Here is an 87,498-nt window from a genome sequence, read left to right as displayed (position 1 = left end):
TAATAGGCCTAAAAAAACAATGTGATACGTAAAATACGGATTGAAATAAGCTATGTGGGTTTCCTAAACCGTGCGTCGGCACTAATGCTGAGTGCTCTCTAATCGACAGCTTACCTGTTACTTTACTATGCACGTGGAAACGATAGTAATGATGACAAATAGTGGTTTAAAGGGCAAATAAAGCAGTTCTGCCACTCTATTTATGTCTAGTAATTTTGAGCAAGAACGAACAAAAAAGTACGAATTTTGGTCCGCTTTTTGGGCCGCTTCCATAGATGCCACCCCATAATGAATAGCAGACAGTTTATTGCATGAGGTATAGATTGCATTTATACTAATTAAAAGCTATAGAATTTTATAAGTAAATGTCAATACATAGGAGGAGGCCGCCAAATGAAAAAGCCTATGAAAGTGAGGCCGTGGCATTTTTGGCTGGTTGCCGCGTTTTTTCTGTTTCTATATGGGATGGGCATTTATGATTTTATTATGATTCACAGCGGCAGTGCGGAAGAATATATACTTGAAAAATTTGAACCGCCAGCAGTTGCCTATTTCGCGAACTACCCGATTCTGCCGCTTTTCTTTTGGGCGGCTAACCTCGCGGCGGGTGCTGCTGCTCCGCTATTCCTGTTGCTGCGTCAAAGGATTGCGGTATGGCTTGCCCTTGTTTCAGCGATATCGGATCTGGTTTTGATGTTCATAACGTTTACCTTTATGAATCGCTGGAACGCAATCGGTGCGGGAAATTCCGCCTTTGATATTGGAATAGCAATTCTGACATTTGCAGAGTTCGCTTATTGCAAATGGTATTTCAGACGAAAAACATAAAAAATATTCATCCTGCGTGACGATTAATTGAAAGAGGTCGATCAGAGTTCATCAACTTCTTTCATTTTTATTTGGTCGGTTGGCGAGTGATGGTTCGGATGTTTTTCGGATTTTTAAAGGGTTGGCTGTACAAGCCGGATGTCGGCATGAACATGAGATGACAGTGGGGATATTATCGATATCTGAATTCATGAAGGATGAGAACAAATGAATGGTCAAATGTATCAGATTTGCTGTATTACTGCAGCAGTAAAAAAAGCATTAAAAGAGAAATCCGTACTATCATATACTCCGCTTAAATATGAAAATAGGGTTGAATTTCAGTTTCTGCCGGAAAAGAAACTGTTCAGTACGAAGAAATACAAAGCAGAAGATGCATCGGCATGGTATAAATATTGCTTAAAAAAAGGGCTCCGGGATATTAAATTTCTTGCTCCCGTTGCCGTTCAGGACCGCAATCTTCTTAGTTTTTCAAATACAACACAAAGCTCTATAGTATGTTTTTACAGAGGAAGCAAAGTGACTTATTTTACTGCAAACTGGGAATTTGATTCCGCCCAAAAGGCATGGAATATTCTTTATACGGAACAAGAATGGAATAAGGCTCCTAAGGGAAAACCGCATTTTGAAAATAATAGCGACAGTTTCAAAAGTGTTTTAACCGAAATAAAGGAATTTGCTCAAAGGATTGATTGTGACAGTTTTGCCGAAGTGTTTCAAAAGGCTCTCGACATTTTGTTAGGTTCGACTGATTATACTGACATCAAATATAATAGGCCCTTTCCGGGAATCCCAAAACAAAATCTACATCTTTTTGAGGCGGCCAGTACTGCCGATGTTTTTGGCGCAATGGGTTCCTGGAACGACAGTCCGCCATATATGGCATATAAAAAAGGGATGGATAAAGAGTACGATTCTTTATCCGCTGAATTGCTCAAACAAGTCAGACTCGCAATGTTATATGCAATTAATGAATGGTAATTTTCTTACCATCAATTTTTGAAAATAAATTCAGACGACTTATCTAAGCTCTATATCTGGCGTATATTTGCAATGATATCACAAACCGCTTAGCTTCTTGAAATGCAGCGCAAAAAAGATATGTTTAAAATTCTGTTATGCCAAATAAAATTTCTGAACTTAAAGTAATAGTAATTCCCGTAGCTGTGGGCTGTAAAAGAGCGGCGATTGACTGACGTGTCGGCGCAACGCAATGAATCTCAAGAGAAAAATCTGGATTTCATCTGTGAGAGGAGACACCCGGATGGCAGCAAAACAAGAAATACACGGTTTTGCCGTGCGCTGGCTTGAAAAGTGTCGCACGAAACGGTAACGGAAGAAGATGTTTCAAAAGGCTTTGCCGAAGAGTGCTTTTCTCTTGGTTTTGAAATGGACGGCGGTAATTCTTTCATGGAAGCATTCCCGGATACAGGGGTATTTCAGGATTACCGGCCTCTGGATCAAATCATCGATCAAGTGCAGACCTTTTGACCTCTGCCATTTTTTCAAAATGGCGGTATATTACCCATTGGTCGTATGGTGACAGCCTGCTTTCGCCGGAGAACAGGCCCTTGTTCATCATTGCGTTTGCACGTTTGGCATGGCTGACCGGAACAATCGGCTTGTTTCAAGAGGCCGGGTCTTATCATCAGAATTCAGTATTAGTGTGTTGGATATAAGGACATTAAAATAAAGAGCCGCCCCGTTGTTTGGCATTGGGACGGCCCTTTTCTTACTGAGATATGAAGGCTGAAAACTATCAAGTAAAATTTGGTATTCAAGAGGATGAACTCGCTTATTTCTTCAAATTGTGATACACTAACAAAATGTAATTTAGTTAAAAAGGCGGGCATAGAATGACACGGCGTGAAAGAGTTTTAGCATATCTGGAAAAGCGCGCACTGAGTATGGCTCAAAGTGTTACAACTAGCGAAATATCCGAGGCTATCGGTGTGCTTCGCCCGAATGTCAGCAGGGAATTAAATCGGCTTGTCAGAGAGGAAAGAATAAAGAAGACAAACGGCCGGCCGGTTCGTTATTTTGTGAATAATGCAGCCGGGCAACGTAAAAACAGGATACAGCAGAAACCCAACGTCGGGTTTGCAGGGGATGCTCGTATCGCTGATCAAAGCATTAATGAGAAATATATTGCAAATAAGGACGAAGTGGATGTTTTTAAGAACATGATCGGTAGTCGCGGCAGCCTGAAGAATCAAGTCGAACAGGCTAAAGCAGCTTTGCTTTATCCGCCGCACGGACTGAATACGCTGATTATTGGGCCGACAGGATCCGGTAAAACGTATTTCGCTAATAAAATGTATCATTTTGCTCTGGATAGGGAGATCATTTCCAAAAAGGGATTTACTATATTCAATTGTGCGGATTATGCACACAATCCGCAGTTATTGATGTCGCATCTGTTTGGCTATGTCAAGGGGGCTTTTACCGGCGCCAACGAGGATAAAGGCGGCCTGATTCAGGAAGCCGACGGCGGAATACTTTTTCTTGATGAAGTACATCGCCTGCCTCCTGAAGGGCAGGAAATGATTTTTTATTTTATGGATCATGGAACGTACAGCCGTTTAGGCGAAACTGCCAAAGTTCATCATGCGGACGTCAGACTTGTTTACGCAACGACTGAAGATCCGGAAAGTTCATTGCTGCAGACTTTTGTCCGCCGTATCCCGATCATCATTCAACTGCCGGGCTTTAACCAAAGAAGTGCACGTGAAAAGCTGCAATTATTAGAACAATTATTAACGCTTGAAGCTAATCGTATCCATAAAAATATTCGTTTAAGTGAGGATGTCGTTCAGGCATTGCTGGGGAGTGTAACCTACGGTAATGTCGGGCAGTTGAAATCTAATATTCAATTAGTGTGTGCTCAAGGTTTCTTAAATAGCATGCATGATAAGGATGAAATTACCCTGCTTTTCAGCCAGCTGCCGCCTAATATCAAAGACGGGCTTTCCAACCTGGCTAATAATCGGCAGGAACTGGGGAATCTGAGCCGTCTGCTTGAACCGACGATGGTGATCAAGCCCGATGCCAAGCGCGGCCTGCCCGACATCGACAGTTATGAACTGCCTTATAATCTGTATGAAATCATCGGTGATAAAGCTGCGCTGCTGAAAGACGAAGGGCTGGATCAGGCAGCGATCAATAACTTCATTATGACCGATATCAATCTGCATTTAAAATCTTTTTATCGTCAGGGAAAGTTGGAAAAAACAATCAGCAGTCTAAATGAGATCGTTGATCAGGAAATCATTGACTTAACAGAGCAGATCCAGCGGCTGCTTCAGGAAAAAGAGAATTATCCGGTCAGGGATAATTTCATTTATGCGATGAGCTTGCACATCAGCTCTTTTATTAAACGGGTCCAGTCAGGGAAACCGTTGCGCAATATTTCGGCTGATTTGATTTCAATGGTCCATGATTATCCGACCGGACTCAAAATTGCCGAGCGAGTGAAAGACTTGATCGAGGATCATTATCGATTTCCTATTCCTGAGTCTGAAGTTTATTACATGGCGATCCTTTTGGTCTCTTTAAAATCAGAATCTAAAACTGGAAAAGTTGGAATCGTTGTGGCAGCCCACGGTAACAGTACCGCATCCTCCATGGTGCAGGTTGTCTCGCAACTGCTGTCTGTCGATAATATTGCCGCATATGATATGCCGCTTGAAATGAGTCCTAAAGTCGCATTGGACGGCATTGCGTCACAAGTTAAAAATATCGATCGGGGCAACGGCGTTTTACTCTTGGTCGATATGGGATCTCTCAGTACATTCAGCAGTAAACTGAGAGAGAAAACGAATATCCCTGTCAAAACGATTGATATGGTGACTACGGCGATGGTGCTGGAAGCAGCCCGCAAAACAGCATTGATCGATAGTGACCTTGAAACAGTGCATCGGGAATTGCGTGAATTTGACGGCTATTCACGAACGATCGGCAAAGTCCGGAAGAAGAAGAATCCTGTTCAGAAAATATCGGATCAGAGAGCGAAGGCTATTATTGCGATTTGTTCGACTGGTGAGGGAACAGCGAGGAGAATTAAGGATCTGTTAGATAAGATATTAGTCGATAATCTGATCGATGATATCACCGTGATCACGGTTTCAGTCGTAAATATGAAAGAGCAAATTGCTAAGATTCAGGAAAATTATCAAATCGTGGCCACAACCGGTGTTGTGAAACCCAAAGTTTCAGCTCCGTTTGTTTCATTAGAGAATCTGCTGCAGGGCGGCGGCGAGAGTTTTGTCAGTCTGATTGAAGAAATAAACAACAATCATACGGCACGTGAAACAGAGACTCTGGAACATTCGGAGTTGTTAACGGAAGAAATGAGTCGGAAATATTTGGGACAGTACTTTACATTCATTAACCCCGCAAAAATTGTAAGGATATTGTGGAATTATTGCGATTTTATTCAGCAGCGCAGTCAGTCCAGAATGTCAAATGCTTTCAGAATTAGTTTGATCATGCATATGGCAGGGGCGCTTGAGCGTTATCTGACCCGCTCGGAAATGAGCGTCGATGAGCAGAGGCTGTCCAGAGTCAGAACGGAAAAACTATTTCCTATCGTTAAACAGGCGAATGAGTTTCTGAATGAAACACTTAATATCAATCTTTCAGATACAGAAACGTATTATATCGTCGAATTATTTAACACAGAAAAAGAGAAAACGACACACAAAACAATTGACACACTATGAAAGTGTGTCAATTGTTTTTTTATCAGCGGAGAAAACCGGTTGTACCAGCTCTTTTATATGACACACAAAAATGGCACGTAATTTGCTTGGAGTAAAGTGTGGTTGTTCTCTGAGACGTTTGTGCCCTTCGTAGTTTGAAACCCGAATCATGAAAGCGTTATGGCGTACTCAGGGTGATGTACTTAGATGACTTACTTGGCGAAGGTGGAGGGTGATAGTGGCTGTTTTGGCAGCACTGGAAATGATGGTGAATGGTTATGACGATGGATGTTCGTTTATTACGTATTGACAGCCGCCTGCTGCATGGACAGGTTACGACTAACTGGGCTAAAACTCTCCATGTGAATCGGATCTTGGTTGTGTCGGATCGTGTGGCGCGCGATCTGATCCGCAAGACATTGATTGTGCAAGCCGCACCTCTTGGAATCAGGGCAAATGTCATCACGGTGGAGAAAATGATAAGACTCTATCATGATCCGCGTTTTGACGTTTTGAAACCTATGATTCTGGTTGAGGATCCGGTTGATGCAAAATCTGTTGTCGAAGGCGGCATAAAGATTGATTCTATCAATATTGGTGCCATTAGTTTTGACAATACACGGGTAATGGTTACCGATACGATAGCTGTTAATGCAGCCGATGTGGAAGCTTTCAAGTGGTTTCATGACCGCGGTATCAGGCTTGATGTCCGCAAGGTTTCCAATGATAGTTCTAAAAATCTTTGGAAATCGCTTTCCGAAAAAGGCTTGGTGTAAATCAAACAATTTTTAAATTTTCTGCATGCTTTGCTGCGTTCTTCCCTGACCATGAAAGGTGGTGAGAAGCGTTTCGGCGCGGCAAATCGGTCCGGTATGTTGTTTCAATTTTTTAAAGTGATAACAGAACTGGAGGCTTTAGTTCATGTACTAAAGCAAAAATATTTATATAGGAGGTATTAAACAATGGTTGGTATTATCCTAGCAAGCCACGGCGGTTTTGCTGAAGGCATTTTCCAATCCGGCTCAATGATTTTTGGAGAGCAGGAGAATGTCAAAGCTGTTACTTTAATGCCAAACGAGGGTCCTAATGACGTTAAGGCAAAGATGAAAGAAGCCATTGCCTCTTTCGACGATCAGGAAGAAGTCCTGTTTTTAGTCGATCTTTGGGGCGGTACACCTTTCAACCAAGCCAACAGCTTGTTTGAAGAGCACAAAGACAAATGGGCAATCGTTGCTGGCATGAACTTACCGATGTTGATCGAAGCATATGCTTCACGTTCATCAATGAACACAGCGCGTGAAATTGCTGCGCATATTCTTGGCACAGCTAAAGATGGGGTCAAAATAAGACCTGAAGAATTGGAGCCGGCCAAGGCAACCGCTGCAGCCGCTGCTCAACAATCAAAGAAAGGCGCTCCCGGTAAATTTAAATACGTGTTAGCACGTATCGACTCTCGTTTACTTCATGGACAAGTAGCGACCGCCTGGACCAAAACGACACAGCCTACACGTATCATCGTTGTATCTGATGCAGTGGCCAAGGATGACCTTCGTAAAAAATTGCTCCAGCAGGCCGCTCCGCCAGGCGTTAAAGTACATGTTGTTCCCGTTGAGCAAATGATCAGACTTGCGAAAGATGATCAGCACTTCGGCGGCCAGCGCGCGCTGCTCCTTTTTGAAAATCCGCAGGATGCACTTCAGGCGGTTGAAGGCGGCGTTCCATTGAAGACAATCAACGTTGGTTCTATGGCGCACTCAGTTGGTAAAGTTCAGCCGAACAAGGTACTGGCCTTTGACCAGAATGATATTGATACGTTTGCTAAGTTAAAAGAAGCCGGTGTGGACTTTGATGTACGTAAGGTTCCAGCCGATTCGAAAGCCGACATGGATGAAATCATCAAGAGAGCCCAGGATGAGTTAAATAAAATAAGACACTCTTAAGTATCAGGAGAAAAGGAGGATTACCAATTATGGATTTGAATGTTATTCAAATAATATTAGTCGCTATCATAGCATTTCTTGCCGGTATGGAAGGAATCCTGGATGAATTTCAATTCCACCAGCCGATCGTCGCCTGTACGTTAATCGGCTTAGTTACAGGAAACCTGGTCCCCTGCCTTATCTTAGGCGGTACGCTTCAAATGATTGCGCTGGGCTGGGCAAATATCGGTGCCGCTGTAGCGCCTGATGCCGCATTGGCTTCAGTTGCATCTGCAATTATTTTAGTTCTCAGCGGGCAAGGCAGTGCCGGTGTATCTTCTGCGATTGCGATTGCCATTCCGCTTGCCGTTGCCGGTTTATTATTAACCATCATCGCCCGTACGATTGCGACCGCATTTGTACACTTTATGGATGCTGCGGCTAATGAAGGAAACTTCAGGAAAGTTGAATTATGGCACATCATCGCTATCTGCATGCAAGGGGTACGTATTGCCATCCCGGCTGCATTAATTTTAGCCGTTGGTGCCGGCCCTGTTAAGGCTTTACTGGCGTCTATGCCGACATGGCTGACAGCCGGATTGGCCATCGGCGGCGGCATGGTCGTAGCTGTTGGTTATGCAATGGTTATTAACATGATGGCGACAAGAGAAGTATGGCCATTCTTCGCGATTGGTTTTGTATTAGCGACGATTTCACAAATCACACTTATCGGCCTTGGTGCTATCGGTGTTGGCCTTGCCCTTATCTATTTAGCGCTTTCCAAACGGGGCGGCGGTTCAGGTAATGGCGGAAACTCAAACACTGGTGATCCGCTAGGCGATATTATTGATAATTACTGAGAAGGAGGGGGACAAAATGGCAGAAAAACTGAAACTATCAAAGAAAGATCGTCTGTCTGTTTGTTGGCGTTCAACATTCATTCAGGGTTCCTGGAACTATGAACGGATGCAAAACGGTGGCTGGGTATACTCACTGATTCCCGCAATCAAAAAATTGTATAAATCTAAAGAAGATCGTTCGGCCGCGCTGAAACGTCACCTGGAATTCTTTAATACGCACCCTTATCTGGCGTCGCCTGTCCTTGGTGTTACTTTAGCGCTTGAAGAAGACCGCGCCAATGGTGCGCCGGTTGACGACGTAACCATTCAAGGGGTTAAGGTCGGTATGATGGGGCCTTTTGCAGGTATCGGCGATCCGGTCTTCTGGTTCACGGTCAGACCTATCCTGGGTGCGCTGGGGGCTTCTCTGGCGATGACCGGCAACATACTCGGACCGATTATTTTCTTCTTGGGATGGAATATCATTCGTATGGCCTTCATGTGGTATACACAGGAATTCGGCTACAAAGCCGGTACGAGAATTACTGAAGATTTATCCGGAGGATTGCTTCAGGATATTACTAAAGGTGCATCAATCCTTGGTATGTTCATCCTTGGTGCATTGGTCAACCGCTGGGTAGCTGTAAAATTCACGCCGGTTGTCTCTCAAGTGAAGCTTTCTAAGGGTGCCTATATTGATTGGAACAGTTTACCTGCCGGAGCGCAGGGAATTAAAACTGCGCTGGAACAGCAAGCCTCCGGTCTTTCGCTGGACGCGACGAAAATAACGACTTTGCAGAACAACTTGGATAGCTTAATTCCCGGCTTAGCTGGACTGGCATTAACATTTCTCTGCATGTGGCTGCTTAAGAAAAAAGTTTCTCCAATCATTATGATTCTTGGGTTGTTCGTGGTCGGTATCGTCTTCCACTTAATCAACTTAATGTAATTGTGTGTAATTTAGTATACATGTCACAGCTAATTGATTTATTCTAATCTACTTGATCGCTCGGGAATACCCGGGCGATATTGCTTAATTATAGGAAAAAAAGTATGATAAATAAATATGACTAAAAGGAATGGAGCAAAGAAAATGGTTCAATCCATTAATACCAAAGTCGATTTTGTAACCGATGCGACCTCTTTTATGGGACTGACTGATTATGGTAAAATCATGATTGGCGATAAAGGATTTGAGTTTTATAATGACCGGGATACTCGAAAATACATCCAGATCCCCTGGGATGAACTCGATTATGTCGTTGCTTCAGTTATGTTCAGGGGCAAGTGGATTCCCCGCTATGCAATACGAACGAAGAAAAATGGAACCTACTCTTTTTCTTCTAAACATCCGAAAAAAGTTTTGCGTGCAATCCGTAAATATGTTAATCCGGAACGGATGGTTAAATCGCTGACGTTCTTCCAAGTCCTCAAGCGCGGCCTGAAATTCAAGCTTGGCCGAAAAAGAAGTAATTAATGTCCTGCAGCGGACATTTGCGAAGACTATCCATTACCGTCAGCCGAAAATTTTTCTTACAGAAAGCTTTAAAAACTCATGGCTGTTGTCGTGAATGATTTCTTTCTAAGTAAATAAATGAGTGTTTTCAGCCAAGTTCGCATCAAAATCGGATAGTATAGATCAAGTAAATTTTAAGGAAATATTGTTTTTTAGAGATTATGAACACCATGCTTGTCATTTGTTTTAAAATTACTTTGAAGGTCAGGAAGAGAGTGTATGTTTGGAATTGTTGAGGTAAAAGAAAGGCACAATATTCAATATTATTTTGCGGACGTCATGATTGTGAGCAATCGTTTTCTATTGATCAATTCTTTGGACCAGGACTTAAAACCTTTTAAAGAACAAATAAATTTATTAAAGATAATGGATAGCATTCGAGTGTCGTTTGTTGATCAAATAAAAACTTTAGCATTTACTTTACAGGAAATTCAATATTTATTCACGGATTCAGGCGAGGCACTGGCGACTTACATTGAAAAGGAGATCAAAAGAATAAAAAGAGAGGCTCTGTCTTAGTTCCATTGTCTGGGAGATTGATGCTTTGTGTGGAGAAATTAAAAAAAAGGGGAAAACTGAGGCTTTGTGAATTAAGTGTTCAAAAAGCGGCGGAAAAATGATAGAAATCCCAATAATTATTTCCGGCATTGAAAAAATGATGATTTGCTTTTAACTTTATCCTAAAACAGAAAAACGTTCTGAATTACTTTTTCTGCCGGAAACACTCTGTGTGCACATTGAATGTTCACGTTTACTTACAAGAAAATAAAAATTTTTTATCTATCGCCGGCCATCATTGCATCTTATGCTGGATACTTTGCCTCTCTCAGGAGTTCAAATTCCTTCGATCTCAGTGCCCCAGGCGGTCTCAGCAGCTTTTTCATAGGCTGCGCGAGGCATATTATTTGAGGAATCAATGCTCAATATTTTACCGTTTCCGTTTGCCTCAATATCAAATAAACGTGGATTAACAATAACATTTGCAGTTCCCTTTTTACATTTATATGAACTTCAGAAACTTGCATGGTTAAGTTCAGCTTATCTGATTCCTGAGTTATTGCTGGAGCTGATGACAATGGAGATAATGAACATATTAAAGAGAAGGAGTTTGCTGCACAATCCAGTAAACATTCTATCCTTCTTACTTCCCGTTTTATTACATACCCCGTGCCCCGTATTCGTACGTATGGAAACGTCGGATTTCAGCTGTTTCAATTTTTTTCGTAAAAGCGATACATGGTTTTCTACTCTTATGATAAGCTCCCTGCCCTTAGCGTTGAATATTTATCATCAAGATCCGTTGAGTATAATAGAATAATGAGCCATATCGCGCTGGAGCAATAAACCCAATCGAAGATTTTCAATTCACTCATATTTTGATAAAATGATCATGTTCGATGGGGATATCTCCGGTGGACTGCAGACTTGTGCGGCCCGTGTGTGAAACTATTTTCAAAATCGCGGCAATACTAATATGGTTCGACAGAGTCGATAAAGAGGAATGATCCCTGTACCCATTTTGGCATAACGATACCACAGTACAAAGAGGAGTTTCATTTGGAGGCAAAATCAAAACTCATTCTCATAAAGCTTTTACACACGGCAATATGGCTGTTTTATGTTTTTATCATACTATATACTCTCTATGCGGCAATCATCGATAGAATTGATTCCTATTTTTTAATTGCCGTTTGCTTGGTCCTGATTGAGGGCGTAATTTTACTTATAAATGGCTGGCGCTGTCCCCTCACCCGGATCGGAGAACAGTATAGTAAAGACATTTCGGCCGGCTTTGATATTTTTCTTCCCCGATGGTTGGCGAAGCACAACAAAACAATCTTTACGATCATATTCTCTGCCAGCATAATCCTTGCTGTATATAGAATTTTGACTTGATGTTTATGATTTGCTTTTTTCTGTTTTCGTTTAGGGGCAATTCTTTTGTGCTGCAAAGGATGCGGCAGGGAACAGTTCTTTTGTCGCACCTATTCCGTAAGGTGCAAAGCATGTTTAAAAAATGCGGGCCAATCTATTCAACAATCAGGCTGTTCTATGGAGTAACGAAAAAATCCGATTTTCCGCATTAAATTAAGAAAATCGGATTTTTATTTGGGAATTTGCTTTAATGTTGTAAATTTCTTATTTGTTGATTCTGTGAGCTTATTCAGCAAACTGTTTCAGCTCGTTAAATACTTATTATTTGCTTATCCAAGGAAACCCTATCAATCGGAGTGTATTTTTAATGCCTACACCCCTCCATTTTAATTATAACATGTAAAAAATCAAAATGGCAGACTGTTTGTTCTTATTTGTCAATGCTATAATGCAATAGCCCGCTGAAGTATGGTTGCGGGGGCGTTATGGAATTCAAAAAAGGATTGCCGGGGAGGTAGCCATATGGGTTCCTATGTATTTGGCTTTCAGGACATTGACAAAACGAAACGGATGGTTGTCGGGGGGAAAGGCGCGAATCTGGGGGAGCTTGCCAAAATTGAAGGGATAAGCGTGCCGGACGGCTTTTGTATTTCTACGGAAGCCTTTAAAAGAATCATTGGAGAAACGGCAGCGCTTGACGGGTTACTCGGACAGCTATCGTTTCTCAAGGCGGCAGACCGGGATAAAATCGCTGAACTTAGCGGTGAGATACGCAGAGCTATCGAAGAGGCGGCTATCCCTGAAGACATGGCGGAAGAGATCACCCGTTTCCTCACCGGACTGGGTGAAAAAGAAGCCTATGCCGTACGATCCAGTGCAACGGCAGAAGATTTAGCGGCGGCCTCCTTTGCCGGTCAGCAGGATACGTATTTGAACGTTATCGGCAGGGCGGCCGTTCTCAGGCATATCCGCAAGTGCTGGGCCTCCCTGTTTACCGAAAGGGCAGTCACTTACCGTCTGCAAAACGGCTTCGACTCTCGTAAAGTCTGCTTGTCTGTGGTTGTTCAGAAGATGGTTTTCCCGCAGGCGGCAGGAATTTTGTTTACAGCCGACCCCGTCACGTCCAACAGAAAGGTCTTGTCCATTGATGCCGGTTTCGGACTGGGTGAGGCCCTGGTCTCCGGTCTCGTGAATGCCGATCTCTATAAAGTGCGCAACGGCCAGGTGATCGCTAAGAAGACAGCCGCCAAGAAGCTGGCTGTTTATGCTCGAAAGGACGGCGGCACAAAAGCACAGGAGGTTGAACCCGGGCGGCAGAACAGGCAAGTGCTGACAGATGAACGGATTTTGCGGCTTGAGCGCCTGGGCAGAAGGATCGAGGCGCATTTCGGCCGCCCCCAGGACATCGAATGGTGTTTGGCTGATGATACATTTTATATTGTCCAGAGCCGGCCAATTACTACTTTGTACCCCACACCTGAAGCGCATGATCAGGAGAATCACGTTTATGTATCTGTGGGTCACCAACAAATGATGACCGACGCCATGAAACCATTGGGATTGTCTTTTTTCCTGTTGACGACCCGTGCACCCATGCATAAAGCCGGCGGCAGGTTGTTTGTTGATGTGACACATATGCTTGCTTCGCCGGACAGCAGAGAGATTTTATTAAATACCATGGGACAACACGATCCGCTTATGAAAGACGCACTCACGGTCCTGATAGAGCGGGGAGATTTTATAAAAATATTGCCGGATGATAGAAAAGAATTGAATTCGGATAAAAACAATAAAGGCATGCCGTCTTCGGATTTTCGAGCACAGATTGAAAACAATCCGGCTATCGTTTCTGATCTGGTTAAGCGCAGTCAAACATCAATCGCAGAGTTAAAACAAAACATCCGGACGAAATCGGGCCCGGATTTATTTGATTTTATTCTGGAAGATATTCAGGAGTTAAGAAGGATTTTATTTGACCCGCAGAGTTCGCGTGTGTTTATGGCTGCTATGGATGCTTCATTATGGATCAATGAAAAAATGAATAAGTGGCTGGGCGAAAAAAATGCGGCAGACACGCTTTCCCAGTCTGTGCCGAATAATATTACCTCGGAAATGGGTCTGGCGCTGTTAGATGTCGCCGATGTGATTCGTCCTTATCCGGAAGTCATTGATTATTTACGCCATGTAAAAGGTGATAACTTTTTGGATGAACTGGATAAGTTTGACGGCGGACGGGAAACCCGGGATGCCATCCATGCTTATCTCAACAAATACGGGATGCGATGCAGCGGGGAAATCGATATGACGAAACCTCGCTGGAGCGAAAAACCTGCCGCACTGGTTCCGATGATTCTCAGTGATATCAAAAATTTTGAACCGAAGGCCGGCCGTCGGAAGTTTGAGCAAGGGCGGCGCGCTGCTTTGCAAAAAGAACAAGCGTTACTCGATCGATTGAAGCAATTGCCGGATGGTGAGCGAAAAGCCAAGGAAACAAAACGAATGATCGATCTGATCCGGAATTTCATCGGTTATCGCGAATATCCAAAATACGGCATGGTCCACCGCTACTTCATTTACAAGCAGGCCTTGCTGAAAGAAGCCGAACAGCTTGTACAAGCAGGCGTTATTCGTGAAAAGGAAGATATTTACTATCTCACTTTTTCAGAACTTCGCGAAGTCGTCCGCACAAATCAACTGGATGATCAAATCATCGGCCAACGAAAAGACGAGTACACATTATATGAAAAACTGACGCCGCCACGTGTGATCACATCCGACGGTGAGGTCATTGCCGGTGCGTACAAACGGGAATATCTCCCAACCGATGCGATTGCGGGTCTGCCTGTTTCTGCCGGAGTGATCGAGGGACGGGCACGTGTCATCTTAAATATGGAAGATGCCGATCCGGAGGATGGCGATATATTGGTCACGTCTTTTACCGACCCGAGCTGGACGCCGCTGTTTGTATCCATAAAGGGTCTGGTCACCGAAGTCGGCGGGCTGATGACCCATGGAGCAGTCATTGCACGTGAGTACGGCTTACCGGCGGTTGTCGGGGTAGAAAATGCGACCAAATTGATCAATGACGGACAGAGAATCCGGGTCAATGGAACGGAAGGCTATGTAGAAGTTTTATAATAAGGAAGATGCTTCCATTTTCCCTGAGAGTTAAATAGAAAGATTAAGAAGGCGGCCCGATCAGGGTCGCTTTCTTAGAAGGAGGACATTTTCTGCATGGGGAGATGCAGAATGCGCAAGATCAAAACGAAGGAGACAGTCAACCACATAAAAATTTGCCTGGGCGAATGAGCAGAGCTATAAAATTCGATAAGACATAGACAGAAGCGACATTGTGATCCGCTTATGTTTTATATAATGGGTATCCCCTCAACTCATGTATCCAGTCAGGCTGCGGCGTGAAAGCGCCGTCTGTTCCTCTGAACTTTCATGCGAACGTTTTGGAGCGATAAACTCCTGAGGGGGCGATACTCCGCCGGAACAGGGCGAATGGCAACCATCTTAGGGCGATAGTCCGCTGCTTTAGGGCGATTCATTCTTTTTTCAGGGCGATAAACTCCTGACGGGGCGATACTTTGCCGGAACAGGGCGAATGGCGGCCATATTGGGGCGATAGTCCGCTGCTTTAGGGTGATTCATTCTTTTTTCAGGGCGATAAACTTATAACAGGGCGATACTCCGCCGGAACAGGGCGAATGGCGACCAGTTTGGGGCGATAGTCCGTTGCTTTAGGGCGATACATTCTTTTTTCAGGGCGATAAACTTATAACAGGGCGATACTCCGCCGGAACAGGGCGAATAGCGGCCATATTGGGGCGATAGTCCGCTGTTTTAGGGCGATACATTCTTTTTTCGGGGCGATACACTCTTGATGGGGCGATACTCCGCCGGAACAGGGCGAATAGCGGCCATATTGGGGCGATAGTCCGCTGCTTTAGGGCGATTCATTCTTTTTTCGGGGCGATAAACTTATGACAGGGCGATACTGCCGGCGGCCCGGCTGTATGGATTGGATTTCAGTTTCCTATCGGCCGTCAACGGTGTTTAATCGATCATCAGCAGGTTCACCCGATTTATCAGCCGGGACAGAAATTTATCGACTATCGCAGAAGTTTAGTAATCGCGGAAACGTTCCGCCTTTCAAGAGATAGTTTCAGGAAGAGTCGATTAATAATTGACGGCAGGCACAGCAGGACACTCATATTTTATATTAAATGAAGGAGGGGCTGCCCGACAGCAGAACGATACTTTCGGATCAGCCCCTGTAAGAAGTTTATTTTTTTAATAGCTATCCATTAATCTACAAATTTGCTCAGAACATTGACAAACAGTTCCGGTTCCTCTCTAAAAAGAGCATGTCCGCATTTTGGGAAAGCAAAGGTCTCGGCACTATTAATGGATTCCTTCAGAAATTGACTGTTATCCGCATTATAGAGGCAGCTCTCTGCCCCATAGGTGATCAATGTCGGCACCGTTATTTTCGGAAGCACATCCCTATAATCCTTGGAAGTCATGGATATCCACATCCGTACCATGACATTGGGAGAATTTTTATAGGCCTCCTCTAAACACCAGGTATAGTCTTCCTGATCCCTGACGCCCGACTTGGCAAAAATGGCCCGAATAAAACCGTCTGAAAAGGCATGCCAATTTTCATTCATGGCTACCAAAACATTAAAATTATCTTCCGTGCTGTATTTTCCATACAAACCTTTCGTCCATTTATCGTCTGTAATCAACTTAGGCGACATATCGATAAAAACAATCTTATCCAGCTTATTACAGTCAAATTGTTTAATATAGTCAAAAATAATATGCGTTCCCATTGACCAGCCGACAAGTGTAACATTATTTAAATTAAGATAGTCTAAAAGGTTTTTTAGATCCTGAGAATATCTGTCAATTGTGTAGCCGTCGTCAGGAACTTCAGATCGTCCATGACCTCTTAAATCATACGTAATGATCCTGTACTTTTTCTTTAGTTCCGGCGTAACTTTGTTAAAGTGCTCATGATGACAGGACCAGCCATGTATTAATACGATCGGCTTTCCTGTTCCTTCATCGGTGTAGAAAATCTTGGCATTGTCATCGGTTAAAAAATAACTCATATAAAACACCACCTTTGTCATAAATGATTGATCATGAATGTTGCATAAAAATATGGACAAACTGTTTATAAGCGAATGTTATTTCCCGGCAGAATTTATTTTACAGCCTTTACAATCTGCCCATATTGTTATTTTTTTCACAATAAAGAGCAGTATTTTCTCCTTCCCGATGATTTTGCCAACAGTCATCAGCTCATCATGTAAACGTTTACAAATTGAGTGTAATCTTAGTTAGATATTAAGGCAAATACATAAAATTCATACATAAAATTACTTTTTGTTATAAAACTCTTTTTCCACAAAACGGATGAATGCTCTCATGGCATAAGTCACATAGTGTCCCTTTTTCAGGATCATTATCACCCTCCATTTAAAAATCGGATCATCAATAATCACTTCTTTAATCGAAGGAATAGAGGCTTTGAATTCTTTAAGAATAGGCCGAGGCAGGATAGAAATTCCCTGATTATACGAAACCATTCGAACGATTAAATCCCATTGCGAAGTCTGAAAATCTACATTGGCCTCGAATCCCGCTTTGCGGCAGGCGTAAAGAATATGATGATGAAGCATATAACTATCATCCAAAAGGATAAATCTCTCATTTTTTAAGTCTTTTGTATTAATTTTTTGTCTGCAGGCAAGAGGGTGATCTTTATTCACGAGTAGAACACTCAGATCATGCGTGACTGGATAAACGTCGACTCTTTTCTCATCAACCGGCATGATAACAAATCCAATATCAATGAGTCCATTCAGAATCTTTTCCTGAACTTCCTCAGCTCCAGCTTCTACAACGTTCAATTTAATATCCGGGAACATACTTTGAAATCCGGAAATCACTTTGGGAAAATAGACGGTGCTGATTACTGGAGGTATTCCTACCGCGACGTTGCCCTTTTTTAGATTAATGGTATCTTCGATCGACTTTGACAGATTTTCAACAGATTCCAATATCTTACAAGATTCTTCAACGATGCTCTTGCCGATATCTGTAAGCTCGGGATTCCTTCTCGAATGAATGAAAATGGGAACGCCGAGTTCTATCTCAAGATTTTTAATCATTTTACTTAAAGCAGGTTGTGAAACATGTAACTTTTGGGCTGCAACAGTATAACTTTTTTCTTTTGCAATTTGAGTTAAGTACATCAATTGCCGAATTTCCATCTTGACCCCTCCATTCATTGATAAATATTAATCTTAATCACTCGACTTTTTGCAGAGTAAAAATTTGGAAAAATTGCTTCATCAGCATCTGCGAATGGAAGGCTAGACGAGATAAAAGACACTTCATTTTTTGCATGTGCCGCAACGCACTTCCAAATAAGATGAGGCCTTCTTTGGATAATAGAGAATAATCTCCAAAAGGAGTCGACAAGACCGGTGAATTTACGGCCAATGTCTGTCGTGATGCCGTGAGACACTTGATCCAATAAAGAACCGTTTCGATCCTCCGATTGTTTCATCGCATACTCTGCCGAATTCGGATTCTTGCCGTTAATCTTTTTAGGAAGATCATGAAGCGGGAATTGAATTCTGCCAGCGCCGGGAGCACATCATCTTCGTTATACCTAACTTATTTGATCTTACAACCGGGCACAAAAAAACAATGTGTTCTCTTGCACAGCTTCATGCCTGAAACAGCGGATTCAATTTCCAGTTTTCAGGTCTCCTGAAGACGGGCGTATAAATACTCCAATTTTGGGCTTCCTTCGGCTTCACGGCGCCTGCAGCTTTCCCCCGCTGGGTATGCTGAGCTGCCCATCACCGTGAGCATAAATTTGGGTGCGGAGCTTTCTTTAAAAATTTGCTGAGAGGATGGATAAAGTTATAAAATCAGATCAGGACTTCTGTCTAATGTTTGGATTATCTTGCCTGCCGAACTGCCGGCACAGCAATGTTTGTCATAAAAGTCAATGGAGGTAAACAGTATGAAAATCATTGTTACCAGTATTTTCGTCGAAAATCAGGACAAGGCCCTGGCGTTTTATTCGGAAAAGCTGGGGTTTGTAAAAAAGGAAGACATTCCCGCCGGAGAATATCGGTGGATCACGGTTGTTCCGTCCGATGATCAGGACGGAACCGAGCTTGTACTTGAACCGAATGACCATCCTGCCGCAAAGGAATATCAGAAAAGGATATTTGCCGACGGCATCCCGGCAACAATGTTCGGCGTTGCGGATGTCCGCAGGGAATACAAACGATTAATGGAAAAAGGCGTGAAGTTTACGATGGAGCCGACGGAAATGGGTGAAGTCACACTGGCTGTTTTTGACGATACATGCGGCAACCTTATTCAGATCGTGCAGAAGTAACGCCATGGCCGGTTCTAAACGACTTTGCCGGCAGTTTTCTGGCGAAGTGTTTTTTATCAAAAACTAAAATAACGTTCTTTATTGGCCCTGTCCGATTATTAGGATGGGGTTCTATACCTCTTTAAGGCCTGAAAAGGTCTGTCAGTCAACAATAAAAATATAATATCGCGAACACGCCTAAACTAACGGACATTGAGGCTGCTCAATGATAGTTACTCATTGTAGAAAAAATCGACAGCAGTTATCAACAAAGCTTACTTTAAACTCCCTGAGAATAAGCAGATCAATGACTGCCCTTCCGGTTTGTTCTATATTCTGATTCAATAGATCGCGGAAGTGGATTGATCCGGCGTTCAGCTGTGAATCAAGGAACGATTTCAAAAACAGTGCCTTGGTTAAAATCAGTCACTTTCATAGAACCATAAACCCCGAGGTAGAGTTTAGTCTGCTCCTGATTCGCTCCTAAACTCACGTAATAAGCCGGTTGGGGCCCAAAGTTATCATCAGTTTCAATCACGCCAAAATCATTTAATTTACCATCTGTTCTGGCTCTGGTATAGGCTAGGACACCTCTAGCCGGAGATTGAGATTCCTGACTCCGGGCCAGATCGGTAAACACAAGGTTCCCCGATAAATCAGGAATTTCATTTCCTGTATATGGCTGGAGCCCTGTAAGTGCCGTCGCGCTGAACTTGTCAGGCCGGCGATCTTCATGAAAATAACTGGTTAAAGGCGAAAGACGCCGTGCGGAAGTTTTTACTGCTTCATCGTAGTAAGCAATTATTTTCTCATTCAAATGCGGGTCTGCAGAGCCATTTCTTAGTGTCGAAGTAGGAAAAGCCCCTTCCCATCCCCGCCAGCCAAAGTTAATCAATCCCTGCTGATCGGGTTCGGATTTTATTAAAAAAGCTTGAATGAGCTGAGCAATCGGTATCGGCTTATAATCAACGAAGGAGAAGATCGATTCGGTCAGGTCCTGTCCGACATTCGCCGCGTATTTAATATACTGTTTATAATAGCTTTGAAATGAGATACCCGGTATATTGCGAACCCCTTTGGCCATGACCGACAGCATTTCCTGAATCGGTGCCGGAAGTTCATTGAAACGCGTCGCTGCGGGCGGATTATCGATAAAAGTTTGCTTAACGACGTCAATTTCAATGATTTTACCAGCGATCTCCATATCAGCCTGGCTCAGATTAAAGGGATCATAGCCTGATCCGCCGTCTCCGGTTGTTAAAACAAGTTTTCCTGTTTCCGGTGAAAAGTTTAAACTATTGACGCCGTTATGATTTAAAAAGGGTCTTCTTAAATTAAGTAATGTCCGTCGTTTTTGGGATTGGCCGTTCGATTGTAGGGCCCATTCCTCGACGGTATCAATATGATCGTATTGACTTTCTCTGTTTATCCATTTTAGGTTTAAGGTTCCGGGATCGCGCGGGTCAGGCTTAAAGGGGTCTGAAAGAGCGCCCGGGCCCTGTGTTCCGGCTGCTGAATAATGAAGATAGAACAACCCGTTATAGTAAAATTGAGGATGAAATGCCAGCCCCAGCAGTCCCCGTTCATCATATCCGCCGCTGGAAGCTCCCAGTTTTAAGATTCGCGGGCGAATATCTAAAAAGGTTCTGATAACGCCATTTCCTATGCAGAAGATCTCCCCCGCCTGGGTGGCAATAAATAATCTTTCGATTGAATCGCCCGGAAGTCTTGTCGTTTTTAAAACAGTGGGCAGATTTATCTTACTGACAATCGGCCGCAAACCGACTTTAACTTTGATCAACTCACGTTATCCTCCCTGCAGTGTTTTCTTAAAAGCATATGATGGAAAGCATTCCGTTAGTATTCCATTGAAATCGGGTGATGCGAGTATTCGAAGGCGCTTTTGTTTCCTGTTATCTCATGCCGGTTCTTCAGCGGCTGCTCAGGCATTTCTTTTATAGAAAGGGCGGCATTACGGCCGGGGCAGTACCGCAGAGATTATATTCGGGGAAACGGCCGTCAAAACCTGTTATACAAAAATTAACCTAAAGGAGTTGGTTATTATAAAGGATAAGGACTCACTATTAAGGTGAAAGGGGGAGCGGGATGAACATACGCTTATCAGGGCCAAACTATCGGCCTCTTCAAGCCCCGTTCCCGCGATTGGCGGAGAAACGATCTTACGCTTTTTTATACCCCCCTATCCCGCCGGTTTGCCGTCGCAGAACACACGATATCTGATTTTTCCGATGAATAAAAGAATCTTGCGGCATAAAAATTCCCCTTCAAATGAACAGATTTTATGATTTCATCTGTCAACCCAGAGGGGGAACTTATCACAGTTGGGCAATCAGCCGATGAGACAGACAGCCTCTGCAGCTTAGAAAATCTCCTGCTTCCTGTTTTGATTAAAAAGGAGCCATCCGCTTCCGCGTATAAAAGAGGATGATGCCCCCTTTTCACTCTGAATGATTTTTCGCTAAATTCTCCAGCTTCCAGTAATTAGGCTTTCCGCTGCCCAGCAGAGGAACCTCCGATAAATGGTCAATTCTTGACGGCGTGTATAATAATGATAATTTTTTGCTCTTGATAAACTTTTTAAATTCCCTTAATGAAACATCGGACAGGGTCGTGAACATCACAATTTGCTCGCCCTTTCGGGTGTCGGGGATGCTGACGGCATAAAAGACGGACTCACCGAAGCAATCTAATGCTAATTCCTCAACCTTATTCAGGGAGATCATTTCACCGGCAATTTTGGCAAACCGTTTTAATCTTGATATGATCCGAATAAATCCATCTTGATCGATTTCAGCAATATCGCCGGTATTATACCATTCGCCGCAGGGAACAAAGCCTTTTTTGTGGATTAAATAGCCTTTCATCACGTTCGGTCCCTTGAGCAGCAAATTTCCGCCTTCTTTAACGCCCTCCACTTTGGCAATCTTCGCTTCCATCAACGGCATTAATTGGCCGACCGTTCCTTCTTTATAATGCTGAGGCGTATTCAGGGAAATGATCGGCGATGTTTCCGTTGACCCATAGCCCTCTAAAATGGTAATTCCGAATTTATTGTGATAGAGCTCCCTGACATCTTTCTGCAGCCTTTCGCCGCCTGCGACAACAATTCTTAACGTCTGTAATTGTTCTTTTGTCGCGAACTTGGCGTAATTCTCGAAAAATGTGTTGGTGGCAACAAAGATCGTACTTTTATCTTTTTGGATCGCTTTCGGAATCTCTCTGTAACTAAGCGGAGAGGGATAGAGAAACGTTTTAACACTTGTAATAAGAGGAAGCACTGAGCCGACCGTCATGCCGAACGAGTGAAACAACGGCAGCGGATTGAAAATGCGATCGCTCTCTCTGACCTCGATATGTTTGAAAACTTGCTTGATATTGGCAAAAATGTTCCGATGGGTCAGAACGACGCCTTTCGGTTTTGACTCTGTCCCGGAAGTGAACAGGATAATCTCTCCCTCCTCTCTTTTTTTAAGGCCGGATACTCTTGACTCGATCAATCCGGATATTTTGTGAAAGACGGAGATTCCGTTTGCTAAATCTTCCAGGTAAACAATTTTGACCTGTTTCTCCATCTCTTCAATCACATAGCCTAAATCTGCCTTTTTAACAAACTGTCTGGATGTGATAACAGTCTCTAAGGAAGCCGTTTCAATACAGTCGATAATGTTTTGCGTTCCCATCGTAAAGTTTAAAATACAGGGGTCCTGTTCATTTTTAAACAAAGAAAAGAGTACAACTACCTGGCCGACGACATTCGGCAAATAGATACCGACCCTTTTTTCACTTTTGAGGAGTTCGTTTATTTTTTTACTCATGATATTTACGGCAATAAGAAATTTTTTATAGGTGAAAGGGCCATTGGTGTCTTCGATGACGACTTTTTTAGGATGCAACTTGACTTGTTTGACCATTTCATCGAATAAATTAACTGAATCCGGTATCTCTAATGTCAAAATCTTCACTCCCAGTAAAAACATTCATTTTCTTAATTATAGTACCATTTACTAAAGCAAGGACATGCCAAACAGCACTTTTCGGACAATATCATGATCGTAAAAAGGCGACTACAGTTGAAAAGTACGAAAAAAGCATAAAAAATGTTTCATTGATCTCCAGCCGGCTATAGTATGGAGAAAAGCAGAGGCAGCCATCGGATTTGTTCTCCCTTGGAAAAACCGGAAAAGAAGCGGATGCCGGTCTGCACCGCTGAAAAAGATGAACTCAATGGATATTTTCACCAATAAAAATGCAGTGAACCGACCCGATGATCGGCGATAAATTCTGTTTCCGGTTTGCGGGATTACGGTATTCGGGAAAAACCGATCATTTGAATAAGGCGGGGAAGACGATGCCGAATCGTGAACAGGGATCTTTATTATTGAGAGGCCATCGTATCCGGCATGAATCGTTTTCAAAGGCCGGATGTGCCGGCGATGTATAAGTTTTGTACGTTGACAGATCGAGCCAGGGACAGAGCTTGATTATTCTCTGTCCTCGATTTTGGCAGGCTGTTAAGGCACAGGGTGCTATAAGAAAGAGAATCTTTAAAGCCGAAACGCCGCATCCGCCAAGGCTGTTACGAGGCTCTGTCTGTGCCGAAAATCTGACGGAACCGACGGCATGTCGCGAATCACACGTTTGCTCCTGCAAGATTCCGATACGGAAACAGTGCTTTATTTTTTTGTGAATATGAGGCCGAAATGATAGGGCGGCAGATCAAAAGAATCGAGCAGAGAGAATCCTTCCTGTTCCGCCCATTCACTGATCTTTTCGGGTGTCGGCCTGATCTCGAGTGAGGGTCCCCGCGGGGTGTCCCCGTATTTCCAGTGAATGACGCCCGCTTTACCGCTACTGCCCAGCAAATCGTAAGCCCCTTTCAGCAAGTCGAGCGGTCTTTCACAATGAAGAATATTAAAAAGCGTGATGTAGTCAACGTTTCCTATATATTTTCCAAGCCATTCGGCGCGATCCGCGGCGGACACATCCCCGCGGACGAGCGTGACATTTTTCAGCGTTTGCTCCAGTGCTTTTGCCCTGCAGGACTCAATCATCTCCGGATCGATATCGATGCCTACGGCCTGTCCGCCGATCCGTTTGGCAGCCGGTATTAAAAAAGTTCCGTATCCGCAGCCGACATCCATCAGTGTATGAATATCCCGCCCAATGCCCATCTGTTCAAGGATCTGATCCGGATCGAAAAAAGTTTTCCATAAATGTTCATCCGGCATGCCGGATTCTCTGTATTTCATCTCGATACACCACTTCTGTTTTTTATAGAGGCATTCACGATAAAATTTTTCCAATCTTAAATATAGCATATTGAGATGCCGGATTAGATCATTTATGCTTACCGTAAAAGATAAGCTTTTGCTCGTCCGGGGAATACGATTGATCACATCGGCATTAAATCTGCGTGTGGATTAAGAGGCTGAACGAGAGGGATTTAAAACGGCTGAATAAGACTTAAGGGGGGCATCCGTCATGGAGGACGGCAGAATGACATTTCCATCAATCGATGCATACATTTTACAATTTCCATCCGAAGTTCAGGACACACTGAGAACACTGCGAAAAGTGATCAAAGAGTCGGCACCGCTGGCAGACGAAAAGATCAGCTATCAAATGCCCGCTTTTGCTTTGCACGGAATTCTGGTATACTTTGCTGCCTATAAAAAGCACATAGGCTTTTATCCGACCTCCAGCGGAATCACTGCCTTTAAGCGTGAACTGTCGGCCTATAAAACGTCAAAAGGGGCGGTGCAGTTTCCGATCGGAAAGCCGCTGCCTTACGAATTAATCGGCAGGATTGTGAAATACAGAGTTGCCGAGAATAAAAAACGGGCAGAAGACAGATTGAAAAAGAGGCAGTCACATTGACCCGGAGAAAAAAATTGTATTCGGAAATTCCAGTGAGAGCATGAGCAGGATGCCGGTCCCGCTTTTTGCAGATACGCCTGTCTCCCATTCAGACTGAATGCTGTATCGCAAGGAGAAGGATGCCGGCTGATCCGAAACGAATCGCTGCCAGCTGTTACAGGAGAAATCTTGGTGATCACGAGACACGGGGATTTGATTTTTCCTGGACGCTCATTTAGCATTTTCTCTTCATTTGCAGGGTTCAATTTCTAATTGAATTATCGATGCAGAAAAAGCCCTTTCATTATTTTTCAGCGGCTTTTTGCAGACGTTTATGGCTATGCTAAAATCTGTCGTATTGGAGCCGGTCCCGGCCTTTAAACGGCCGAATCATTTTCGGTGCAGACATTTACGATTCTAGATATTTGATTGATTAGAAATATATCAATTATTCTCTATGGATGGCATTCCATCCGGAAAATGAATCTGTCCCGAGATAATGATTAGGACGTATATTTCTAATCCGGACCACGCTGAAGGGAAACCGCCGGGGCGGTCCGGCAGCCAGTCCGCAGATCAAGGCAAAAAATAATCCATCTTGCGCCTAACAAAGGATGGAAGACGGAATCGGACTTTCACATTTTGGAATGAATCCACAGCTGGGAAAGATGCCGTGGCCTTTTGTCTTTCTAATAGGGTATGTCGGATGCATGAACCTGGTTCAAAGATTATATTGGCATTAGCCGTGGCGCGCACGGCCAGGTTCACTATTTTTAAAAGCAATGCCTTCATGACCTGAAACACTTCCGCCGTTTCTGCGCGCCGGTTCACCGCTTCTTTTGAAAGAAAGCGTTCGCATGCTGCCGGCTGCTGCGTAGCATTGGACGTATCGGGAAAGTTTGCCCTATAATGATTTTATGAATAATTTGTGAAATCTACATGCTGAGAAAAGGGGAAACCAAGATGGATGCAAAAGCAAAGAAAACGGCTCTGCGCGGTATTACGTACGGTTTGTATCTTGTGGGGACAAAAGATGAAAAAGGAATCAACGCTTTCACAGGAAACTGGCTGACACAGACCTCTTTTGAACCGCCGCTGGTCGCCCTTGCCGTCAAAGCGGGCACACGTTCCCAGGAACAAATTGCGGCCGCCGGCGTGTTCAGCGTCAATATTCTGGAAACCGGACAGAAGGATATGGCTACCGCATTTTTCCGGGCTTTGGAACCGGAAGGCAATAAGCTGGCCGGATATGAATTTTATACCGAAGAAACGGGCTGCCCGATCTTCAAGGATGCGCTCAGTTATTTTGAATGCAAAGTTGTCGAGAAGGTGGAAAAGGGCGACCACTATCTATACATCGGCGAAGTAATCGGTGCCGGTGTGCATCGCGAAGGCGATCCGCTGACGATGAAGGAGACCGGCTTTTATTACGGCGGCTGATCATATCCTTATTTTCTGATTTTAGAAAAGGGGGTACAATGGTATAAAAACCTGAGGTGGAGGCAGCGAATGTACAGCTTTAAGAATGATTACAGCGAAGGGGCACATCCAAGAATTCTCAATGCGTTAATTGAATCAAATCTGGAGCAGGAAGAGGGCTATGGGGAAGACCATTATTCATTAAAGGCGATCGATCTGCTTAAGCAGAGACTTGGGCGGCAGGATGCTGCCGTTCATCTGATCCCGGGCGGAACGCAGACGAACCTGATTGCGATATCCGCTTTTTTGCGGCCGCATGAAGCTGCCATTGCGGCAAAAACCGGCCACATCAACGTGCACGAGACCGGTGCTATTGAGGCGACGGGGCACAAAGTGCTCATCGCCGAATCGGATGAAGGCGGGAAACTGACCCCTGAAGCGGTTCAGAAGGTACTCGATGCGCATCCCGATGAGCACATGGTGAAACCAAAGCTGGTCTACATTTCCGATACGACCGAAATAGGAGCCGTCTATACGAAGAGCGAATTGGAGCAGCTAAGCGAATTTTGCCGTACACATCATCTGATTCTGTATATGGACGGCGCCAGGATCGGATCGGCACTCTGTTCAAAGGGCAACGACCTGGAACTGGCCGATCTGCCCGGGCTTCTCGACGCTTTCTATATCGGCGGCACCAAGAACGGCGCTCTGCTCGGCGAGGCCCTGATCATTTGCCGCGAGGCACTGAAAGAAGACTTCCGGTACTACATAAAGCAAAAAGGGGCACTGCTTGCCAAAGGAAGGATCCTCGGGATTCAGTTTCTCGAACTGTTCAAGGACAACCTGTTCTTTAAGCTGGCAGCGCACGCCAATCAGATGGCGGACAGACTCAGAGCCGGGCTGTTGGAAGCGCATTTTGCTTTTCTGGCAGATTCTCCGTCCAATCAGATCTTCCCGATCCTGCCCGATTCACTGATCGCCGAGCTCCAGCGCAGCTATGAATTTATTATCTGGGAAAGGGTCGATGCGGCTCACTCTGCCATTCGCCTCGTCACCTCCTGGGCAACGAAAGAAGATCAAGTCTCGGCATTTCTGGAAAATATCAAAAAAGGCCTGCAAGACGCCGGTCGAAAATAAATATCGATTGTTGGAGAAGCAGAGGCCGGGCTTTTCCGATAAAGTGATGATCCGGGGAACAATCGCTTTCCGGATTTTTTTGCTGCAATCATCCGGAGTATCTTTCGGCCTTCCGGCGATGGGGGTGATTACATAAAAATGACCGGATCAATCAGTTTTACATGCTTTGTTAATTTCAATCGGAATGATACGCTCTAAAAGAATCAGGAAGCAAGCTGAAAATACCAAAATAAGAATAAAGGTCAGAAACAGCGGAACAGCCAGATGCATATTCAATCCGGCACCTGCCAGAACAGGTCCGAGAATCGAGCCGGTCTGCCATGCGGCATTGATGACACCGTTATATCGCCCCCGGGTCTGTTCAAGAGCAAGATCGTTAGCCAGCGCAGGGAGATCTGAGAACAGAACGGTTTCTCCGACGGCAGTAATTGCAAATGAAGAGACGAGGCTCAACGAGGAAAGTTTCGGCTTCAGAAAACCGGAAATAAAGATAATGAAACATCCCACAGCGAAAAATAGTGCGGCAGCGGCTATGGCACGGGTTCTGCGTACATTTTTAATCGATTTCAGGATAAAGGCCTGTCCTAAGATGATGACAAGGCTATTCACAAAGAAAGCATCACCGATAATATGAACCGATGCATGAGCCTGATCGGTTGTCCATTGAGGGAAGGCTGTTGTTGTCAGTCCGGACATGACTATTGCGATCAATGAATAAACGAGTGACAGCCCACTAAGGACTTTATCGTTGCCCGCTTTGTCGAGACCGAAAAAATGATGAATTTGTTTTTCAGAATGGTGAACCTGTACATTTTTGAAATCGTTCATCAGCCATTTTTGTCCGGACAGAGCAAAGAGAATAAAAGTTGCCGCATCGAAAATGAAGATGGACTGAAAAGAAAAGAGAGAATAAGAATGAATGACCGTGCCGCCCAGCGCTGCGCCGAGACCCGAGCCGAGATTTTGCAAGGCAAAGGCGATGCCGAAGATGCTGCTTTTTGCTGTATCCCCGGCGGAATCAGCCAATATCACAGAGAGGGTATTCCACGATCCTGCAGCACCGGCTCCCGATAGCATACTCGCAAGAAATGCCGTCTCTTCATTCGAAGCAAAGGCAAACAGTATCCGGCCTGCGGCGTCAAGGATCAACGTGCAAAGGAAAACGCGTTTTATGCCGGCCCGATCGGCCAGGATTCCCGATAACGGCACAGCTATAACGCCTGCAAGACCGCCTGAACCGACGATCATACCGGAAAGTGACAGCGGAATGTCCCGTAATTGATGCAGATAAAGAATGAGATAAGGCTCGGTCATCCCCGTCCCAAACAGAGAAAGAGTATACCCCGATAGAATCTGCCACGTCCCTTTTTCAAAAGGGAGAAGAGCGCGCTTTGACCTGAACAATCTATGGTCTTCCTTTCTTTTTATTTTAACTGTCTGAGTTCCATCTTAATGAAAAATCCTGACATCTTCTGTCATCTATTAGTGTTATACTTATAAAAAAACAGAACAGGGCGGGATTCCATGCGTGCGGACAGATTGTTGTCGATTCTTTTGTCTCTGCGGGCCGGGGGTGTGACATCTGCAAAAACATTGGCGGAAAAACTGGAGGTTTCGGAACGCACGATTTACAGAGATATCGATGCTCTGAGTTTCTCGGGATTTCCAGTCTATGCCGTGCGGGGAGTGCAGGGCGGTTATGCTTTAGACAAACATTTTCGTATGGATCTAACGGATGTTACTTTGTCGGAAGTAAAAAATCTGCTCATTGTCCGATCGCCGCGCCCTCTTTCTGATCTTGGATTCGGCTCAAATCAACGAACGATTCATAAATTAATCATGAATCTCCCCGGCTCCCGCCGGGCGGAGATCAACCAATTCAGCAAACGGATTTATCTTGATTCTGCCTGCTGGTTCGGCATACATGATAAGGTCCCCTGCTTAACGGCGATAGAGTCGGCCATGAAGAGGAATCTGCAGATTCATATTGATTATCAAAAAGGGAATGGGAAAATCATCTCAAGAGAAATCGCTCCCTATGGTCTGGCTGCGAAAACAGATTCCTGGTACCTGATCGCCAAACATGAAAATGTATTGAGGGTCTACCGCGTGTCCAGAGTCCAGAATGTAAAACCAACCGGACAATCATTCCTTTTTCCAAAGGACTTTAATGTTGCCCGGTTTTGGAAGGACTGGTGCCGCAAGTTTGAAGAGAGCCGGCCGATCTATTCGGTTATTTTGCGGATGAATCCGGAAAATGTGCCGGAATTGCAGATAAATAAAAGCAGAATTCAAGACTTGAATCAAGGGGAACGGTCGCTCTTCAGGATACAATTTGAAACGTTCAAACAGGCAGAACGGGAAATATTAAGCCTGGGCCCAAAGGCTGAAGTGATACAACCGGCCGATTTACGTGAGAGGATCCGGGAGAAAATCTTACAGTCGGCAGAAATATATCGAGAAAAGGCTGCTGATCGAAAGTAGGCAAATTCAATCGGTGAAAGCTAAGTTTTATTCTTGAGGCATCTAATAAACGGTGCTTCCTGTATCATCTTTTCATAAATCCACGACAACAAATTAAAATAAGAACCTTTCTAACGTTCGAAACCAAGGGTGATCTCAATAACGGTAATGGGTTTCGATAGAGTGTACCGATTATTCACACTTATTAATTTTCAGAAGTTGACTGCAGATTTCCCACCCTTCAGGGACGATTCCTGACAGCTTACTGATTCTTTAACTGTAACTGTTGATATTGAACAGTTCACTGACGATTTTTTCGACTTTGCTGATGATATGCCGACGTGACTGCCGATTTTCAGCACCGTTCATGTGAATCTGCGGCAAACCGAAGAAAAACATCGGGCGCTCTCGAATTTTGCACCTGTCCGCGCATGATATCGCCTTTCAGACCGCTTGCACAAATGTTTTGCCCTTCAAAAGCATAGAGATTGCCTTTCAGAGGAGGGCATGACGCATTCATGCCACGACTGGCTAGATGAACTGAGAATTTTTCATCTAAATTGTATTTCGTTTATTGATTTCGGGCTGTTTACGGCTTTTTGAAAGTGGAAATCAGTGTTGTGCATGATTGATCACCGACCCGGTGTCGATTTTCAGGTGAGCTCCCAGACTAACAAACTTATTTACATAACTAATATTATTATCTATAATACTAATGAGAATAGCGAAAGGGAGTCTTGTACAATGAAAATTACGCAGGAAGGTTCCGTTTATCAGCTTACTTTCTTTCCGTCCTGGTTTCCTGTCAATTGTTATTTAGTGGATGAGGGGAATGGATTGACGCTCATCGATGCCGCCTTGCCGTTTAGCTATAAAGGAATCCTGAAGGCTGCAGAAAATATCGGCAAACCGATCACGAGGATTCTGCTGACACATGCGCACAGCGATCATATCGGATCCCTGGACAGACTTAAAAAACTGCTCCCTGACTGCGAAGTGGTGATTTCCGCGCGGGATGCGAAACTGCTGAGAGGCGACGCGGCATTGGAGGCGGATGAACCGCAGACGCCTGTCAAAGGCGGCGTACCGAAACCGGGTCAGATTGAAACGACTCCCGATACTCTCGTTTCCGAAGGCGATATTGTCGGATCTTTTCAAGTCATTGCATCCCCAGGGCATACGCCCGGACACATCGCCCTCTACAATGAAAAAACGAAAGCGCTGATTGCCGGCGATGCCTTTCAGGTAAGGGGAGGGGTCGCTGTTTCAGGAAATCTAAGGCCCCTGTTTCCTTTCCCGGCCTGGGCTACCTGGAATAAAGAAGTTGCTGTTCAAAGTGCGTTGAAACTAAAAAAATTGTCTCCAAGCTTATTAGCTGTCGGGCACGGAAAACTGCTGCATCATCCTGAAAAAATCATGGCGCGCGCCATTCAGCAGGCTGAAAAAGCTTTGAAAGGGGGAACGAAATGAGAGAAAAGGTTACTAGGCAAACGATTCTCCAAGTCAGCGAGGAAATCGTCAATCAAGAAGGGTATGAAAACCTGACGCTCGCAAAAGTGGCAAAGGCATTGGAAATTAAGACGCCGTCACTGTACAATCATATTTCGAGCCTGAACGATCTGCGAAAAGCCCTGACCCTGCGTGCTCTGAAACGGTTTAATCATCAGATCATGACCGCAGCCGTCGGCAGGTCGGGCGAGGAAGCGCTGAAAGCCATCGGCTTCGCGTACATTCACTTTATGAAAGATAATCCCGGATTATATGGGACGACCTTAAACATGCTTGATTCACAGGATACGGAAATCGATCAAGCGGGTTCGGACGTCATCGCCATTATTCTGCGGGTGCTGGAGCCGTATCATCTGAGTAAAGAGCAGGCGATTCATTTCGTCAGAGGACTGCGTGCGCTGTCACACGGTTTTGGGACACTTGAGAGACAGGGCGGGTTCAATATCGACGTGCCTCTCGATCAATCGATTTCCATCGCCTTTGATATCTTTATAAAAGGCATGGTTGCGCTGTCGAAGGTGTAAATGGAGGCAGAGCGGAAAAAAGAAAAAACATGGTCGGTGGATCTATCGCTGCTGATAATTGCCATGGCCCGGGATTTCAGCTGGTCAGACCGGCCGAAATATATGCTGACGTTCTTTCTCGCGCTATTATCTCTTAACGGAATCGAAGAAAAACCGGCATCTATATTTTGAAGGCTGAAAAAGTTCAGGATCACTTTGCAAATTGGAAAGAAATAATGCCGGTTCGGGCCGGAATGACCCATCGTGGAAATTTCCAATGAACAGTCTGTTCATGTCCCTTTACTGAATTCCCGTATTTTCAGACGTTCCGTTCTCTGTAGATTGTTTTTGTCATACTTGTTCCCGATAATAACGGCTGAGAAAAGCCCCGAATAGAAAGAGCATGTTTCAAAAAATGGATTGAAGCATGCTCTTTTATTGATGGTCGGACCTTTCTATTATATATAAAAGTGGAACATTTTTATTTTTCTTGTTCAAATCGACTGTTTTTAGTCTCCTTTTTTATTTCCCTAAAACAGACCAATGTTGCGGGCGGGCAAGCCGGTGCGGCAGTTCAGTGTGTACATCGCCTTCAGCCGAATTGATCTGCGCCTGGGTAAGAAAGATACTGCCGCTGAGATCGGCACCGCTGAGGTCGGCGTCTCGTAAATCGGCACCGATGAAATCGGCCGCCCGCAAATCGGCGCCCCGGAGATCGGCGGCGATAAGACAGGCGCCTCTTAAGTCGGCTCCTTTGAGATCGGCCCCTCTAAGCTGTGCGCCGATAAGATCGGCACCGCGCCGGTTGATTCGTTTATTTTTCAGCTGCCGGCATGACTTCGCCCATACGCGTTCGCTTGTTTCTAAAAGCAGAGTGTTAATTTTTGACCGGTGAGCGGGAACGTCGAGTTTCAGGAGCGAATCGGGATTCAGCTGAGCCAATTGCTGCGTTTCATCGAGTGCGAGGCGAAGTTCTCCATGAAGCGGCAGCGATGTTTTTAAGGCAAGAGCTTCCGTCAGATAGCGGAGCATCTCGTGAAGCTGCAGCATAACCGGAAATACATCGAACATTCTCCCGGCTGTTTTCTGATTGTCATGCCAATCGATCCCTTTGAATGTAATTTGAGAAACCTGTTGTCCGGCACCGAAACAATCGAAAGCGGTACATCCTTTAAACCCCTTATGTCTGAGATCTTTATGGATGCTGCAGCGAAAGTCCGTCTGCAGATTCGGGCAGGGCTTGCCGGACTTTTTTTCAATCGCGAAATCCGCTGATGCCGCGAAAGACAGTGCGACACAGCACAGGCCGAAGCAGTGCCTGCAGTCGGGGCGCAGGCTGCCGCCGCTTCTATCACGTCTGCAATTTGGCTCATCATCATTCTCAAACAATGGGTGCTGCTCCCTTTTTACAAATTAATATCGCCGTCGGCCAGGGTCAGAAACCGATGGTTCCAGACAGATTCATGATGGGCGATGATCTCCTGCGCTTTCAGAACGGAACTGTCCAGGGTACTGTGCGTGTGCCGAAATAACCTGTTATGCTGCAAGCCCAGGCTGTATGCCGCCCGGATGGTCGTATCCAGGCAGAATTCGGTCTGCGCGCCTGCGAAAGTTAACCGGTCGATTTTATTTTTCTGTAAATAGTTCAGAAGATCCGTCCGGTAAAATGCATCCCAGCTCGTTTTTCTGATCACGGGGTCCGATTCCGACCGGTTTAAATTCTGATGGAGCTGCCAGCCGGGTGTCCCTTCAAAGAGTTCATCGTCGGGATCCTGGCTTGTGTGCTGGATAAAGATCACCGGGACATCCTGGTCGTGGGCCTGATCGATTAAGCAATTGATATTTTTCAGTACACGTTCTTTTTCATACAGATCGTTTTCCGGGCTATTAAAAAAGACTTCCTGCATGTCGATGACAATCAATGCCTGTTTCATATAGCCGGTACCTCCCTAGTTTTATCAGGTAAAACCGCTTATTTACAACAGTAGGCTGCTGCCGATTCCACTTCGGAAAAACCGGATAAAGCTGAAAGGAAAGCGTTCTGCACATCCGCCGCGGATACTGTGGATCGGCCGAACGAAAGATCGCGCGTCGCGCACGCGTCGGAAATCAGTTTGACTGGATAGCCCAGTTCTTTAGCCTGCCGCGTCGTCGAATCGATACACATATGAGTCATCATACCACAGATGACCAGCCGATTGACTCCCTGCTCCTGTAATTTTTCCTGAAGGACTGTTTGTAGAAAGCTGTTTGGATAGGCTTTTTCAATAATATACGCATGCGGACCGGATAAGAAAGGGTCCAATGACGCATGGAACCGGGCGCCGTCTGTGTCCGCCAGAAAGAAGGCGGCATCTTTTGAACGGCTGATATGCCGGATAAAAAAGACGGGACGATCTTCGCTATTAAATTTTTTTATTAAGAGAAGAATATTTGCCAGTGCTTTTTCCGGCTGATGGAGCGGATAGGCTCCGCCTTCAAAATAATCATTCTGTACATCGATAATGATTAGCGCTTCCTGCATGGATGGCCCTCCCTTGTATTGCTTATCCTTAATGATAGCGATTGATAGACGGAAAAAGAAGATGCTGATGAAAAAAGATTCTGCGGAATCACTTTCACAATGGAAGGATGATCGGATTTGGATGCGATCGATAAAAAAATAGTCGGGAATAAAAGAAAACAGCCGTTTGACCTGGAAAGAACTTGGCGAAAGGGTGCATTTGACCGGTCAGGCAGTTAGGGCACGCGTCGAACGGCTCGTTGAGGGAAAGAAGATCCGGAGGTTCACGATGCATGACGAAACAGCATTTATCACGATGTATGGGTTCTCAGAATGACGGCATTTTTGAAAGCACAATGGCCGCCGATCCGTATGTCGAATCGCTGTACATAATTTCTGGAGACGGATGCTGCCTGCTGGCCGTGCATTTTTCACCCGGTGAACCGGACCATTTTTGCAAAAAGTTGTTGAACTATGGACGCTGCAAGGTTAACATTTCCATAAAGCAAGTCAAGCAGGTTGAAGCTGACCGCTGGTGGTGAACGGAATAAGAAGCTTATTCAGACCGGGGAGGCGCAGAATGAATTTAGCAGAGATTTTGAAAGACACGCAATATAGATATGAAATCATTCAACATGAGAAGCCCATCCTGACTCGGGAAGAAGGCTCGGATTTTTTGGGTATTGAAGTCGGCCAGACGGCTCCGACGCTGATTCTTAAAACAGATCAAGGATTTTTAGGAGCCATTATTTCGGGAAGCCGCGAAAAAATCAATTTTGATAAATTGGCTGATCTGCTGAATTACAGTAAGGTAGAATTAGCATCTCCGAAGGAAGTTCGGAAAACAACGGGATTTGATGTTGGGAGTGTTGCCCTGATAGGGTTCGGTTTACCTTGTGTGGCAGACAGGCGTCTGTTCGGCTATGACTTTATTTATGGCGGAACAGGGCAATCAACGTCTACATTAAAAATCGAGCCGCAGGCTTTAACTGAACTAAATCAAGTGCTTCTGATGTTTGATTAAGAGGCAGAAAATTATTCATCCGTCCGCAAGCGGCCTATAGCAAGTGATAGGTACAGGCTAAATGGCTTTCAGTAACAAAATCCAAAGAATAATTGACAGGATATGAGGGGGGCAGGGCCTAGTGGATTCATTCAGAATAGCGATTGTACAAAGTAAACGCGATCCCTATAATTGCCGGCTGAACACAGAAAAAGGGTTAAAGATCGTCAGGGAAGCAAAACGGCGCGAAGCAGACATTGTCTTGTTTCCCGAATGCTGGATTACAGGCTATGAATTTCCCGATTTTGATAAAGACCTGCCGTTGAAAGAAATCGAGAGAATGCCAGAATATCAGCAATGGTTTTCCCGCTCTTTGGATGAGGGAAGCCCGTATATCCGCAGATTTTGCGAACTTGCGAAAGACCTGCAGATAGGTGTTGTGATTACCGGATTCACACGGGGCCGTTCAAGACCGCAAAATTCCGCTTTCGTCATCAATAGGAATGGGAAAATCATCCTGAAATACAGCAAAGTACATACGTGTGATTTTGCGGGTGAAAGGCTGCTGGAAAGCGGCAGTGACTTTAAGGTCTGCGACTTCGACGGCGTAAAAATCGGGATCATGATCTGCTATGACAGAGAGTACCCTGAAAGTGCAAGAATCCTCATGTTGAAAGGCGCTGAGCTGATCTTGGTGCCGAATGACTGCGGGGCGATGTTTCCGCGGGTACAGGCCTTGTCAACGAGGGCGTATGAAAATATGACGGGTGTCGCGATGGCCAATCCGCCCGGAGAAAACGCGGGCTGTTCCTGTGCATTCAGTCCGATTGTCTGGGATGAAAAGGGCTTGCCCGTCGATAACAGGATCGTGCTGGCGGACGGCATGACCGAAGCTGTTTACATTGCCGAATACGATCTTAGACGGTTAAGAAACTATCGCAGCCATGAAATGATGGGAAATACATTCCGTAAAGTGGAAGCGTATGCTGAATTGCTCAATGACGAAATAAAAGAGCCGTTTATACGGAAAATTTGATGCTGCTTCAAGTTTCCCATGCAGCCATTTCCACAGCATATCATAAGCACGAAAGAGGAAGAGCTGCCATCAAATCTGGATGCACCACTTTACAAGGAAGAGTCACCATCAAATCTGGATGCATCAATTTACAAAGAGGAGTCACCATCAAGTTTTGGCGTACCACTTTACAAGGAAGAGTCACCATCAAATCTGGGCGTGCCACTTTACAAGGAAGAGTCACCATCAAATCTGGATGCACCACTTCACAAAGAAGAGTCACCATCAAGTTTTGGCGTACCACTTTACAAAGAAGAGTTACCATCAAATCTGGATGCATCACTTTACAAGATACTGTTACGTACACATCTGTACGATGAAGATTTCACGCTCTTAATCAATCGCTAAGGAGATGACTAGAATGCCAAAGGGTTTTTTAATGGCTTTCAGGATAATTACAGTTATATGCTTAATTTTATCTCTTAAAGTATTTCCTGACAGTGAGTGGATGTCACTTGTCCTTGTAATCCTATTCTTTGTCAGTTTTTTCATCGATAAATTCAAAACAAAGGATGAAACAGATAAAAAAATAAAAGTCAGCCTCCGCATAAAGCGCAGCTGATTTTTTGACGATATATCACATACTTTTTTAAGTCCATATTCCAATACGTCATTGCTTCAATTCGCTGTTTTCGTCACAGGCAAAGGAGTTTTCCGGTTGCCTCTTGTGTTCACCGCGAAAGAGCTGCCGCTCATTCAGAACCTGTAAAACGCCATAAGGAGATCATTCCGGAATTTCTATTTTACTGATGCTGCCGGGCTGTCTATAATGAGGTTTACAGAGAAAAAAGGCGGAATGTTCTTTTTTATTCGGGACAGAAGCGATCCGCCTTATTTTATCGCTTGATCTTAAAAGAGGTCTGTTTGCCATGAATAAATCTGCGTTTATTAAGTTGAGTATTGCCATGGTGATTTTCGGCTCAATCGGCTTCTTCTCGCGGATGACCGGACTCCCGTCATTGGAGCTCGTCTTCGTCCGCTGCGTCAGCGCGTCTGTTTTTCTTGCCGTCTACTGGCTGGCCAGCGGACAATACAAGAAGGAAACGTGGCAGCTCAGGGAGCTGGCTGCAATTGCCGGCGGCGGGGTGCTGCTTGTTCTCAACTGGATATTATTCTTTGCTTCATTTGAAAAAACATCGATCACGGTTGCCATTTCAATCTACAATCTGGCTCCGGTTATTGTCCTGATCATCGGCTGGATTTTTTTCAAAGAGCGCGCCAAGCTGCTCGGCATCGCGGCAGTTATCCTGGCTTTTATCGGTACGATTCTCGTTTCAGGCCTCAATCCTGAAACTCTGCATCATGGACTGTCTGAAGGACCGTTTTATGCGCTGATGGCAGCATGCCTCTATGCATCCGTAATCATTGCCGGAAAATATATAAAACAGGCGAGCCCTTATTTGGTGACCCTGATCCAGACTCTTGTCGGCGTGATCATGCTGCTGCCTTTTATCCGTTTTTCCTACTATGCCCACTTAACCGCGGTCAACTGGTTTTACAGCGTGTTCACGGGTGTCGTGCATACCGGCTTTGTCTATCTGCTCTTCTACGGAAGCATCCGCCTGCTTCCGACACCCACTATCGCGGCACTTCTCTATCTGGATCCGCTCGTTGCCATCCTGCTCGACGTGTTCGTAACCGGTTTTATACCGACGTATCTGCAAATTGCCGGCATTCTGCTGATTTTCATCGCTGTGTCCTATACGTCCCTGCAAAAATCTGGACCGGCGGATTCTCAAACCGAAAAACCATGTCGGGCTTCATCATGATTTCATGAAATGGAATTTGATTCTAATCATATTTTTTACGGAAATCCGGCGTTTCAAAAAAGATCTCATAAAATAAGGCCGGGGCCCAAATTTTTAAGTGCATCCCTTTAACTCATGAATAGAACCGACTATGAAGTGAATTCATTAACAACCTTTTGGCCGGCCGATAGCCTGCTACTAGCGTCGGCACCGACCGATAACCTGGCCGCATCGATCGATAAACAGCCGTAGCTGACCGATAACTCAGCCGCACCGACCGATAAAGCTCTTCAAATGATCGATAAAGATCCTAAGTAATTTATCGGCAGTCAGGAAAACGGCGGTTGAGATGGCATCAGGTCGGCCGCAATTAAATAAGAAACATATATTCGGAAAAAATGAAAAAAAGGGAAATGAATCCTGTCGGGATCAGATTCATCTCCCTTTTTATCCTGGTCATATGTTTCGTCAATAAAAATAGCGGGCACAGATTCATTGAATTCGTTTAATCGTGAGCCGTTTTGCTCGGATCAATTTGTTTTTTCCTTTTTTTAAAGTTATTTCTTCCGATAATGCCGGTCAGTACCAAGGCGATGATTGCCAGGATCAGGCCTGCCACATCAACGGCCAGTCCGAACGGGCCGCTTTGAAAATTTCTTGCTCCCCCCATTTCACCAAACGCGCGTCCTCCGCCTTGAAAGTTGCTGCTGCCGGACTGAGAAGCATTGGATCCCGAAGTGGAGTTTCCGGAATTTGAAAAGGTATTCGGCATATTCTGCGAAAAAGTCCCGGACTGAAAGGACCTCTGACTTCTTTGGTAGTACGTATAAAGGCCATAACCTGATTCAATCAATAAGACAATAGAAACAAGGATGCCAACCCAGAAATTGAATTGTTTCACACGTTCCACGTTAAGCTGTCTCCTTTCATATTTTTAAGAGTCCACTTACGCAAGTATAGGTGCCAATTCTTAAAGAATGATTAATACCTTCAAAAAGTCAGTGAAGTGACCGGTTTTCGAAACGGTGTAATTTCAGGACGATCGTTGTACAGGGCGGGCCAGATCTCCGGACCGAGCACGATCGTCCACTATGATAGATGAAAGGTCTTTTGCTGTAAAAATTTTTTGTTGGATGCAAATCCTGCTTGGAATCATTTACAAATCATTTTTTAGTAGATCGAAAATCTGCTGCTGCAGGAATTATATTGACGTATGGTGTTTATACTGATAATATCGAATATGATCAGTAAGCTAAATATTATCCTATTTGGAGCGATTTATATTTGCGTATTATTATTACAAATACATCAGGAAAGCCTATTTATGAGCAGATAGAAGAACAGATCAAAGAGGCGATCTTCAGTGATGAAGTGAAAGAAGGCGATGCGCTGCCTTCGATCCGTCAGCTTGCGAGAGAGCTGAAAATCAGTGTGATCACCACGACCAGAGCCTACACGGATCTGGAGCAGGAAGGATTCATTGCGATCCAGCAGGGCAGGGGCTGTTTTGTGTTGCCCAAAGATAGCGAGCTCGTACGGGAGCAGTTGCTGCGCAAGATTGAGGAAAGTTTTGGGGCGGCTGTAAAGGCGGGCAGAATTGCAAAGTTATCGCGGCAAGAGCTGATGGATATGCTTCAATTTATCATGGAGGAAAGCCATTATGAATAATGCTCTGGAAGTATCTAATTTGCGTAAAGAATTTAGGGATTTTACTTTAAATAATGTCTCTTTTTCCCTGCCGATGGGCTATATCATGGGATTTGTCGGACAAAACGGAGCCGGCAAGACCACTGCGATTAGCCTGATCCTGAATATGACCGGGCGGGATGGCGGTGAAGTCAAAATATTCGGCCTTGATAATATCAGGGATGAGAAAAAGATTAAGCAGGATATCGCCGTCGTATTTGATGATATCTATTTTGTTGACAGTTGGAGAGTCCGGGAAGTTGAAAAAGCCCTCAAAAATTTTTACAACGGCTGGAGCAGCGAGTTATACAGCCGCTATATAAAGAACTTCAATCTTCCCGTCAATAAAAGGGTGAAGGAATTATCCCGCGGCATGAAAATGAAGCTGATGCTCGCGGTCGCCATGTCGCACGGGGCAAAGCTGCTGATTCTCGATGAACCGACGAGTGGGCTTGACCCGGTCGCCCGTGATGAACTGCTCGAAATATTGGGCGCCTATATTGAAGACGGCAAAAAGAGCATCCTTTTTTCAACCCACATTACGTCGGATCTCGAAAGAATTGCCGATTATATTACAGTGATTGATCACGGGAACATCTTCTATACCGGGACGAAGGATGATCTGCTCGAAGGCTACAGTATCGTCAAAGGCGGCCCTAATGACCTGTCCGGACCGCTGCAGAAAAAGTTAATCGGGCTCTCGAAGACCAGCACGGGTTTTTCAGGTTTAATCCGTTCTTCGGAAAAAGGCCTGGTATCTTCAGAAATGATTACAGAACAGCCTTCTATAGACGAAATTCTGGTATTCATCAGCAAGGGAGGCGTGCGGTATGAGTGACGTATTAAAATCAGTCAGGCTCGATTACTACATTCTGAAATCATCTTACAAGGCATTTGTTCCGCTTTATGTTATTGCGGCAGTGATCGGCATGCTGACGCGCAAACCGGCTATAACGATTGCGGTTGTCATGATCATCACGGCGCCCTTTATCGGCACATATTTCTCACTGTATGAAAAAAACAATCTTAACCGGCTTTATGGAATTCTGCCATTGGGTAAACTCGAAACTGTGGCCGGCAGATATCTGTATGCTTTGCTTCTTGGTGTTGTCAGCGGCATCATTGCAGGAATTCTGGCAACTGTTTTTTCGTTGTTTACGGGAAATGTAATGAGTTATCTCGATTATTTGGATTATTTATCTTTGTCTTTCCTCGGCTTTTGCCTGTTTATCAGCATCGTGTTTCCAATATATTTTAAATTTCCCTTTTCAAAAGTTTACATTTTGGCCAATCTGCCGCTCTATCTCTGCGGTGTGATTGGCCTTTTTATCATAAGAAAGACAAACTTTTTAAAATACGTGGGACTGATTGTTTACTATTTCTCGTCTCATCAATATATGATCTGGATATTGGGATTCGGCCTGGGGCTGGGGCTGCTTTTTATCTCGTTCCTTTTATCCTATGCTGTAAGCAGCGAAATACAGAAGACGGATCTGCCGGCCGGCAAGCCGGGCAGGCGTCTGTTTTTTGCCGACAACCTGCGTACGGCGCTGATTGTCCTTGTGATTTTGCATCATTTATCTGTCATCTATGCGGCAAACACACCTTTCTACTATTTGGAGCCTTCAAAAGATATTACGGCAATCGTTCTATTAATTTTATTCCAGTTATTCAATCAAGCCTATTTTATGGGGTTCTTCTTTCTCCTCTCGGGTTATTTTACACCGGGCTCTTTTGACCGGAAAGGGCCTGTTTCCTTCCTGAAAAACAGGCTTCTCCGTCTCGGCATTCCGATCATTGTTTTCGCCTTTGTCCTCAATCCGCTGACATCCATTCGGATTTATCAAAAGCCGGTGTCGCTCACCCACATGGCGATGCCGTTTACCTGGGATCAATATTTCAGCCGGGTCAGGATGGGGCCGGTATGGTTCCTGGTCATGCTGCTCGTTTTCGACCTGTGCTACTGGCTGTGGCGGCTTGCAACAAAGAATCGTGAGAAAAAGACGGCTGCTGGAAACGATTCTCTGCTTACATTTCGTACCATGGTTATCTTTATTCTTGCATTGGCGCTGGCCAGCTACTTCATACGGATCGTGCTTCCGTTCAGCAAATATGTCCTTGGTTTCCCCTCACTCGCTTATCTCCCGCAATACATCAGTTTCTTTCTGATTGGGATTGCGGCCGATCGGCGGAACTGGCTGCGTAAAATTTCCGACCCGCTCGGCGCGCTGGGATTTGTATTGGCAGCAATCGCGACACTCACCCTGTTCCCCGGTGCGATCATCGGTTCCGGCGCCGCTTATCTTGGCGGCGGAACATGGCAGTCGGCTATTTATGCACTTTGGGATTCGATCTTTTCGGTTGGAGTCTGCCTTGCCGCCCTGACATTTTTCCGCCGTTTCTTCGATCATCAAAATAAACTCAGCCGGTTTTTGTCTCAGCACTCATTTACCGTTTATATTATTCATGCGCCGGTCATTGTCTTCCTTGCCCTCGCACTGCGCGGCGTACAAATTGAGCAGCTGTTAAAATTCGGGCTGATGGCTGTTGTCGGCGTCCCGCTCTGCTTTGGAGTTGCATATCTCGTGCGAAAAATACCGTATGCGAAAAGGATTCTTTAAATTATATGTATAGGATTCATCTGAAACGGGTGGAGTAAAATGATAAAAGATACCCACCGTAAATGGAAAAATGCAATTGAAAAAATTTTATTGCAAGGCATTAATATTCGCCGCAGGAAATCGACTGATGGCGTAAAGAGCAGTCTCAGTCGCATCGGTACGTTTACAAGAACGGTGCATGTCATGATTTCGGATCTGCGCTCAATTCTGCGCATCCGGGAATCGTGATTTTATCGCTGCCTGATTGGGCGCGTGCTTTTTAAAATCTTTCATATCTACTCACCGTTTTCGGAAGCTGCCCTGACGATCCGGGTCACCTGACGCAGTCCGCTGTTGATCAGCACGAGAACAAAGAGCCAGCCGATGCAGATCAGGACGGCCGGTTTCAGGACGGGCGAGTTGAAGACCGGCATATCCCAGACAGCATGGAGGGCGACAGCTACGGCGAAGAATTTAAGAAAGCGCGGCTGTTTCAGCATTCCGACGCTGAACGGCCGCTCCTGCTTAACAATGACGAGCGCCGCACCGGCGATGGCTGTCCAAATCGTGTGAGTACCGACGCTGGTCCAGGCGCGGTTAAAGATCACTTCCAGAAATGTTCCGTCCTGAAGCGCTCTAAGAGCGTATCCGGCGGATTCAAAAGCGGCAAACCCGGCGCCGATAACGGCACCGATCAGCAGCCCGTTCAAGATAAATTTTACATCCATCCGGCTGACAAACCAGGCGACAATCAGCAGTTTCCCGGTTTCTTCGATCAGGCCGATTTCCAAGGCGCTCGTTACGGTAATCTGGTTGAATGACACCGTGCTGTAGAGAAAAAGTGTAACGAGAATTGCAGCCGCTCCTCCGATGAAGAACATCCGGACAACGCTGAAAATACTGATGTTTCGCGGTGCGTTGGTTTCGAAGAAAAAAATGACCAGTGAAAACGGAACGGCGAAGGATCCGGCAAAGATCAGACCGGCGAGAGAAAAATAATTTCCCAAATACGCTGCAAAATAAAGCAGCGCATAGACGAGCAAAAATACCATCAAAACTCTGAAAAACAGCCACGGTTTCGGCCATTCCGAAGATATATCTTTTATATCAGGCGTTGTCTTAGCCGTTCCGACAATAAAAATCTGTTCACTTTCTTTTTTACTGTGCTTTTTCAAGACTTCTGAGAAGATGTCTCCGAGGCTCAGTTTGACCGGGCCTTCATCTCCGGCCATCGCACTGATTTTCTCCGCGGCGCTGCCGACAAAGCTTCTCGTTTCCCGCACGGTCTGCCGGGCTGCCTCTTTATTTCTCTCATTTTCAAACAGTTCCTGAAGCGGCGAATCTTTGAAAATCACCCATTCCGTCATGCCCCGCCCGATCACAGGCGTTTCTCGGCCAATCTGCTTCGCCTCAGCCATTCTGAGCATTTCTGCAACCGGAAAGGGTCCGTAAGTTTCCCGGCCCTCCGCATAAAACCATTGCGTCTCCAAACGCTCCATCCCCTAAAATGTCCACCTTAACTATCTATAATTATACAATATTTTGAAACTATCGAGGGAACACGTGCTTCAGGCCGACCAATCAGAAAAACCGAACATCTGAAAAAGGATGATCCATCGGGTGCGACAATTCGAACGTGCTGCCACGTTCGGCAAATTTGATCGGGTGATAATTGAAACGATAAAAAACCCGGCGCCGACCGAAAAACCATGAGCGCCGACCGATAAATCGTCGGCATTGACCGAAAAACTGTTGCTGCCGACCGAAAAATTACTCGCAATTGATAAACTCAGCGCATTGACCGATAAATCGTTGACATTGACCGAAAAACTGTTGCTGCCGACCGATAAATCGTTGACATTGACCGAAAAACTAGTGCCGCCGACCGAAAACTTGCCTGCAATTGATAAACTCAGCGCAGTGACCGATAACTTGCTGGCACCGATCGATAAATGTTGCAAGCGGCGATCACCGCTGCATCCTTCAGGCACGCGTCAATCCGTGAGCAACGGGTTGGAAAATCAAATCATCTGGGTTACGATACTGGTGTTAAGCATTCAGACGGGAGAAGAGAAAATGGAGATCAGATATTGTAAGGTCGAGGTACTGATACCTGAAGAGTTTATTGTTAAACTGAGAAACGGATTAAATGAAATGGGTGTTCTTACCGTAGGCCGTTATGATCATGTCGTCTCATATTCAAGAGTGCGGGGCTACTGGAGGCCATTGCAGGGAGCCAATCCTTATGATGGAGAAATCGGCGGCCTTTCATCGGGATCGGAATGCAAACTGGAATTCAGATGCCGTTATGATGAGATAGCCGACGTGAAAAAGGTGATCAGGGGGATCCATCCTTATGAAGAACCGATAATCAATGTGCTGCCTTTACTGTAGGGCCGGGATTGGTATAACTATGAAAGGGGAGCGGAAGTCATGGAACTGAATTGGAAAATCAGGAAATTCTCACAGTTGACTGTACGGGAATTATATGAAATATACAAAATAAGGGAAGCTGTCTTTGTTGTTGAACAAAACTGCCCCTATCATGAAGTGGACGAAAACGATTTGAAAAGCCTCCATGTGTATGCCCTGGATGATCGCCGGGAGATCATTGCCTACGCACGTATTTTTCAGGCAGAGGATGCTGTCACGTTCGGGCGTGTCTTAATCAATCGAAAATACAGGGGAAAAGGCCTTGGCAAAGAGCTGGTTTCAAAACTTATAGAAGTCATCGGAGACACAGCTCCCGGAGCAAAAGTGGTCATTGAGGCTCAGGAGTATATACAGCCGCTTTATGCATCGTTTGGTTTTAAAAGAACCTCGGAGGTTTATCTGATCGACAATATTCCTCACGTTACGATGGAACGCGTTCAGAGCCGTTGATGATTCATTCGCGAATTTATCCGGAAGGTGATCATGAAGTCTGTTTTGAACGGCCGGAAGCAATCTGTGTCCGCATCATCTGCGGTGTTATGCCTTTTTGCCGCTTGAATACGCGGCTGAAGTAGTTGGCGTCATTAAATCCGACAGCGAGGGCGATCTCTGTGATGTTTAACGGGCTGTTCTTCAGCAGTTCGCCGGCCTTATCGATTCTTAACGAATTAATATAATTAACGACGGTCTTGCCGTATATTTTTTTAAACGTGCGGCAGAAATGCGATTCGCTCATTAATGCCCGACCGGCAAGCTCGGCAACAGTCAGCGATTTCTGATAGTGCTCGTTCATATAGAGGATGACCGACTTCAGCCGGCTGAGGCTGTTCATCCGTGTGTCGAACCGCTTTTTTGTGTAAATTTTGTTGACATAACTGCGCAGAAGCAGAACAAACAGTTCGAGAACGGAAGACTGAACGGCAAGTTCGAAACCGCCCCTGCGCTCCTCGTCTTCCTGAATCAGGCTGCGGATACAGCTCTGGATCTGTCTGTCTCCTCTTACCAGATGGCTGAAGCAGACCAATTGCTGTGAAAGCAATACGGCAAACTTAAGGGTGCTTAAGCCGGGCATCAGGCTGAACATCGCCGCCGGATCAATTCGGATCACATAGCAGCTCAAACTGCTGGATCTGCTTTCCAGGACGTGCAGTTCATTACTGTTGATCAGCGCGACGTCGCCGGGGCGCATGTCCATTTGCTCTGAGTCGCATCGAAGCAGCCCCGTCCCGGAAGTCAGATAGTACAATTGGAACTCTTCATGCCAGTTTTCTTTGAAAGTCGGTCCGGATCCGAGATGCACACGTTTTTGGATATCAACATATGGGTGCACGTCCGGTTTGGGCTTGCTGTAGTGATTGGCTTCGCTCTTTATCATCCGAAACCCTCCCGATCAAAATTGTGCTATAGATGAGCAAAATCGTTCATGAGCTTTATGGATTCTTCTGATAGTATAGAAGTATTCATCTTTTGTGTAAAAGAATGCGGCTTATCGGGAGGCCTGAATAATGAGTATGGCAATGCAAACGGTTAAGGCGGGGGCCAAAAGGCATCTTGCTTCGAAAAAAGCACTGGCCGGCCTCAGCCTGACACATTTTCTGAATGATGTAATGACGACCGGTATTGTACCGGCACTTCTGCCGCTTTATAAACAGGCGTTTCATCTTAATTATCTGCAGGCCGGGGTGATTTTACTGGTCTCGATGCTCACGTCTTCGATCTCACAGCCATTGTTCGGCATTCTTACCGATAAAAAAACGAAGTCGTGGTTCCTGCCGGCCGGCATTTGCCTGACCGGCCTCGGCCTGACGGCTTCAGGTTTTGCGCCCGTTTACTGGCTATTGCTTGTTCTGGTTGGTCTGTCTGGAATCGGCTCCGGCATTTTCCATCCTGAAGCGATGCGCGGTGCTTACATGGCAGCCGGCAACGCCCGGGGAACGGCGCAGGCGATCTTTCAGGTCGGCGGCAACTTCGGCCAGGCCGTCGGGCCGCTGCTCCTGCCGCTTTTTTTGATCGCAACCGGTCTGCGCGGACTTGGCTGGTTTATCCTGGCGACTGTCCTCGGCTTCATGATTGTGCTGACGATCCTGCCCTGGTACCGGCGGAGTCTGGTACGGCACCAAGCGCGCCAGGCAAATATTAAAGGGCGGAATCATCCGGGCGGTCTTATTCTGCTGACAGTCGTGGTTATTCTCCGCTCCTGGACACAGATCGGCGTCGCCGGGTTCCTGCCCTTTTTGTACCTGCATCAGGGCATTGCGCTGAAGTACGGCGACCTGCTGACCTTTTTGTTTCTTGCTGCAGGAGCCGCGGGGACTTTCCTGGGCGGAAGGCTTTCCGACACGATCAGCCGCAAGTGGCTGCTGTTCGTTTCGATGGCCGTTACCGTTCCGTTTGCCTGGCTGCTGCCGCACGTTCACGGCATTTTCTCGGTCATCGTGCTGTTTGTCTTCGGCCTTTTTGTTCTGTCTTCATTCGCCGTCACAGTTGTTTACGGACAGATGATGTTTCCGAAAAACATCGGTCTTGTTTCCGGGCTGATGGTCGGCTTCGGAATCGGTGCCGGCGGAATCGGCGCAACGGTCATCGGCTGGCTTTCCGACCTGTACGGCGTGTACGCTATCTTCAATCTGTTCGCAATTCTGCCGCTGCTGGCAGCGGTCCTCACACTTTTCCTGCCGAGCGAACGCGTGCTTCTTCGCACAGAAAAATAAAAGAAGCCGCGAATAAAACGGCAGTAACGCATTCCGCACCTTTTCAGGTGCTTTTTTTTCGGACAAAGTTTGGAAGCAGACTACAGCGGCAGAGGCATAAAGCAGCTGTGCAGCATCCAGGTGCGAGGCGATGATGGAGGGAAAAGCTGGCGGGTGTTTCTCCATAGAAAATCCGCTACTTAATATAAAAAATACGCTCCGTCTGCAGGGCGAAGCGTATTGCTGAGTTTCTATTCTTATGTGCATGCGCTGTTACTTGCCCGGCAAGAGACCTGTTTTTTCATTCAATGCGGCTGCCGATGCCGTGAAAAAGCGGTATTTTGCTTTTAGTTTTAAGAGTATTCTTTTAGCTCATTTTCCTGCTGTACTGTCAGATGATGATCGCTTTTTTCCTGAAACTGTCAATCGTTCGAAAAAGTATAGTAAAAAAGTTTAATTGATTTAAATTTTTTTTGATATATATAATTTTATACGTGTTCAAGCGCTTTTTAACTAGAATATCCCTGTGATTCTTTAAATATTGATTAGTACAGTAGATTTATCTACCAACTTGAGATCCAAACATCGTAAAGGTGTACACGCATCAGCGTCTGAATTTATGCAGGCGTCGTTGTCTCACCCCAATCTTTATTATCTCCTCTAACGTCTCTGTAAATTAATGGATAGAAAGAAAAAACATATAATAACAGAATAATGCCATTCGCGATAAAAATATATGTACCGTTCAGTGTGCTTTGAAATAAAAATGTGTAAAATAATGTCCCTATCGGCATTATTGAAGATACGGCAGTAGTTAAGGTGGCCATTACCCTTCCCAGAATATGAGTTGGTACGGTAGATTGTAACCGTACATTGATCGATATATTTAAAATGGCGTTCATAAATCCTGATAATGTCATAATAAGGAACCCGTATAAACCAATCCTTAAAGGATCATGAAACAGATATACCAAAAATCCTAATAAAACCATACAAATACCCATGATGGATAAGGGTAGAAAAAGTTTTAAAGAAAAGTGTTTCTTGCTGGGTAAAATGGTCATTAACAAGCCTCCAATTAACAGGCCAACCGAAAAACCAGTCTCAATATATCCAATGGGACTATTTCCTGCATGAAGACGGTTGATTATCATAAAAGGCATACCAATAGTAACAGCTGTAAAGAGAAAATTGATGACAACAGCCATAATAATGATATCTCTGATAAGATGACGCTTTTTCATGTATGCTACTCCATTTTTGAAGTTTGAGAATTGTGTTGATAAGGTATTTGTTTTTATGTCAGGAGTAGCATTATTGCTTTCATAGTAAAAATGCATCGTTAATAATATTAAGAAAGAAATAGCGGTGGCTATTATTTCGATGAAGATAAATGCATTAAAACCTGTTAGAGCATATAAAGCGACACCTAACATTGGAGCTAAAACAGAAGAAAGGGCTGAGGCTGATTGTGTTAATGAACTCAGTTTTTGAATATTCCTATCGTTAACCAGTTCATGAACAGAAGCTGAATATGCAGTGGTACTAAAACTGTTTGAAATAGAATCCACCAACACAAAAATAGCTACTGGAATAAGCTTATAAATACCAGAAACTAAATTAATGGAAAGAGCAAAAATGAGCAAAAAAACTAGTCTGGTTAGGATACTAAACATTAAAATATTTTTATGCCGATATTTATCAACTAAGTTGCCAACGGGTATCAAAAACAACACATTCACAAGAGGTGAAATAATAATTGCAAGTCCAAAACTAAGGGGAGACTTTGTGTCATGCATAAGCATCAACCCCATGGCCATTGAAAACATCCCAGCACTTAAGGCACTAATTAAGTTACTGGACACATCTTTTATTATTTGAATATTAGATTGATGATCTGTGATTTTAGTTTGTTCATTTGTGGCTGCCGATGTTGTAGTTAAAGAATTATTATTTGCCGTAACAAAGCCTCCAATTATTGGATATTAATATAAAATAAAATATAATCAATTAAATTTATTTAGCCGATATGCAAAATATAACCAATTGATTTCATTCTGTCAAGACTTTATGATAATTATCATGGGGTGAATAGAAATGATGAAAAACGTAATCTCACAATTGGCGAAACTAATGGCAGATGAGAAAATTATTGCTATTTTGAAGGCAACAAAGGACAAAAAAGGGTTGACTTCAAAGGAAATTTCTAAAAAGGTTAACATCCCCACGAATCAACTTTACTATTCAGTTAAAAAAATGGTGGATGAAGGATTATTAGAGGTTACTCAAAAGAAAAACATAAAAAATTTTCAGGAGTTTTATTATTCCAGTTATAAAATGACTCATCACAGTTCAAAAACACTTTCCGATACCATTGACGGTATTGAAGATGGCGTAAATATCTCGGCAAAATGGGTCGAGCAACATAGCAAAGAAGTTGCACAATGGATTTTATATGAAACCCAGCAGTTTTTAGAATCGATGCAAGCAGACATTAAAGAGTATGGAAGTGATCCTCAACAGGAAGTTAATATTCATGCTGGGGCTTTTAGCAGTTCTCCAAAATTATCAAGAGAGGCCGAAACAAAGCTTTTGGAAGACATACTGCTGTTAATTGAAAATGCCCCCAAAAATGATCAGGGGAAAGATAAGAAAACGATCAACCTATTAGTTGAAAAATGGTCACAAAAATAATATAAATCCTGCATTCCCGTGTTTTTATACTAAGGTCATGAGAATCCTTGATTTAAAGGGATTTATCGACCAAGAGCTTCTTGTATAATGATACCCATGAGAAAACGGCATTAGGCTAAAGATCCTTTACTAATGCGGACTTGGGGGCACCTTGGTATAATTTTCCGGGAATCTAGGATAATTGCACAATGTTTGGAGGTGAGTTTGCAAATATGGAAAATTGGAACTCAAGGAATTCAAAAGGGCTCAGAAAAGATTAAATAATAAAATTATCTGATTATCCCGTTAGCTCAGGTTCCTCGATAAATGCTTTAGCGTTGGAGATAGACGCAAGCAGCCAGTGTGCAGATGATCGGGATTGTTTTTCAGATCAAATTTTATGCCCTGAACCTCAGACCCCTTCTCTGACAAAGCGTGATAGGAACTTAAGTCATCCGTATGGATCACGGCATCGGGTGCCAATACTTTTTCCGCCAACCCCTTGAGGGTTTGGCCTTTAACATCGGGAACGACCCGCATCCTGGCATACTTGGAGTGACCTTTAGTATTGAAGGAAATGCCCACAACGACCGTTGCCTTCTCAGTACCCCGTCCGCATTTCCCGCCTTCAGTGGGTCACCCAAAAGGGCATCATCCCGTGCGGACATCGCACGCCGGATCTTGTGAAGCATCAGCCAGGCCGTTTTATGAGTCACACCGTTCTGATAGGAAAGCATCACGGCAGAGAGCCCCCCCTTTATTCTGACACGTCATGTAGAGAGCCCAGAACCACTTTCTCACAATGGCAGAGGAGCGTTCCATCACGGCCGTTGTCTGGCGGCCACAGTGCTTGCACGTATAAAGCGGAAGCCGTTTCTGACGGTGAAAAAAGCTCATCGAATTCTGGTTTTCCATAATGAATCGCCCCCGAACATACACTCTCTATAATTCAATGATATCGAATATTCGTGAATCAAAAAGGAAATAAGTCAAGGGGATAATCAGATTATTTTTTTATAAGCGTCGAATCTTTTAACGTATCTTTGAACATTTCGATATATTTTTCCGGTCTCCAGTCGGTTCCCCCGACTGACGCGTTGTATTTGAACAGAGACCGGGAAGCGAGGGACAGGTCAATGGTCGCAGTGAACATCTCCGACTCGCCGGCGACATCATCCGTAAATTTGTGCCCTGCAAAGTAGTACGGTTCCCATGTCTTCCGGCTCGGCCCGATAATGCTGCTGCCTCCCCAGAAGTCATTATACAGATCCCTGCCGCCCAGGTTGGCAGACGCGATATAAATGCCTTCGCGGATCACCCCGGCTTCCAGCGTTGTCGTGCCTAATCCTTTGCCGTGGCATTTGGCAAGCGCCGTACTATTGATATAAAGCCGGCAGCCTTTGGCAGCGTAATAGCGCATCAGTTCGGGGAAACAGTAGGAGTCGTAACAGATGGCGCAGCCGACGGGCCCCCAGGGTGTATCTAATATAAAAGGCCGATCGCCGCGGGCCGCCCAATTAGGCTCCGGGGCCGGAAGATGCATTTTCCGGTAAGAACCGACCAGTCCTTCCGGTGAGAAAACGGCCAGAGCGTTATAGAGCCTGGACGGATCCGCCGTGTCTTTTTCAGGCATGCCGAAAACTGTGTAGATGCCGTATTTTTTCGTCAGACCGGCGATTTCATAAGTGGACTCGCCCGGTATCGTCTCGGAAAGCTTAAACTGCATTTTTTCTTCAAGAGGTTTTTCGGCTTCGTCGTCATAACCCGTCAGAGCCATTTCAGGAAAAACAATAAAATCGCTGCCTCTTTTGGCGGCACTCTCGATGTACCCTTTTATACGATTCAGGTTCTTTTCCTTATCTCCCCAGACAGCGTTAAAGGTGACAACGGACAGGTTCATCACATCTTTGAACATGTGTTACCTCTTCTTCCTGTAGTAAATTTTGTACATATAAATGATATCATTATATTATGAAATGTCAGTTTATTTGTCAGATAATGTTCCATAAAAAATCTGAATCAATAAAAGAGAAATCCCTTCTTTAGATCGGAAAAGATTCCCAGTGTGCAAGGGTTAATTAACCCTTACAGAAAATGTTTGCAGAGCAGCATATAGATAATGTAGAGCACTGCAGCAATAAACGCGGCATATACCGGCTTGAACCAGTTGGTCAGGATAAAAACAGAAAGAATCAAAACAACAGCACCAACAGCGCCAAAGACCGCATTAAATTCAGTCGCCCGGAATTCTTTCAAATCCATGTATTTCATCTGCATGCGCATATTTATCAGTGTCATGACCGGTATAAAGGTGATGACTCCTGATAAAAACAAAAATTTGGACTTACTAAAATAGGACATGAGTACAAAAAGCGTGCCGCCGATAATAAACTTTAAACCGTCGTCCAAAACCGTCTGCAATCACATTCACCTTATCAAAAAAGAGATTTTTCTCATTATAATTCAGATTCTGGTTCTTGGGCTGGAAATCAGACGAACTTCTGATGGAATTTGTGTGAATTAGTTTTCTGCAGACTAACGAATTGGAGATATCGGCCGCCTTGCGGTCATAAAAGGAACAACCGTCCGGTGAAAGAAATTTGAATCAGCCCTCATTAGCCTTTTCATAGGCTCTTCTTGTTTCGTCATCAAAGCACACCATCATCACTTTTTCGACATGGTTCGAATGATCCAGAAATCCGCGAATCGCCTGAACGGCAATGGGGGCCGCCTGTTCCAGCGGGAAATGATAAACCCCTGTGCTGATAGAAGGAAAGGCAACTGTCCGGCATCCATAGCTGTCGGCCAATTTCAGGCTGTTGACATAACTGTTTCTCAGCAGATCGGGTTCATGACGGTTGCCGCCCTGCCACACCGGGCCGGGAGTATGGATCACATATTTTGCCGGCAAACGATAGCCCTTGGTGATTTTTGCCTCGCCGGTCGCACATCCATGCAGCGTCCTGCACTCTTCCAACAGCTGCGGCCCGGCTGCGCGGTGAATGGCACCGTCTACACCGCCGCCGCCGAGCAGCGTTGTGTTTGCGGCGTTGACAATGGCATCTGCCTTGACCGTTGTAATATTTCCGAGAACGATAGCGAATGATTTCATAGATCGTGCCTCCCGAGTATCATGATTAAGTCTATTATAAAGCACAGAGAAAAACAGTGTTTAACCAGCGGGCGCGGAACTCAGGGAGGATATAATTCGCGGCGACGTCCGGCAAACAGGCAGAAAACGCATGCCTTAACCTGATAAGTCAATCGGCGGACAGTGTGAAAACGTAATATTTTGCCGTTCGTGTATCTGCCTTTCTTAAGTCCGCAACTGGATACCGGACATACAAAATGCACCTTTGCAAAGGGCGTTTTTTTAATGATGAAAAGGCCGTAAAATAACCCTGCATATCAAAAGTGCGAGACTAGATGGGGCTATATATTCTTGCTTTTAGGTTAAATTTTTATTCCAATTATATTACTGGCCTGCTTTCGCTGAATTTTTCTCTCTTACCAAAATTATTTTTGTCTTTTTTTTCCCAATGGATTGCCGCATGTTCAAGGCGGACATCATTTCTGCTTTTCCTTGAGAAATGATCCTTTTCTTTTAAAAATGTGAGCATCTCAATCAGCCCATCGAGATATGGACTTTTTAAAAAATAATATTGCCCGGGACAATCTTCTTCGAACCTCAGTAATCGTCTCTAAGATCGAAGCAATTTTCCCCCTGATTCTTGGATGATCGTTTTCGAACCCGAGGTGAGTGTCTCTGAGTTTAAGGCTGACAGGAGTTTCAGCATTTGCCTATCGGCTGTGCAGCGACAGTGACTGTTAAGATCATCCATTAAAAAATGTTTAAAGCAATAACTTGGCGAACATAATCGTCAAAATAGGAGGAAATCAGGAGCAGATCAGACGAAAATGTCGATTTACAATAATGTAATAGAGAATCTATTGATTTTGTAACGCTTACATATAAAATAGGTTTGTACCTATAAAATTGTTAGTAGTAAGGGAGACGTAACTAATGAATCAATTACAACCACCAATTCACGCGGGCTGGGCATGGCATTTCGGTTGGTTGAATCTATCTGTCGCTGACATCGTCGTCGTCGCTCTCATGCTGATCGTATTTGTTCTGGCGCTTGTTATTCCGTTTCCCGGGGGACGAGAAAAATGAGCAAAAATATGACACGCGGTGTTCGGAATTGGATTGACAGAAATCTGCCGATGAAGCATTTGCTTCCCGACACTATGCCCGCTTATGTAAACTCATACGTCTATTTGTTCGGCATTCTGACGCTTGGATCATTTGTCTGGCTGATTGTGACGGGAACGGTACTGGCTATTTTCGGACCGCAGTGGTGGCATCTTTCGGCTGTCGGCCATTTTTTCAACAGTATGCATTTCTGGTGCGTGCAGGCATTCTTTTTCTTTATGGTACTGCACCTGTGGGCCCAGTTCTTAATGGCTTCCTGGCGCGGCGGACGTCATTGGATCTGGATCGGCGGATGGTTAATGTTTCTCGTATCCCTCGTTGCCGGACTGACCGGCTATCTGTCGCAAAACAATTTTGATTCGCAGTGGATCGGCGTTCAGGGTAAAGATGCGATCAACTCAACGGGGTTCGGAGGATTCTTCAATGTACTGAACTTTGGCCAGATGTACGGACTGCACATCTTTGTCATTCCATTCGTGCTCTTTTTACTGCTGACTTTCCATATTCTGCTTATTCGGATACATGGCGTTGTTGAGCCGATGGCGGGCAAGAAGGGGGACGAAATACGTGGAAAAGCCAATTCGTGATTATCCGAACGACCGCTATCCGCAGGTTCAGTACGACCTGGTTCGTGAAATGCTGATTGCGCTCGGTGTGGTCGGTGTATTGATTATTATCCTTGCAGCGCTCTTTTCCTCTCCGGACGTTCCGGCCCTGACGTCGAAACAAGTCACCCAGCAGGCGCCGAAGCTGCTGGTACAGACAGCGCTTGACGATTTATCAGGACAGGATCCGATTTCTTCATACGGACCTCCGTATAATAATACGCCGGACGCCTCTCAAAAATTAGGATTTTTCTCCCCTCAGTCATGGGCAGGTGTCCGGATTCCGGTCAATTCGGCAAAAACAGAAGTCCTCGGACCTCTTGAAAAAATTGTTCCGTTTAAACCGGCCTTGAAAAATTCACTCGATATGTGGAACGCGGCTTCGTCCAAACAGCAGACGGCCTGGACGACGGCCGCCTCCAAAGGCCTGGACAAGGCGTCCGTCACGTCTACCAGCATTAACTGGCTCGGGAATCAGTCGGACTACGGGCCTCTGCCGCAGATCATCAATGAATATCTGCTGCTCGGCCATAGCGGTCTCCTCGAATCTGCTGCTGACAGTTTCGGATCGCCGATGCCTGAGACTGACCGGACGATTTCCCTGTTGCTTCTGCAGGATCAGCCCGACGCACAGTATGCTGATCAGCTGGACATGATGGGAGACCAGTGGGGCATTATCAAGGAAACCGGAAACTACCCGGGAGCTGTGTGGCTGTGGTTTTACACGCTTTTGTACCAAATTCCTCCCTTTAATGGATCCAGCTCCGCCGATTTGCTGGTTGTCATGACGGTGGCCATTGTGACACTGATTCTTATGCTCATTCCGTTTATTCCGGGTCTTAGATCGCTGCCACGCCGGCTTGGTCTATACCGCCTGATCTGGCGCCGTTATTACCGGGAAATAGCGACGGAAAGCGTAAAGAAATGAAACGGCGTCCGGTATTTTTGCCGCCGATCTGGCTGGCCTTACTTTTGTCTGCTGTCGGGATCGTTGGTATGAATCTACTCTACACAAGTATTACAGATGGTGGATTGATAAAAGGGATGATCGGCGCGCTTCTCCTTGTTACAGCGATGGTTGCGGTGGGAACACCGCTTGCATTTGCCCGAATGCTTCGCAAGGAGATTCGCGAAAAGCGCAAGCTATAAGAGCCGCTCGAACAAGTTTCCCGCTTATAATTTAAATATTCGAAGCCTTTTAAAAGGCACTCGACGCACGTTAAAGCGCCGGGTGTCTTTGTTTTAGGCGGATGATTCTGAGGCTTATGACTCGGCCGCTGCCTTATTGTGAAACAACCGAAAAGCAGGTGATGAAAAGGTTTCGAAGCGTTCTTATTCAGAGCTGAGCATCAGACGAGTAATGAGAAGCGAATCTAGTCAAGATCTCACCTTTCATTTATAATAGTTTATTATCGAACAGATTATCTATAAACTAATTAACAGGAGTGATTTGCATGAATTTAAATTTTACTGATCCAAAGATTAAACAGGCAATAGACGGTTTAACAATTGCTCTTGGCTATAAATAAAACAACAGCTCGAAAGACGGAGAACGTTCCACGATTGATAAACCAGGCGTGACAACCGGTAAACGGTTACAACAGTCGATAAACCAGGCATCGCTCCGAAAAAAGAATGAATCGCTTTAAAGTAGTGAACGATCGCCCCGAAAAAAGAATGAATCGCCCGAAAGCAGCGAGTTATCGCCCTAAAATGGTCTCGATTCGCCCTGTTCTGGCGGAGTATCGCCCTCTCAGGAGTTTATCGCCCCGAAAAATGAAGGAATCCCCCGAAAGCAGCGAGCTATCGCCCTAAAATGGCCTCGATTCGCCCTGTTCCGGCGGAGTATCGCCCTCTCAACAGTTTCTCGCCCCGAAAAATGAAGGAATCCCCCGAAAGCAGCGAGTTATCGCCCTAAAATGGTCTCGATTCGCCCTTTTCTGGCGGAGTATCGCCCCGTCAGGAGTTTATCACCCCGAAAAAAGAATGAATCGCCCGAAAGCAGCGAGTTATCACCCTAAAATGGCCTCGATTCGCCCTGTTCCGGCGAAGTATCGCCCCATCAAGAGTTTATCGCTCCGAAAAAAGAATGAATCGCCCTAAAACAGTGAACGCCCCGAAATGGTCTCAATTCGCCCTGTTATGGCAAAGTATCGCCCTCTCAAGAGTTCATCACCCCGAAAAATGAATGAATCGCCTTAAAGTAGTGAACGATCGCCCCGAAATGGTCTTGATTCGCCCTATTATGGCAAAGTATCGCCTCATCAAGAGTTTAAACCGAAAGTAACAACCGAAAGACTCCCCGTAATGGTTGATTGAATCAATCTGATAGAGCCTTCTGTTCTGATTATTTTCACTTATCCGTTTACTGCCGATTCTTTGATCGTTACTATTGATTTTTTGCGCTTAACTGTTGATATTTTGTTCTTTGCTGATGATAGCCTGTGTTTCCCGGCGATTTCCGCCACGGTTCACAGGGATACACGGCAGGCCGAAGAAAAAGATCGGGCGTTTCCGCCATTTAACGCCTGTCCATGCAGGATATCCCCCTTTTCAGAAGAATAAACCGCCGGCCGCATGAACATTCAGAGGAATAGATTGCCGCTCGTGCAAACCGATCGCTTTTCAGAAGAATAGACAGCGCCTTCACGCCGCGGCCCGGCTGGATACATGAACCGAGGGGATAATCGAGTAAATAACTAAAAAGATAGATGAATCACAAATGGTGCCTGCCTATTCGGTTGAATAAAACAGAGATTACGGATCCGACGGCCGCTTTGCCATTAAGTCTGAATCAGTAAATAGTTGTCGTCCTTCAGCTTTTTGCATTTTTTCTTCAATTGGGCCAGCCTTTCCGTTAAATCCGGCACGCTGGCAAAGTCGCGGCTTTGCACACGGATTCCGGCAGCAGAAGTGGTGATCAGTGAGAATCTTTCAATGACGCCCCAGCGGTTTTCGGCGATAATATAGCCGTTAGCTTTGTCGCTCGGGTTATAATAATGCAGAACTTTCCGCTGAAATTCTGAACTGACAGCGTCGCAATAACTTTTCAGATTCTTATCATCGAGAATGACAACGAAGTCGTCCCCTCCTACATGTCCGACAAACTGGCCGGGAGGAAGGTGAAGCACAAGAATATCCGCCAGAAGCTTGATCACGCAATCGCCGTTTTCAAAACCGTAGATATCATTGTATTCTTTAAAGTGGTTAATATCGAGGTAAAGGATACCGAAAGCCTTTTTTTCGGAAAGACACATTCTTATTTTTTGCTCGATCACGAGATTGCCGGGGAGTCCCGTCAGCGGATTTTCATATTTAGCCTTGACGACTTCTATCTCCGTTGTCTTCTGCAAAAGGTTCTTGATTGTCACCGTCCCGAGATATTTGCCGTCCTTAGTCACGACAATGAAATCGTACAGTTTTTCCTGCGGACGCGACATGGCCGCCTTCGATACTTCGTTAATCGGCGTCTGATAATCGACCGCTATGAATTCAGTATCCATGAGCAGCGATACCGGCTGATTCTGATACAGACTGAATCCGAATTGCCCGCTTAATTGCAAAGTCAGATGTGATTTGGTGATGATGCCGATGACGTGCCCGTTTTCTACGACGCAGAATCCGAAAGCATCCGGATTTGCCTTTAATTTATTATAAATGTCCTCTACTTTCGTTTCTCTTGAGACGATCTCGGACTGTGTGCAGATGTTTGAAATGTAGCTATTTGCGCTTGGCGACCCGAAAACATTATTTTTCCTTTTATGGCAATTGATAATCACAGTTCTGATATCATCGTCGACAGTTTTCAGTTGTTCGTTCGGTTTCTGGAGAAAAAATCCCTGTGCATAAGGAACTCCCAAATCAATCAGAATCGTCAGTTCCGATTCCGTTTCAATTCCTTCGGCAATCAGGTGAATATTCGAAAGACGGCAAAATTCGGTCATGCCTTTGATCAAAGCAAAGTTAAGCCCGCCGAGGTCGATGTCGTGAATCAGGCGCCGATCCAGTTTAATATAATGGGGGTGAATTGCGTTTATTAAATTTAAACCGGAGTACATTGCTCCTGCGTCGTCAATGGCGATCTGAAATTGTTCCGATTTAGAATGGTCAATGGCTGCTTTGAATTTTTCAATATCCGGGATGGAGTTGCGCTCTGTGATTTCGAAAACAATCCGGTTCGGTTCTAGACCGTATTGTTTCAGAGAGTGCCTGGCAAAGCTGAGAGAAAACTGCTCATGACTGATTATGATCGGGCTGACATTAAGAAAAAGTTTCGAATCACCGGAGAATGCCAGCCTGTCGCGGAAACTCTGCAAGGCTGTCGATCGGCAAAGCTGATCCAGTTTCCATAAGCGGTTGCATGTCCGCGCTGCGCGAAACAAATCTTCGGGATTCGTCAAATCCGTCGGGCAGGTGACCCGGCTCAGTGCCTCGTAACCGCATACCTCCCCGTTGCGCAAAGAGACAATCGGCTGGAAGACTGTTTTGATGTGTTTACCACGAATGATTTTATCCAATTCTCCGACAAATTTTTGCTTCATGGTTCATCATTCCCGAGCTTTCTCCTTTTTTAATCATAATTATACCTCGGTAAGTAAAATTTACTAATACGAAAGATGTTAATTTTATGTAAACCGGACCCTTACTTTTGGTTCTCCTTATGTGATCAACCGGATCGCTTCGGTCATTGTAGTCATCGGATCATTGAGCCGGATATTTAACAGCCGAATATTAGAGAATCATTTGGCAGGGGCCATGGTTCCTAATATTTTGAAATCTGCTGATCCATTCGATCGTTTTGAAAAAGGCGCGGCCGTATGCAATCGTTTCCCGATCCGATGCAGAAGGCTGATGTTATCCGCTTTTCCGTTCTGTGAAGGCGGGATCGGTTTACGGTAATCGTGATGAAAATTTTAGAATACTTTTGGGGAAAATAGCCGGATGGCCGTTCACGGGTATGCCGTCCCGGATCCGCTGCATCTAAAACTCACTCAATTTAAACCTGAACGCTTTAGTGCTATGATGACAGTAACCATTTAGAATTGGGGGATGATACATAATGAAACAGGGAACAACGATCCTAACTCTGGATAACGGCTACCACCTTTGGACGAATACTCAGGGGAGCGGCGATATCCATTTGCTTTGCCTGCATGGGGGCCCGGGCGGTACGCATGAGTACTATGAAAATTTTGCTCGGAAACTGGCGGAACAGGGCCTGAATATTCAGGTTCATATGTATGACCAGCTCGGCTCTTTTTATTCCGATCAGCCCGATTATTCCGATCCCGGAACTGCCGGGAAATATTTAACCTATGATTACTTCCTGGACGAAGTCGAAGAAGTCCGGCAAAAAATGGGCCTGGATCACTTTTACCTGATCGGCCAAAGCTGGGGCGGCTTGCTTGTTCAACTGTACGCCTTAAAATACGGCTCGCATCTCAAAGGCGCGATCATCTCATCGATGACGGATAACATCGACGAATATGTTGCCAATATCAACAAGATCCGGGAAAAGGCCCTGCCCGCCGATGCCGTCGCGTTTATGAAACAATGTGAGGCAACAAATGACTATGATAACGAGCGTTACCAGGGCTACGTTGACATTCTTAACCGGGGCTACGTCGACCGCCGCCAGCCGCCGGCCATTTCCCACCTGATTGATACGATGGCGGCCCCCGTCTACAACGTTTTCCAGGGCGACAACGAATTTGTAGTTACCGGGAAACTGCGGGAATGGGACGTACGCGATCGGCTGAAAAACATAACCGTTCCCACACTGGTAACATTCGGAGAGCACGAAACGATGCCTCTTTCTGCCGCCCGGCGGATGGCTGAAACGATTCCCCACGCCCGGCTTGCCACCACACCGGATGGTGGGCACCACCATATGATCGACAACGCTCCGGTCTATTTCGATCACCTGGCCCAGTTTATTAAAGACGTCGAGGCGGACCGCTTTAATGATTGACGGATAGCTGAAAGAAGAGGCTGTCCCAAAAGGTCGGCCGGTCCGTGTTTTAAAAAATTAACGACACTGCCTCATCGTTGATAGATTTCCCTTTGGATTGACAGATGAATCATAAAATCTGCTCATCTAGAGGGAATTTTATGTTCACAAGAATCTTTTATCGATGCGAAAAAAACAGGCCCCGTGCTCTGTGTATTCTGCTGAGCGGTTAAACCGTTGGCAGGGGAATCAGGAATGCGGTGGAAAAATACAGCCTTTTAGGAAACTATCGGCCGTCAAGTCGCCTTCAAAAAAAGCCATGCTGCGGTTTGTTTAGAAAAGTTTCCAGCCGGTCCCGGGGATTCTTCAATAAGCTGTTCCATTAAAATAGGAAGATCGGCAGGTTCTTTATTTTATCTCGCGATCTTTATTCCAGATGTAAGGACAGAATAATGCCGGATTTCCGGGAGAAACATAAGCGCAGATTTCATTTGCCTCCTTTTTCGATATCGTTCTGTTAAAATGCTGAGACAGCCATTTCTCCATATGTGCATCGAATAATACCGAACTTTCTTCTGTATTTTTAAATGGATAATGGAGGTCCAGCGATAATGTCAGAAAAAGAAAATTTGCTTTTTTGTCGCTGATTCCCGAAACTTCCTTAACATTGGCGACAAAAACGTGATAATCCATCGAGCTTCTTAACAGGTCGGCTGCAGAAGAGTACTTGTTTTCTATGATCGTCGACAGTGAAAAAATGTAATCGGTCATCTTTTGCGGGAAACGGTGAAGCGCCGGTTTTTGTGCAATCGCATCTTTGACCTTGTCACTATTCCGTGTGATCCACTGCGGATGAAGACGCTCCATCCCGATTCTCTTTCCAAGCTCATAAGGCAGATTCCAGGCTGCTTCCATTTTTACCGACTGATCGGCAACAATGGCTATCAGTAGTGCAAAACTGTTATTTTCCACTAATTTCCTGCTTTCCGGGGACATGTGAATATGATTCAGCAGGGATTCAGGCTTGTCCCTTTCAAAGCTTTTCTTCAGTTCCTCTAATTCAATAGACGGGATCGCACGATTTTCTTCTGATCTTTGATTTGTTTTCACATGATTGCCTCCGATCGAAAAATCTTCTCAAGTCAGTAAGGAACGGATAAAATCGAAAAAATCCGCCGGCCGGCGGCTGCGCCGCAGCAGCGATTCAGTCATCGGTTGAAATAACGGGTCTTGCATGGCGCCCGTCGCGGAAAAATATCTTCCGTCGTGAGACTGAATCGGCTTTTGCGGAAAGATTTTGCCGCCGGCCGCCGTAAGAATTGTTGGCTTTCATATATGGGCGTTTTGAAGTTCCCGGCAAGGTACCGGCCGTTGAGAGAATAGATCCGGCCTTCACGAAAATGTACGGGCGCTCCAGGAATAGATCCGCCTTTACGGAGCCCGTTTGATGATACAGAATCCATCTTCGATACCGGCAAGTTTTTATTCCGGATGGTCCTTAACTGCTGCTCCGTCCGGCATCAGCGAAGCAGAAAAAAAGCGGCAAGGATAAACAGCAGCCAGTAGGGGAACCAAAGCACCGCGTACAGAGAAACGGCCAGTGCCGCTTTCCAATCGTGCGGTTTTTGTCCGGCCAGGTGCGGCATGAACCCCATATAAAGCACGACTGATAAAATGGCCGCCCAGAAAAATCCCTTGGAAATCCATTCAACCGGTACACGCAGCAGGACCGCCGCCCTATAAGGCTGAAAAATCATAAACGTCATCACAAACAGAAGAAAGCCGTACAGGCAACTAAACAAATTAAGCTTCAGCAATGACTTCCGGTGCATGGTAGATGCTCCTTGAAAACATACTTAGATTCATATTGGTTCTTATACCAAGAGTATACCCGATCGTTAATGGCTTGCATAAATAAGAAAAAATAAAGCGGAATCTAAAGAAATTATGCAGGGAAAAGAGAACCCATTCAAGTTTACAACTTAATCCGGACATGCTGCTGAGATGCTTCTTTGCGCAGCCGTTCCAGAATAGAAGAAAGGCTTCATGTCGTGCTGGATAAACCGAGGCTTCATGTGACTTCGGCTAATTATAAATATCTTCAAGTATTGGATATTCTTGAAAACAAGGGCAGGTTCTATCTGAATGATGAAGATCTTCATCAAAAGGTCAACCGATTTATTATCGATAATCATATGGATTTTGGAAAACTGGTCGGGCTGGCGAGTAAAGGGTACCCAAATATCTTCTTAACCCTAGCTGTGGAGACACGCGTATGAAGCTTCATCTGGATAAAGGGTATTCAAGAAAACGAGTAGATGGTACGGAATCAAGTTTTTTCCTCAAACAATAGACCAAAATGCAATGAAAAGCTCAAAAGGCCTCGGCGAAGAATCCTTTTGAGCTTTTCTATTTTTTATTTAGGGATGGATGCCGAATCACCGACATTTTTCTGAAGTAAGGAAACACTGCTCCATGCCTTCGAGAGATTGAATCAAACCTTTGATGACCGGGCACAGATTGCACGGGAGATCAAATTATGTGCCTATGACCGGTCGCGTCATCAATTAATTCGTTCGCAGACTTTTAATGAGATACGCGGGGATGCAACGCAGAAATCATCTATCATAGATGTGCTGAATTACGGACTTTACCGTTACAGTCGGCAATTCGGATCTGAAAATTATGGCATCCCCTTCTTGAAATTGTACGAACAATATAGCACGAGAGATTTAGGACCACTGATCAATTTTGAGAAAAAATTAAGTGCCTTCAGAGGATCCACGATTCCAAATGGAAACGATTATTATCTGTTTATTGATTTAAATAAGGATGAGGACCTAAAGGACAGTATGAAATATAAAGACAAGTTTATCAGTCCAATGGTTTTTCAATGGGAAACGCCGAATTCAAACAGTCAGGAGAGCAAACAGGGACAGAGGATCATCAATAATAAAAAATACGGAATCAATCTTTATCTTTTCGTTCGAAAGTTTAAAGTCATTGATAACAATACTGAGCCGTTCATTTATCTTGGCAGGGGCGATGTCACGGCTTACCATGGCAATAAGCCGATCACGACAGAAATTACGCTGCATCATGAAGTGCCTATGCCCTTATATCTGGAATTTACTACAAAAACATAATGGGATGAATTTGATATCCGTTATACTTTGCGCATATGGGCCGACCGGCGACATCTGACAATTGGTAGCTTGAGGGTGATAACATTTCAGGCACTCCCCTCCCTGATTCCTTTTAGGGGTGCCGAGTCCAAAAAAGTGCTCTGTTTGATAGTTGACGTCCTTTAATGGCTTTGCTGCTTCCCGTTCATGTGATATTAACTGACTGAAGCCGTTCGGTATGATTGCAGCAGCGAACTATTCAAATGATTTAGTACGATTATGGATGCCGGACAGAATAGTGTTTACTTTTGCAGACGTTGGAATTAATGATGCCTGTTTTTATTCGCCCAAAAAACGGATTTTTCGGTAATATCAAATAAAAAATAGATAATGAAATAAATGATTGTACAGGATTTACGGAAATATCGTTTTTATGGATTGCTTTTTAAACGAATTGTGGGTATACTGTGAATGAAGAAGCATTGGATATGGAGGCTTTTCTATGCTGATTATGTTTAAAGTAAAAAATTACATGTCTTTTAAAAACAATGTCATCTTCGATTTGCGGGCGACTTCGTATAAACAGCACCCAGGCCATGTTTTAAATATCTCACCGGATTTGAAACTGTTGAAAACGGTTGCCATTTATGGTGCTAATGCTTCGGGAAAATCCAATCTGATTTCAGCGCTGTTCTTTTTTGAACAATATATTTTTGAACAATTCATTAATAGTCAGGAAAATGAGAAAGCTGATTTTGCAGAAAAAAAATTAAAAGTAAAGATGGAACCGTTTCTTTTGGCCGATAAAATAGATGCTGCTTCTGAATTTGACATTATATTCTGCCACAATGGAAAACGGATCCAATATGGGTTTGAATGCACCTCAAAGGAAGTACTGGAAGAATGGTATTACATTAATGGCAAAAAAGTATTTGAAAGAAAAAAAGATAAGCTTACGTTCGGAAAAAATTATGAAAAAATATTGAAAATTTATTCAAGGGTACCCTCTGAACGGTTGTATCTTTCAGTACTCGATTACTTTTTGGAAAAACAAGAGAAAGAGCGAGTTCTTAAAGATTTTATTGACTTTTTTATGAATGAATACAATGTCTATTTAGAAATCTTATTTGAAGCAAGTGTAAAAAAAGTCGCCGGTGCGGTTCGTTTAAATAAAAAGTTAGTCAATAGTGCTGAATTTAGAGCAAGAGTAGAAAACTACCTGAGAAAAATTGATGTCGGGATCCGCGGGCTTGATGTTCAGACAAAAACGATCCTGGATGAGAACAGCGGAAAAGAAAAGAAGGAAAAAGTGATTAAAACAATTCACAACGTTTTTAATGAGGAAGGACAGATTGTCGGGAAGCGGTGTTTTGATCTGCCTCAGGAATCGACTGGTACCCTTCGCTTTCTTTCCTATATACAGAATGTCATAGAAATGACAGAGCAAGATGGTGTATTTATAGTAGATGAAATGTCTGCCCGTCTACATCCACTATTAACAAAACTCATTGTTGATATTTTTCAATCCAGTCGGAATACAAAGGCCCAGTTAATTTTTACAACGCATGATATTTCATTAATGAATAAAGAACAATTTCGAAGAGATGAAATATTTTTTGTAGAAAAAAATGAGAAAGGTGAATCCTCACTTCATGCGTTATCCGATTTAAAAGATGTCCGTGAAGATGCGACCTTTAATAAAGCATATTTACAGGGAAAATATGGCGGAATTCCTGTATTTCATTATGATGAAATTTTAGGCGGTGAAAGGGATGGGAAGAACTCGACTTTCTCGGGAACGTCTGACTGAAATAAAGAAAGTAAACATCGGACGCATTCTCATTTTTTGTGAAGGGATGACCGAAAAGCTATATCTGGATTATTTTGCAAAGATTATTAACAGGAATAAATTCACTGATATTCATATTGAGACTCAGTCGGCTGATGGTAACTCAAGAACTGTCTATAAATATGCTGAGGAATTTCTAGAAGAAGAAGACCATAATCGGGAATACAGTAATTATCAAAAATATCTTGTTTTCGATTGTGATGATCCACCGGATATCCAACAGGTTATTTTAGATATGCAAGGATCAGACAAGGGTTATTCGCTTATAGTATCAAACTTACTATTTGAGCTATGGTTACTCATGCATTTTGAAAGCATCCAGGAAAGAATGGGAAAGAAGGCTATTTATGAACGTTTTCTCTTTTTAACCATAGGAGCTTTGAATGTTCATGAGTTTCAGGAAATCCGGACGACAGCCTGCATTTAATAGCTGTAAGATCAATTGAAAAGGTTTCATAGTCATAGTGGCTTTTATAGAATGGTTTTTCGGCGCTGATGGTACATTTAAGTTCTTCATTGATTTCCCGTTCGATGGCCTGAGCGGGATTTTCGCCCTTTTGAATCTTGCCGCCCGGAAATTCCCAGTGATTAGATATCGACATAGTCGGCGAACGCAGGGCGCATAAAATTTCCTGATTCTCGTTTTCGATAATTGCCGCGACAACTGAAAGCGTTTTCCTCATCATTATCACCTCGAAGCATAGGGTACACGTTCGATTATACCGCATTTTTCAGCTTTTCTATCTGCATTTGATCGTCAATGAAGCCCATCGTGCAACCAGTCCGAGTTAAAACTTTAAGCCAGACTTTCTATTAAGCATGACGGCAGCGCCCTGAACGGCGGTGCAATCATGGCGACATTCGGTCTGCCTGGCAGTAACATTGCTGCTGAGGTTCGGCCCATCCGTTCCCTTTCCCGAAGCCAAAAAAGGGAAGCGCTACGCATCAAAGCGGTAACCGGCGCCCCAGACCGTGATGATATACTGCGGATTTGACGGATCGGTTTCGATTTTTTCTCTGAGTTTGCGGATATGGACCGTGACGGTTGCCAGATCGCCCATGGAATCAAGGCCCCAGATTCGCTCAAACAAGTGCTCCTTGCTGAAGACATGATTGGGATGCATGACAATGAAGAGAAGCAGATCAAATTCCTTGGCTGTCAGCTCGATTTCCTTTCCGTTAACGTAAACTTGCCGGGAATCCTTATTTATTTTTAGACCGCGAAAGCTGATCGTGTGCGCTTGTTTTCTGCCCGACAGCCTTTCATATCTGGCCAGATGAGCCTTCACCCGGGCTACGAGTTCTCCCGGGCTGAACGGTTTGACGATGTAGTCATCGGCACCGAGGCCGAAACCGCGGATTTTATCGATGTCTTCTTTCCTGGCTGTGACTAAGAGGATCGGGATCTCTTTCGTTTTTCGGACCGTTCTGCATATGTCAAAACCGTTCGTCCCCGGCAGCATCAAATCGAGGATGAGCAATTGATAGTCCCTGTTCAATGCGCTCGTCAGGCCGCCGTCTCCCGTTGTTTCAATATCTGTCTCGAATCCGTTGATTTCCAGATAGTCCCGTTCCAGTTCGGCAATGCTTTGGTCATCCTCGACAATCAATACACGTTTCATTGCGGATCCCCTTTTTGAATCTGGCCTTTTTTGATCGTGAAACAGATTCTTGTCCCTTCGTCGACGGTACTTTCCGCCCATACTTTCCCGCCGTGATCTTCCACCATCCGTCTGACGATGGCAAGGCCGAGCCCGCTTCCGCCTGTTCCGCTGTTTCGGGCCGGATCCGCCCGGTAAAAACGATCGAAAATAAACGGAAGCGCCTCTTCTGAAATGCCTGAACCATTGTCTTCAATCACGACTTTGGCAGCATCCTCGGTTTCGCTGAGATCTATCTGAATTTTTTTCTGTTTTTTATGATTGTATTTTACACTGTTGCCGGTAATGTTGCTGACGACTCGTTTTAGTTTTTCCCTGTCCGCCCATACCGAATAGTCTCCGTCCCCTGTGTGAAAAGTCAGAGAGACACCCTGCTTTTCAAGATCAAACCGTATTTCTTCAGTCAGGTCCGATAAAAATGCCTTCAGATCCAGCTGTTCAAAGTGATAGGGCAGGCGATTCATGTCCAGTTTCGAATACAGGGACAGCTCATCGATCATTCGATCCATATCGATCGATTTTTTGTAGATCGTCGTTAAATAGCGCTCCATCTTCTTGGGTGAATTGGCTACTCCGTCGCGGATTCCCTCGACATAGCCTTTAATAGAGGTGATCGGAGTTTTTAAATCATGTGAGATGCTGGCGATTAATTTGCTCCGATTTTCCTCATACCGGACCTGCTGTTCAATAGAATTTTTTAGTTTACGCCGCATTATTTCAAAGCTTCGGGAAAGTTTGCCCAGTTCATCATGTGTGCCCGAATTAATATGAAAGTCGAGATTCCCTCCTCCGATTTTCTCAGCTGCACGCATTAATGTGTTTACAGGTCTGATGATGCTCCTCGATACAAAATAAGTCAGCGTTCCATTGGTTATAATTAATATCAGGAGAAGGACAAGGAGCAGAATCGGGAAGACGATGAAGGACTGTCCGCCTGCTTCCTGCATATTTCGGACGATAAACAAGGTTGCAGCGGTTCCGTCCGGATAATAAAAGTCGTAGGACAGAACGCGAAAAGGGCGGTGGTCTATCCATAAACCCGGCCACGGATTTGTCGTTTCCGAGCCAAAGGCGGGAAGACTATTCAGAGCTATGTGTCCTAATCCGGAGGACTGAAAGGTTATACGGCCTGTTTTTCTTAGAATCAGCGATGCGTGATGATCGGCAAGACTGCTGCTGATTTTTAATCGGTAGTTCTGATTATCGAGCTGTTCAGGCGCCATGGAAGCCGTCCTTTTCAGTTTGGAAAAATCTTCACTGATCAATCGGTCATTGCGATTGGCGTTTGCCGGGTTCCACGGGACGCCGCCATTGCCTAAAAAAAGATTAATAAGCAGCATAGCGGCGATCATGAACAAAAATACGGGGATCAGAATCATGGCAATATTGGATAGTACCAGCCGCTTACGGATCGACATCATTTCACCCGCTTTCACCTTCATTCTTCATTAAAAACGATCATATCACAGGTCCTAAATTGATTGACAGAAAAGCACCGCTCAGAATGTAAGGCGGTGCCGGTCCGTTTATTTCTTTTTAAGGTTGGCTTTGATTTTATGAAATGCATTCTCATCGATCTCTCCGTTCACATATCTCTTTTCAAGCAGATCCAGTGCACTGTCCCCTTGCCGGCACCACCCGGCCCGCCGGCGCAGCCTTAGAATGTTGAAAATGATAAAAGCAATGATTAGAAAGAGCAGAAAGCCGAACAGCGGGAATGGGAAAAATACTGTGTGATACATATCGGTCACCCCTAAGCATTTATTTGAACTTATCTTCACGTAAAAGAATAACCCGAACTCCTTAACGGCCGCTAAAAGAGATATTAAATAATTCTTAAATCGTGCCTCTGTACGGGTTTTTCGTTCGCGGCGCCGATCGAAATCATTGGAAAACAGATCCGGTGCCCGCACGCTGACCGTTCATGCCGGTTCCCGGGAAAGAACGATAAGATCGGAATGTTCATCGGAGAAGAGATTTTTACATCCGAGCCGTTTGCACCATCTTCGGGAAGAGAAGAAAAACGGGTGCCCCGCACGCCAGATACTTAATCTTTCCCGGTTTTCATTCTCAGAAGCTGACGCCCCTCTTTGTTTATCTAAAATTGCAATAACGAGGCAATGGACCGGGAGGGGTAAAAAAAGAACGGCCCATTTCTCGCTTTTTAGCTGTTTGCGAACATTTGATTTATTACTGCTTTGCATTAACTTTATTCTGGTATTGTACATTCTTGTTAGTATTTTATGAATTGTCTATAAACGGCTGATATTATTCTGACATATGCACAGCGTCATTGTTAATACCTAATCATTCTTATACAAACCATGCTTTCTCATTTTTCCTTTTTCACTTGAGTGGAAAACGGAACTGTACCTATCCGGGGGAGTTCAGAGCCCGTCTGGAAGATCCGGATCCAATCGGAAATTCTTCCGGATTGAGTTCTTATTACCTGAAATACTGAGGAGTGAATGGAAACGTTATGAATGCCAGAGGAGCGGCAAAAAGAATGGTTATTCTTTCCCTCGCCGTCGTGATGTGTCTCAGCGGGGCCTTAATAACCGATGCAACGGCACCAAGAACAACATCGAATGGGATAACTGCTCCCTATTTAATGATTACCGAGCTCGAAACGACGAATGGGCAAGGCGGAAAGTTCGTTGAGATTTACAACAACAGCAATGAAGAGATCAATTTATCCAACTATGCACTCACGATCCGGCCGAAAAGCATAACCAATCAAACGAGTTCAATCCCCTTTCCCGAAGATTCATTTATAAAAGCGGGCGCAGTTAAAATATTAAGCGAAATCGGCACGGACTACAGGAAAATAAATCAGATTTATGGGACACGCTTATCTAAGAATGACGTCGTTTCAATGATAACGGCTGATGCCTTGAACGCAAAGGATTTTTCCATCTCGAAAACAGATACTCATGAAAAGGTGGTTGCTGCAGCCGGCGCTAATACAGCGCAGGGACAATCGGTTGCGTACCATTATGCGAATCAAAAAGATAATGGGAGGACTCCGCTTATGTCTGTCTGGAAGGACCGGCAAAAAGCTACGCCCGGTACTGTCGATCCCGGGCAAATTCCTTCAGCGAAAACGAATCTGCCTGGATCCCTACTGGCGCCTGTCCTGCAAATGACTCCAGTTCAATCTGTTTCTCCGGCAAAAGCGCAATTCGAAGCGGCGGTGTCCGGAGAAACTGCTTCAGATCATGCCGCCCCGCTGAAACTGACCCTGTACTATCGTACTCAGCGGGGTACGCCCTATCAAAGCCAGGCGATGGCTCTCGTAAACGGAACCGGCAGTCCGTATAATCCTTTGGGCACTTATAAATATTCGGCCACTCTGAAAAAAGATGTTGTCAGCGGTGCCGCCCAGGTAGAATATTATGCAGTGGCGAGCGACGGAACGCATACGGTAAGAGCGCCTTCGGGAGAGGCCGCCTATAAAGCAAAAGTCCTTATTGCACCGGCAGCGAAAGCAGTCGCGGCTGCGCCGGGAACGGGCACAGCAAAGCCGAGCGCTGCAAATGGTACCGCACCTTATCTCATGATTACTGAGGCTGAAATAAATAATACGGCCGGAAAAGAGTTTGTGGAGATCTACAATAACAGTCCGTCAGATATCAATCTCTCCGATTATGAACTGCGTTACTGGTACGGCAGTGCGACGAGCGGTTACAACGCCATGCCGTTTCCAAAGGGAACAATCATCAAGTCGGGAGGTTTTAAAATCTTATCTGATCCTAATATGGATTATGCGAAACTGAATCAATTTTACGGTTCGCATTTGTCAGCGAATGATCTAATACCCATGGTCAGTGCCGGACTGGCATTTAATAACAGAGGCTTCGCCATAGCCAGAACCGGTACCGGCGATATGGTGGTTACCTCGGCATATTCCGGCGGCGATGCAGTAAACGGGCAATCGTTGATGTTTAATTATGCCGGTGGGAAAGATGCGTTCGGGAACCTGATGCTGTCGCACTGGAAAGAGAAACAGACACCGACGCCGGGTATTGTGAATCCGCAACAGATTCCCCAGGCGAAAGCAGGTCTTCCGGATTCTCTGCTTTTGCCGAAAGTTGAGTTCACGCCGAGTCCATATATCAAGCCGGCAGATACTGCATTCACGGCAACTGTTTCAAGAATCGCTGCTGTGGGCAATAGCCGGCCATTGAGAGTAACAATGTTTTATCGCACCCGCTCCAATTCATCTTACAGCAGTCGGTCGATGAATCTCTCAGGCACCGACACGGGCACGTCCGCCCCTCTCTCACCTCAGAAATATACGGCAACACTGAAAAAGGATGTGTTAAGCCATGCCTCACAGATTGAATACTATATTGAAGCAAGCGACGGGGCACATCTTTCGAGATCTCCATCGGGGCAGAATACTTATAAGACCGGAATTGGCGTCAATAAAAAACCGGCGGTCAGCGACCTGATGATTACGGAACTCGTTCCGCGGAGCAAGGATAACAAATACAGCTATATCGAACTCTATAATCATTCAAACAGGGATATTAACTTAAAGTATTACAGGATCATCGATCAGGAACGGAATGGAACCAATCATAAGTGGGATATCAGCCGGGACAAAATCATTAAATCCAAATCCACAATGATTGTCTGGGTTAAATCGAGTGCCTCCTGGAATGAGGGAATTGATAAATTTAATGCTGCCTACGGCACACATCTCAGCCATTCCCAGATCGTTACTTTGGCGGCACCCGAAACAATGTATGATGCACAACAGGAAGAAAGACGGATCCTAATCGCGACCGACAGCGGGGATATTAATAACAGAAGGCAGGGACCGGCTGACGGCGTCGGTTCGGCTGCATGGTACGGCGTCAAACAGCCGGAAGCCTTGTTGGGCAGAAGTATTATCTACAGAGCCCCATTTGACGGCACGAACCGGATGCTGGAACTCAATTATAATCAGGATCCGACGCCCGGCACATTGCTGCCTGAACAGATTCCGGATCATACACTGACACTGGTAAATGATACGGCCGCACCGGCAGTTTTCCACAGTCCCCTTGGGGTACAGAATTTTAGTCATTTAGCAAGTTTGCAATTTCGGGCACAAGTAACCGACCGTCAGGCTGTCAAACAGGTTTTACTTCACTATAAAGCCAACGATGCAGCGGATTACCAGACAGTCAACATGATTTTAGCCTCAGATATGAATACCGGCCTTCCTGCCGGCACATACATCAACGATGCATCGTTATCTGCCGGCCGGCTGGTAGGTGCCCATTCCGTGAATTACTATTTTACCGCCTCTGATGGGTACAATGTAACAAAGAGTAAGAATTATACAATGAATTTTCAAGAAGACACAAGAAAACCGCTGGAATTCAATCTTCAAGATAATCAAGCCTTCGCAGCGAACGCTGTGATTCCCGGCCTGCTGATTACGGAAATAGAAGTGAACAATAGCAGAGGGCAGAAATTTATAGAGATTTACAATGCGAGTAAGACCGATATTGATCTGTCCAAATATGAACTTCGTTATTGGTGGGGAAGCGCCGCGAACAGCTATAATTCAATGCCGCTGCCGCAGAATACCATCATAAAATCGGGGGGTGTTAAGGTTCTGAGCGCTTCCGATACGGACTATCAGAAGTTTAATCGGCTGTATAGGACGAACCTGAATGCAGCGGATGTCCTTCCGATTATTACTGCCGGTTTTGCCTACGGCGACAGAGGCGTTGCTATTGCAAAGGCCGATACGAACCAGGCTATTTCAACCGCGGCTTTCAGCGATACCGACGCAGTTGACGGAAAATCACTGATGTATCATTATGCCCTTGAAAAAGATTCAACCGGTGTTCCGCTGATGTCGCACTGGAAAGAGCAGCAAGTCCCGACACCGGGCGCTGTAACACCTGAACAAGTGCCTAAGGCAATTGTGCCGATTATTGCGAACGGTACAGGGGACGTTTCCAATCCGGTTACGATCAAGATTGACGGAAAAACCGTTGATGCACTGCCCAAAGCAAGGCAGAATGCGTATCTTTCCCTTGAATTGGACGGGACCCATGCAAGTGCACAGAATTGCCTGTCTGTTAACGGTTATGATTTAGGCTTCCTGGGGGGCCATAGCAACTACATGCCGTTTATGACGCCGATTCCTGTAAATTATTTAAAGCCGGGTGCCAATACAATCAGAATTACAAGCGGAACAAACGATTCGCCGGTCGATATTGCCGGAGACCACGATGACTTTACCCTCCGGAATCCTTCCGCCATTTTGCCTGACGGCAAGAGTGTAAATTTTACCGATGCAAAGGTTAAAATCGGCGCTGATGCGGCGACTTTTGAAAATGTCGATCCGGGGGCTAAGATCAGCCTGGGAGACGGGAGCGGTAAAAATCCGGCAACGGCCAGAAGATGGCTGGATATGACCTTAATGATCCCGGAAGCACTTTTTATTGATAAAATATACAACCTGGATCTTGCATCGTTAAGTGATGGAATCCATCAGATTTCTGTTTCTTCAGCGAACGGCCGGAGCCGCTCAATCAGGATCACGGTTGATAACTCGGCACCGATCATCCATAATATTTCAGTTAAGAAGGGGGCCCTCTACAACGAAAATGTATTGTTCAATGCCGATATAAAAGATGACGTTTCGGGCATAGGCAAAGAGGAAGCGTCACTTGACGGCATTCCAATTAAACTGAGAACGATGAAAAAGAGCAATGAGCTGTCGGAGGGCGACCATACATTTCTGGTTACCGCCACCGACAAGGCAGGGAATACAACAAGTAAAAAAGTACATTTTACAACTGCAAAAAATAAAATCACAATCGGAAATCTGCCAGATGGAGCAAAAGACGTCGGCCAATCGACCAAGCTAAGTGTTTCCGCCAGCTCAGATGCAAAAACACCGATGAATGTAACTTATTACAAGGCTTATCAATATGACTTTTCGAACAGCAGTCACATTAGCGGTTATACCCATTCGCGCAACAGAGAGATTCCGTCACAGTTGAATCCGGCCGGAGAAATGAAGATAAGCAATGCTGCCCGGAACAATTTGAAAGCCGTTGATGGCAGATATCTCTCCAACAGTTCGACGGATAAATTTCCATATCAGCGCTTTGATTTTCAGACCGCAAAAGATCTGAAAGCGAATGATTCGGTTGAGGTTCAATGGAGGGGTCATACGCTGAATGGCAGAAATATTATTCTTTATGCATGGAATTATAAAACTGAAAGCTGGCAGGAGGAGGCAAGAGGAAACGGGTCGAAAGATTTTAATTTAACAGCAAAGGTCAGCGCCGGCGATATGGTGAAGAACGGCATTGTCCATGTACTGATCGAAGATCCGATTGCGCAGGCGGCGGCAGCGCAGACAACGGATCCTGCATTCACATTTGCCTGGTTTTCCGATCCGCAATATTATGCCGAAAGCTATCCGGATATTTATTCTTCGATTGTCAGCTATATTACCGGTCCCGCCAGACGGCAGAAGAATATTGTCTATACAATAAACACCGGCGATTTAGTCGATGAGTATAACCTTCCTTATGAATGGGCAACAGTGGACCGGAGTTTTAAAGTTCTTGAAAATGCCGGCATGCCTTATGGTGTGTTAGCCGGCAATCATGATGTTAATCATCAGAGTGTGAATTACACCGATTTCTGGAAGTATTTCGGAAGGGACAGAGTAGCCAGGCAAACCGTTTTCGGAGGAGATTACCAGAATAATCGTGATCATTACGACCTTGTTTCGGTCGGCGGATATGATTTTATTATCTTATATCTCGGATGGGATGTAGAGCAGGACTCGATCGACTGGGCAAATAAGATTCTGAAACAGTATCCTGACAGATATGCCATCGTAGCAGCGCATGAATATCTTTCAACGGATGGAAAGTCCTACTCAGGAGACGGACAAAAGATCTGGAAAAATATCGTAGATCCGCATTCGAACGTATTCCTGGTTTTATGCGGCCACTTGCATGGTGTTGCCTACAACCGGGTTACTGCTTCAGACGGCCGCAAAGTTTCACAGATGCTGGCGGATTATCAGAATGCGCGTGAAGGCGGAAGCGGGTATATGAATTTTCTGCAGTTCGACATGGCTCAAAAGAAAATTCATGTGCAAACCTATTCTCCTTATTTAAACAGTGACCACTACTTCGATCCCGGTCAGGAGAATTTTGATATTGATATTTCAGAAATACTGAAATCACCTGAAAAGTCGGTCAATACGGACTATGTCGGACTCAATGTCTACACAAACCAGAAGATCGCAAGTATAAATAATGTAGCCGATGGAGCCCGGGCGGAAGTTCAGTGGAACGGTCTTCGCGGCAGCAGCCGTTATTCCTGGTATGCAAAAGCAGAAGACGGCAATGGAAATGTTGCCTATTCGGGTATTCAGAGTTTCGTTACAGCAGCAGCTCCGAAATCGGAGGATCCGGTTCCGGCTGCGGAAAAGGCCGTTGCAAAAGCAGAACGAAGCCGCGCACAAATCGATGTTGGCAAGGCTCTTGTCCTGGTCGAAATTTTGCCTGAAAGTGAAGCCAAAACGACTTTGATGAAACGGCTTAGCGCTGTTCAGACCCTAATGGATGAAAAACGGAGCCATTGAATCAGCAACCCCGGCTGTAAAGGCAGCAGAAACAAGCCGGCCCCAAATAAATGTTAATGCCGCCCGCATACTTGTCTGACAGCCGGAAAAAATCGGAATTGATGAAACGGCTCGATGCAATTAAGGTTAAAACAAAGAATAATCAATCACAGAATCCGTTTTCCAAAATCAACAGTGCCGGCGGACTGACGCTTCATAGTATAATAAAAGAAAATCTGGAATTCCGGCTGTGCCGATAAAGCCGGCTGGCGCTGCAAGGGGTGCGGCCGGCACTTCACAGTATATAAAGAAAATAGGTATCCCCTCAATCCATGTATCCAATCGGGCCGCGGCGCAAAAACGTCATCGATTCTTCTGGAAAGCGATCGGTTGGCACGGACGCATGGGCGGCAGCCTATTCTTTTGAAGATTCACGTGAACGGCGGTTTATTCCTCTGAAAAAGAGGAATATCTTGCGCGGACAGGCGTTATCTGGCAGAAACGTCTGATTTTTTCTTCGGTCCGCCGGGATTCCTGTAAATCGTGGCTAAAATTGCCGGGAAACGCTAGCGTATCAACAGTAAAAAAACAAAATAGAAAGTAACGAGCTGTCCGGACCGCCCGAAGCAGCGGGCGCGTAAAGGCCATAATGCGCGGAAAATCGACAGCAAGCGGATTGGAAGCAATGAGTGCGAATAATCAGAATCGGAGCAGGGCGAATCGAGGCCAATTCAGGGCGAAAGCTCGCTGCTTTCGGGCGATTCCTTCATTTTTCGGGGCGATAAACTGTTGAGAGGGCGATACTCCGCCGGAACAGGGCGAATCGAGGCCAATTCAGGGCGAAAGCCCGCTGCTTTCGGGCGATTCCTTCATTTTTCGGGGCGATAAACTCCTGACGGGGCGATACTCCGCCGGAACAGGGCGAATCGAGGCCATTTTAGGGCGATAACTCGCTGCTTTCGGGCGATTCCTTCATTTTTCGGGGCGATAAACTCCTGAGGGTGCGATACTTCGCCGGAACAGGACGAATCGAGGCCAATTCAGGGCGATAACTCGCTGCTTTCGGGGGATTCCTTCATTTTTCGGGGCGATAAACTCCTGAGGGTGCGATACTTCGCCGGAACAGGGCGAATCGAGACCAATTCAGGGCGATAACTCGCTGCTTTCGGGGGATTCCTTCATTTTTCGGGGCGATAAACTCCTGACGGACCGATACGGGTCGGCGGCCTGGCTGTATGGATTAGATTTCAGTCCCGTTATCGATCGTTAGTAGCTATTTTTCGGTCGTCGCGTCCGGTTTAACGACCCTCGCTGAAGTTTATGGATCGCGGAAACGCTCTCCGTCTTTCGAGAGATTGACGGTCTCAAGAAAAGTCGATCATCATCTGACAACCCGGCAGGAAAATGAGCTGAAGAGATACTCATAATAAAGAGTATGAGTTTCGTCTTGAGTTTATTGTGAAGGCTACGCTGCTTTGCCGTGAACGGGTGGTTGATGCCTTTGAAGCCATCCATTTCCTCGAAGGGTGATATTCTTTCAGCAGCCGATAGGTTCTCGAGGGCAGCTGATCTTTCGGGCACAACGATTGATAAACTCACGGCAGCAGTTAATTTAACAGGCGACAGACGCGGCGGACGGTTAATCATAAACCGGCCGTCAGCTGGGATCGATATAGCGGCAGCGGCAAATGAGCAAAGGGATTCAAATTGTGCAGATAATGCTGAATTGACCTGTTCCACCATATGATATCAACATAGGGAGCGCTCACTTTGAACTTAAAAGATTTTGAGGATGAAATCGATCCGATTATTCTGGAACGCGGTATGGATTATTATGATTCGGGAAATGTGGGGCGGATAGTAGAACGGATAGAGGAAGGAAAGCCTGATCATTATACTGTTTTGGTTTCCGGAGGCTCGGATTATACGGTCGATGTTATGCTGGACAAAAACAACGAGATTGTCGAAACGTCCTGCGACTGTCCGTACGACTGGGGCCCGTACTGCAAACATCAGGCAGCAGCTTTTTACGCACTCAGAAACAGTCTGGCCGGCGATCGGAGAAAACCTGAGCCGCACAAACATAAAAGAAAACCTCAATCTGATCTGTATGAGGAATTAAATCTGCTTTCGAAAGAAGAGCTGCTTTCGATTATTATCGACCTGGCCAATGAAAATGAGGATATCAAGGAAAGACTGCTCTATCAGCATACTCAGGAGGAAACACTTCTTCGGGAAAGCCGCAAACTTGTTGCCGGCTCTATCCGGCGGGCTGAAGGAAGGAACGGTTTTATTGAATGGAACCGCGCAGATCAGGCGCTTGAGGGTGCCGAAATGGTTCTCGGACAGGTTCAAAGTCAGCTGGAAAATGGAAAAGGCGAGCTGGCTGCTTCATTGTGCCTGATCGTACTCCCGCAAGTGGTGGACATGCTGCAGTACTGCGATGACTCGGATGGCGGACCGGGAGCGGTCATCAATCAGAGCCTGAATATGCTGGCTGAAGCCGTTTCCTCTGCCGAACAGAGCAGCCAGTCCGTGAAAAGGGCTATTTTTAATAAAATTATGAATGAGCTGCAGAACGAGCGGTATGACGGTTGGTCCGATTGGCGCAACCAAATGCTTGATGCACTGATTCCCCTGTGCCGCACCGGCAGTCTGAGGAAGAAGTGGGAAGAAGCGGTTGACCATCTGATTGCGGTGCCGCAAACGGATTCATGGAGTTTACATTATGAGAGGGAGAGACTGCTCTATCTCAAGCTGAAATTGATGGAATTTCTTGAAGAAAAGCAGGATGCCCGTCAATTTCTCTATCAACATATCCGGCTGGCCTCTTTCAGAGAGCGGGCGATCCGGCTGGCAGTCAGCCGCGATGACTGGAAAGAAGTGCTGAGGCTGTGCAAGGATGGCGAAAAGTCGGACAGGAAAGACAGTCCGGAATATGTTGAGAAATGGATGAGATACAGGCTGCAGGCATACGAGCATCTCGGAAATACAAACGGTGAAAAAGAACTGATGCTCCGCTTTTTATACGCAGGAGACTACAGCTATTATGAAATACTTGCCGGTTTATATTCGGCGGAGGAATGGGGCAAAGTCTCAGAAGAAATTATCGCTCATTTCGAGCAGAGTTCCCATCTGCCGGCGGCCTATGTCAAGATCCTGATTCATGAGAAGAGGTATGAGAGGCTGCTTGATTATTGTAAAAACCGTCCGTATGAAATTAAAACGCTGTACGTATATCTGGCCAAACCCTATCCTAACGAGGTCGAGAAGATCTTTGCAGCGTACATCGAAAATGAGGCGGAAACCAGCCGCAACCGCAGCCAGTACCGTCAGGTTTGCTCTATAATCAGAACATTTAAGAAGGCATGCGGAAACCAGGCGGCCGGTGTCTTAATCGGGAGATTGAAACAGCAGTATGCCCGCCGTCCGGCTTTTGTCGATGAACTGAACAAAGTCGGATAAATGTGTTTTTTTCATACTCAGCACATCCGGAACATTCGCAGCGTGTGCCACCGGAAGAATAAAAGCAAAAAAGCATCTCATTGTCAAAAAATTGATTGATGAGGTGTTTTCTTTTTGATAGTGAAGGATGTCAAAATATAGAAGGGCAGATCGGAAAGAGTTGATTTCTCAATCTTCATTTTTGTTTTAATTTAAGTGAATACTTACGAACATTAATTAAAGTAAGGGAGATTTTATCAATAAGCATCCATGACTCTATCGTCCTTGACCCTGTAAAAATAGATTGATTTTATTCTGAAGGTACTTTGATTTTAGGCAGTTAAATTATCAAAGGTAATTTGACAGGGCACTCTATGTGCATAAACAGTAAAAGAATTGAATCCGCATTTAATGGCTAACGTTTTGGCTAAATCGACATGATTTCCTATTTTATCAGAAGTATGTGAATCTGAACCGATTGTTAATAATGTACCGCCTAATTCCTTATAAAGACAAAGAATATTCGTAGAAGGCATTGTTTCGTGAAGTTTTTCAAAGGTTGAAGTATTGATCTCAATTCCTATTTTCCGTTCTATGGAAATTTTAAGTATCTCTCTGATTATTTGATAATAGCTTGTGAAATCAGCATTAGAAAATGGTTCATTGCTATATCGCTTGACTAGATCAAAATGAGACAGGATATCTATGTCGGCATGCTGAATCATTTTTAACATCTCTTGAAAGTAAGCGCAATATCCTTTCTTTTTTCCGCTTCTTTTTAGTAGTGTTCTCAATTTAACGTTATTGACATTGTGAACAGATCCAAGAATAAAATCTAGGTTTTTATCAGCCAGTTCATTTTTGTATTCATTTGAAAACAAATGGGGTTCGCATATTTCGAGCCCCTTTTTAATTATGAGAAATTGTGAATATTTTTTCCTATTTGTATCTATATTTTTCTGATATTTTTTCCAGTTCATATATCCAAATGTGGGTGCCTTTGGGTTCAATGAAAAGTGTTCAGTGAAACAGATTTCTTTCAGATATCTTAACACGGCTGTTTCGCATGTGTGCATCATTTCTGCTTTTGAATCAAATGAGTTGTTCGTGTGGATATGATAATCAAAAGAAAACACGGCAGCCCCTCCAATGAGCTAATCATTTTAATTCAATTATTGCACACATTATGGGACAGGAAATGTATCAATTTTTCTGTTAACTTACTGAACAATTTTGGAATTTATTCAGTCTGCCAACGAATGTTACGATATTTTTGTAGAGGATAACCAAAGGGAGAAGTGGTTCAAATGATTATTCTAACTTCTCGACAGGCTCATTTACTGAAACTGTTAAATGCTGAGGAAGATTACCGAACGACATCCTACTTTGCGAAACAAATGGGTGTCTCAGGAAGAACCGTTCATTCTGACCTGCTTATAATAGAGGATTACTTAGCGACGAAGCGTAATGTAATTATTGAGAAAAAAAGAGGTACTGGCATTCGGCTAGATGGCAACCAGAATGAGAAGCTGAAACTTATAGCTGCCATTTCAAGCGAAAACTGTGTAAACGTGGGATCAACGCGGGAGAGAAGAGAAAGTATTATTGCGCGTTTATTAAGAAATGAAAGCGCAACCAATTTCAGGAAGCTCGCAGAACATTTTTATGTAGGTATTAGTTCGATTACAAACGATATGCAGAAAGTGGAACATTGGCTTTCTCGTTTTGGACTCATTTTGAATAAAAACAATCATGGTACTTCCATTTCAGGGACTGAATCATCTATTCGAAAGGCTTTAGCATCACTAATACAGGAAAAAATTAATCGTATAACAGATTCTGTCGAATTAGGCAAAAATGTCGGGACTGAGAAGAAGAAACAGATTATCGACATAATAACTCTTTTTTTGGCTAAAGATAGCCTGGATCAGGCCGAAAAAATGATTTATTTTATTGAAAAGGAATTGAACTGTCATTTTAATAATATCTATTATGTTAATATGATAATTTATGTCGCTATAATGATGGAACGTCAGGCAAAAGGAAAATATTTAAGGCAGAATGCTGCTGAAGAACATTTAATAAATAATCTGCACATTTTAAAGACATATATTGTGGCCAAAGAAACATTGATAAAGTTTTGCAAATTAACAGAAAGCGATGCGTTAGAAGGCGAAGTTCAATATCTAAATCATTGCATTATGGGTTCAGGAATCGATGAGGATATAGGCAAGGAAAATATTAGAAAATATGATCCTGAAGTCCAACAGCTGGCTCGGAAACTGTGCTTACTTGCCAGCGATGCCCTGAAAGTCGACTTTGACGGTGACTCTATCCTTTACAAAGGATTATTAGTCCATCTGGGACCAATGCTTAATCGAATGAAATATGGAATCGTTATCAGGAATCCACTTTTGAAACAAATTAAGGAACAGTACTCCGCAATGTTTGGATTAGCAACCTTTTTGGGTACTTTTATTGAGAATGAGACCAACTTAAAAATAAACGAGAATGAAATTGGTTTTCTCATGGTTCATTTTCAGGCAGCATTGGAAAGAAATGGGGCGACCACAAAAATTATCATTGTATGTCCGGGAGGAATTGGTACTTCTGAGTTAATTGCAAATCGAGTGAGGAGGTTGATGCCGAATTTGGACATATTCGGAGTTTACTCGATCAGAGACATAGGTCATGCAAATATTGACGAGATTGATTTTATTGTTTCTACTGTGCCATTAAAAAATATGAGAAAGCCTAGCATCATTGTCTCGCCAATGATGGGTATATCCGATGTAAAAGCGATTAATAATTTTTATCTGGAATATATGTTCAAAAATAAAAAAGCAATTTCATATTTTAATCATTTATCTGCTGTAGTAAAAGATGAGTTTATATTTCCAAAACTAAATGTTGATGATAAAAACGATCTAATAGATTTTATTACTAAAAGAATAGAAGATAAGGGATTTGTTTCTTCAAAATTTGCTGATTCAGTAAAAGAACGCGAGAGCATTTCGACAACTGATTTAGGAAACGGCGTTGCTATTCCCCATGGTCAGGGCAGATATGTGAATCAGTCGGTGATTGCCATTGCCACGTTATCCATTCCTATTGACTGGGGAAAAAATAAAGTATCGGTCGTCATTCTCATTGCGATGCGTATCAATGACAAAAAAGAAACGAAATCCATTATGGGAGATCTATATAACCTTTTTGATTCCGAAAGTATTTTAGAAAGAATTGTTAAGGCAAATTCAAAAGCAAAAATAAGAAATATACTTGGAAAATAAATAATTTTCTAAGAAAATCGATGCGAGATGAATGGCCTTGTATTCTGTATTAATATTTTTATCACAAACTATTAAATCTCCTGTTTTGATGACACGAAAAGTGAGGCCACAAATCACTTTAGCGGAGGGGGGGCAGTTGATCGGAAAAGACTGCTCCCCCTCTATCTTTACGTACGCGTCTCATTCTCCTCTTCATTTTCGCTTCTTATTTTGTTTTTAACTGATTGAAATTTGCCTGAGCGATGGAAGGGACAACGGCATGTCAGTGTCAAAAGCGCTGCCTTCATTTTCCCTTTACTGAAAAGCTAACCTGCTTACCAAATTACGGATCCGTGGATCTATTAAGCTTTCAGATCGTGCCAAGATTTCCGTTACACTCTTGAAATGACTTGATATTTACGCAAGTGCATACGCTTCCTATACTTTGAAGTGTAAGAAGTATTCCATGAAGAACTTGGCCAAAGTTCTCGATTTACTTAATTTATAATCAATACTCTAATTGGACTGACTCTCATCATGAATTCCGGTATTAAAAGAAAGGAGAGACTAGAAATAAAGAATCTGATTGATTCGATACGTTAATTTTGGAAAATAAATTAATTAAAAATTTATCTGACATTTATTAAAACCAAATGAGAGGCGGTTCAAATGCTAATTGACAAAAACATGGTTCTGACAAATGTTCATGCAGACAACGAAATTGATTTGATTACTATTTTAGCACAGCGTGCCTTTGAGATGGGCTATCTTTCAAATGTAAAGGAGTATATATCTGCTGTATTAAAACGAGAGAAGGAATTTTCAACAGCATTCGGTTATGGTGTGGCTATTCCCCATGGTGAAACAGAGGTAGTAAAATCTTCATTCTTAGGATTTTGTAAGCCTTTTCGCGAGGTCTTATGGGGGACAAATAAAACTCCAGTTTCTATGGTATTCATGATTGGTGTCCCAAAGAAGCAAAAATCAACTTTACATCTAAAAATATTGGCTGATCTTAGCAGACATCTTCTTGATCCGGAATTCAGAGATCAGATCAGTAAAAGCAAAACGGCTGCTGACATTTACAATCTCCTTATATCAATAGAGAAAGGAATAAAAATACCTTAAAAAGTTGAGGAGGGCTTTGCAATGATATCCGTGCTAAAAAATATGAAAACCCATTTAATGACCGGTGTGTCTTACATGATTCCATTTGTAGTAGCCGGCGGCGTTTTACTGGCACTTTCTGTGATGCTTTCTGGAAAAACAGCTGTTCCTGCTCATGGTATTCTAGGCAATATTGCCACAATTGGCAATGCAGGAATGGCCCTCTACGTTCCTATTCTAGGGGGATTCATTGCTTATTCTATGGCTGAAAAGCCTGCGATTGGTCCAGGCATGATTTCTGCATTTCTTGCTTACCAGACAAAAGGCGGTTTCTTGGGTGGAATGATTGCCGGTATTGTTGCTGGCATCGTTGTTTATTATTTGAAAAAAATTAAAGGGCCAAAACATGTTGGTCAGGTAATGCCTATCTTTATTATTCCATTATTAGGCTCTCTAATCTCAGGAATGATTATATTACTGCTTCTTGCGAATCCCATCGCGTCTTTTATGGCTATTCTTAACCATTGGCTGTTAGGAATGCAAGGTGGGTCAAAGATTCTGTTAGCAATTATTCTGGGCGGGATGATTGCCTTTGATATGGGCGGCCCGTTCAATAAAACCGCGTTTTTCTTTGCTGTAGCAGTTATGACAACTTATCCGCAACTGATGGCGGTCGTTGCGGTGGCTGATTGTACACCGCCGCTTGGTTTAGCCATTGCAACGTTTATCGCAAAGAAAAAATTTAATCAGGAAGAAATTGAGGCGGGTAAAGCTGCACTGATTATGGGCTGCATTGGGATTACTGAGGGGGCTATTCCTTTTGCAGCTGCCGATCCAATAAGAGTAATACCGTCGATCATGATTGGCAGTGCTTCCGCCGGTGTAACGTCGATACTTCTGAATGCCACAAATCATGCACCTTGGGGCGGATTGATTGTTCTGCCTGTGACGGGCAATTGGCTGGGTTATTTCTTTGCGGCTATTGTAGGCACAGCGGTCACTACACTTTGCATCATTTTGGTTAAGCGACCTGTAAATCTAAAGGAGAAGAAAGAGAAGGCAATTAAAGAAGACGATCTGGAATTGAATTTTTAATATGATATTTTCCAAAGGGAGGTTACCAATATGTATGTTGTAGGTGTTTCCGCATGTCCGACGGGGGTTGCCCATACCTATCTGGCTGCAGAGGCCTTAACTAAGGCATTCAAGGCAAAAAATCATCAGGTTAAAATTGAAACTCAAGGTGCAAGTGGAATTGAAAACGAAATTACTCCGGAGGATGTAGAAAAAGCTGATTTTGTAATTCTAACAAAAGATATAGCAATTAAAGGGGAAAAACGATTTGAAGGTAAAAAAATTGTCAGAGTGATGTCAGGTGTAGCCATTCAGAAGGCGAACGGAATCGTTAAAAAACTTGAAGAAATCCAGAACAATCAAAATAAATAAGGGATGGATGCAATAATGACAAAATTGATGACAAAAATGCCAATTAAAACAATGGTTCATAATCTGATAAAACTTTCAAAAAAGGGACAAGGCGCGACTCTTATAGGTATTGGTCCGATGTCGTCACGTGTACTGAAAGCGAGTTTTGAGTTGGCAAGGGACAAAGATTTTCCGCTCCTTTTTATTGCAAGCCGCAATCAAGTCGATGCGGATGAATTGGGCGGAGGATATGTCAACGGGTGGAATCAAAGGACGTTTATAAAGGCAATTCGTGATATTGCAGAAAAAACAAATTTCGATGGTCTCTATTATGTATGCCGGGATCATGGAGGCCCTTGGCAGAGAGATAAGGAACGTAATGATCATCTTCCGGAGAAAGAAGCTATGGAACTTGGGGAAAAGTCCTATTTGGAAGACATCAAAGCTGGATTCGATTTATTGATGCTTGATCCGACAAAAGATCCATTTGTTATTGGAAAGGTCATTCCACTGGATCGAGCTTTGCAATTAACAGTAGATTTATATCAATATTGTGAAGATAAGCGTAAAGAACTTAGACTACCTCCTGTTGGGTATGAAGTTGGGACAGAGGAAACGAATGGAGGATTAACTACTCCGGAAACCTATGTGGAATTTCTTGACGAATTAGAGAATGAACTAAAGAAGCGTCACTTACCGCTGCCGACATTTATGGTTGGTCAAACGGGGACGTTAACTCGTTATACAGAGCAGGTTGGAAAGTTTGATTTCAAAAATGCTCATTCTTTAGCACAACTTGCCAATAAATATGATATTGGCCTAAAAGAACATAATGGAGATTATATGAATGATTTTCAGTTGCTGCAACATATCCCGGCCCAAATTGCTGCAACGAATGTGGCTCCGCAATTTGGCACTGAAGAAACCCGTGCCTATCTCATACTTGCAGATGTGGAGAAAGAACTGAAGAAACAGGGAGTCATTCAAGGTCCTGTATCGAATACGAAAGCCGTTCTTCAGGAACATGCGATTGATTGTCAGCGCTGGCGCAAATGGATGGAGGGCGATCAGAGAAATATTTCTGTGGAAGCAGTGAAATCCGATCCGGAGCTTTCAGCGAAAATTCTTGACAATGCCGGACATTATACTTTTAATGACGCAGAGGTAAAAAAGGAAATCAATAAAATGCTTGCTAATTTATCTTGCGCTCACATTGACGGTGATCGTTTCGTCGTGGATCGGATTAAAAGATCAATTAATCAATTTGTCGAAGCATATAACTTAACGGGAGTTACGTCACGGATAAAAAATTATCAGGATTAAATCTTATGTCTATAGGAATTCATGCAATGAAATGAGCGTGAATTCCTATATATTATTGGTTGGTGATTTTATGAAAATTGTAATCGATTCTGATTATGCAGAATTTGATCCATGATTGAAAAGAAAGAGTTTCGGTGCTTGTTTCGTAATCCGGTTCTTCATTCATGAACGGTCAGCTTGCCAGATGAATGATGGTGAGTGAGCATGATAAGAAATATTATTTTAAAGATAAAGAAGTGCCAGGGCATTTGGTGATGGATTATAAAAAGGAGCGATCAACAGATGAGCCATTTAAATGTTAAGGTGAAGATTTATGCGGATGGGGCCGTCATCAGCGATATGCTGGCTGCTTACCGGACCGGTTTTGTTTCCGGATTTACGACCAACCCGAGTTTAATGAAGAAAGCCGGCGTGACGGACTATGTCGCGTTTGCCGCGAAAGTGGTCCGGGCGATCCCGGATCTCCCGCTTTCCTTCGAAGTGTTCGCCGACGACTTCGCAACGATGGA

At 44.5% G+C, this 87,498-nt stretch carries 75 protein-coding genes and 2 pseudogenes; 49 read left to right on the top strand and 28 right to left on the bottom strand.

The window, feature by feature from the left end; all coding sequences use genetic code 11:
- Positions 1-393: 393 nt before the first annotated feature.
- The 11 genes from Q6A92_RS08035 to ppsA all read left to right on the top strand — a co-directional run bounded on the left by Q6A92_RS08035 (position 394) and on the right by ppsA (position 14,815).
- On the top strand, positions 394-828 hold the full coding sequence (locus tag Q6A92_RS08035) for a hypothetical protein (protein WP_332237637.1): 435 nt from the start codon (positions 394-396) through the stop codon (positions 826-828).
- Between the two features lie 207 nt (positions 829-1,035).
- Positions 1,036-1,809 carry a hypothetical protein gene (locus Q6A92_RS08030; protein ID WP_332237636.1) on the top strand — a complete coding sequence of 258 codons (774 nt, stop codon included), beginning with the start codon at positions 1,036-1,038 and terminating at the stop codon, positions 1,807-1,809.
- Between the two features lie 333 nt (positions 1,810-2,142).
- Complete coding sequence (locus Q6A92_RS08025; protein WP_332237634.1) at positions 2,143-2,319, top strand: hypothetical protein; 177 nt, start codon at positions 2,143-2,145, stop codon at positions 2,317-2,319.
- Between the two features lie 365 nt (positions 2,320-2,684).
- A complete protein-coding gene (locus Q6A92_RS08020) occupies positions 2,685-5,549 on the top strand; it encodes a sigma-54-dependent transcriptional regulator (protein WP_332237633.1) in 2,865 nt (954 codons plus the stop codon).
- A gap of 257 nt (positions 5,550-5,806) precedes the next feature.
- Complete coding sequence (locus Q6A92_RS08015) at positions 5,807-6,304, top strand: PTS system mannose/fructose/N-acetylgalactosamine-transporter subunit IIB (protein ID WP_274401052.1); 498 nt, start codon at positions 5,807-5,809, stop codon at positions 6,302-6,304.
- A 186-nt stretch (positions 6,305-6,490) separates the two neighbouring features.
- Positions 6,491-7,468 carry a mannose/fructose/sorbose PTS transporter subunit IIA gene (locus tag Q6A92_RS08010; protein WP_332237632.1) on the top strand — a complete coding sequence of 326 codons (978 nt, stop codon included), beginning with the start codon at positions 6,491-6,493 and terminating at the stop codon, positions 7,466-7,468.
- A gap of 35 nt (positions 7,469-7,503) precedes the next feature.
- A complete protein-coding gene (locus Q6A92_RS08005) occupies positions 7,504-8,307 on the top strand; it encodes a PTS mannose/fructose/sorbose transporter subunit IIC (RefSeq protein ID WP_274401157.1) in 804 nt (267 codons plus the stop codon).
- 16 nt (positions 8,308-8,323) lie between these two features.
- Positions 8,324-9,235 (top strand): PTS system mannose/fructose/sorbose family transporter subunit IID, encoded by a 912-nt coding sequence (locus tag Q6A92_RS08000; RefSeq protein WP_274401054.1) that lies wholly within the window; start codon positions 8,324-8,326, stop codon positions 9,233-9,235.
- A gap of 144 nt (positions 9,236-9,379) precedes the next feature.
- Positions 9,380-9,763, top strand: coding sequence for a DUF956 family protein (locus Q6A92_RS07995; protein ID WP_274401055.1), 384 nt, complete (start codon positions 9,380-9,382; stop codon positions 9,761-9,763).
- A 258-nt stretch (positions 9,764-10,021) separates the two neighbouring features.
- Complete coding sequence (locus Q6A92_RS07990; RefSeq protein WP_274401056.1) at positions 10,022-10,321, top strand: hypothetical protein; 300 nt, start codon at positions 10,022-10,024, stop codon at positions 10,319-10,321.
- Between the two features lie 1,878 nt (positions 10,322-12,199).
- Positions 12,200-14,815, top strand: a complete 2,616-nt coding sequence (gene ppsA, locus Q6A92_RS07985) for a phosphoenolpyruvate synthase (protein ID WP_332237630.1) — start codon at positions 12,200-12,202, stop codon at positions 14,813-14,815.
- 1,175 nt (positions 14,816-15,990) lie between these two features.
- On the opposite strand, the gene Q6A92_RS07980 is transcribed toward ppsA, so the two are convergent.
- The 3 genes from Q6A92_RS07980 to Q6A92_RS07970 form a co-directional block, all read right to left on the bottom strand.
- Positions 15,991-16,803 (bottom strand): alpha/beta fold hydrolase, encoded by an 813-nt coding sequence (locus Q6A92_RS07980; protein WP_274401059.1) that lies wholly within the window; start codon positions 16,801-16,803, stop codon positions 15,991-15,993.
- A gap of 270 nt (positions 16,804-17,073) precedes the next feature.
- Complete coding sequence (locus Q6A92_RS07975) at positions 17,074-17,970, bottom strand: LysR family transcriptional regulator (RefSeq protein WP_332237628.1); 897 nt, start codon at positions 17,968-17,970, stop codon at positions 17,074-17,076.
- 14 nt (positions 17,971-17,984) lie between these two features.
- Positions 17,985-18,269, bottom strand: a complete 285-nt coding sequence (locus Q6A92_RS07970; protein WP_332237626.1) for a hypothetical protein — start codon at positions 18,267-18,269, stop codon at positions 17,985-17,987.
- 465 nt (positions 18,270-18,734) lie between these two features.
- Here Q6A92_RS07970 and Q6A92_RS07965 point away from each other — a divergent pair, with 465 nt between their 5' ends.
- The gene (locus Q6A92_RS07965; protein WP_274401062.1) at positions 18,735-19,118 is read left to right on the top strand and encodes a VOC family protein; all 384 of its coding nucleotides are present in this window, start codon (positions 18,735-18,737) and stop codon (positions 19,116-19,118) included.
- 364 nt (positions 19,119-19,482) lie between these two features.
- On the opposite strand, the gene Q6A92_RS07960 is transcribed toward Q6A92_RS07965, so the two are convergent.
- The 3 genes from Q6A92_RS07960 to Q6A92_RS07950 form a co-directional block, all read right to left on the bottom strand.
- Complete coding sequence (locus Q6A92_RS07960) at positions 19,483-20,898, bottom strand: PQQ-dependent sugar dehydrogenase (RefSeq protein ID WP_332237625.1); 1,416 nt, start codon at positions 20,896-20,898, stop codon at positions 19,483-19,485.
- Between the two features lie 658 nt (positions 20,899-21,556).
- A complete protein-coding gene (locus Q6A92_RS07955) occupies positions 21,557-23,080 on the bottom strand; it encodes an AMP-binding protein (protein ID WP_443029704.1) in 1,524 nt (507 codons plus the stop codon).
- Positions 23,081-23,791: 711 nt separating this feature from the next.
- Positions 23,792-24,367: a class I SAM-dependent methyltransferase gene (locus Q6A92_RS07950; protein WP_274401065.1), complete on the bottom strand. Its 576-nt coding sequence runs from the start codon at positions 24,365-24,367 to the stop codon at positions 23,792-23,794.
- Positions 24,368-24,614: 247 nt separating this feature from the next.
- Between Q6A92_RS07950 and Q6A92_RS07945 the strand changes: the two genes are divergently transcribed.
- From Q6A92_RS07945 to Q6A92_RS07935, 3 genes are all read left to right on the top strand, one after another.
- Positions 24,615-24,995, top strand: coding sequence for an iron chaperone (locus Q6A92_RS07945; protein WP_443029703.1), 381 nt, complete (start codon positions 24,615-24,617; stop codon positions 24,993-24,995).
- Between the two features lie 942 nt (positions 24,996-25,937).
- Positions 25,938-26,414 carry a flavin reductase family protein gene (locus Q6A92_RS07940; protein WP_274401067.1) on the top strand — a complete coding sequence of 159 codons (477 nt, stop codon included), beginning with the start codon at positions 25,938-25,940 and terminating at the stop codon, positions 26,412-26,414.
- Between the two features lie 69 nt (positions 26,415-26,483).
- Positions 26,484-27,530 (top strand): threonine aldolase family protein, encoded by a 1,047-nt coding sequence (locus Q6A92_RS07935; RefSeq protein WP_332237622.1) that lies wholly within the window; start codon positions 26,484-26,486, stop codon positions 27,528-27,530.
- Positions 27,531-27,677: 147 nt separating this feature from the next.
- Here Q6A92_RS07935 and Q6A92_RS07930 read toward each other — a convergent pair whose 3' ends face one another.
- The gene (locus Q6A92_RS07930) at positions 27,678-28,934 is read right to left on the bottom strand and encodes an MFS transporter (protein ID WP_274401069.1); all 1,257 of its coding nucleotides are present in this window, start codon (positions 28,932-28,934) and stop codon (positions 27,678-27,680) included.
- Positions 28,935-29,054: 120 nt separating this feature from the next.
- Between Q6A92_RS07930 and Q6A92_RS07925 the strand changes: the two genes are divergently transcribed.
- From Q6A92_RS07925 to Q6A92_RS07915, 3 genes are all read left to right on the top strand, one after another.
- Positions 29,055-30,014 carry a helix-turn-helix transcriptional regulator gene (locus tag Q6A92_RS07925; protein ID WP_332237621.1) on the top strand — a complete coding sequence of 320 codons (960 nt, stop codon included), beginning with the start codon at positions 29,055-29,057 and terminating at the stop codon, positions 30,012-30,014.
- A 723-nt stretch (positions 30,015-30,737) separates the two neighbouring features.
- Positions 30,738-31,463, top strand: coding sequence for an MBL fold metallo-hydrolase (locus tag Q6A92_RS07920; RefSeq protein WP_274401071.1), 726 nt, complete (start codon positions 30,738-30,740; stop codon positions 31,461-31,463).
- A complete protein-coding gene (locus Q6A92_RS07915; RefSeq protein WP_332237619.1) occupies positions 31,460-32,026 on the top strand; it encodes a TetR/AcrR family transcriptional regulator in 567 nt (188 codons plus the stop codon). The genes Q6A92_RS07920 and Q6A92_RS07915 overlap by 4 nt, the downstream gene beginning before the upstream one ends.
- 501 nt (positions 32,027-32,527) lie before the next feature.
- Here the strand turns inward: Q6A92_RS07915 and Q6A92_RS07910 are convergent.
- Genes Q6A92_RS07910 through Q6A92_RS07900 form a run of 3 tightly spaced genes read right to left on the bottom strand, consistent with a single transcriptional unit; the run spans position 32,528 to position 34,529 of the window.
- Entirely contained in the window at positions 32,528-33,394 is an 867-nt protein-coding gene (locus Q6A92_RS07910; RefSeq protein WP_332237617.1) for a pentapeptide repeat-containing protein, read from the bottom strand.
- 17 nt (positions 33,395-33,411) lie between these two features.
- Complete coding sequence (locus Q6A92_RS07905) at positions 33,412-33,939, bottom strand: cysteine hydrolase family protein (RefSeq protein WP_332237615.1); 528 nt, start codon at positions 33,937-33,939, stop codon at positions 33,412-33,414.
- A gap of 38 nt (positions 33,940-33,977) precedes the next feature.
- Positions 33,978-34,529: a cysteine hydrolase family protein gene (locus Q6A92_RS07900; RefSeq protein WP_274401074.1), complete on the bottom strand. Its 552-nt coding sequence runs from the start codon at positions 34,527-34,529 to the stop codon at positions 33,978-33,980.
- Between the two features lie 148 nt (positions 34,530-34,677).
- Here Q6A92_RS07900 and Q6A92_RS20270 point away from each other — a divergent pair, with 148 nt between their 5' ends.
- The 6 genes from Q6A92_RS20270 to Q6A92_RS07875 all read left to right on the top strand — a co-directional run bounded on the left by Q6A92_RS20270 (position 34,678) and on the right by Q6A92_RS07875 (position 38,355).
- A complete protein-coding gene (locus Q6A92_RS20270) occupies positions 34,678-34,845 on the top strand; it encodes an AsnC family transcriptional regulator (RefSeq protein ID WP_443029705.1) in 168 nt (55 codons plus the stop codon).
- Positions 34,802-35,050: a hypothetical protein gene (locus Q6A92_RS07895; RefSeq protein WP_274401075.1), complete on the top strand. Its 249-nt coding sequence runs from the start codon at positions 34,802-34,804 to the stop codon at positions 35,048-35,050. The genes Q6A92_RS20270 and Q6A92_RS07895 overlap by 44 nt, the downstream gene beginning before the upstream one ends.
- A gap of 38 nt (positions 35,051-35,088) precedes the next feature.
- On the top strand, positions 35,089-35,532 hold the full coding sequence (locus Q6A92_RS07890; protein WP_274401076.1) for an aminoacyl-tRNA deacylase: 444 nt from the start codon (positions 35,089-35,091) through the stop codon (positions 35,530-35,532).
- A gap of 121 nt (positions 35,533-35,653) precedes the next feature.
- Positions 35,654-36,547, top strand: a complete 894-nt coding sequence (locus tag Q6A92_RS07885; protein ID WP_332237611.1) for a carbon-nitrogen hydrolase family protein — start codon at positions 35,654-35,656, stop codon at positions 36,545-36,547.
- Positions 36,548-36,565: 18 nt separating this feature from the next.
- A complete protein-coding gene (locus tag Q6A92_RS07880; RefSeq protein ID WP_332237609.1) occupies positions 36,566-36,934 on the top strand; it encodes a hypothetical protein in 369 nt (122 codons plus the stop codon).
- 521 nt (positions 36,935-37,455) lie between these two features.
- Positions 37,456-38,355, top strand: coding sequence for a DMT family transporter (locus Q6A92_RS07875; protein ID WP_332237608.1), 900 nt, complete (start codon positions 37,456-37,458; stop codon positions 38,353-38,355).
- Between the two features lie 484 nt (positions 38,356-38,839).
- Here the strand turns inward: Q6A92_RS07875 and Q6A92_RS07870 are convergent, their stop codons facing one another.
- A complete protein-coding gene (locus Q6A92_RS07870; RefSeq protein ID WP_332237606.1) occupies positions 38,840-39,244 on the bottom strand; it encodes a hypothetical protein in 405 nt (134 codons plus the stop codon).
- A 374-nt stretch (positions 39,245-39,618) separates the two neighbouring features.
- On the opposite strand from Q6A92_RS07870, the gene Q6A92_RS07865 reads away from it, so the two are divergent.
- Genes Q6A92_RS07865 through Q6A92_RS07850 form a run of 4 tightly spaced genes read left to right on the top strand, consistent with a single transcriptional unit; the run spans position 39,619 to position 42,869 of the window.
- On the top strand, positions 39,619-40,002 hold the full coding sequence (locus Q6A92_RS07865) for a GntR family transcriptional regulator (RefSeq protein ID WP_274401087.1): 384 nt from the start codon (positions 39,619-39,621) through the stop codon (positions 40,000-40,002).
- On the top strand, positions 39,995-40,858 hold the full coding sequence (locus Q6A92_RS07860) for an ABC transporter ATP-binding protein (RefSeq protein WP_274401088.1): 864 nt from the start codon (positions 39,995-39,997) through the stop codon (positions 40,856-40,858). Before Q6A92_RS07865 ends, Q6A92_RS07860 begins: the two co-directional genes overlap by 8 nt.
- Complete coding sequence (locus Q6A92_RS07855) at positions 40,851-42,641, top strand: acyltransferase family protein (RefSeq protein WP_274401090.1); 1,791 nt, start codon at positions 40,851-40,853, stop codon at positions 42,639-42,641. Before Q6A92_RS07860 ends, Q6A92_RS07855 begins: the two co-directional genes overlap by 8 nt.
- A gap of 39 nt (positions 42,642-42,680) precedes the next feature.
- Complete coding sequence (locus Q6A92_RS07850) at positions 42,681-42,869, top strand: hypothetical protein (protein ID WP_332237603.1); 189 nt, start codon at positions 42,681-42,683, stop codon at positions 42,867-42,869.
- A gap of 47 nt (positions 42,870-42,916) precedes the next feature.
- Here the strand turns inward: Q6A92_RS07850 and Q6A92_RS07845 are convergent, their stop codons facing one another.
- On the bottom strand, positions 42,917-44,110 hold the full coding sequence (locus tag Q6A92_RS07845; protein WP_332237601.1) for a PrsW family glutamic-type intramembrane protease: 1,194 nt from the start codon (positions 44,108-44,110) through the stop codon (positions 42,917-42,919).
- Positions 44,111-44,188: 78 nt separating this feature from the next.
- Positions 44,189-44,581 (bottom strand): hypothetical protein, encoded by a 393-nt coding sequence (locus tag Q6A92_RS07840; protein WP_332237600.1) that lies wholly within the window; start codon positions 44,579-44,581, stop codon positions 44,189-44,191.
- Between the two features lie 115 nt (positions 44,582-44,696).
- Between Q6A92_RS07840 and Q6A92_RS07835 the strand changes: the two genes are divergently transcribed.
- Positions 44,697-45,014 (top strand): cytochrome C biogenesis protein, encoded by a 318-nt coding sequence (locus tag Q6A92_RS07835; RefSeq protein ID WP_332237598.1) that lies wholly within the window; start codon positions 44,697-44,699, stop codon positions 45,012-45,014.
- A gap of 39 nt (positions 45,015-45,053) precedes the next feature.
- Entirely contained in the window at positions 45,054-45,503 is a 450-nt protein-coding gene (locus Q6A92_RS07830; RefSeq protein WP_332237597.1) for a GNAT family N-acetyltransferase, read from the top strand.
- A 31-nt stretch (positions 45,504-45,534) separates the two neighbouring features.
- On the opposite strand, the gene Q6A92_RS07825 is transcribed toward Q6A92_RS07830, so the two are convergent.
- Complete coding sequence (locus Q6A92_RS07825; protein ID WP_332237596.1) at positions 45,535-46,428, bottom strand: AraC family transcriptional regulator; 894 nt, start codon at positions 46,426-46,428, stop codon at positions 45,535-45,537.
- A gap of 130 nt (positions 46,429-46,558) precedes the next feature.
- On the opposite strand from Q6A92_RS07825, the gene Q6A92_RS07820 reads away from it, so the two are divergent.
- Complete coding sequence (locus tag Q6A92_RS07820; RefSeq protein WP_332237594.1) at positions 46,559-47,764, top strand: MFS transporter; 1,206 nt, start codon at positions 46,559-46,561, stop codon at positions 47,762-47,764.
- Between the two features lie 596 nt (positions 47,765-48,360).
- Here Q6A92_RS07820 and Q6A92_RS07815 read toward each other — a convergent pair.
- Complete coding sequence (locus tag Q6A92_RS07815; protein WP_274401104.1) at positions 48,361-49,608, bottom strand: MFS transporter; 1,248 nt, start codon at positions 49,606-49,608, stop codon at positions 48,361-48,363.
- A 232-nt stretch (positions 49,609-49,840) separates the two neighbouring features.
- Here Q6A92_RS07815 and Q6A92_RS07810 point away from each other — a divergent pair, with 232 nt between their 5' ends.
- Positions 49,841-50,437, top strand: coding sequence for a winged helix-turn-helix domain-containing protein (locus Q6A92_RS07810; RefSeq protein ID WP_274401105.1), 597 nt, complete (start codon positions 49,841-49,843; stop codon positions 50,435-50,437).
- Positions 50,438-50,722: 285 nt separating this feature from the next.
- Here Q6A92_RS07810 and Q6A92_RS20265 read toward each other — a convergent pair.
- The 4 genes and pseudogenes from Q6A92_RS20265 to Q6A92_RS07795 form a co-directional block, all read right to left on the bottom strand.
- A pseudogene (locus tag Q6A92_RS20265) lies at positions 50,723-51,028 on the bottom strand (transposase); the annotation flags it as partial.
- A gap of 394 nt (positions 51,029-51,422) precedes the next feature.
- Positions 51,423-52,331 (bottom strand): carbon-nitrogen hydrolase family protein, encoded by a 909-nt coding sequence (locus tag Q6A92_RS07805; RefSeq protein WP_274401107.1) that lies wholly within the window; start codon positions 52,329-52,331, stop codon positions 51,423-51,425.
- A gap of 170 nt (positions 52,332-52,501) precedes the next feature.
- On the bottom strand, positions 52,502-52,837 hold the full coding sequence (locus Q6A92_RS07800; RefSeq protein ID WP_274401108.1) for a GlpM family protein: 336 nt from the start codon (positions 52,835-52,837) through the stop codon (positions 52,502-52,504).
- A 184-nt stretch (positions 52,838-53,021) separates the two neighbouring features.
- Positions 53,022-53,528: an O-acetyl-ADP-ribose deacetylase gene (locus Q6A92_RS07795; protein WP_274401109.1), complete on the bottom strand. Its 507-nt coding sequence runs from the start codon at positions 53,526-53,528 to the stop codon at positions 53,022-53,024.
- 912 nt (positions 53,529-54,440) lie between these two features.
- On the opposite strand from Q6A92_RS07795, the gene Q6A92_RS07790 reads away from it, so the two are divergent.
- Genes Q6A92_RS07790 through Q6A92_RS07775 form a run of 4 tightly spaced genes read left to right on the top strand, consistent with a single transcriptional unit; the run spans position 54,441 to position 56,386 of the window.
- Complete coding sequence (locus tag Q6A92_RS07790; protein ID WP_332237592.1) at positions 54,441-54,593, top strand: hypothetical protein; 153 nt, start codon at positions 54,441-54,443, stop codon at positions 54,591-54,593.
- Entirely contained in the window at positions 54,590-55,219 is a 630-nt protein-coding gene (locus Q6A92_RS07785) for a cytochrome b N-terminal domain-containing protein (RefSeq protein ID WP_274401113.1), read from the top strand. The genes Q6A92_RS07790 and Q6A92_RS07785 overlap by 4 nt, the downstream gene beginning before the upstream one ends.
- On the top strand, positions 55,200-56,165 hold the full coding sequence (locus Q6A92_RS07780) for a hypothetical protein (protein WP_332237589.1): 966 nt from the start codon (positions 55,200-55,202) through the stop codon (positions 56,163-56,165). Before Q6A92_RS07785 ends, Q6A92_RS07780 begins: the two co-directional genes overlap by 20 nt.
- Positions 56,162-56,386, top strand: a complete 225-nt coding sequence (locus Q6A92_RS07775; RefSeq protein WP_332237588.1) for a hypothetical protein — start codon at positions 56,162-56,164, stop codon at positions 56,384-56,386. Before Q6A92_RS07780 ends, Q6A92_RS07775 begins: the two co-directional genes overlap by 4 nt.
- A gap of 1,634 nt (positions 56,387-58,020) precedes the next feature.
- Here the strand turns inward: Q6A92_RS07775 and Q6A92_RS07770 are convergent.
- The gene (locus tag Q6A92_RS07770) at positions 58,021-59,778 is read right to left on the bottom strand and encodes a GGDEF domain-containing protein (RefSeq protein WP_332237587.1); all 1,758 of its coding nucleotides are present in this window, start codon (positions 59,776-59,778) and stop codon (positions 58,021-58,023) included.
- A 518-nt stretch (positions 59,779-60,296) separates the two neighbouring features.
- Between Q6A92_RS07770 and Q6A92_RS07765 the strand changes: the two genes are divergently transcribed.
- Positions 60,297-61,208, top strand: coding sequence for a proline-specific peptidase family protein (locus Q6A92_RS07765; RefSeq protein ID WP_332237586.1), 912 nt, complete (start codon positions 60,297-60,299; stop codon positions 61,206-61,208).
- A 387-nt stretch (positions 61,209-61,595) separates the two neighbouring features.
- Here Q6A92_RS07765 and Q6A92_RS07760 read toward each other — a convergent pair whose 3' ends face one another.
- A complete protein-coding gene (locus Q6A92_RS07760; RefSeq protein ID WP_332237585.1) occupies positions 61,596-62,297 on the bottom strand; it encodes a hypothetical protein in 702 nt (233 codons plus the stop codon).
- A gap of 410 nt (positions 62,298-62,707) precedes the next feature.
- Positions 62,708-63,019: a hypothetical protein gene (locus Q6A92_RS07755; protein WP_332237584.1), complete on the bottom strand. Its 312-nt coding sequence runs from the start codon at positions 63,017-63,019 to the stop codon at positions 62,708-62,710.
- A gap of 219 nt (positions 63,020-63,238) precedes the next feature.
- Here Q6A92_RS07755 and Q6A92_RS07750 point away from each other — a divergent pair, with 219 nt between their 5' ends.
- The 4 genes from Q6A92_RS07750 (at position 63,239) to Q6A92_RS07735 (ending at position 66,588) form a co-directional block, all read left to right on the top strand.
- The gene (locus Q6A92_RS07750; RefSeq protein WP_332237583.1) at positions 63,239-63,466 is read left to right on the top strand and encodes a hypothetical protein; all 228 of its coding nucleotides are present in this window, start codon (positions 63,239-63,241) and stop codon (positions 63,464-63,466) included.
- Between the two features lie 189 nt (positions 63,467-63,655).
- Positions 63,656-64,333 carry a DUF3427 domain-containing protein gene (locus Q6A92_RS07745; RefSeq protein ID WP_332237638.1) on the top strand — a complete coding sequence of 226 codons (678 nt, stop codon included), beginning with the start codon at positions 63,656-63,658 and terminating at the stop codon, positions 64,331-64,333.
- A 481-nt stretch (positions 64,334-64,814) separates the two neighbouring features.
- Positions 64,815-66,122 (top strand): AAA family ATPase, encoded by a 1,308-nt coding sequence (locus tag Q6A92_RS07740; RefSeq protein ID WP_332237582.1) that lies wholly within the window; start codon positions 64,815-64,817, stop codon positions 66,120-66,122.
- The gene (locus Q6A92_RS07735; protein WP_332237581.1) at positions 66,085-66,588 is read left to right on the top strand and encodes an RloB family protein; all 504 of its coding nucleotides are present in this window, start codon (positions 66,085-66,087) and stop codon (positions 66,586-66,588) included. The genes Q6A92_RS07740 and Q6A92_RS07735 overlap by 38 nt, the downstream gene beginning before the upstream one ends.
- Here the strand turns inward: Q6A92_RS07735 and Q6A92_RS07730 are convergent.
- The 4 genes from Q6A92_RS07730 to Q6A92_RS07715 form a co-directional block, all read right to left on the bottom strand.
- The gene (locus tag Q6A92_RS07730; RefSeq protein ID WP_332237580.1) at positions 66,503-66,844 is read right to left on the bottom strand and encodes a (deoxy)nucleoside triphosphate pyrophosphohydrolase; all 342 of its coding nucleotides are present in this window, start codon (positions 66,842-66,844) and stop codon (positions 66,503-66,505) included. The two genes, Q6A92_RS07735 and Q6A92_RS07730, sit on opposite strands and share 86 nt — an antisense overlap.
- A gap of 255 nt (positions 66,845-67,099) precedes the next feature.
- On the bottom strand, positions 67,100-67,783 hold the full coding sequence (locus Q6A92_RS07725) for a response regulator transcription factor (RefSeq protein WP_332237579.1): 684 nt from the start codon (positions 67,781-67,783) through the stop codon (positions 67,100-67,102).
- Positions 67,780-69,240 carry a sensor histidine kinase gene (locus tag Q6A92_RS07720; RefSeq protein ID WP_332237578.1) on the bottom strand — a complete coding sequence of 487 codons (1,461 nt, stop codon included), beginning with the start codon at positions 69,238-69,240 and terminating at the stop codon, positions 67,780-67,782. The genes Q6A92_RS07725 and Q6A92_RS07720 overlap by 4 nt, the downstream gene beginning before the upstream one ends.
- Before the next feature lie 108 nt (positions 69,241-69,348).
- A complete protein-coding gene (locus Q6A92_RS07715) occupies positions 69,349-69,564 on the bottom strand; it encodes a hypothetical protein (RefSeq protein ID WP_332237577.1) in 216 nt (71 codons plus the stop codon).
- Positions 69,565-70,301: 737 nt separating this feature from the next.
- On the opposite strand from Q6A92_RS07715, the gene Q6A92_RS07710 reads away from it, so the two are divergent.
- Complete coding sequence (locus Q6A92_RS07710; protein ID WP_332237576.1) at positions 70,302-76,442, top strand: lamin tail domain-containing protein; 6,141 nt, start codon at positions 70,302-70,304, stop codon at positions 76,440-76,442.
- Between the two features lie 1,245 nt (positions 76,443-77,687).
- Here Q6A92_RS07710 and Q6A92_RS07705 read toward each other — a convergent pair.
- A complete protein-coding gene (locus Q6A92_RS07705) occupies positions 77,688-78,164 on the bottom strand; it encodes a hypothetical protein (RefSeq protein ID WP_332237574.1) in 477 nt (158 codons plus the stop codon).
- 27 nt (positions 78,165-78,191) lie between these two features.
- Here Q6A92_RS07705 and Q6A92_RS07700 point away from each other — a divergent pair, with 27 nt between their 5' ends.
- Positions 78,192-79,886, top strand: coding sequence for an SWIM zinc finger family protein (locus tag Q6A92_RS07700; protein ID WP_274401146.1), 1,695 nt, complete (start codon positions 78,192-78,194; stop codon positions 79,884-79,886).
- Between the two features lie 311 nt (positions 79,887-80,197).
- On the opposite strand, the gene Q6A92_RS07695 is transcribed toward Q6A92_RS07700, so the two are convergent.
- Complete coding sequence (locus tag Q6A92_RS07695) at positions 80,198-81,001, bottom strand: histidinol-phosphatase HisJ family protein (RefSeq protein WP_274401147.1); 804 nt, start codon at positions 80,999-81,001, stop codon at positions 80,198-80,200.
- A 171-nt stretch (positions 81,002-81,172) separates the two neighbouring features.
- Between Q6A92_RS07695 and Q6A92_RS07690 the strand changes: the two genes are divergently transcribed.
- The 6 genes and pseudogenes from Q6A92_RS07690 to Q6A92_RS07665 form a co-directional block, all read left to right on the top strand.
- Entirely contained in the window at positions 81,173-83,155 is a 1,983-nt protein-coding gene (locus tag Q6A92_RS07690; protein ID WP_332237571.1) for a BglG family transcription antiterminator, read from the top strand.
- Between the two features lie 648 nt (positions 83,156-83,803).
- Positions 83,804-84,262 (top strand): PTS sugar transporter subunit IIA, encoded by a 459-nt coding sequence (locus Q6A92_RS07685; protein WP_332237569.1) that lies wholly within the window; start codon positions 83,804-83,806, stop codon positions 84,260-84,262.
- 21 nt (positions 84,263-84,283) lie between these two features.
- Complete coding sequence (locus Q6A92_RS07680) at positions 84,284-85,336, top strand: PTS fructose transporter subunit EIIC (protein WP_332237567.1); 1,053 nt, start codon at positions 84,284-84,286, stop codon at positions 85,334-85,336.
- A 30-nt stretch (positions 85,337-85,366) separates the two neighbouring features.
- Positions 85,367-85,687 (top strand): PTS fructose transporter subunit IIB, encoded by a 321-nt coding sequence (locus Q6A92_RS07675; RefSeq protein WP_274401151.1) that lies wholly within the window; start codon positions 85,367-85,369, stop codon positions 85,685-85,687.
- 15 nt (positions 85,688-85,702) lie between these two features.
- A complete protein-coding gene (locus tag Q6A92_RS07670) occupies positions 85,703-86,989 on the top strand; it encodes a class II D-tagatose-bisphosphate aldolase non-catalytic subunit (protein ID WP_332237565.1) in 1,287 nt (428 codons plus the stop codon).
- 282 nt (positions 86,990-87,271) lie between these two features.
- Positions 87,272-87,498 (top strand): annotated as a pseudogene (locus Q6A92_RS07665) (transaldolase); the annotation flags it as partial.

It is taken from the genome of Sporolactobacillus sp. KGMB 08714 (assembly GCF_036598985.1).
GTDB lineage: Bacteria > Bacillota > Bacilli > Bacillales > Sporolactobacillaceae > Sporolactobacillus.
Note: the sequence above shows the minus strand (reverse complement) of the source record. Positions and strands in the feature narration are given on the sequence as shown.

What these genes read in the sequence shown, in the direction of transcription:
- Q6A92_RS07855 (WP_274401090.1), top strand. Translation starts at nt 40,851, where the DNA reads ATGAGTGACGTATTAAAATCAGTCAGGCTCGATTACTACATTCTGAAA.
- Q6A92_RS07805 (WP_274401107.1), bottom strand. Translation starts at nt 52,331, where the DNA reads ATGTTCAAAGATGTGATGAACCTGTCCGTTGTCACCTTTAACGCTGTC.
- Q6A92_RS07980 (WP_274401059.1), bottom strand. Translation starts at nt 16,803, where the DNA reads ATGAGTTATTTTTTAACCGATGACAATGCCAAGATTTTCTACACCGAT.
- ppsA (WP_332237630.1), top strand. Translation starts at nt 12,200, where the DNA reads ATGGGTTCCTATGTATTTGGCTTTCAGGACATTGACAAAACGAAACGG.
- Q6A92_RS07790 (WP_332237592.1), top strand. Translation starts at nt 54,441, where the DNA reads ATGAATCAATTACAACCACCAATTCACGCGGGCTGGGCATGGCATTTC.
- Q6A92_RS07830 (WP_332237597.1), top strand. Translation starts at nt 45,054, where the DNA reads ATGGAACTGAATTGGAAAATCAGGAAATTCTCACAGTTGACTGTACGG.
- Q6A92_RS08000 (WP_274401054.1), top strand. Translation starts at nt 8,324, where the DNA reads ATGGCAGAAAAACTGAAACTATCAAAGAAAGATCGTCTGTCTGTTTGT.
- Q6A92_RS07860 (WP_274401088.1), top strand. Translation starts at nt 39,995, where the DNA reads ATGAATAATGCTCTGGAAGTATCTAATTTGCGTAAAGAATTTAGGGAT.
- Q6A92_RS07730 (WP_332237580.1), bottom strand. Translation starts at nt 66,844, where the DNA reads ATGAGGAAAACGCTTTCAGTTGTCGCGGCAATTATCGAAAACGAGAAT.
- Q6A92_RS07825 (WP_332237596.1), bottom strand. Translation starts at nt 46,428, where the DNA reads ATGATAAAGAGCGAAGCCAATCACTACAGCAAGCCCAAACCGGACGTG.
- Q6A92_RS07775 (WP_332237588.1), top strand. Translation starts at nt 56,162, where the DNA reads ATGAAACGGCGTCCGGTATTTTTGCCGCCGATCTGGCTGGCCTTACTT.
- Q6A92_RS07905 (WP_332237615.1), bottom strand. Translation starts at nt 33,939, where the DNA reads ATGAAACAGGCATTGATTGTCATCGACATGCAGGAAGTCTTTTTTAAT.
- Q6A92_RS07720 (WP_332237578.1), bottom strand. Translation starts at nt 69,240, where the DNA reads ATGTCGATCCGTAAGCGGCTGGTACTATCCAATATTGCCATGATTCTG.
- Q6A92_RS07945 (WP_443029703.1), top strand. Translation starts at nt 24,615, where the DNA reads ATGACATTTCCATCAATCGATGCATACATTTTACAATTTCCATCCGAA.
- Q6A92_RS07785 (WP_274401113.1), top strand. Translation starts at nt 54,590, where the DNA reads ATGAGCAAAAATATGACACGCGGTGTTCGGAATTGGATTGACAGAAAT.
- Q6A92_RS07935 (WP_332237622.1), top strand. Translation starts at nt 26,484, where the DNA reads ATGTACAGCTTTAAGAATGATTACAGCGAAGGGGCACATCCAAGAATT.
- Q6A92_RS07705 (WP_332237574.1), bottom strand. Translation starts at nt 78,164, where the DNA reads ATGGTGGAACAGGTCAATTCAGCATTATCTGCACAATTTGAATCCCTT.
- Q6A92_RS07675 (WP_274401151.1), top strand. Translation starts at nt 85,367, where the DNA reads ATGTATGTTGTAGGTGTTTCCGCATGTCCGACGGGGGTTGCCCATACC.
- Q6A92_RS07950 (WP_274401065.1), bottom strand. Translation starts at nt 24,367, where the DNA reads ATGAAATACAGAGAATCCGGCATGCCGGATGAACATTTATGGAAAACT.
- Q6A92_RS07850 (WP_332237603.1), top strand. Translation starts at nt 42,681, where the DNA reads ATGATAAAAGATACCCACCGTAAATGGAAAAATGCAATTGAAAAAATT.
- Q6A92_RS07735 (WP_332237581.1), top strand. Translation starts at nt 66,085, where the DNA reads ATGGGAAGAACTCGACTTTCTCGGGAACGTCTGACTGAAATAAAGAAA.
- Q6A92_RS07875 (WP_332237608.1), top strand. Translation starts at nt 37,456, where the DNA reads ATGAATAAATCTGCGTTTATTAAGTTGAGTATTGCCATGGTGATTTTC.
- Q6A92_RS07820 (WP_332237594.1), top strand. Translation starts at nt 46,559, where the DNA reads ATGAGTATGGCAATGCAAACGGTTAAGGCGGGGGCCAAAAGGCATCTT.
- Q6A92_RS07890 (WP_274401076.1), top strand. Translation starts at nt 35,089, where the DNA reads ATGAATTTAGCAGAGATTTTGAAAGACACGCAATATAGATATGAAATC.
- Q6A92_RS07765 (WP_332237586.1), top strand. Translation starts at nt 60,297, where the DNA reads ATGAAACAGGGAACAACGATCCTAACTCTGGATAACGGCTACCACCTT.
- Q6A92_RS07975 (WP_332237628.1), bottom strand. Translation starts at nt 17,970, where the DNA reads ATGGAAATTCGGCAATTGATGTACTTAACTCAAATTGCAAAAGAAAAA.
- Q6A92_RS07755 (WP_332237584.1), bottom strand. Translation starts at nt 63,019, where the DNA reads ATGCACCGGAAGTCATTGCTGAAGCTTAATTTGTTTAGTTGCCTGTAC.
- Q6A92_RS07680 (WP_332237567.1), top strand. Translation starts at nt 84,284, where the DNA reads ATGATATCCGTGCTAAAAAATATGAAAACCCATTTAATGACCGGTGTG.
- Q6A92_RS07995 (WP_274401055.1), top strand. Translation starts at nt 9,380, where the DNA reads ATGGTTCAATCCATTAATACCAAAGTCGATTTTGTAACCGATGCGACC.
- Q6A92_RS07920 (WP_274401071.1), top strand. Translation starts at nt 30,738, where the DNA reads ATGAAAATTACGCAGGAAGGTTCCGTTTATCAGCTTACTTTCTTTCCG.
- Q6A92_RS08010 (WP_332237632.1), top strand. Translation starts at nt 6,491, where the DNA reads ATGGTTGGTATTATCCTAGCAAGCCACGGCGGTTTTGCTGAAGGCATT.
- Q6A92_RS07835 (WP_332237598.1), top strand. Translation starts at nt 44,697, where the DNA reads ATGGAGATCAGATATTGTAAGGTCGAGGTACTGATACCTGAAGAGTTT.
- Q6A92_RS08020 (WP_332237633.1), top strand. Translation starts at nt 2,685, where the DNA reads ATGACACGGCGTGAAAGAGTTTTAGCATATCTGGAAAAGCGCGCACTG.
- Q6A92_RS07690 (WP_332237571.1), top strand. Translation starts at nt 81,173, where the DNA reads ATGATTATTCTAACTTCTCGACAGGCTCATTTACTGAAACTGTTAAAT.
- Q6A92_RS07795 (WP_274401109.1), bottom strand. Translation starts at nt 53,528, where the DNA reads ATGAAATCATTCGCTATCGTTCTCGGAAATATTACAACGGTCAAGGCA.
- Q6A92_RS07970 (WP_332237626.1), bottom strand. Translation starts at nt 18,269, where the DNA reads ATGAAACAATCGGAGGATCGAAACGGTTCTTTATTGGATCAAGTGTCT.
- Q6A92_RS07670 (WP_332237565.1), top strand. Translation starts at nt 85,703, where the DNA reads ATGACAAAATTGATGACAAAAATGCCAATTAAAACAATGGTTCATAAT.
- Q6A92_RS07725 (WP_332237579.1), bottom strand. Translation starts at nt 67,783, where the DNA reads ATGAAACGTGTATTGATTGTCGAGGATGACCAAAGCATTGCCGAACTG.
- Q6A92_RS07810 (WP_274401105.1), top strand. Translation starts at nt 49,841, where the DNA reads ATGATGAAAAACGTAATCTCACAATTGGCGAAACTAATGGCAGATGAG.
- Q6A92_RS07685 (WP_332237569.1), top strand. Translation starts at nt 83,804, where the DNA reads ATGCTAATTGACAAAAACATGGTTCTGACAAATGTTCATGCAGACAAC.
- Q6A92_RS07965 (WP_274401062.1), top strand. Translation starts at nt 18,735, where the DNA reads ATGAAAATCATTGTTACCAGTATTTTCGTCGAAAATCAGGACAAGGCC.
- Q6A92_RS07895 (WP_274401075.1), top strand. Translation starts at nt 34,802, where the DNA reads ATGACGAAACAGCATTTATCACGATGTATGGGTTCTCAGAATGACGGC.
- Q6A92_RS08030 (WP_332237636.1), top strand. Translation starts at nt 1,036, where the DNA reads ATGAATGGTCAAATGTATCAGATTTGCTGTATTACTGCAGCAGTAAAA.
- Q6A92_RS07900 (WP_274401074.1), bottom strand. Translation starts at nt 34,529, where the DNA reads ATGCAGGAAGCGCTAATCATTATCGATGTACAGAATGATTATTTTGAA.
- Q6A92_RS08035 (WP_332237637.1), top strand. Translation starts at nt 394, where the DNA reads ATGAAAAAGCCTATGAAAGTGAGGCCGTGGCATTTTTGGCTGGTTGCC.
- Q6A92_RS07940 (WP_274401067.1), top strand. Translation starts at nt 25,938, where the DNA reads ATGGATGCAAAAGCAAAGAAAACGGCTCTGCGCGGTATTACGTACGGT.
- Q6A92_RS07925 (WP_332237621.1), top strand. Translation starts at nt 29,055, where the DNA reads ATGCGTGCGGACAGATTGTTGTCGATTCTTTTGTCTCTGCGGGCCGGG.
- Q6A92_RS07740 (WP_332237582.1), top strand. Translation starts at nt 64,815, where the DNA reads ATGCTGATTATGTTTAAAGTAAAAAATTACATGTCTTTTAAAAACAAT.
- Q6A92_RS07715 (WP_332237577.1), bottom strand. Translation starts at nt 69,564, where the DNA reads ATGTATCACACAGTATTTTTCCCATTCCCGCTGTTCGGCTTTCTGCTC.
- Q6A92_RS07770 (WP_332237587.1), bottom strand. Translation starts at nt 59,778, where the DNA reads ATGAAGCAAAAATTTGTCGGAGAATTGGATAAAATCATTCGTGGTAAA.
- Q6A92_RS07710 (WP_332237576.1), top strand. Translation starts at nt 70,302, where the DNA reads ATGAATGCCAGAGGAGCGGCAAAAAGAATGGTTATTCTTTCCCTCGCC.
- Q6A92_RS08015 (WP_274401052.1), top strand. Translation starts at nt 5,807, where the DNA reads ATGACGATGGATGTTCGTTTATTACGTATTGACAGCCGCCTGCTGCAT.
- Q6A92_RS07990 (WP_274401056.1), top strand. Translation starts at nt 10,022, where the DNA reads ATGTTTGGAATTGTTGAGGTAAAAGAAAGGCACAATATTCAATATTAT.
- Q6A92_RS07915 (WP_332237619.1), top strand. Translation starts at nt 31,460, where the DNA reads ATGAGAGAAAAGGTTACTAGGCAAACGATTCTCCAAGTCAGCGAGGAA.
- Q6A92_RS07880 (WP_332237609.1), top strand. Translation starts at nt 36,566, where the DNA reads ATGCAGCCATTTCCACAGCATATCATAAGCACGAAAGAGGAAGAGCTG.